This window comes from Paenibacillus sp. JCM 10914 (assembly GCF_001315105.1).
Lineage (GTDB): Bacteria > Bacillota > Bacilli > Paenibacillales > Paenibacillaceae > Paenibacillus_AQ.
Window position 1 is genome coordinate 1 of sequence record NZ_BAZR01000024.1, and the last position, 81,754, is coordinate 81,754.

General features: G+C 48.6%; 58 protein-coding genes, 11 tRNA genes and 6 pseudogenes. 58 read left to right on the forward strand and 17 right to left on the reverse strand.

Annotation, left to right across the window (positions count from 1 at the left end):
- Positions 1-10 precede the first annotated feature (10 nt).
- From JCM10914_RS20855 to JCM10914_RS20905, 11 genes are all read left to right on the forward strand, one after another.
- Positions 11-86: transfer RNA gene (locus JCM10914_RS20855), tRNA-Asn, on the forward strand.
- Between the two features lie 4 nt (positions 87-90).
- A tRNA-Thr gene (locus JCM10914_RS20860) sits at positions 91-166 on the forward strand.
- A gap of 32 nt (positions 167-198) precedes the next feature.
- Positions 199-273: transfer RNA gene (locus JCM10914_RS20865), tRNA-Glu, on the forward strand.
- 160 nt (positions 274-433) lie between these two features.
- Positions 434-509 (forward strand) — tRNA-Val (locus JCM10914_RS20870).
- A 4-nt stretch (positions 510-513) separates the two neighbouring features.
- A tRNA-Gln gene (locus tag JCM10914_RS20875) sits at positions 514-588 on the forward strand.
- Between the two features lie 9 nt (positions 589-597).
- A tRNA-Lys gene (locus JCM10914_RS20880) sits at positions 598-673 on the forward strand.
- Positions 674-687: 14 nt separating this feature from the next.
- Positions 688-771, forward strand: a tRNA-Leu gene (locus JCM10914_RS20885).
- 7 nt (positions 772-778) lie between these two features.
- Positions 779-853, forward strand: a tRNA-Gly gene (locus JCM10914_RS20890).
- Between the two features lie 4 nt (positions 854-857).
- Positions 858-934, forward strand: a tRNA-Arg gene (locus JCM10914_RS20895).
- A 20-nt stretch (positions 935-954) separates the two neighbouring features.
- Positions 955-1,028, forward strand: a tRNA-Pro gene (locus JCM10914_RS20900).
- An 11-nt stretch (positions 1,029-1,039) separates the two neighbouring features.
- Positions 1,040-1,113 (forward strand) — tRNA-Gly (locus JCM10914_RS20905).
- Positions 1,114-1,415: 302 nt separating this feature from the next.
- Here the strand turns inward: JCM10914_RS20905 and JCM10914_RS20910 are convergent.
- Positions 1,416-1,678, reverse strand: a pseudogene (locus tag JCM10914_RS20910) (MGMT family protein).
- Positions 1,679-1,727: 49 nt separating this feature from the next.
- Positions 1,728-2,570, reverse strand: a complete 843-nt coding sequence (locus tag JCM10914_RS20915) for an AraC family transcriptional regulator (RefSeq protein WP_023964361.1) — start codon at positions 2,568-2,570, stop codon at positions 1,728-1,730.
- 136 nt (positions 2,571-2,706) lie between these two features.
- Here JCM10914_RS20915 and JCM10914_RS20920 point away from each other — a divergent pair, with 136 nt between their 5' ends.
- On the forward strand, positions 2,707-3,978 hold the full coding sequence (locus tag JCM10914_RS20920; RefSeq protein ID WP_023964363.1) for a hypothetical protein: 1,272 nt from the start codon (positions 2,707-2,709) through the stop codon (positions 3,976-3,978).
- 34 nt (positions 3,979-4,012) lie between these two features.
- Here the strand turns inward: JCM10914_RS20920 and JCM10914_RS20925 are convergent, their stop codons facing one another.
- From JCM10914_RS20925 to JCM10914_RS20940, 4 genes are all read right to left on the reverse strand, one after another.
- Positions 4,013-5,545, reverse strand: coding sequence for an extracellular solute-binding protein (locus JCM10914_RS20925; protein WP_023964365.1), 1,533 nt, complete (start codon positions 5,543-5,545; stop codon positions 4,013-4,015).
- 76 nt (positions 5,546-5,621) lie between these two features.
- Entirely contained in the window at positions 5,622-6,494 is an 873-nt protein-coding gene (locus JCM10914_RS20930) for a carbohydrate ABC transporter permease (RefSeq protein ID WP_023964367.1), read from the reverse strand.
- Positions 6,494-7,396, reverse strand: a complete 903-nt coding sequence (locus tag JCM10914_RS20935; RefSeq protein ID WP_023964369.1) for a sugar ABC transporter permease — start codon at positions 7,394-7,396, stop codon at positions 6,494-6,496. Before JCM10914_RS20935 ends, JCM10914_RS20930 begins: the two co-directional genes overlap by 1 nt.
- 22 nt (positions 7,397-7,418) lie before the next feature.
- Positions 7,419-9,782, reverse strand: a complete 2,364-nt coding sequence (locus JCM10914_RS20940; protein WP_023964371.1) for an AraC family transcriptional regulator — start codon at positions 9,780-9,782, stop codon at positions 7,419-7,421.
- 53 nt (positions 9,783-9,835) lie between these two features.
- On the opposite strand from JCM10914_RS20940, the gene JCM10914_RS31490 reads away from it, so the two are divergent.
- From JCM10914_RS31490 to JCM10914_RS21000, 13 genes and pseudogenes are all read left to right on the forward strand, one after another.
- On the forward strand, positions 9,836-9,970 hold the full coding sequence (locus JCM10914_RS31490) for a hypothetical protein (RefSeq protein WP_269433913.1): 135 nt from the start codon (positions 9,836-9,838) through the stop codon (positions 9,968-9,970).
- A 149-nt stretch (positions 9,971-10,119) separates the two neighbouring features.
- Positions 10,120-10,215: pseudogene (locus tag JCM10914_RS31990) on the forward strand (NADPH-dependent oxidoreductase); the annotation flags it as partial.
- 4 nt (positions 10,216-10,219) lie between these two features.
- Positions 10,220-10,507, forward strand: coding sequence for a hypothetical protein (locus tag JCM10914_RS31995; protein ID WP_370570271.1), 288 nt, complete (start codon positions 10,220-10,222; stop codon positions 10,505-10,507).
- A gap of 134 nt (positions 10,508-10,641) precedes the next feature.
- Positions 10,642-13,428 carry a phosphoenolpyruvate carboxylase gene (ppc, locus tag JCM10914_RS20950; protein WP_023964375.1) on the forward strand — a complete coding sequence of 929 codons (2,787 nt, stop codon included), beginning with the start codon at positions 10,642-10,644 and terminating at the stop codon, positions 13,426-13,428.
- 185 nt (positions 13,429-13,613) lie between these two features.
- Positions 13,614-14,183: an RNA polymerase sigma factor SigW gene (gene sigW / locus JCM10914_RS20955; protein ID WP_023964377.1), complete on the forward strand. Its 570-nt coding sequence runs from the start codon at positions 13,614-13,616 to the stop codon at positions 14,181-14,183.
- Positions 14,184-14,313: 130 nt separating this feature from the next.
- Positions 14,314-14,928 (forward strand): zf-HC2 domain-containing protein, encoded by a 615-nt coding sequence (locus tag JCM10914_RS20960; protein ID WP_023964379.1) that lies wholly within the window; start codon positions 14,314-14,316, stop codon positions 14,926-14,928.
- A 200-nt stretch (positions 14,929-15,128) separates the two neighbouring features.
- Entirely contained in the window at positions 15,129-15,956 is an 828-nt protein-coding gene (gene cdaA / locus JCM10914_RS20965; RefSeq protein ID WP_023964381.1) for a diadenylate cyclase CdaA, read from the forward strand.
- A complete protein-coding gene (locus tag JCM10914_RS20970) occupies positions 15,949-17,400 on the forward strand; it encodes a YbbR-like domain-containing protein (RefSeq protein WP_023964382.1) in 1,452 nt (483 codons plus the stop codon). Before cdaA ends, JCM10914_RS20970 begins: the two co-directional genes overlap by 8 nt.
- A 43-nt stretch (positions 17,401-17,443) precedes the next feature.
- Positions 17,444-18,784 carry a phosphoglucosamine mutase gene (gene glmM / locus JCM10914_RS20975; RefSeq protein ID WP_023964384.1) on the forward strand — a complete coding sequence of 447 codons (1,341 nt, stop codon included), beginning with the start codon at positions 17,444-17,446 and terminating at the stop codon, positions 18,782-18,784.
- Between the two features lie 731 nt (positions 18,785-19,515).
- Positions 19,516-21,348 carry a glutamine--fructose-6-phosphate transaminase (isomerizing) gene (gene glmS / locus JCM10914_RS20980; protein ID WP_023964388.1) on the forward strand — a complete coding sequence of 611 codons (1,833 nt, stop codon included), beginning with the start codon at positions 19,516-19,518 and terminating at the stop codon, positions 21,346-21,348.
- Between the two features lie 355 nt (positions 21,349-21,703).
- Positions 21,704-30,553 (forward strand): annotated as a pseudogene (locus tag JCM10914_RS31495) (condensation domain-containing protein); the annotation flags it as partial.
- Positions 30,554-30,602: 49 nt separating this feature from the next.
- Positions 30,603-31,049, forward strand: a complete 447-nt coding sequence (locus JCM10914_RS20995; protein ID WP_036719428.1) for a GNAT family N-acetyltransferase — start codon at positions 30,603-30,605, stop codon at positions 31,047-31,049.
- A gap of 141 nt (positions 31,050-31,190) precedes the next feature.
- Positions 31,191-31,937 (forward strand): histone acetyltransferase HPA2 and related acetyltransferase, encoded by a 747-nt coding sequence (locus JCM10914_RS21000; protein ID WP_023964396.1) that lies wholly within the window; start codon positions 31,191-31,193, stop codon positions 31,935-31,937.
- Positions 31,938-32,009: 72 nt separating this feature from the next.
- Here JCM10914_RS21000 and JCM10914_RS21005 read toward each other — a convergent pair whose 3' ends face one another.
- The 3 genes from JCM10914_RS21005 to JCM10914_RS29360 are packed head-to-tail and all read right to left on the reverse strand — an operon-like array spanning position 32,010 to position 35,017.
- The gene (locus JCM10914_RS21005) at positions 32,010-33,920 is read right to left on the reverse strand and encodes a hypothetical protein (RefSeq protein WP_036719400.1); all 1,911 of its coding nucleotides are present in this window, start codon (positions 33,918-33,920) and stop codon (positions 32,010-32,012) included.
- Between the two features lie 16 nt (positions 33,921-33,936).
- On the reverse strand, positions 33,937-34,872 hold the full coding sequence (locus JCM10914_RS21010) for a hypothetical protein (protein WP_036719403.1): 936 nt from the start codon (positions 34,870-34,872) through the stop codon (positions 33,937-33,939).
- Entirely contained in the window at positions 34,865-35,017 is a 153-nt protein-coding gene (locus JCM10914_RS29360; protein WP_023964404.1) for a hypothetical protein, read from the reverse strand. The genes JCM10914_RS21010 and JCM10914_RS29360 overlap by 8 nt, the downstream gene beginning before the upstream one ends.
- A 305-nt stretch (positions 35,018-35,322) precedes the next feature.
- Between JCM10914_RS29360 and JCM10914_RS21015 the strand changes: the two are divergent.
- From JCM10914_RS21015 to JCM10914_RS21045, 7 genes and pseudogenes are all read left to right on the forward strand, one after another.
- Positions 35,323-37,106 (forward strand): annotated as a pseudogene (locus JCM10914_RS21015) (VWA domain-containing protein).
- A 28-nt stretch (positions 37,107-37,134) separates the two neighbouring features.
- The gene (locus JCM10914_RS21020; RefSeq protein WP_023964410.1) at positions 37,135-40,524 is read left to right on the forward strand and encodes a tubulin-like doman-containing protein; all 3,390 of its coding nucleotides are present in this window, start codon (positions 37,135-37,137) and stop codon (positions 40,522-40,524) included.
- A gap of 1 nt (position 40,525) precedes the next feature.
- Positions 40,526-42,909 (forward strand): annotated as a pseudogene (locus tag JCM10914_RS21025) (transcription initiation factor TFIID).
- Between the two features lie 32 nt (positions 42,910-42,941).
- Positions 42,942-44,219, forward strand: a complete 1,278-nt coding sequence (locus tag JCM10914_RS21030) for a VWA domain-containing protein (RefSeq protein WP_023964416.1) — start codon at positions 42,942-42,944, stop codon at positions 44,217-44,219.
- Between the two features lie 16 nt (positions 44,220-44,235).
- Positions 44,236-44,880 (forward strand): hypothetical protein, encoded by a 645-nt coding sequence (locus JCM10914_RS21035; RefSeq protein WP_023964418.1) that lies wholly within the window; start codon positions 44,236-44,238, stop codon positions 44,878-44,880.
- 81 nt (positions 44,881-44,961) lie between these two features.
- Positions 44,962-46,221 (forward strand): hypothetical protein, encoded by a 1,260-nt coding sequence (locus JCM10914_RS21040; protein ID WP_036719404.1) that lies wholly within the window; start codon positions 44,962-44,964, stop codon positions 46,219-46,221.
- The gene (locus tag JCM10914_RS21045; RefSeq protein WP_023964422.1) at positions 46,221-49,190 is read left to right on the forward strand and encodes a hypothetical protein; all 2,970 of its coding nucleotides are present in this window, start codon (positions 46,221-46,223) and stop codon (positions 49,188-49,190) included. Before JCM10914_RS21040 ends, JCM10914_RS21045 begins: the two co-directional genes overlap by 1 nt.
- A gap of 26 nt (positions 49,191-49,216) precedes the next feature.
- Here JCM10914_RS21045 and JCM10914_RS21050 read toward each other — a convergent pair whose 3' ends face one another.
- From JCM10914_RS21050 to JCM10914_RS21060, 3 genes are read right to left on the reverse strand one after another with little or no spacing between them, the layout of a single operon-like run.
- Positions 49,217-49,966, reverse strand: coding sequence for a MerR family transcriptional regulator (locus JCM10914_RS21050; RefSeq protein ID WP_023964424.1), 750 nt, complete (start codon positions 49,964-49,966; stop codon positions 49,217-49,219).
- 15 nt (positions 49,967-49,981) lie between these two features.
- Positions 49,982-50,719, reverse strand: coding sequence for an ABC transporter permease (locus JCM10914_RS21055; protein ID WP_023964426.1), 738 nt, complete (start codon positions 50,717-50,719; stop codon positions 49,982-49,984).
- Positions 50,716-51,432 (reverse strand): ABC transporter ATP-binding protein, encoded by a 717-nt coding sequence (locus JCM10914_RS21060; protein ID WP_023964429.1) that lies wholly within the window; start codon positions 51,430-51,432, stop codon positions 50,716-50,718. Before JCM10914_RS21060 ends, JCM10914_RS21055 begins: the two co-directional genes overlap by 4 nt.
- A 164-nt stretch (positions 51,433-51,596) precedes the next feature.
- Between JCM10914_RS21060 and JCM10914_RS21065 the strand changes: the two genes are divergently transcribed.
- From JCM10914_RS21065 to JCM10914_RS21100, 8 genes are all read left to right on the forward strand, one after another.
- Positions 51,597-52,103, forward strand: a complete 507-nt coding sequence (locus JCM10914_RS21065) for a hypothetical protein (protein WP_023964431.1) — start codon at positions 51,597-51,599, stop codon at positions 52,101-52,103.
- A gap of 139 nt (positions 52,104-52,242) precedes the next feature.
- Positions 52,243-53,313 (forward strand): helical backbone metal receptor, encoded by a 1,071-nt coding sequence (locus JCM10914_RS21070; protein WP_023964433.1) that lies wholly within the window; start codon positions 52,243-52,245, stop codon positions 53,311-53,313.
- 14 nt (positions 53,314-53,327) lie between these two features.
- Complete coding sequence (locus tag JCM10914_RS21075) at positions 53,328-54,323, forward strand: iron ABC transporter permease (RefSeq protein WP_023964434.1); 996 nt, start codon at positions 53,328-53,330, stop codon at positions 54,321-54,323.
- Between the two features lie 2 nt (positions 54,324-54,325).
- Positions 54,326-55,099: an ABC transporter ATP-binding protein gene (locus JCM10914_RS21080; protein WP_023964436.1), complete on the forward strand. Its 774-nt coding sequence runs from the start codon at positions 54,326-54,328 to the stop codon at positions 55,097-55,099.
- Between the two features lie 30 nt (positions 55,100-55,129).
- A complete protein-coding gene (locus JCM10914_RS21085; protein WP_023964438.1) occupies positions 55,130-55,651 on the forward strand; it encodes a HugZ family protein in 522 nt (173 codons plus the stop codon).
- Positions 55,652-55,689: 38 nt separating this feature from the next.
- Positions 55,690-55,956: a hypothetical protein gene (locus tag JCM10914_RS30795; protein WP_023964440.1), complete on the forward strand. Its 267-nt coding sequence runs from the start codon at positions 55,690-55,692 to the stop codon at positions 55,954-55,956.
- Between the two features lie 5 nt (positions 55,957-55,961).
- Positions 55,962-56,180, forward strand: a complete 219-nt coding sequence (locus JCM10914_RS30800) for a hypothetical protein (RefSeq protein ID WP_231638727.1) — start codon at positions 55,962-55,964, stop codon at positions 56,178-56,180.
- Positions 56,181-56,588: 408 nt separating this feature from the next.
- Positions 56,589-60,278: a glycosyl hydrolase family 18 protein gene (locus JCM10914_RS21100; protein WP_036719411.1), complete on the forward strand. Its 3,690-nt coding sequence runs from the start codon at positions 56,589-56,591 to the stop codon at positions 60,276-60,278.
- Positions 60,279-60,359: 81 nt separating this feature from the next.
- Here JCM10914_RS21100 and JCM10914_RS21105 read toward each other — a convergent pair whose 3' ends face one another.
- Positions 60,360-60,842, reverse strand: coding sequence for an SRPBCC domain-containing protein (locus tag JCM10914_RS21105; protein ID WP_023964446.1), 483 nt, complete (start codon positions 60,840-60,842; stop codon positions 60,360-60,362).
- A gap of 145 nt (positions 60,843-60,987) precedes the next feature.
- On the opposite strand from JCM10914_RS21105, the gene JCM10914_RS21110 reads away from it, so the two are divergent.
- From JCM10914_RS21110 to JCM10914_RS21120, 3 genes are all read left to right on the forward strand, one after another.
- Entirely contained in the window at positions 60,988-61,398 is a 411-nt protein-coding gene (locus JCM10914_RS21110) for a VOC family protein (RefSeq protein WP_023964448.1), read from the forward strand.
- Positions 61,399-61,537: 139 nt separating this feature from the next.
- Positions 61,538-61,966, forward strand: a complete 429-nt coding sequence (locus JCM10914_RS21115) for a MarR family winged helix-turn-helix transcriptional regulator (RefSeq protein WP_023964450.1) — start codon at positions 61,538-61,540, stop codon at positions 61,964-61,966.
- 121 nt (positions 61,967-62,087) lie between these two features.
- Positions 62,088-62,732 (forward strand): FMN-dependent NADH-azoreductase, encoded by a 645-nt coding sequence (locus tag JCM10914_RS21120; protein ID WP_023964452.1) that lies wholly within the window; start codon positions 62,088-62,090, stop codon positions 62,730-62,732.
- Positions 62,733-62,780: 48 nt separating this feature from the next.
- Here JCM10914_RS21120 and JCM10914_RS21125 read toward each other — a convergent pair whose 3' ends face one another.
- Both JCM10914_RS21125 and cls read right to left on the reverse strand, forming a co-directional pair.
- The gene (locus JCM10914_RS21125; RefSeq protein WP_023964454.1) at positions 62,781-63,185 is read right to left on the reverse strand and encodes a VOC family protein; all 405 of its coding nucleotides are present in this window, start codon (positions 63,183-63,185) and stop codon (positions 62,781-62,783) included.
- Between the two features lie 110 nt (positions 63,186-63,295).
- The gene (gene cls, locus JCM10914_RS21130; protein ID WP_023964456.1) at positions 63,296-64,750 is read right to left on the reverse strand and encodes a cardiolipin synthase; all 1,455 of its coding nucleotides are present in this window, start codon (positions 64,748-64,750) and stop codon (positions 63,296-63,298) included.
- Positions 64,751-64,973: 223 nt separating this feature from the next.
- Here cls and JCM10914_RS21135 point away from each other — a divergent pair, with 223 nt between their 5' ends.
- Positions 64,974-66,053, forward strand: coding sequence for an AI-2E family transporter (locus tag JCM10914_RS21135; protein WP_023964458.1), 1,080 nt, complete (start codon positions 64,974-64,976; stop codon positions 66,051-66,053).
- Between the two features lie 93 nt (positions 66,054-66,146).
- Here JCM10914_RS21135 and JCM10914_RS28580 read toward each other — a convergent pair whose 3' ends face one another.
- Positions 66,147-67,073 (reverse strand): exosporium glycoprotein BclB-related protein, encoded by a 927-nt coding sequence (locus JCM10914_RS28580; RefSeq protein WP_023964460.1) that lies wholly within the window; start codon positions 67,071-67,073, stop codon positions 66,147-66,149.
- A 310-nt stretch (positions 67,074-67,383) separates the two neighbouring features.
- Between JCM10914_RS28580 and JCM10914_RS21150 the strand changes: the two genes are divergently transcribed.
- From JCM10914_RS21150 to JCM10914_RS21165, 4 genes and pseudogenes are all read left to right on the forward strand, one after another.
- On the forward strand, positions 67,384-67,917 hold the full coding sequence (locus JCM10914_RS21150; RefSeq protein ID WP_023964462.1) for a DUF2179 domain-containing protein: 534 nt from the start codon (positions 67,384-67,386) through the stop codon (positions 67,915-67,917).
- 125 nt (positions 67,918-68,042) lie between these two features.
- A complete protein-coding gene (locus JCM10914_RS21155) occupies positions 68,043-68,255 on the forward strand; it encodes a hypothetical protein (protein WP_023964464.1) in 213 nt (70 codons plus the stop codon).
- A 41-nt stretch (positions 68,256-68,296) separates the two neighbouring features.
- Positions 68,297-68,962: a ribonuclease H gene (rnhA, locus tag JCM10914_RS21160; protein WP_023964466.1), complete on the forward strand. Its 666-nt coding sequence runs from the start codon at positions 68,297-68,299 to the stop codon at positions 68,960-68,962.
- A gap of 37 nt (positions 68,963-68,999) precedes the next feature.
- Positions 69,000-69,781 (forward strand): annotated as a pseudogene (locus JCM10914_RS21165) (Cof-type HAD-IIB family hydrolase).
- Between the two features lie 364 nt (positions 69,782-70,145).
- Here JCM10914_RS21165 and JCM10914_RS21175 read toward each other — a convergent pair.
- Positions 70,146-71,036 (reverse strand): AraC family transcriptional regulator, encoded by an 891-nt coding sequence (locus tag JCM10914_RS21175; protein WP_023964473.1) that lies wholly within the window; start codon positions 71,034-71,036, stop codon positions 70,146-70,148.
- A 160-nt stretch (positions 71,037-71,196) separates the two neighbouring features.
- On the opposite strand from JCM10914_RS21175, the gene JCM10914_RS21180 reads away from it, so the two are divergent.
- The 10 genes from JCM10914_RS21180 to JCM10914_RS21230 form a co-directional block, all read left to right on the forward strand.
- On the forward strand, positions 71,197-71,931 hold the full coding sequence (locus JCM10914_RS21180; protein WP_023964475.1) for a ThuA domain-containing protein: 735 nt from the start codon (positions 71,197-71,199) through the stop codon (positions 71,929-71,931).
- Positions 71,932-72,062: 131 nt separating this feature from the next.
- The gene (locus tag JCM10914_RS21185) at positions 72,063-73,004 is read left to right on the forward strand and encodes a sugar-binding transcriptional regulator (protein ID WP_023964477.1); all 942 of its coding nucleotides are present in this window, start codon (positions 72,063-72,065) and stop codon (positions 73,002-73,004) included.
- 309 nt (positions 73,005-73,313) lie between these two features.
- Positions 73,314-73,979 (forward strand): deoxyribose-phosphate aldolase, encoded by a 666-nt coding sequence (gene deoC, locus JCM10914_RS21190; RefSeq protein ID WP_023964479.1) that lies wholly within the window; start codon positions 73,314-73,316, stop codon positions 73,977-73,979.
- A 93-nt stretch (positions 73,980-74,072) separates the two neighbouring features.
- Positions 74,073-75,251, forward strand: coding sequence for a NupC/NupG family nucleoside CNT transporter (locus tag JCM10914_RS21195; RefSeq protein ID WP_023964481.1), 1,179 nt, complete (start codon positions 74,073-74,075; stop codon positions 75,249-75,251).
- Positions 75,252-75,333: 82 nt separating this feature from the next.
- The gene (gene deoB / locus JCM10914_RS21200; RefSeq protein WP_023964483.1) at positions 75,334-76,515 is read left to right on the forward strand and encodes a phosphopentomutase; all 1,182 of its coding nucleotides are present in this window, start codon (positions 75,334-75,336) and stop codon (positions 76,513-76,515) included.
- Between the two features lie 25 nt (positions 76,516-76,540).
- The gene (deoD, locus tag JCM10914_RS21205) at positions 76,541-77,248 is read left to right on the forward strand and encodes a purine-nucleoside phosphorylase (RefSeq protein WP_023964485.1); all 708 of its coding nucleotides are present in this window, start codon (positions 76,541-76,543) and stop codon (positions 77,246-77,248) included.
- A 48-nt stretch (positions 77,249-77,296) separates the two neighbouring features.
- Positions 77,297-78,598 carry a pyrimidine-nucleoside phosphorylase gene (locus JCM10914_RS21210; RefSeq protein WP_023964487.1) on the forward strand — a complete coding sequence of 434 codons (1,302 nt, stop codon included), beginning with the start codon at positions 77,297-77,299 and terminating at the stop codon, positions 78,596-78,598.
- Between the two features lie 312 nt (positions 78,599-78,910).
- Positions 78,911-79,807, forward strand: coding sequence for an S-layer homology domain-containing protein (locus JCM10914_RS21215; RefSeq protein WP_081739864.1), 897 nt, complete (start codon positions 78,911-78,913; stop codon positions 79,805-79,807).
- A gap of 392 nt (positions 79,808-80,199) precedes the next feature.
- Positions 80,200-80,940, forward strand: a complete 741-nt coding sequence (locus tag JCM10914_RS21225) for a hypothetical protein (RefSeq protein ID WP_023964491.1) — start codon at positions 80,200-80,202, stop codon at positions 80,938-80,940.
- A partial coding sequence (locus JCM10914_RS21230; protein ID WP_036719424.1) for a DUF5704 domain-containing protein occupies positions 80,937-81,754 on the forward strand: 818 nt, incomplete at its 3' end. The genes JCM10914_RS21225 and JCM10914_RS21230, both read left to right, overlap by 4 nt.

Here is an 81,754-nt window from a genome sequence, read left to right on the forward strand (position 1 = left end):
GGATACATATTCCCTGATAGCTCAGTTGGTAGAGCACTCGACTGTTAATCGAGTTGTCACAGGTTCGAGTCCTGTTCGGGGAGCCACTTTGCTTCCATAGCTCAGTAGGTAGAGTGCATCCATGGTAAGGATGAGGTCACCGGTTCGATCCCGGTTGGAAGCTCCAGATTTACTTTGTATGGACAAGTTGATTAGCACGGCCCGTTGGTCAAGGGGTTAAGACACCTCCCTTTCACGGAGGTAACAGGGGTTCGAATCCCCTACGGGTCACCATTAATTTCATTGCTTCTGGGGATGAGAACCACCACGGTTCGTCGGAGCATAATCATCGTTAGCTTAGACTACGCAGTCTCGAACGAAGAGAGAGTATCCCCTACGGGTCACCATTATCTATAATTGTTTTTCTAAATTAACACTTATGGCTGGTACATACGGAGGCTTAGCTCAGCTGGGAGAGCATCTGCCTTACAAGCAGAGGGTCGGGGGTTCGAACCCCTCAGCCTCCACCACTTTTGGGGATTAGCCAAGCGGTAAGGCAACGGACTTTGACTCCGTCATGCATAGGTTCGAATCCTATATCCCCAGCCATTTTATTAAGAGCCATTAGCTCAGTTGGTAGAGCACCTGACTTTTAATCAGGGTGTCGAAGGTTCGAGTCCTTCATGGCTCACCATTGTTTCATCTTGTGCGCGTGTGGCGGAATTGGCAGACGCACTAGACTTAGGATCTAGCGTCTTTGACGTGGGGGTTCAAGTCCCTCCACGCGCACCATGTTTTTGCGGACGTGGCTCAGCGGTAGAGCATCGCCTTGCCAAGGCGAGGGTCGCGGGTTCGATTCCCGTCGTCCGCTCCATTATGCGCCCTTAGCTCAGCTGGATAGAGCGTTTGACTACGAATCAAAAGGTCGGGAGTTCGAATCTCTCAGGGCGTGCCATTTTTTATAAGATCATACTTCGGGATGTAGCTCAGCTTGGTAGAGCACCTGGTTTGGGACCAGGGGGTCGCATGTTCAAATCGTGTCATCCCGATTGTTACATCTGCGGGTGTAGTTCAATGGTAGAACTCCAGCCTTCCAAGCTGGTAGCGTGGGTTCGATTCCCATCACCCGCTCCATACTTAAGCAAGACATCACCGTGCGTGATGTTTTTTTGCATTCATTTACGACTGTTCTGCAAAGTGTTAATGTAATAAAGAAACTTGTATGAAGTCTACTAGATTTGCAAGTGATTAGACGGGTATATCTGAAGCGGTAAAAAGTGACCTGTGCGGGCCGCTTTTTGTTGTCTTTATATTCTTCATAGACCAGTAAGGAGTCATCTGCCCTAGAATAGGGGAATATGATTCCCTTTTTTATTTTACAGGCGATCGTGATCTTCAGGTACATAACGGTATTGCTCGAGATCGATACGGCTGTTTCAGTAAAGCTCTACTCCTTCGCCCTCAAGATACAGCATTTGAAGCGAGCGGATTCATCGTCCATCATTGCAACCTCTCCTTTGGCGTTAACGACCCGATGTCAAGGCAGTTTATGCGCTTTGCTCATCAAATGCAATATCCGCACGCCCTGTCTTGCTCCTATAGGACTTCCGGCAGCAGCCGCAATTTGCCCGTACGTCATTACATAACCTTCGGGTATTTCCTTAATGATTCGAAGCACTCTTTCTGTAAAAGGCTGCAATTTACTTTCCGTCATGGGCCTCAATCTTTCTCTAAGCATAGCACAGCTCTCAGTCGAAATAGATATCTTTGCGGATACTGGCCTGCTCCCGCTGGCGCCACTCTCCTGGGGACATGCCTTCCACTTCTTTAAACACGCGGGTAAAATGGTAAATCGTCTTGAATCCGACCTGCCAGGCGATTGTTTTCAAGCTACCAGATGTCCCGAGAATAAGCTTTTGCGCTTGCTCCACTCGGAATTGGCGCAAATATTGCGAGAATGTCATCCCGTAGCTGGCACGGAATACACGGCCTAAGTAGCTGTTGCTGTAGCCGATCTCGTAAGCTGCATCAATCAAGGAAATATCCTGGGCAAAATGAGCTTCGATATAGGCGGCCAGCCTTTGAGCCGCTTCTTGCGGCTCGTAGGTCAGCCCTGCGTCTTGTCCTGCCGCAGACGTTTCTTCCGGCTCAGTCAAACTCCGTTTTCTTGCCAGCTGATAGATCAACTGGCTCAGCATTAGTGCAGATATGGCCTGATAATAGGGCTGCTTGCCGTCGCCTTCGCTGCGGATCTTCTCCAGCAGCGGCTTTATTTGTCCATCATCGTCCGTGAAGGAGCCGGCACAACCGAGTGCCGCGTCAAGCAGCTCCTCGTCGTACAGATTGAACTTCAGATCGAGCGTTCGGCTGGCCCGGCTGCCTTGGGGGGCGAAGCCATGCGTGACACCAGGTGCAATAAGAAAGAATACGCCGGGAGAGACCGGTACGGATTGTTGATCCAGCGTAAAGCTGCCGCTCCCGTCGACGAAATAAATCAATTGGAAGAAACGATGCTGATGGGGCTCCAGACGGTCGCCCCGCTTGTACTCATAACGGGCGGCCCATTGAATTTGCAATCCATGACGGTTCATGCCAACAGCCTCCTGATTTCATTCGCGCTTAGCGACAAAAATAAGCCGATCCCGGATAAACCCGCTTCCTCGGGCGGTATTACAATGAAGGGGACCATCCATTTTCACATTCTGCAGTGTAAAGGAGTTATGTCCCTTGATCATTAGTGAGAAATTTCCGCGTTATACCAGCTTCAATCCGCTTGTCCCCGTATGGTGCCTGACGCCTGGCAGCAAAGGCAGCTTTCACCGTTTTTTCGATACCTCGGCTGTTAGTCCGTCCGGCCGCTATGTTGCAGTGTTGCAAATGCCTCAGGAGGACAGGCTGCCAGAGCCAGGCGAGACGGCCAATATTGCCGTCATCGATCTGCATACCGGGGAAGAGCGGATCGCTGCGAACACTCGCGGCTGGGAGCCTCAGCTTGGTGCGAACATCAACTGGGGCCCAACCGATGAAACACTATACTATAATGACGTTGATACAGCGATATGGGAGCCGATCTGTATCGAGCTTAACTTGCTGACGGAACATCAGCGCCGCCTTGAAGGCGGTATTTATAAAATATCGCCAGATGGCCGAACGATCATCTCCGCTTGTATGAAGCGGATGCGCCGGACGCAATTCGGCTATGGTGTCATGGTACCGGATGTCTTCGTTCCTCGCAATACCGGTTTTCCCGATGATGACGGCCTCTACGCGACTGATGTGCAGACGGGGAAGCGGAAGCTTCTCGTGTCGTTGCGGCAAATCGTGGGGGAGGCTAAGCCTGCTATTGATTGGGAGCGCTATGCTGATGGCGAATGCTATGGCTTCCATTGCAAATTCAATCCGCAGGGCGATCGCTTAATCTTTACGATGCGCTGGTTCAAGTCAGATGAAGAGCAGCCATGGAATATGCTGCATAAGCAGGCTTTAAAGTTCTGGGTGTTAACGATGAAGCCGGACGGAAGAGATATCCATGTGGCTGTCGGACCGGAGCAATGGGACAAGGGCGGCCATCATATCAACTGGTTCCCGGACGGGCGCAGACTATCTATGAATCTGTGCCTGGACGGAGATAAACAGTTGTATTTAGTTCAGGTGAATGAGGACGGTACGGAGCTTGTCAAAATAACGGATTCCGTACCCGGCTCCGGTCATCCCACTGTGCATCCGAACGGAAGGCATATGCTTACCGACGCGTACGAGCAAGAAAAAGTCGCGCTCGATGATGGTTCCGTGCCGTTAAGATTTATTGATCTGGAAAGCGGGACAGAGCAGCTGGCGGTCAGGATACCGGTCGGCAACCCCGGAACGAGCGTCACGCCGGTTTTGCGGGTCGACCCACATCCCGCTTGGGCACCGGATCAGCGCCATGTCGTATTTAATGGTTATGTCGATGGCAGTCGCCGCGTTTTTATCGCCGACTTTGGCCCTCTCTTGAAATAAATAAAAGGCCCCGAGCAAGGGGCCTTTCATTGTCTTATCCTTTTCTTGCGGCGTAAGCAGCGTTCATTTCATCAATGACCTTCATGTAATTGGCATCTGCCTTCAATGTTTCAATATAACGGTCCCAAGCTTCAATCGATTCTTGGCCCATAATGATCTTTGTTTTGAGATCATTCATTTTTTTCGTATAGTCCGGACCGATTTTGAGCCAGGTATCGGATATCAGACCAACGCTTGGATCATCGACGGAATGGGAAGTCCGCTCGTCTACAATTTGCTTGTTGCGCTCGAACAGCTCTTTTGGCATGCCGGTACGGTAAGCCCATAAGTAAGGATCGGACCGTTCAAACACTTTGCCGAATGAGCTTTGGGACACGCTGTCCTTGAACGCTTGCTCAGTGGCCGTTTTGAAGCCATCTTCGCCTACCGTATAATGGACGCCTTCGATACCAAAGCACGCGAGCGTGAAGCCTTCCTCGGAAGCGCCGTAATCCATCAGCGCCAGAATGCGTTTCATTTTATCCTCCGGCACCGATTTCGGGATGAGGAATACGCCGCTGAAGCCCGGCGAGGATGGCGCATACGTGCCTGCGTCCGATTCCAGATAGCTGAGCGGCAGGAAGTTCGCTTGGGGCTCAGTCTTAATCAGCTCCGCTTGGACACGCCAGATCGCTTCGATCGTGTTCGGGTAAATGCCGACTTTGCCCGCTTTGGCTAAATCTTCGGATTGCGTTTCCTTCATAATGGCGTAATCGGCTGGCATATAGCCGGCTGCGAATACTTTGTTCAGCCAGACCAGCGCTTCACGCGTGCCGGGCTCGAAGGTCGTGTCGATCAGCTTGCCGCCGGTTTCTTTCCATTTGCCGTTGCTATGATTGAGCACGCCTTCTGCCCAGCCCAGATCGTTGCGGGGGAGAAGCGGGATCGTGTCTGCAACGCCGTTGCCGTCCGGATCCTGCTCGGCGAAGGCTTTCATGACGTTGAACAAATCATCCAGCGTGCGAGGTATCTCGAGGTTGAGCTTCTCCAGCCAATCTTGGCGGATGATCGGCAGCCATGGGCCGCCGTGGGAAGGCCGTACGGAAGGAATGACGTAGTTTTTGCCGTCGATTTTCGTCTTTTCCCATGTTGCTTCCGGATACTCCATCAGGTGCGGATAGTCTTTCAGGTACGGGCTCAAATCCCAGAATGCGCCTTGCTTAATCATTTGACGCATGAGGGCATTGTTGAAGTCGAGCACCTTGACCAGATCAGGCATTTCACCGGATGCCAGAATGAGGTTGATTTTATCCCCGTAGCTGTTAGGAGACGTCCACATGATGTTGAGCTTCGTGTTCGTCTTTTTCTCGAATTCCTTCAGCACCGGATTGTCGGGGCCAGGAGCCTCCGGCGTATTGAATTCCGTAATGATGCTGATCGATACCGGCTTATCGCCGGAGGTATCCGGGGACGACTTGTCGTCTTTGCCGGACGGATTGGATGAATTGGAGGCGCAGGCCGAGAACAGTGTAACGGCGAGACAGGCGGTAAGCATCAGCTTTACCCAGTGATTGATTTGCTTTTTCATCGTAAGAAACCCTCCCTTTATTTTTTTGTGGATTCAGTTGTTTCGTTTCGTGAGATTTCCGAATAGGCTGCAGCAGCTATTCTTTAATGGAGCCGAGCATAACGCCTTTGGCAAAATGCTTTTGCAGCAGCGGGTAGATCATGAGAATTGGCGTTGTCGCTACGACGACGGCAGCCATTTTCAACGTTTGGGCGGGCAATTGCTGTTCATTCATCAGCTCTGCGGCACCTGAGCCTTGTGATGAGGTGGAAGATTCGATCAATATGTTTTGCAGCAAAATTTGCAGCGGCCATTTCGTAGAGTCATTAATATAGAGGACCGCATTGAAATAGGTGTTCCAGTAGCCAACGGCGTAGAAGAGGCCAAATGCGGCCATAGCCGGCAGCGACAGCGGCAAAATGATGCGGAAAAAGATGCCGATGTCATTGTAGCCGTCTACCATAGCGGCTTCCTCTAGCGCAGGCGGAATGCTGTCGAAGAAGCTTTTCATCAGAAACACGTACCAGCCGCTGCTCAACACAGGCAGAATCAACGACCAGATGTTATTGATCAGATGAAGATCGCGCACGAGAATGTAATGCGGAATGATGCCAGGGCTGAACAGCATCGTGAAGAGCACCATCATCATGAGCGGTTTACGGATTTTTAAGCGCTTTCGGGAAAGCCCGTAGGCAAGCGTAGCGGTAACCATGAGACTAAGTACCGTGCCTACCGTTGCTAGAAAGGTGCTGACGCCCGTTGCGCGAATGTATGAAGCGGTGGACAGGATGTATTTGTACGACAGCAGTGACCATTTTTCCGGAAACAGCACAAAGCCTTGCTTGGCGATATATTCGGCGGGATCGGTGAACGAGACGACAAATACATAGTAGAACGGGAAGAGCGTTACCAGTCCGACCACCGTCAGAATGAAAATATTGATCATATCGAACAGCTTGCCTTCTTTCATTAGTACAATCCCTCCTCGCCGAATCGTTTGGCCAGCTTATTGGCGCCAATGACCATGAACAGGCCGATGACCGACTTGAACAAACCGACGGCGGTGCTGTAGCTGAATTGGCCTTGCTGAATGCCGTTGCGGAAGACATAGGTTTCGAATACGTCCGCCACATCGGTAACCGCGCTGTTCATCATGAGGAATACCTGCTCGAATCCGACGTCCATAATGCTGCCGAGACGCAGGATCAAGAGCGTAATGACGACATGGCGAATGCCGGGAAGCGTGACATGCCAGATTTGCCGGAGCCGGCTGGCGCCGTCGATTTTGGCCGCTTCATGAAGCTGCGGATCGATGCCGGCCATTGCCGCAAGGAAGATGATCGTTCCCCAGCCGGTCTCCTTCCATATGCTCTGCACAGTGAGCAACTGCCAGAATATGGACGGATTTGTCAGGAAATTGTAAGGCTCGAAGCCGAAGTTCACGAGCAGCTTGTTAATGATGCCTCCGCTTTCGGACAGCAGCAGAAACGTAATGCCCGAAATAATGACCCAGGACAGGAAATGGGGTAAATAAATGACGGACTGGATGACGCGTTTGTACCGTTTCAATCGAAGTTCGTTCAGCATAAGGGCAATGATGATCGGCATTGGAAAATAGAACAGGATGTTCATCAGGCTGATCACCATCGTGTTGCGGAAAATCAGAAAGAAATCGGGATTTTTGAACAAGGTGACAAAATGCTCGAACCCGACCCAGGGACTTTTCCACATGCCCATATAAGGCGAGTAATCTTGAAATGAAATGATGATACCCCACATCGGCACATATTTGAACAGCAGGAAATAGATGACGCCCGGTAAAATAAGCAAATATAAAAACAGATCTTTCCGTATGCCGGTTAGAACCTTCATAACCTCGTTCCTCCTAAAGCCGTTACTCATGTGTATGCTTCTCACGGTATTGTCCAGGCGTGAGGCCTTCGTGTTTTTTGAACGTGCGGTTGTAATAAGCGGGCTGATAGCCGACCTGTGCGGCGATTTCGCTAATTTTCAAATGCGTGCCGACAAGCAATTCCTTTGACCTGTTTAATCGTAAACGGGTTAAATAATCAATGAAGTTAACGCCGGCAAACTGCCTGAAGCTGACGCTAAGCTTCTGCGGGTAAGTGCCGAACCGTTCGGCGCAGTCCTCCAGCGACAGATCCTGCATGTAATGCTCCTGCATGAGAGCGATCACTTTCTCAACCGTCCGTTTGATCTCCATATCCTTATGCGACTGCATTTCCTCCATAAATGGCGCCAATACGGAGGCGTTGAACCAGTTCAGCATGGCAGAGGGCTCGCGGAGCTGCAGCAACTGCTCGTACAGATTAATCCCTTTGTATAAGCGCTGAGGATTACTGCCCATCTGAATTATCGTAAAAAGAACGTTGCCCAGCAATTGCAGCATCCCCTGCTGAATGGCGTAAGCATTGGACGATTTGGCGCGCAAAGCGTCCATGAAAGCCTCGGCATGCTGGGCGGCTTGCTCCTCCATACCTGATTGGAGCGCCTGGAGAAGCATGTTTCCTTGAAGGAAAGGATAGGTTGAAGCGGGCTCGCCTGCCGGCGCTGCTGCCTCTGTATCGATTACCGAATTGCCGGCTTCGCTTCCCCGGTGGCGTATCGCTTGGCGGGTATCCTCCAGCATAATGGATAACAGCTTCACGGAGTTCGTCACCCGGCTGACGCCAACGGTTGTTTGGAGCTTCAGATATGTCTGCAAAGGCGCGATCAGCGTCCCGCCGAATGCCGAGACGGATGCTTTGATCTGCTCCTTGGACAGCTCGGCAGAATGGGTGAACAGCGCCCCGATCGTCAGGTCTTGAAAATTAATGACATGTGCATGCAGGGGCAGCGAAGAGTGTCCGGAGCGCTGCTGCTTCTGAAGCATCTCCTCCATAATGTTGGCTGCCGCGAACGTAAGGAGCCGGTCGTCACCGCTCATCAAATTGCCATATTGATTGGCAAAGCCGCTGAGCTCCACCAGCAGCATGGAATAGCAGACGTTGTCCGTCGGCAGCTCATATTGTTCGAATTGCTCGCGGATCCGGTAGTCGGGCAAAGTATTCAGATGCCCCTGCACGAGTTGCATTACGAATCCGTCCCGCAGGGCGGGCATTGCCTTCTCCAGCTTGAATTTCATATCCGTCCTTTCCCGGAGCAGATAGTTCCATCTAGACTCGATAAACTGCACCTCATTTCTTCTTGGTGCATCGGCGGCGGATGCGGGCTGATCATGTCCAAATACTCTGGTCAAATGGAGCAAAGGCCGGTAAAGCTGCTTCGATGCAAGCCATGACAAAATAAAGGCAATGACCAGTCCCAGTATTCCGGCGAATAAAGGCAGCTTGAATATCCGCTCTACCGGCTTGATCAGATGAGATAGCGGCGTTGCGCATACGTAGAGCCAGCCTGTGCTTTTCAGATGACCATAGGTTACGACGTACACTTCCCGGTCCGAAGAGTAGGAGAAGGAACCAGAGCTCTTCCCGCTGTTCTGTACGGCAGCGAGAATGGCATCATTCAGCTTGGACTTTTCATCATCGGCTCCAGCCGGGTACGCTGCGCTAGTAACCAGATAATCTTGATCCGGGTTAAAAATGAATGCGCTTCCTTTTTCCGGTGGACTAAGCTGCTCCACTAAGGAGGCAAGCTCCCCCTTGTTAAGGCCGACAATAATCGCACCGTAGGCGGGGTCGCTTAATACAGTAACTTTTTGTACCAGCGATAAGCTTAGCGTGTCATCGGTGCGGTTTTCTGTATTATCCAGCCGGTCTGTCCAAAAAATCATCTGCTGCTGTTCCAGCAGCGGAAGAAAGCGAGCTTCGAACAGCTCTTGCGGAAGCGGGCGGCTCCCATCCTCTCCATCGATAAGAAGCGGCTTGTCGCCTCCAAGTAGCAAGGAGACTTGGCTAATGAGCGGGTCGGATTGCTTCATGACGACCAACTGATTAAATAAATCAAGCGTATAGCGCACATCTTGCCCGATGGAGTGGCCCGGAAGCTCCATAATGAGCGGATTGTATGCCCATTGATTGACCGTCATTTTCAATTGAGTGAGCTGAGCATCCATCCTCTCTGATACTTGCGCATACTGAAGCTCCTGGGTGCGGCCGACCTCCCGTTCAATTTCGCGAATCCCCGTGTAATAGGTTAGGATAGCGAGCGAAATTAATGGGATGCTTGAGATGAGCAGCGTAATGATTAAGCTTTTGTGGAAGAAGCTGACGTTGTTTCGGGGCCTGCCATTTTTCATTCGATCGAATCCCTTTCTCCGTCTGCATACCCTCACTATAGGAGGGCGTATCCTTGCAGACAATTGGACATTTTTATAGTGACGCGTTTATCGCATTGGATATTTTTCGCATGAATCGTTGCACTTTTTTAGCTGCTAGCCGCAAAGCAAGGCGTACCGCTTCATTTTACATGGAAGCAGCGTTTTGACACAGGGGCTGGAGTCTTTTTCCCGAGACATTCTAGTATGGGAATACACGTAAGGAAGAGGAGGGACAAGCTGTGAATGAAACGAACAAGTGATGCTGGGGCATCGCTCCATCCGTAAATTTAAGTAGTCACCGGTCTCTAGGGAGCAGTTGGATGCCATCATAGAGGCGGCGCAGCATGCGTCCACGTCCAGAAATATGCAGGCTTATACCGTTATTCGCATTACCGATGCCGGGCTGAGGGAACAGCTTGCTGCGCTGGCGGGCAATCAGGCGTATGTGTCGCCATGCCCGGAGTTTTTGGTATGGTGCGCTGATTTGCACCGGTATGAACGGGCGGCGGCGAGGGCGCTTTTCGGAAGGCGAGGAGCACCGCAGCACGACGGAAAACTTCATCGTCGCGACGGTCGACACCGCACTGGCCGCGCAAAATGCTGCCGTTGCCGCCGAATCGCTAGGTCTCGGCATCGTCTATATCGGCGGCTTGCGCAACGATCCCGGGCAAGTATTGGTCTTTATGAGGTGTTTGTGTAATTAAACGGATGAATCATCTGGTTAATTTTTTTCATCGGGAAATTACACAATTCCGCCCGCTTTTATTGTATGATGTTAGGAAGGCGTTACGTCCTAAAGATAAACTGTTGAAATGGTTTGAGATGGGAGGAGTAGGCATTGACTGAACTTACAGCAACCGCAAAGAGCAATTCTAACAATCTGCTGCGGCGAGATGTACGGTTCCTTGGCAATATTCTAGGAGAAGTTCTTGTCCATCAAAGTGGCAACGAGCTATTAGATATAGTTGAGAAAATTCGTGAGACAAGTAAGTCGTTACGATCCGTATTTTTGCCAGAGTTATATGCAGATTTCAAGAGGATCATCAGCACCTTGGATCCTGACATTCGACATCAGGTGATTCGCGCATTTGCCATTTACTTTCAATTGGTTAATATCGCTGAACAGAATCATCGAATTCGCCGTAAACGTGATTATGAACGTTCCGCGGGTGACGGTGTTCAACCCGGCTCCATTGAAAGCGCGATCCAGGATTTGAAAGAGCGTAATATTCCGCTTGAAGAAGTTCAAGATATTCTCGAGAGTATGTCTCTGGAGCTTGTCATGACAGCTCACCCAACAGAGGCTATGCGTCGAGCGATACTGGATATTCATAAACGGATCGCAGACGATGTAATGCAGCTAGACAACCCCACATTAACGTTCCGTGAGCGAGAACAGCTGCGAGAGAAGCTGCTAAATGAAGTCATTACATTGTGGCAAACGGACGAGCTGCGTGATCGCAAGCCAACTGTACTCGATGAAGTCAGAAATGGCATGTATTACTTCCATGAGACACTCTTTCACATCCTGCCTGAGGTTTATCAGGAACTGGAGCGGTGCTTGGGTAAGTATTATCCGGATCACCATTGGCATGTTCCTACTTATCTACGGTTTGGATCATGGATTGGTGGAGACCGCGACGGGAATCCATCGGTAACAGCGGACGTAACATGGAGAACGTTAGAAATGCAGCGCAAGTTGGCTATTCGCGAATATCAACGGATTCTGAGAGAGTTCATGAAGTATCTGAGCTTCAGCTCTTCGATTGTGAATGTATCCGATGAATTGATTCAATCCATTGAGGCGGATCGCAGTCAGGTTACGTTGAAGAAGACAGACATTTGGCATAATGAGAAGGAACCTTACCGGATAAAGCTAGTCTATATGCTGGCGAAAATGAGCCATATACTTAACGAGAACATGACAGGTGGAGAGCGTTACGCTTCGCCGGATGAATTCATTGAGGATCTGAACATCATCGATCGCAGTCTGCGTTTTCACTATGCTGACTACGTAGCTGACACATATGTGCAGAAGCTTATTCGTCAGGCAGAATTATTCGGCTTCCATACAGCGACACTGGATATCAGACAACATAGCCAAGAACATGAGAACGCTATGAGTGAGGTCTTGAGCAAGATGAATGTAACTCAAGACTACGCAGGCTTAAGCGAGGACGAGAAGATTGATCTGCTTCACGGGTTGTTGAATGATCCACGTCCCTTGACTACACCATATCAAGAGTATAGTGATAGTACGCAGGAATGTCTGGATGTATACAGAACGGTATACCGAGCACAACAGGAATTCGGTGCAAAGTGTATCTCTAGCTATCTAATCAGTATGTCAGAAGGTGCCAGTGATATTCTTGAGGTGATGGTATTTGCCAAAGAAGCAGGCTTGTTCCGCAAGGATAATGACGGTACGGTCATCTCTACACTTCAAGCAGCGCCTTTGTTTGAGACGATTGAGGATCTGCATGCCGCGCCGGACATTATGCGCAAGCTATTCAGTCTTCCGATCTATCGCGAGGCTGTGAGTGCGATGAATGATCTGCAAGAGATTATGCTTGGTTACTCGGACAGCAACAAGGACGGCGGAGCGATTACAGCTAACTGGGAGCTTCAGGTGGCACTCAAGAATATTACCGAAGCAGGTAATGAACATCAAATCAAACTGAAATATTTCCACGGTCGAGGCGGTTCGCTCGGTCGAGGCGGAATGCCTCTCAACCGCAGCATTCTGGCTCAACCTGCCTCCACTATTGCTGGTGGTATCAAAATAACGGAACAAGGCGAAGTCATTTCCTCTCGTTATTCGTTAAAAGGAATCGCTTATCGCAGCTTGGAGCAAGCGACATCCGCTCTCATTACGGCTCAGATTAATGCTCGCTATCCCGTAGAAGAGTCCATCGGGAAGGAGTGGGAGGATATCGCCTCTAACATCTCGGCAGAGTCACAGAAGAAGTATCAGGATCTTATCTTCCGTGATCCGGACTTCCTAAGCTTCTTCAAAGAATCAACCCCTCTTCCGGAGGTCGGAGAGCTAAATATCGGTTCACGTCCTTCCAAACGGAAGAATAGTGATCGTTTTGAGGATCTCAGAGCTATCCCGTGGGTGTTTGCATGGACTCAGAGCCGTTATCTGCTGCCAGCTTGGTATGCGTCTGGTACGGGCTTACAGAGCTTCTACCAAGGCAATGAGGAGAATCTGAAGGTTCTGCAGAAGATGTACACGAGCTATCCATTCTTCACTTCGCTGATTGACACGCTTCAGATGGCATTGGCGAAGGCGGATCTGATCATTGCCAAGGAGTATTCCTTGATGACGAAGGATGAAACGGTTCGGGAGCGAATCTTTGGATTAATCGAGAATGAGTTTAATCTAACCAAGGAATTGGTTCTCAAAATCACTGGCCAACAGGAGATTCTTGACAACCAACCGGTTCTACAAGAATCGATTCGTCTGCGGAATCCATATGTTGATCCGCTGAGTTATCTCCAAGTTCAATTGTTGATTGAACTTCGCGAGATAAGAGACGAAGAGCAGGATAATCCGGAACTGCTCCGAGAAGTATTGTTGACGATCAACGGCATTGCGGCAGGCCTGAGGAATACAGGCTGATATCCGGCTCAAACACCGTAATTGTATCAAAAGGGATTAAATGAAGAGACTCCCTGGGCGGAGTCTCTTTTTGTTCTTATAAGGGATGTTTGTACGTAATAATTGTTGATTTTTAGAAACAGTTGAATTAACATTTTAATGATGCTTATTTTTGACGTTACCCATCAGACCATTCTGGGGGAATTATGGTGGACAATTTGGATGTAAGATTGGCGAAGCTGGCCCGAAGAGGGGACCAAAGAGCTTTTGCCGAAATCGTAGAACTGTATAAAGATAAGATTTTTCATCTGGCTTACCGGATGCTGAATAACCGCCATGAAGCCGAGGATGTCGTACAAGAGACTTTTTTGCGAGTATATAAGAATCTTGATCGATATGACGAGAATCAGAAATTCTCGACTTGGATATATCGGATCGGTACCAATCTTAGCATTGATCGGCTGCGTAAACGCAAGCCTTCTTTCTCGCTGGACGCAGAACTTCATGACAGCGACGGATTGGACGGCTATTCATTGATTCCTGGGGACAACCGCACACCGGAGAGTGAAATGCTCCTCTCTGAAACACAACGTATTATTCATCAAGCCATTGACGGACTCCCTGCCAAGTATAAAACCATTATGATTCTAAGATATATTCAGGACCTATCACTTCAGGAAATTAGTGAAATAATGGACTTGCCTGTCACGACCATTAAAACAAGGGTTCACCGAGGGCGTGAATTTTTGCGCAAGAAATTGGAATATAAGCTGTAAACTTTATTTTTTTATTTATCGAAAAAAATGAAACATCCCTGATTCCGGGACGTATGAAGAAGAAGCAAGTCTTATGCCCCTTCGGGGGATAGACCCAGCAAAGAGATTTAATGAAAGGATTGGCTCACAAATGGAATGCAAATTAGCCGTCTCTTTGATGCATGATTATCTGGATAATGACTTGTCCGAACCACAGCAGTTGGAATTACAGGAGCATCTACGGAATTGCGCTGACTGTCGGAATAATTTTGAAAAGCTGGAGCATACCGATATGCTTCTTTTCTCCTTAACTCATCATGCAACCAAGCCCTCCGATGATTTAACGGATCGTATAATGGGCCTGCTTCCGCAGCCCAAGAAACAACAGGTGTGGGTGACCTGGATCAAGAAACATCCTGCGCTTACGGCTGCCGCTGTGTTCATGGTGGTTATGCTGTTCAGCACCCTAAGCTTCTGGAGCCAGGGGAATCAACTGGTTGTTAAAAGCGATGAATTTGAGAAGCTGGTGATTGAGGGAGATACGGTTATTATTCCTCCGGATCAAGTTATCACAGGTGATATTACCATCGAGAATGGTAAAGCTAAAGTATATGGCCAAGTGAACGGAAATTTAACGGTCATTGATGGAGAGCTGTTCCAGGCTTCCACAGCACATATTGCCGGTCAAGTTAAAGATATCGATAAGGCCATGGATTGGATATGGTACAAGATTTCCAATTTATTATCGGATGTCGCTTATCGCTAGGTGTATCCACACCTTACTGAACTAAAGCGCCTCTTTTCAGTGAAAAGACGGCGCTTCTTTTGTTCATTCTGCAGTGATTTGCTGCTTATTTCAAGGGCGCTCGCTTGCATCGGAAAGATTAACGTTATAACCTAGATAGTATAGAGTACATACTATATATATGGACAGTTCTCATTACAGGAATTGACGGGGGTTGCTTTATGGAGTATTTCACGAATATGACCTGGGGTGAAACCATTAAAGATATCATCGATATCCTTATCGTTTCCTATATTATATATCTAATGATTCTGCTCGTTCGCGGAACGCGAGCGGTACAATTACTCAAAGGTATCTTGGTTCTCGTCGTGATCTGGGCGCTCAGTACCTGGTTTGACTTATATACGCTTAAGTGGCTGATGAATCAGATATTCACGTACGGCGTATTTGCGATATTCATTATATTCCAGCCTGAACTAAGACGTGGGCTCGAACAGCTCGGTCGTGGGAAATTATTTGGACGCCTCTCAGACATTGACGAGGAAACCAATAAATTAATTAGCGAAACCATTAAAACGGTTAATTATTTATCAAAACGCAAAATTGGTGCGCTCATCGTGTTCGAGCGAACTACGGGACTGAATGAATATGTGGAATCCGGAATTCAAATGCGATCGATGATCAGTTCGGAACTGTTGATCAATATTTTTATTCCCAACACGCCTCTCCATGACGGAGCGGTTATCATTCAGAACGGTCAGATTGCTGCTGCAGGATGTTATTTGCCGCTATCGGAGAATCCTTTTATTAGCAAAGAGCTCGGAACGAGACACCGTGCTGCAATCGGGATCAGTGAAGTGGGAGACGCCATATCTGTCGTTGTATCCGAGGAGACCGGACAAGTATCGCTGGCTCTTAATGGACAAGTCGTCCGTGATATTAAAGAGGAGTCATTGATTTCCAAGTTATATGAGGAGCTACGTCCTGCCGCATCCATCAAGGAAAAACGCGCGTTTTTCTGGAAACGGAAGGGGAAAGACAATGGATAAGTGGATTAAGAACAACACGGCGAGTAAATTGATTGCCTTGGCTGTCAGTATTCTATTATGGGCCATTGTCCATATGGACAGCGGGGTGCCGACACCGCCAACGACGGTGTATGATACGAGGATCATTGAAGGGATTATGATACAGCCACAAGGATTTGACGATAGCGAATATGCGTTGACTGGTATTGATAATGATCGTGCCAATATTGAGGTTCGCGGAAAAAAATCAAATATTATGTTTTTGACAAACGAATATAAAGTCAGGCTAGACCTCAGTAGTGTCAAAGGACCAGGGACACATACACTTCCGCTTGCGGCTTCCGTACCTAATGGGGTTGAACTCATCTCGATGGAACCTTCGACGGTTACCGTAACCGTTGAAGAACGAGTCTCCGAATCCGTGACGGTAAGTATTGGTACGAAAGGCGAGCCTGCCGAGAATTATCGGGCTGGAACACCCGTGCTGATCGACCCAAGGCAAGTGACAGTCACACTGCCGGAATCCTCGATGGAAAGATTAGGACAGGTCAAAGGGAATGTCGAATTAAACGGAGCAAAAGAGAATATAACGGAGAAACGAGTCAAGCTTGTCGCATATGATAAAGAAGGTGTAGTGATGGAAGATGCGGTGATCGAGCCCGCGGCTGTAGCCGTTGAAGTACCGATAGAGCCTGCTTTCGTAACGCTCCCCTTAGAGATTCGTTACTCCGGTCGCCTGCCTGAAGGGCTTGTGTTATCCAAGGTGGACCAGAAAGTTAAAGAGGTAAAGCTATTTGGCAGCCCAGAAGCGCTGGCAGGAGCAGAGACCTATATGGAAGCTGAGTTTAATTTGGCAGAGGTTGGGAGCTCGGGAACAACAGTGCTAACGACCGACTTGACGCCGCCCGAAGGTTTTGAGAAAATCGAGCCTAGTTCGGTAAGCATTGAAGTTACCGCCGTTTCGCATGGTGAACGAGTTGTTAGTGGAATACCGATAACGCTGAACGGAGTGCCCGCTGGCTTGGAAGGTACAATCACCGATCCGAAGGAGCAATCCATAGCGCTTACGCTTACAGGAGCTCCGGATCTGCTGAACAGCCTTGATCCAGCAGATATTGGAGTAGAAGCTAGTGCGGCTGGTCTTAAGGCAGGCATACATGAAATCCCACTGCAAATTACGCTGCCCAATTTCATTAACCGCGTAGATCGCGAGCGGATTATGGTCAAGGTTGAACTGAAAGATAAATCAACACCGACCATCACGGACCCGGACAAACAGACTGACAAAAACAACGACAAAGACAAGCCTGATTCACCAGGAACCGGAACAGGTAATGATCAAGGGGAGTCTCAGACACCACCTCCTGAAGGAGAAGATCCAACGGAGCCTGGAGGCTCAGGTGACGGGGCAACGGATCCACCAGGAGACGGTGAAGGAACAGGTTCGGGAACGCCGAATCAATAGGGTTTAACTAATATGGAAGTGTAGATAAAGGAGTATGCAACCTATGGGGAAATATTTTGGTACAGATGGAGTTAGAGGGATTGCCAATCAGGAGCTAACAGCTGAGATGGCATATAGTATCGGTCGCTGCGGCGGGTATGTTCTTACAGGCGATAAGGAGAAACCAACCGTTATTATCGGGATGGATACACGAGTATCCGGTGCTATGCTGGAATCAGCTTTGGTGGCAGGACTTCTGTCCATCGGTGCACATGTCATTCGATTAGGCGTGGTCAGTACGCCAGGGGTGGCTTATATTACAAGATTGCTGAAAGCCGATGCCGGTGTCATGATTTCGGCTTCACATAATCCGGTTGAGGATAATGGAATCAAATTTTTCGGTGGAGACGGCTTTAAGCTGTCCGATGAAACAGAGCTGAAGATTGAGGAATTGATGGATGCACAGATCGATACGCTTCCTCGTCCGATCGGAGCCGATCTTGGTGAACTGCGTGTAGATAATGATCTGAAATATAAGTATCTGGAGTATTTGAAGACGACGATTTCCCAGCGATTCGATGGTATTAAGATTGTTCTGGATTGTGCACACGGGGCTGCGTATGAGCTGGCTCCGAAGCTGTTCCGTGAATTAGGTGCAGAAGTGATTACCATCGGTGCAGAGCCCAATGGATTAAACATCAACGATAATTGTGGCTCTACGCACCCCGAGAAGCTGGTTGAAGCCGTTCTTGCGCACAACGCTGATCTGGGGCTTGCTTTTGACGGGGACGCTGATCGTCTTATTGCCATTGATAGCAAAGGCGAGGAAGTGGATGGGGATTTCATTCTCTGCATATGCGGTGATGCCATGAACCGTGCCGGTAAACTGAAGGAAGGTACGATCGTATCGACCGTTATGAGCAATATCGGATTCTATAAGGCGTGTGATAGCTTGAAGCTGAAGACGGCGAAGACGGCCGTCGGTGACCGTTACGTGATGGAAGAAATGCGTCGTGGCGGTTTCAACTTAGGGGGAGAGCAGTCCGGACATGTTATTTTCCTGGATTATAACACGACAGGCGACGGCATTTTGACAGGCATTCAACTGGTGGACACCGTGGTGGCTTCTGGTAAGCCATTGCATGAGTTGAAGAGCAGCATGCGTAAATATCCGCAGGTGCTCGTGAACGTTCGAGTTGGCGACAAGAGCAAGTATCAAGGTAATACGGTAATCGAATCCGCTATTTCTGAAGTTGAAGGTGTGCTTGGCGATAATGGTCGCGTGTTGGTCCGTCCTTCAGGTACCGAATCCTTAATCCGTGTTATGGCTGAAGGCCCGGATAAAGACGACCTGGAGCGCTATGTTACCCAGATTGCTGATGTGGTGAAGCGGGAATTAGCGTAAGGCTAAGGGGCTGTTTTTCCAGGAATAGCAAGTAATTTATGTCAGGGCCAGTGACCTATCTAATGAGCTTCGCTGGCCTGTTATATTAACTGGAGCTAAACAGGTGTAAGCGCAACAACTGCTGATGCAGCAGGAAAAGCGTTGTTTTCAGACCGTGCTTGCTGTATAGGTCGTTCGATGGTAATCACGCGGGTTTAAGACGCAGGGATTTCGCTTTGGATCGAATTCGACATAGGTTTAGCGAGTTGCCAAAGGCGAAACGCATGAATATAATAAAGGATGTTATTCAAAAATAGAAAGTGAGGACCGTGAGGTTATCTCAAGATTTATAAGCGCCAGAGCTTGGAACTGCGCGGGGAATGGTGATCTGCTTCGACAGGGATCCCAAACGGCAGATACAAGCTGACGAGGTGGAGGTGTTCGGATTGTTCGGCGGGGACCTCCCGGTACTGCACCATAACCGTAAGCTGAATCTCGGAAAAGGAATGGGCGACCGTTCCCACAACGAATCAGCAAGGTGCTCTCATTATTATAAAGCATGGATGTGCGTAGAACAGCGACAGCGCGGTGGAAGAAGAGTGCATTCATGATGGTTCAACGGTACTTGCCGTGCCGGAGATTTGAACGTTGATAATTGAATATCCATTCTTCATTCCGCTAATGCCGCACAGCAGCTGCATGTTCTATTCCACATCGCTAACTATATGGAGCGAAAACGGAGGAATTATACTATGTGTGGTATTGTCGGATATATTGGGAATCAGAAGACGCAATCGGTGTTGATCGATGGACTAAGGAAGCTGGAATATCGTGGATACGATTCTGCAGGAATCGCTGTATTTACGAATGAAGGACTTCGCGTTGCGAAGGCGCAGGGCCGCCTGGCTAATCTGGAAGAGCGACTGGAATCAGCTCCGCTTGTGGGAACGGCAGGGATTGGTCATACGCGCTGGGCAACGCATGGTCGCCCATCTGATGTCAACTCTCATCCGCACACGGATGAAAGTCAGAAATTCTCGGTAGTTCACAACGGAATTGTAGAGAACTATCTGGAATTGAAGGAAGAGCTGATTAGTCAGGGGCATCAATTTGTGTCCGAGACGGATACCGAGGTGATCTCTCATCTTATCGCCCGCGAGTATGATGGAGATATCATGAAGGCGGTACAGAAAGCCATCTCGTTCATGCGAGGTGCCTTCGCACTTGGCGTTCTGACAGAGTACGAGCCGGATCGACTGGTGGCTGTACGTCAGGCTAGCCCATTGATCATCGGTCTTGGCGAAGGGGAGAACTTCATCGGCTCTGATATTCCAGCCATTCTTAAATATACACGGAACGTTTATATACTGAACGACGGAGAGATGGCGCTGCTTACAGCAGATGCTGTCGAATTGATGACGATTGAGGGGAACTTTATTTCTCGGGAAATGATTCGTGTCGATTGGGATGCTGTTACGGCGGAAAAAGGCGGATTCGATCATTTCATGCTGAAGGAAATCCACGAACAGCCGAAGGCTTATCGTGACACGATGCTAGGCCGTGTGGATGATAGCAAGCGCAGCGTTGTTCTGCCTGAACTTAAGCTTACCCATGACCAAATCAAAAATATCCGTAACGTTCAGATCGTCGCTTGTGGAACGGCGTATCATGCCGGTCTGGTTGGTCGCAGCGTTATCGAAGGTATGGCTCGTATTCCGGTGGAAAATGATGTAGCTTCCGAATATCGTTATCGTTCGCCAATCGTAACACCTGAAACGCTTGTCATTGTTGTCAGCCAATCAGGAGAGACAGCAGATACATTGGCTGCGCTTCGTGAAGCGCAGAGCCATGGTGCTCATGTACTTGCGATTACGAATGTTGTGGGCAGCTCCATTGCCCGTGAAGCGAATGATGTGCTTGGCACGCTTGCAGGTCCCGAGATTGCTGTCGCCTCAACAAAAGCGTACACTTCGCAGCTGATCGCATTCTATCTGTTTGGTCTGTATTTGGCACAAGTACGCGGAGCTATGACAGAGGATGCCGTTGCTGAGGTAATCGCCGCGATGGAAGCTTTGCCTGAGCAAGTGGAATCGATGCTGAGTAATGCGGAATCGATCAAGGATTATGCGGAACAAATTGCGAAGCACGAGAACCTGTTCTTCATTGGACGCGGTCAAGACTATGCTGTGGCACAGGAAGGCTCGCTCAAGTTGAAAGAGATCTCCTACATTCACTCCGAAGCTTATGCTGCCGGCGAATTGAAGCACGGGACGCTGGCTTTGATCGAGGATGGTATTCCTGTCATTGCGCTCGCAACCCAGGATGCCGTGTTAGAGAAGACGGTAAGTAACATCAAGGAAGTGAAGGCACGCGGAGCCGAAGTGATGGCCATTACCCACGAAGAGCATGTGGCCGGTCTGCTGAAGTCCGTAGACCAAGCCTTCGCTATTCCGAAGACGCTGCCGATCCTGACCGCTGCGATCTCGGTGGTACCGCTACAGCTTCTCGCTTACTATGCCTCACTTGCACGCGGTAATGACGTGGATAAACCGCGGAATTTGGCGAAGAGCGTGACGGTGGAGTAAGGGGAAGGAATAACTGGACATTTTAAATAATAAAAAGACGAAAAGACCTATCTAATTAAGGGTCTTTTCGTCTTTTTTGCGTATTTCACATGATACTGTGTCATTTTATGGAATCTGATTACATTGATATACCCCTGGTGAATTGTTACAATTTTTATCATCCTCTAGATCTGTGCTACCTCAATGGAATATCTACCCAGTTTGGATTTCTCCCAACAAGAATGAACTTTCACAATAAGTTGAAGTCAAAAGTTTGCAATGTAATAAACCTATATTCTTACAAATAGTTAAGGCGGGGATAGCTATATGCATGAAAACTCTTTAGCGGAAAATTTGTATTCTCTTGATCAATGTCATGATAAAGGGATTTATTTTGTGGGCGGCTCAAACGTGGAGAACTTTTTCTCATATTCTGATTTGTTGAAGAGCGCGAAAGGATTGCTCTCAGAAATGAGATTGGCTGGGTTCGAACCTGGCGATGAAATCGTCTTTCAGATCACAGATAACAAGACATTTTTAATCGCTTTCTGGTCTTGTATTCTGGGGGGGTACATCCCGGTTCCTCTATCTAATGGGGATAACCTTGATCATAAGAAAAAAATAATAAATGTGCTCAAAAAATTAAATAAACCACGGATCGTAAGCGATATAGACTTATTCGATAAAATACATAGATTTACTAATAAAGAGGAGATTGAGAACCTGGAACATGTCTTTGAACATAGTTTATGCATACTGAATAGTTGCGTCGTGCGGGATGTGTCCGTGGAGACATCTCACGGTTCAGCAGCAGAAATAGCGCTCATCCAGTTCTCATCTGGTTCAACTGGTGATCCCAAAGGAGTCATGCTAACTCATCAGAATCTTTTGGAGAACATCAAAGATTTGATGACTGCAGGCAGAACGACCACCATGAATGCTTCTATGAGTTGGATGCCTCTGACTCATGATATGGGGTTGATTGGTTTTCATCTAGTGGCGCTGTGCTCCGGGATTAACCAGTTTATCATGCCTACCTCCTTGTTCGTGCGTAATCCAATTAAATGGTTGGAAATTGCGGATAAGTATCGCATTAATCAGTTGTATTCTCCTAACTTCGGATTAAAGCATACGTTGGATGCGCTGCAAAATAAGCGGTTAGATTTGGATCTGTCCTGTATAAGGAGTATCGTTAACGGCGCTGAGCCTATTTCTGATGAGATATGTCAACGATTTATCAATGAATTATCCCCGTTTGCTCTGGCGAACCATGTCATGATCCCTGTATACGGACTAGCTGAGGCTTCAGTAGGAGTAACTGCAAGTCCAGCGGGCGAGCGCTATAAGACTTGGTTTGTCGATCGGCATTCACTGTCCATTGGATCAAAGGTAAGAATAATGGAAAGCAAAAGCCGCTCAACGATTTCCTTTGTTGATCTTGGATTTCCTCTGGATGGATGCAGCATACGAATTTGCGGATTATACGGTGAGGTTGTAGAAGAGGGTACATTAGGCCTTGTTGAAATATCAGGGGCAAATGTCACGCAAGGATATTATGGGTGCGTGGATACGAACATACAGGAATCGAAGTGGTTAAATACAGAAGATATTGGATTTATTCTAAATGGTAGACTGGTGGTTACGGGAAGATACAAGGATACGATTGTGATCCAAGGCCAAAATTATTTTGCACACGATATCGAGCAGAGTCTCGAAGTGATTAGGGGCTTAGAACTGAATAAAGTTGTTGCAACCAGAGCAGTATCTGAAGAGCTGCTAGAAGAGGGTTTAGCCATTTTCGTGCTTTATAGGAAAAAAGATTACTCAGCGTTTATAAAGTTGGCACGCGAGATTAGAGCTACTCTCGTAAAAATATACGGTTTTCAACCTGCCTTTATCATACCTGTTAGACACATACCCAAGACGACTAGCGGAAAACTGCAGCGACATATACTCTCAGCCAGGTTTCAGAATAATGAATATGCAACGATTGTAGAGGAAATCGATCGATTAACCGCGAACCATGTATATGAGGAGATGTCAGTAACCGAGAATAAATTATTTGAGTTATGGGCGACCGTTCTGGGACATCGCAACTTTAGTCGGAAGGATCGCTTTTTCGAATTAGGCGGACATTCTCTTAAAGCCGCTAAGCTCGTCATGTTAATGAATGCTGAATTTGGTGTTGATTACTCAATGAATACAGTGTTTCACCATTCCACGATTGCAGAGCTAGCAGCTTATATCGAGCAAGCAGGGGAAAAGCGGATGGTTGTTATTCCCGAGACAGAAACCAGGGAGCATTATCCAGTATCAGCAGCTCAAAAGCGTCAATATTTGCTGCAGCAATTGGGAGAGCGCCAAATTACTTACAATATGCCAGGGGCTTTTATGCTGGAAGGGGAATGTGATCGCGAGCGGTTGTCGACCGTCATCAAAGGGTTGGTCCAGCGTCATGAGTCGCTGCGAACCTCGTTTGCTTTAATTAAGGGAGAGATTATGCAATCCGTTCATCCGGAGGTCTCCATTGAACTGGATTATGTAGAGCGACCCGAGACGATGGAGATTGAAACGCTGATCCAGGATTTTGTGCGCCCATTCGATCTTAGCAAAGCTCCGTTATTTCGGGCTGCTTTGGTCAAGCTGTCGAAGAGGCGTCATCTGTTGATGATGGATATGCCGCATATCATTTCCGATGGGATCTCGACAGAGATTTTGATCAACGAATTTGCCCGTCTTTATGCCGGAGAGAAGCTCTCGCCACTGCGCATTCAGTACAAGGAATTTGCCCTTTGGCAAAATGCTCTGCTGCAATCGGGGCAGATGGAGAAACAACGTAGCTATTGGCTGGAGACTTTGGCCGGACCACTCCCAATACTTGAGATGCCCACCGATTATGTACGTCCGAAGCTGCAAACCTTTGAAGGAGATCGTATTTCGTTTACGATTCATTCGGAGCGGCTGGCACAATTGAAACAGTTGGCTCAACAGACGGAAAGCACGCTGTACATGGTGTTGCTCGCGGCATATACGACTTTGTTGTATAAGTATACGGAACAAGAGGATATCGTAATCGGCTCACCGATTGCGGGAAGGACGCATGCTGACCTGGAACCCGTGGTCGGTATGTTCGTCAACACATTAGCTGCGCCATCGACCGACCGGGGAGAAATCTTTCCTGACCTTCTTGCAGGAGGTGAAGAGCCATGCGTTACAAGCGTATGAACACCAGGATTATCCCTTTGATAAGTTGGTGGAAGAGCTCGCACCTACACGAGATTTAAGCCGTAATCCATTGTTTGATACGATGTTTGCGCTGCAAAATATGGAGCGGCAAGCATTAGAATTGGATGGGCTTAAAGTCACGTCGTTACCTGGAGAAGGAAAGGTAGCCAAGTTTGATCTAACGTTGACCGGTTGCGAGACGGAGAAGGGTCTGGATTTTACGCTGGAATACGCGAGTCGCCTGTACCGCAGAGAAACCGCAGAGCGATTGGTGGAACATTGGAAACAGTTGCTCATAGAAATCGTTAGGGATCCGACACAGGCATTAGCACGAATAAATATATTGTCGGCGGATGAGGAGCAGCTACTGGACCGTTTCAATCAAACGGAAACCGTCTATCCGAGGGACCAGACGGTGATTCAACTGTTCGAAGCTCAGGTGGACCGAACGCCAGACGCTGTGGCTATCGTATTTGGGGAAGCAGAGCTCACGTATCGGGAGCTAAATCAGAAGGCGAATCAGTTGGCTAGAGAGTTGCGGACGGAGGGTGTAGGTCCAGAGCAATTGGTCGGCATTATGGTGGAGCGTTCGCTGGAGATGATTATTGGAATATTGGGCATATTGAAGGCGGGAGGCGCTTATGTTCCGATCGATCCGGCGTATCCGCAAGAGCGAATCGAATACATGTTATCTGACAGCGGGACACGTTGGTTGCTGACGGAAACCCGACTAGCGAACCGCGTAGTTTTTACTGGTCGGATTATTCTGCTGGACCAAGAAGATTTGTACATAGGGGCAGTGGAGAATCTCCAGCCAGAGTGTACAGCGGGTAATCTCATTTATGTCATGTATACCTCTGGTTCGACTGGTAAGCCCAAGGGTGTGATGATAGAACACCGAGGGGTTGTTCGATTAGTGAAAGATACAAATTACCTGCACGTGGGAACGGAAGATACGATCTTGCAGAGCGCCTCTTATTCTTTTGATGCAGCAACGCTTGAAATATGGGCAAGCCTACTAAATGGGGCTAAACTAGCGTTATTACATAAGGGAATACTCAGCTTAGAGAATATAGAAGAAAGTATAACGGCTCACGATGTAACGGTTGTCTTTATAACTACGGCATTATTTACGTTGATCGTGGATAACAGACCTGAAACGTTTAAAGGACTAAAGAGCATACTTGTCGGTGGAGACGTATTATCGTTGAAGCATGTAAAAAAAATTCGATCGATGTATGCGATAGAGCTCATCAATGGGTATGGCCCGACGGAGAACACAACGCTTTCGACTTTTTATCGAATCGGGCAACGAACAAAGGTGGAATCAAGCATTCCCATCGGGATACCTATTTCGAATTCGAAAGCCTACATATTGGATGATAAATTGATGAAAGTCCCCATCGGAGTTGAAGGCGAATTATGTTTGGCCGGAGATGGGATAGCAAGGGGATACTTAAATCTTCCTCAACTTTCGGCTGAGCGATTCATACCCAATCCATATGCAGCTTCTGGGGAACGCATGTACCGGACAGGCGATCGTGCTCGCTGGCTGCATGACGGAACCATTGAATTTTTAGGTCGCATTGATAACCAAGTGAAGATTAGAGGTTATCGGATTGAACTCGGAGAGATCGAGAGTCTAATTAATATGCAGAAAGGTATCAGCGAAGCCGTGGTTGTTGCTCGTGTGGGTCAGCAAGGCCAGAAGTATCTATGTGCCTATGTCGTTACAGAGAGCAGAGATGTAGTTGCGGATTTGCGTCAACGTTTAGCAAATCAATTGCCAGAATTCATGATCCCGGCTCGAATACTAGAGGTAGAGGAACTTCCACTGACACCAAGCGGGAAATTGGATCGGAAAGCTCTGCCAGAACCAAGCAACTCTTTACATGATAAATGGAAGTACGAGGCTCCTCGTACGGCAACAGAAGTAGCTTTGGCAGGAATATGGAGAGATGTCTTAAGCACTGATTACACTATAGGAATTCGTGACCATTTCTTTGATATCGGAGGAAATTCTCTAAATGCAATGATGGTTGCCTATAAAGTGAATAGGGAGCTTGGGGTGGAACTTACGATTCGTGAAATATTCCAATACCCCACCATTGCAGAGTTAGCGATTTGTGTTGAGCAAGCAGTTGAAGGAGAGTGTGCTATTATTCCCAAGATCGAAACTCGGGAGCATTATCCGGTATCGGCAGCTCAAAAGCGTCAATACCTACTGCAGCGATTAAGTGAGCAGCAAATTACATATAACATGCCAGGGGCGTTTATGCTGGAAGGCGAATGTGATCACGAGCGGTTGTTGACCGTCATCAAAGGGCTGGTCCAGCGTCATGAGTCGCTGCGAACCTCGTTTACCTTAATTAACGGTGAGATTATGCAATCCGTTCATCCCGAAGTCTCCATTGAACTGGATTATGTAGAGCGACCCGAGACGATGGAGATTGAAACGCTGATCCAGGATTTTGTACGCCCATTCGATCTTAGCAAAGCTCCGTTATTTCGGGCTGTTTTGGTCAAGCTGGCGAAGGGGCGCCATCTGTTGATGATGGATATGCCGCATATCATTTCCGATGGGATCTCAACAGGGATCTTGATCAACGAATTTGCCCATCTATATGCCGGAGAGACGCTCTTGCCACTGCGCATTCAGTACAAGGAATTTGCCCTCTGGCAAAATGCCCTGCTGCAGTCGGAGCAGATGGAGAAACAACGTAGCTATTGGCAGGAGACTCTGGCCGGACCACTGCCAATACTCGAAATGCCCACGGATTATGTACGTCCGAAGCTGCAAACCTTTGAAGGAGATCGTATTTCGTTTACGATCCAATCGGAGCGGCTGGCACAATTGAAACAGTTGGCTCAGCAGACGGAAAGCACGCTGTACATGGTGTTGCTCGCGGCATATACGACTTTGTTGTATAAGTATACGGAGCAAGAGGATATCGTAATCGGCTCACCGATTGCGGGAAGAACGCATGCTGATCTGGAACCCGTGGTCGGTATGTTCGTCAACACATTGGCCCTGCGCCATCGACCGACCGGGGAGAAATCTTTCCTAGCTTTCTTGCAGGAGGTAAAGGATCATGCGATACAAGCATATCAACACCAGGATTATCCCTTTGATGTGTTAGTGGAAGAGCTCGCGCCTACACGAGATTTAAGCCGTAATCCATTGTTTGATACGATGTTTGCGCTGCAAAATATGGAGCGGCAAGCATTAGAATTGGATGGGCTTAAAGTCACGTCGTTACCTGGAGAAGGAAAGGTAGCCAAGTTTGATCTAACGTTGACCGGTTGGGAGACGGAGAAGGGTCTGGATTTTACGCTGGAATACGCGAGTGACCTGTACCGCAGAGAAACCGCAGAGCGATTGGTGGAACATTGGATACAACTGCTCGTAGAAATCGTTAGGGATCCGACACAGGCATTAGCACGAATAAATATATTGTCGGCGGATGAGGAGCAGCTACTGGACCGTTTCAATCAAACGGAAACCGTCTATCCGAGGGACCAGACGGTTCATCAGTTGTTCGAAGCTCAGGTGGAACGAACGCCCGACGCTGTGGCTGTCGTATTTGAGGAAGCGGGGCTATCGTATCGGGAGCTAAATCAGAAGGCGAACCAGTTAGCTAGAAAGCTGAGAGCGGAAGGTGTGGGTCCAGAACAATTGGTCGGTATCATGGTGGAGCGTTCGCTGGAGATGATCATTGGAGTATTGGGTATATTGAAGGCGGGCGGCGCTTATGTTCCGATTGATCCAAATTATCCCCAAGACCGAATCAAATACATGCTTTCTGACAGCGGAACACGCTGGTTACTAACGCATACCCAACTAGCGGGCCACGTAGTATTTCAAGGTCAGACTATTCTGCTGGATCAAGATGAGTTATATGTAGGCGGAGTAGAGAATCTCATGCCAGAGAGTAAGGCGAATAACCTGATCTATGTCATGTATACCTCTGGTTCTACCGGTAAGCCTAAGGGGGTTATGATTGAGAACTATTCCGTGGTTAACTATTTGCATTGGATGCAACGGGAGTACCCGCTTGATGCAACGGATGTCATTTTGCAAAAAACGCCTTTTAGTTTTGATATCTCGATAAGAGAATTATTGCTAGGGATTTTAAATGGAGGAAAGATAGTTTTTCTTACTCCTGGTGCCGAGAAAAAACCTGATGAGATTGCTAAAGCTATTCAACATTACAAAATTACTCGAATTCATTTTATTCCATCTATGCTACAAGTATTTATGCATTTCATCGAGAAGAGTGGTCATTTGGAACAGCTCTCAACTTTGAGATATGTATTTTTGGGGGGAGAAGCTCTGAAGGCGCAGCACCTTCGCAAGTTTTTTGGGATATTTGACAATCACCAGATCCGATTAATCAATCTGTACGGCCCTACGGAAACGACAATCGACGTGACCTATTACGAATGTTCGGATCCGAATCAAAAGGTGCTTATCGGTCGGGCGGAAGACAATATTCGTTTATACATTATCGGAAAGCATGGTCAGCGACAAGGGATTGGATTGGCTGGCGAATTGTGCGTTGCAGGCGATGCTCTGGCACGGGGATATTTGAATAAGCGTGAGCTTACAGAGAAGCAGTTCATAGAGAATCCATTGGTAGCTGGAGAACGTATATATCGAACAGGAGATCGTGCCCGTTGGTTATCAGACGGAAATATTGAATACCTTGGCCGATTAGACCATCAAGTGAAGATCCGCGGTTATCGAATTGAGTTAGGCGAGATCGAGCATGAGCTCGGTCAGCAGCAGGGTATACAAGAGGCTGCGGTTGTGACGCATGAAGACCAACATGGCCAAGCATATTTAAGTGCGTATATTGTCTCAGACAACGAGCTGACAGTGACGCAATTGCGAAATCGCCTCTCCAAGCAATTGCCCGAGTATATGATACCAGCTCAGTTTATCAGAATAGAGCAAATGCCTGTCACTTCTAACGGGAAATTGGACCGAAAAGCACTTCCTACGACCATTATAGAACTGCAAAGCGGTCGGGAATATATAGCTCCAACTACAGCTGTGGAGAAAGCATTGGTCGAGGTATGGGATGAAATATTGAATAATGGGAGACCTATCGGGGTTCGTGACCATTTCTTTGAACTCGGTGGTCATTCCCTGTTGTTATTCGCTGTGGCCGAAAGAATAAACCGCGTACTAAGCATAGAAATATCGCTGGAATACTTATACAGGTTTCCAATTTTAGAGGATTTAGCTCAGGAGATCAGTAGTTCGAGGGCATTAAACAACGAGGCTGAACAGCTAGGCCTATTTATGGATCATGACGAAACACAACCCATATTGTTTTGTTTTCCTCCTATCGAGGCCCATGCTTATTTTTATCATAATCTGAAATTTAGCGGGAGCTCTATTTACGCTTTTAATTTCATAGAATCAGCTAATATGTATCTGGAATATGCCCATGCCGTCATAAACAGACAGCCGGAAGGCAAACTTAACATACTAGGATACTCTGCAGGGGGCAATCTGGCCTTCGAAGTGGTTAAACAAATTGAAAAACTAACACATAGGGAAATCAATTTGATAATAGTGGACTCAAAAAGAAAGGAATTTGAAGAATTTGAATCGGATGATACTTTGATGAGTCGAGCATTTGATTATTACGAAGAAATGAAAAGGAAGCATCAAATTACTAATGAAGCGGTGTTCGATATGGAGAAGGCTCTGGCGAAGAACATTCAATACATGAAATATCTAAATCGATTAGTGAATGGCGGTAAGCTTACACAAACGAATGTGTTCTTAATCAAGTCCGAGGAAAACCAGCAACTTGATTTGGGCTGGTCTGAAGTCTCAGACCATTACATCGAATATCAAGGAGATGGGGCTCATACTGAGATGTTTGATAAGGTGAATGTGAGGAATTTCAATCTTATTGAGAACATACTTCGTAGTGTGCGTGGGGAATTCTCCAAAGTGAACGAGGACATTGAATCCGTCCATTATTGATATACTAGTAATATCTAAGGAAGCTGTGGACAGGAGTGAGAAAATGCTGGAATATCGCAAGGCCACGATCGATGATATTAAAGAGTTAATGGAGTTAAGGAAAACACAATTGGTGGACGAGGGAATCGAGCCAAGTATGGATATCGATGCGGAGCTGTATGTCTTCTTCCGAAATAAACTGACGGATGGTTCACTCGTTCAGTGGTTAGTAGAAGAACACGGGGACATTGTAGCCTGCGGTGCTATCGTGATTTACGATTTTCCACCTTCCTATACGAACAAGAGCGGGAGAAAAGGGTATATCACCAATATGTATACCAAAGACGAGTACCGCGGCAGGGGCATCGCCACAAGCGTGCTGACCAAATTAGTGGACGAGGCCAGGCAATCTGGTATATCTAAGATATGGCTTGGTGCTTCTGCATTAGGCAGACCCGTCTATAAAAAATTTGGATTTAAGGAGACGGACGAATGGTTAGAACTCAATGACTAAAGTTTGAGTTTGATGCTGTTCTCACGATTTTAAAAGAGTACGCACTGTAGAATACTTCCATAAAAAATAATAGGAAATTATTTTGGGATGATGATAAACTTGATTTTCTTCACTTCAATATTGAAAGGAGGAATATCAATAATGACTGTAGATAACCGCAATCGAACGATCCCGATTTTTGACTGCGATTACGAACGGTTTGATACTCATTTGGAGTTTTATACCGCGCTGGGATTTGATATTACCTATTATCAAAAGGCCCCATACCGATTTGCTTCGGTTGCGAAAAACGGCATTGGCGAGTTTAGCTTTTATGGTGTGAAAAGATACAAGGAGGAGGGGAACATAGGAGGCTGCTATGTTGTTGTGCCTAACGTTCGAGAGATTTTTGAAGAGTTAAAGGCCAACTTAAAGGCGTACTATGGCAGAATCCCTTATCAAGGTACACCTCGAATTTCAAGGTTAAATCAAACGGCCGAAGACTGGAGAGTTAATGTCACAGATTCCTGTGGAAATACCATGATCATTGGAGAAACGACTGGAGATTCAACAAGGTTAATGGAGGAAGAAGATGAAAGAGTGAAGGCACTTGAATCGAAATTTGAAAAAGCATATGCTCAGGCCTACCGGTTTGCATTTTCAAAAGAAGATTTCTTAGCTGCCAGAAACACGATGGAAGTAGCATGTAGTAAATTCAAAGAGCAAATATCGAATGAACTTCTATTTAAAGCAAGAATACTGCAAACAGAGATTTATCTTTTATTGGGACAACAGGAGAAGGCTGACGGTGCATTATTAGAAGCAGATAACATCGATTTAACTGTAGATGAAAAAGGAAGACTTGGGGAGTTTATTGAACGTTTAGATGAACTCAAAATGGAACAGTAATAATGTATGTTAATAAGGAAATAAAAACGCGTGTTGGGGTCCAGCCCCAGCACGCGTTTGCTTATTCAGCATTTACTCTATGGACTCTACCACAATCACGGGAACCTGTATGAGCCTCGCAGGCTCTGTACCGTTATCGCCGGGAATCTCCTGTTGATTATTACCAAGTTGGTCGGAAGTCTCGGTATCCTCTGTCTCGCTCGGATTCCCCGGCTCCTCCATAGAGCCTTCGTCAACCTGTCCGGTCTCCGGCTCTGCCGGGTCAACGACAGGAGGGTCTTGACTACCCGGCAACTCGATTGATTGGAACTCGCTAAACGTCCCGATCATAGTAGATTTCCCTGCAGTGAAATCCCATTCTCCCCTCAGCATAACATAATGGCCATTTTGCTCAGCAAGAGCTTCGCCGTAGCCGCCTTTGAGTATATTAATCGAAAAACGCACTCGTTCTTGCAGATGATTCTCGATGTCGGCAATAGCGATATCGGTATATTTCAACCGGAAGCCGGTGAATTGATATTGGTCTCCCTGGCGCTCGAGCATGGCGATTTCGTCTGTGCTTGCTCCTTCATAACTGGTAACGAGCAAAGACTTGTCCGGCTGCACTTGATAGCCATCTGCGGTGAACTGGAACATCAGGTTCAGATTCGCGTTATGGGCTTCATAGGCAGAATACATCATGAGATTAGAGCCTGTACTGCCTTCAACCAGAATAACCGGACTTGCCTCCGTACTGAGCGATTCCTCTATGGAGAGCTGTTGGATCGCAACTTCGACTGGGAAATCGTGATTTTGGAACAATTGTATCGATTCATCGGCCTGCATGATTGCTAAATAAATGACATTATTGTCATCGGATCCAATGGCATAGGCCAGCCCTCCGAAACGCTTCCCGCCTCCACTAACATGCTGGAAATTGCCGTTGCCCCCCCACAGGATGAGCAGACGGCTGGGATCATGAATCGTCCAAGCCAATTGGGCTGCTTGCAAGGGTCCAGTCACATCCTGGTATCCCGACAGTGCTTCGTATAATGCAACAGCCCCCTCGTAATTCTGCACTTTAACCATCCCTTGTGCCGCAGTTAACCAACGGTTGATCTGATTCTGAATATAGCCCATATTATCCGAACCCTGTTGTCCGGTGCGGCTCAGATAATTCTTGTAGCTATTGGCATGGGATACAAAGTCTGACGGCCGTCCTAGCTGCACATCACGCTGCAGCATCGTGTGCACAAGCTCGTCCGTTTTGCGATGTACCCAGGAAGCGGGTACCGAGTGGCTTTCATAGTCAGAACTCATGGTGTATGACCAGTCCAGCAGCTCAGTATACTTTCCTCCGGCAGCCAGTCGCTTCATAATGGTCTCATCGTGCCGCTGGAACATACCAAGCAGCTTCTCCTGCTTATGAACTTCGCCGCCGTAGAAGGATTCCGGCACGGCCAGCAAGTTCCATTTAAAGCTGTTGTCCACGTACTGTTCCTGATGAAGCTGATCTTCGGCCTGCCGATAGAACATGCTGATAAATTGTAGGAAAATTCGGTTCACATCATCGGGAATTCCATAGAAATCAGCGATCTCGCCGTAATAGGAAGCATATGGATCCTGATCTCCGGCCAGACGTCGTCCGGTATCCAGCAACTCAGCATAGACGTTCATAAAGCCGGAGAAATCCGCTGACTCCCCCAGTCTGTTTAATCGAGAATCGAGTGAGGCGAGGCTCTGCTTCATGGACGTAATCGGTGATAACTCCTGAAGTCTTAGGCTAAGCAATTCCTCTTTGTATCGGAGGGAGCGGTTATTCCGCGCCTTCTGAAACCACTCCTCCGCCTCAATCAGCTTCTTCTCCGCGTAATATTGTTCTGCTTGTGTCATCGTATGGACCTTCTGATAGATATGAAACCCTTTGTATCCGATAAGCAGTAGCAGGACAACGCAAAACAAAACGTACAGATTACGCAGGGTTAGCGTGTTTTTTATCGTCATAACGGTTACAGTCCCTCTAATCCCATTTTTGAAAATCAGGGTCCGAGCGGTAATGCTCATTATAAATAGCCGACACTTGGTCGCGCAGACCATTCCAGGTCAAGCCGGGATTGCGGCGCACAATCTGGTACAAGCGGAGGAAGCGCGATCTCGGGAGTCCGTCCGCATAACGGCGTATGAAGTCAGGGAAAATGTCGATGTATTTTTTCTTCCGGACGGCAGCTCCGGCAGCGTCGATCATAACCTGTCTGCCATGCTTCATCTTCAGAATGCTAGACTCATGAGCGAGCAAATATCGGATCGCGCTGCTCTTAATTAAATCGCGTTTGATCTTCGCGATTTCGCCGATGTAGTCAACCAAATCCGGATCAAAGTCTTCCAGCAGGAGGGACTCAAGCTCAAGCTCCATGTCTTTGCGCAGGCTGAAGCTTTGAAGCAGGACGATCTGCTGCACCCTGATGGGATCATTCTGAACCAGTGAGCCGATCTCCCGGACGATTTCATAACCGAGTTGAGCGTCTTCGTTAATGGCGGCAGCAGCTGTCGACTTGTTCAATTCCAGTCCTTCCAGAATCTGCTCTCGATGGCCGTAGAACAGCTTGTCCAGTGCGTGAAAGGTTTCGGACTCGAGTACGCGCCGCTGGACCTGCCATAACAACACGATCAGGACCAACATCACGGCGAAGGATATCACAATTTGCAGAAAGGTCTGGCTAAGAAGTACGGCAGAGAGCCCTATGATGTAGAAGAGAAGCCTGTCTTTCTGCATAGAACGCTTGGCATTGCGCTCCGCCAGCTCCAGTACGGGAACAAGCGAAGGACGCTTGCAGGAAGCGCAAGTGTCCTCCCAAAGGATCGTAAAATGGTGGCAATGTTTGCAAACTCTTAACTTTTCATAGATATATCTCGTCTTATAATAGGGGCGCAGTTGTACGGGTTTCTTCTTAACCATGTCGTTCCCTCTTCGGGTTAGCGACATCCATCAAGGTCTGGTGTAACTGCTCCGGTGCCTTGGCGTTCTTCTTACGTTTGTGATAAGCCGTGATCTTGATGATGACAAAAAGAAACAAAATCCCGAGACATCCGTATGTAATCATAAATATATTTCCTTTCCAGTGTCGTAATTGATGTGGAATCATGTGGAGTCGTGAAGCTTAAGCCTATGATAACACTGATTATGTTGAACTTTGGTAGCTATAATTATATCATATTGTCATAGTGCTGGCAGATTTTAGTGAACTCTATGGTATTTTCTATAGTAATATACCAAAGGCTTGCAAGAAATGTCGTCCATTAATTTAATTTTCATATCATTTTAAGAATAATGGCTTACAGTTAAATTTCGATGAGGGTAGATAAGAGCATCCGCAGATGCCGAACTAATTGGCGAAGGAGTAATTCAATGCGACGTATTCATAAATGCCTGCTATGCCTAATGGCAGCGATTCTGCTAATGGTGAGTTGGAGCGGGGGAGGCTTGCCTCAGGCAATGGCAGCAGCACAAGGCTCCAAGATTGATGCCGTACTGGTGATGGATGCCAGCAACTCGATGAAAAACAGCGACCCCGACCGGGTCAGCAACGAAGCGATGAAGATGTTCATCGATATGCTGTCTACGACAGGCGATAAAGTAGGGGTGGTCTCATATACCGACCGTATTCAGCGAGAGAAAGCTTTGCTGGAAATTCAGTCGGAAGCAGATAAGAAATCGCTGAAGGAATTTATCGATCAGTTGGATCGTGGCCCGTACACCGATATCTCGGTAGGTCTAGATGAGGCTGTGAAAGTGCTGAAACAGGGCATGGATCCTGCGCATGCGCCGATGATCGTCGTGCTGGCCGACGGCAACAATGAACTGGACCCAAATACCGGAAAGACTAATCAGCAGGCGTCGGAGCAGTTGAAGGCAGCCGTTGATGAGGCTAAGGGAAGCGGGATACCGATCTATACGATCGGGCTGAATGCCGATGGGAAGCTCAATAAAGAAGCTTTGGCCGACCTGGCCGATCAAACGGGGGGCAAATCTTTTACGACAAGTTCTGCGGACGAGCTTCCGCAAATATTAAGCGAGATATTTGCCAGCCATCAGCAGCTCAATATTGTACCGGTGAAATCGATTACCGGCAATGGCGACTATCAAGAGGTCACGGTTCATGTGCCGAATGGAAACGTACTGGAAGCGAATATCTCCATCATGTCCTCCAGCCCCGTGGACTTGAAGCTCATCGATCCGAGCGGAGTCGAGCAGACGATTCCATCGGCCAATGTGCTGCGCTCCACTTCCAATTCGTACTCTTTGCTCAAGTTATTGCAGCCGGAGCAAGGAGATTGGAAGCTGCATGTGAAGGGCGTGTCCCAAGACAAGATCGATATCAACCTCGTATTCAATTATGATCTGGAACTGATGATGGACCCTCCCCCTTCTTCGGTAAAGGCAGGGGATTCCATCGCTATTCAGGCCTATCTCGTCAGCAACGGCCAGAAACTGCAGGACTCGGAGTTGTATAGCAACATGACGGCCAGACTGCTGGTTAAGGATGTGGATACTGGTGATGAGTCAGAGGTGGAACTGGAGAACAAAGGCGATCGGTTTGAAGGGAAGTATCAGCTTCCGAAAGAACATGAGTATGAGCTAAGAGTGCGTGCAGAAGAACAGAGCTTCTATCGGGAGAGCGCATCTGTCACGATCAGTGCCAAGACGGGTTCTACCGCAGGCGCAGGAAGTCAACCGACAACGCCTGGCAAACCAGATGAAAAAGCATTTCCGATATGGCCCGTGGTTATAGGGATCGTTGCCTTGGCGGTCCTCGGGGCTGGCCTTGCCTTATTGGTCGGTTATGTGAAGAAATTGAATCAGGCTTTGTCGGCCAGATCGTCATCGAGATTCGCGACGAGAATACAGGTGAGAAGACCTTCCCGCAATATAAGAAGCTGACGTCGTTTAAAGGGAAGTTTAATCTGCATCAACTGCTGCAGCTTGCCCCGGAGTTGAAGGAGACCGAGAAGATGGTATTCAGGCCGGGCAAGAACGATCGCATCATACTTACGAATCATTCATCAGCTGTTGTGGAGAAGTCCGGGCGAGCGCTGGACGCTGCGAAGGGTACCGAGCTGAAGAACGGGGATCGCATTCGCGTGGCCCTGCAACAAACCGATAAGACCATATTATTGGAATACTTGGCCTAAGCGCCATCACTTAACTGGAGGGGAAGCTATGAAACCGGTAGTTAGAGAGCACATACAGCAGCTTGATGTTTCACTCGGAGGCGGGATTGTCAGCGAGAAGATCCGCGTTGATACGATCGATAATCCGATTCTTATCATTGGACTAGGAGGAACGGGAATCGATGCACTGCTGCGGCTGAAGTATCAGATTAACCGTCGCTTCAAGCTGCCCGAGGATCCGTTGTCTAAGAAAAGAATGGACAAGCCAGACAATGTCGAGTTCCTGGCCTTTGAGACCAATGAACAGGACAAAAATAAACGTTACAAAGGGATCGGTCTCGATCCGATCAATGAATTCGTGCTTCTATCGAATGCGGAGATCGGAGGACTGCTTCAGAATCGCAGCATCCTGGAGCCGTACATTACGGATTGGCTCTCGCCCGAGCTAAGCATTACCGACGGAATGAACGGAGCAGCCGGTGTCCGCCAAGCCGGCCGCTTGCTGTTATTCACGAAGATTACGCAAGTGGTTCAGGCGATCGACAAGAAGATTAAAACGCTGTCGGTCGGCACAAACAAAAAGCTGATGGTCTTCCTGCTGACTGGATTATCCGGCGGTACCGGCAGTGGCTGTTTTCTTGATATCGCTTATATTGTTCGCGGCATTATTGAGCGCGATCACGGATCGGCGGGTATTGATCGCGTAAACACGCTCGGTTACCTGTTTACACCGGATATCAATCTCGCGAACAAAAGCTTGAGCGAGCATACACGCGAGTACATCAAGAAGAACGGTTACGCAGCGCTCAAGGAGCTCGATTATTGGATGAACGTGGATGCCAGGGGGGAACGATTCAGGCAGCAGTACGGTAGTATTCTGAACGTGAATTCGCCGCTGCCCCCGTTTAATCTGTGTCATCTCATCTCCGCAACCAATACCGAAGGCAAACTGCTGGAGAACGCCTATGATTATTGCATGAATGTGACAGCGGAGAACATTACGAACTTCATGGCCAGTGAAGAGAAGCAATCGGGCGAAGAGTTCGCGATCCACGACTACATTAGCAATATCCGCACCAATATTGCCCAGATGAACAAGGCTTATCCTGCTAACTATGATTACAACATTATCGGGGCATCTTCGGCCGTGCTGCCGATTGAAGAGATGACCACGTATTTGGCATACCGCGTCTTTGGCAAAATGGAGACGATGTTCCAAAAGGCCCCAAGCCAAGAGGACGTGGAGAAGTTCGCGAGCAAGCTCGGCATCGATCTGGACTCAATGATCAAGAATTTCGAGTCCCGTGTACCGGAGCCGCTGCCTGGCTATCAGAACAGCGAACGACTCAGTTACGCCAATGTCGTGAAGAATCAAGTCATCAACATGGATACGGAGCTGGAACAGAACTTCCTGGCCCGTGCCCGCGAGGAATATATCAAAGCAAAGAAGCAGCTCCCGGGCGAGATCGTCAGTCAATTCAGCGATCAAGTCCGCCGTATGTTCCTGCATCCGGAACAAGGGCCATTCTATGTATCCCGTTTGATCTATACGGAGAAGGGGTTCAGCCTGCTCAAGATGCTGCTGTCATACATCGAAGCGCTGCGGGAGAATCTGACCCGGATACCGCGTGACATCGAGTCGGCCAGGGAACAAGCGGAAGATCGCTTGGGTGATGCGAAGAGCGCCTTTGTCTCCAAGGATAAGAAGAAGAATGTATATATTGAAGCCAAGATCAATGAATACTGGCTGGAAGCGGATGTAGAACGCACGGAGCAGCTAATTGAATTTTACGAAGATTTATATGATCTGCTTAATCAGGAGAACAACCGCATTTATAGCGTGTATACCGAGATTCTGAACGCGCTGAATTCAATCTTCGCCAAGAACGGGGATATTCTCGTGAACGGCGAAGAGCAGCAGGATCACAAGGGCAATAAGACGTATTATTGGAATCTCGTCAGCGTTCCCGATATCTCTGACGTGATCAACAAGATCATGGATCAAAAAGATGTGGACGATCTGATTCGCGACTTCGCACAAGAGCTGCTGAACCATGCCAATCGCTGGACGCGCGAGCAGGAGATTGATGTGGTAAGGTCCATCTCCGAGTTCCTGACGGATAAATTCGGTGATCTGATCACCCGTTCCATGGAGGATTTCCTGGTTATGAAATTCGGGCAGGAGGATTCCATCGAGAAATTCGTTGAGCGCAATATCGCCAGCAAACTGGATGAAGAAGCGGTACCGGTCTTCCATCTGAGCAACAGCGCGGGCAACCTATACTTCCCTTCCTGGGGATTTGTATCCGTTCCCGTTCAGGCGCCGAGCATCCTCAAGGGGATTCGCAATTATCAGAACAATTCGGTCGGTAAATCCCATTTCACCGTCAAGGAAAGTGAAGTGAAGAATCGAATCTTCTGGTTGAATACGAAGAACGGTGTACCGCTGTTTGTCTACACGCCGCTTAAGGTATATGAAGAGAGTTATGAACGCACGATTCTTGACAAGGAAGGCGTTGGGCGCCACTTGGTCCAGACGGATCGCAACAATTGGACGTACCTGCCGTCGCCGATTCCGGAGAAATCATGGGGCGAGACGTATCTCAATCCGCGCGTGCAGCATTATAATGCCCGAGTCCGCGCCGAGTTCGATCAGGCGCTTGAGTACAAAGTCATTACGCCGAAGGATATCGACCACAATACAAGCAGCCGTTATGCGGTTGTGTTCACGAAGCCATTCGAGCTCAGCGAGCTGCTCCGCGCGTATGACATGCAGCTTGAAAGTGCCAAGCCTAATCTTGGGGAAGTCAAGCGGGCATGGACGGAGCTGAAGCGGTTGATGAGCGAGGGCTTGGAGCCGGTTGGGTCCAAGGATATCTTCAGCAGCATTAACGAGGAGATGGCCAAGGAGAATCTGATTCGTTCGCCGGAGATGATCCGCAGCGTGCGGGAAGAATTGAAGAAGTATGCATCCATCGCCGCCACGATCACCGAGTTGGAGCGTCTGATCAGCGACAATCAGAACGAGGAGAAATGGCTTGATCAATTCATTGAAGCATTATACACCGGAACGATCACCAAGAAAGGTGCACTCTATGTCTATGATCGCGATCCCGAGGAAGACTCATGGGAGCCGTTCGCCAATCTGCTCAAGAGCGTAAGCCACGTTGAATACGATGTGTTCAGACACTTCCGCCAATTGGATGAGAAGAGCCGCAGTACGCTGCTGCGCAAAGCTTCACGTCGTGATCAGGAACTTACGGCGTCAGAGGACATTACGTCGCTGCTTGCCGTACTGGATGAATGGGCAGAACGCTTTATGGAAACGCGCGACCGGCTTGATTATGAGAAGATGGAGCTTGCCGACGGAGAAGAAAGGTATCAGTTCTACCGGCAAGTATCGGCCAAATTGAATGATATTCGCAGAAGGTTGAAATAAGATGAGAGAAATTCTTCGCCAGTATGCTTCCGGTTATGCCAAGTCGGAGGATCGTCTTACCTGGATGGAGGATGACCAGAGCAGCATCCACTATCCGGAAGTATACCTGTTCATCGGTGATAAAGTCGCGACTGCGATCGAGCCGATTATGGACATTCATGACCGCAAATGGGACAACAGTGCGAGTGTCATCTATTTTCATGTTGGGACGAAGCTGCATGCAAACGGTGCGGAGCGTGAAGACGCCCAAACCGCGGGGCGCATCCATACCTATCAGCTGCGACTGCCTGAAGCGGAAGGCGGTGCTCGTTCTTATCGAAGAGAGATGTACAAAGCCTTCTATGAAGAGAAACGGTACTTGTCCGAGTTAAACCAATCGATTCGGCAGCTCAGCCATCAGATCTCTGATTATGGACGAAACTATTCTTCATTCGATCGCATCCATCTGTCGATCATTACGCGCGTTGATGATCCGCTGAATGTGTTCATTCCGGAAATATCGCTGCTGGCCGATTCAATCTTCAAGCAATCGTTCAAGTCGGTGCAGATGGACCTGTACACACTTATCAATGAAAGAGAACAGATCGAATCCTATGGATACGACAGCTCTGTCGGTGTCGCCTTCCTAAGGGAGCTTGAGCGGATGCAGAGTCCGGATTACAGCTTCTCAGCTCCGTTGCAAGTAACGGAGGACGGCTTAACTATCCCGGTCGTACATTCAGCCTCATCGTTGTTCGATCTGGTCTATGTACTGTCTGATAAGAATGAGCGCGGCATATCGGATGCTGGGGCCCAAGATATCTATGAGATCATCTGTCATCTGGGATTACTCAAGAACCGCAAGCTGAAGGACGATGTGTACGACGGCATCAGAGGGGTCTATAACAATACGTCCTTTAAAAGCAATATCAGGACGGAGTCCGGTCGTCAAGGGTTCGTCTCGGCCGGCTTTGCCCGAGTCAAGAGGCCCAACGAACCGATCGCATTGACGGTGCTGTACCATTTCTGCCGTGGGCTGCTGCAACGGATGAAGCGAGGTGCTGATCCGGATATACATGAATGCATGGCGTATTTCGGCCTTCATCCGGAGCTGTCTCTGCTTCGGTCAGCCGGATGCTGCCAGATGCGGAGCTTATCGATGGGCTAAAGGGGATGATGTCGCATCCTGTCAGCTATGCACAGTTGAAGCGAATGACAATTCGAGAAGCGGAACGGGCTTTGTTCGGAGAGGGAAGTCAGCATTTCTTCCACACCAACTATGAACTGGAAGTGCAGAAGAGTCTAACGTCGCTGAGCACGAGGGAACTCCTGGAGCATTCGCTTCAGCAGTCCATGCTGAAGAATCCGCATATCGGCCTTTTTCAGATCGTTGAATGGACGGATGATCAAGCGGATGGAAGCATCGTGATGAAAGCGATCCGATCACGAATCCGCGATCTGGGTAGTCGACTCAATACGGAACGGGAAGAGCTTAATCGCTATTACGAGGAGCAGGTGGACAGCCAGCCGTTCAAAAAGCTGCCCTTCAGAGATAAGCAGAATGTGCGTCATTTCATTCGTTATTTTGTTGGTGAAGTGTATCAACGCCAATATGATCTGCTTCGGCTGGAGACCGAGCTTGCCTTGTACCGAAAGTATGAAGCGGGCATCGAGGAGCTTCACCAGCACTATAAACGGCAGGCGGATTTGCTGGATCAATTGGATGCAGAACTGTTGGATGCGGCGAAAGCCAGTATCCGTTCTGCGGATGATTATATCGGTCAGAATATGATGGAATATTACGGGCTGGTGACCGAGGAACTGATGTTGGAGCTGGAGAGCAAGCGCGGTGCGACGGTATTCTTCGAGGAACGGTATGTCGGTAATCTGTCTCTCCTTACAGGCGAGGGGACCGAGTCGATCATGGGAAATATGATTCGGGTCTGCTTGAGGGATTTATTAAAGGCGGAGCCGTTCGTGCAGACCTTTGAAGAGGAACTGCTGCGCCGGGCCAACGTAACTATCGACTATCATAATAAGCAGGTGCTTGCCAAAGAAGATTTGTTCAAGGTGCTGTACCGTAGGCTGGATGAGCACTCGGTTGCGCTGGTCAGACTCCTTGATTATACGCAGGAGCATCGTTATGAGGAGAAATATTTCTTCGGGGATGCGAATAGTGAATTTGTTCGCTATGCGATCCGTGTGGATGAAGCTCTGCGAGTGTATAAGCTTGGGGTTGTGCATGAGAAGCGCTCGAGTGGAGTGGAGAAGCTGAACCTAATGGGAGGCTTCCACCTGGAAGATCTGATGTATTATCGCAACGGCAGAACCTATTACGAGACGTATGTGGCTAATGGTTACGAGTTTCATGGAATAGAGTCGGAATTATTGCCGGAACTGCGTTAAGGTTCTGAATTAGATAAAGAGAGTAGGCGTGTATGGTGCAACGAAAAATAAATCCGCTCTTGCTGTTATTCAGCGTGATAGGCGGGGTCATCGGATTCGCCATCGGAGAATATTGGCTGCGCGTGTGGGGGATCGGGCTCCCCGTTATTTTCGTGACAGGGGTGTATTTCGGAATCCTTGCTTTCTGTATCGGCCTGTCGTGTTTATTGGCTGAGATCATCTCGCCCAGACTGAACGGGAGTTCGTGGAGACAGCGCTATACAGGGACGTCATGGAAGCTCCTGGTACCTTCTACGCTGGTAGCATTGTTCGCGCTGGGACTGTTGTTCGAATGGGTGTACCAGATGACTCCGGGCAGTCAGCCCAAGCCTGTGAAGGACATTGTGCTGGTAATCGATAATTCAAGCAGCATGGAGGATACCGATCCGAATCAGGACCGCTTCATGGCAGCCAAGAACTTGATCCAGCGGATGGACGAAGACAACCGGGTTGCCGTCATGCTGTTTGATCATACCGCGAATTTATTGCAGCCGTTCACGCGTGTTAATAATCAAGCGGCCAAAGATGAGATCATAACCGAAATTGACAGCCTGGTTACGTCGCAAGGTGGGACGGACATCGGCCTTGCGCTTAATGAGACGATGCAGCATATCCAAGATCAGCCGGGCACTGGCCGAAACGCCATGGTTATCTTGCTATCTGACGGCTTCAGTGAGACGGATCATGAGCGAGTGCTGGTGGAGTATAAGCAGCAACAGATCGCGGTGAATACGATAGGGCTGAACTTGATATATCAGGACGGCTCGGCGCTGCTGAAGACAATCGCGGCCGAGACGGGCGGACAATATTACGATGTGGAGAATGCTGCCGACCTGTCGTTCGTATTTCAGAGCATTTACGACAAGGATGTAGGCGAGCGCTCATTGCTGACGGAACGAACGGGTGCAGCGGCAAATAGCCTTTACTACCAGATTGGCAGAATTATCGCATTGCTCTTGATCGGAACTGCGATGGGCTTATCGCTGGGTCTCGTATTTGATAATCGTCATCTCGCGTTGAGCTTTAGCGTCGGCGGGGCGGTATCGGGCATGCTTGCCGGGCTTGTGCTGGAGTACGGCTTGGCCGGGGGGGAAGTCAGGGATGCACTTGTTCGTCTGCTGGCATGTCTGATTCTGGCGGGTGTACTGGCTTTGTTCACGGCGGTGATTCCTGTGAAGGAGAACAGCAAACTATATAGTCAGCATCTTGCGCAGCGACCGGGTCAATCCGGTACGAGACAGCGTCCGCACGATTCAAGCCGAGGATTCTAATCGGGAGGCATGTAACATGATGCAGTTTAGACAGGCAGAGCCCGGAGATTTGATTATTCAGGGGCTTAGTTATCAGGTAGATGAGGGCAATTGCACCCTTCGGTGGCATTGGCCGCCGGGTTTACAAGCGGTATATATACATCGCGAATTGAATAACGAAGGCTTCATATCGTCCGGGAGCCCGGATCCCAAGCGACTGCGGTTGTACACGCGTGATGAATTTAAGGCCAATAACGGTTATAAGGATCGCGTGGACGGCATTGGTCAGATGGCCTACACGGTGTACGCCTTATCGTCAGAAGATGGGGAGCAGACGTTACTGATCCAGTCGGATCAGTCTAACCGTATTCACTTTAGTACCGGTAAAGCCAAGCTGGTATACTCCGTTCGCGAGAAGAGTCGCTGGTTGCAGCCCTACAAGTTGATTGAGATTCAGGTGACAGCTGAAGTACCGGTTCCGAAAGAGGCGCTGTGTTATGTGAAGAAGCAAGGCGCTCATCCAGCCAATAAGGAGGACGGGATCATGTACCCGTTCGTGACGGACTTTGTGGCTGGGCGCAATACCTTGCCTGCTATCGAGGTGGCGAAGAACGATTATGTACGGTTGTTTTTTACGGACGGGAAGAGGTACGGATCGTTGTATGAATTGGTGTATAAATAGACATTCTGGACAAGCCGTATGACGAGAGATGAACTCGTCAAGGTCGGGAGTAAGCTACAGGTTTAAAGGGAGGAACACATGATGGGCATTTTTGATATGTTCAAGAAAAAAACGGAGCCGGAGCCAAGACCGTTGTTCTACGATATTGTGTGTCCGTACTGCTTCAGCAAATTTGAGCCGAAGGAGGTTGTCTTTCGGGCTGCCCACGACCGCGAGGACGATGAAGATTATGCGCTTGGTGAAGATGATGAGCTGAACCGCTATCGTGAGCGCTTTGGTCTTGATTCCGTCTACGATATAGAGGCGATTATTCGGCCTGGTGATATTCCCGAGGAGCATCATATCTATTCCGATCATGTACTGGTCGGACTGAATGACCGTTACGGCGTGATGACGCGCAGACGGTTATGCCCGAAATGCCATAATGAGCTTCCTGTAACCGCAGGTAAGGTGCCCAGCAATATCATCTCCATCATTGGCGCCTCCCAGGTAGGAAAATCGGTGTATATGACATCACTGATTCATACGCTGCAGCATACGACAGCTGATCATTTTGATGCGGCTTGCATGCCGCTTAATGCAGAGATCAGCCGCAAGTTTCGTACCGGGTATGAGGAACCGCTGTTTGAGCGCGGGGATTTGCTCGCATCGACTCAGAAGGAGAAGATGCAGGAGCCGTTTATTTTTCAATTCGTATTCAAGGATGAATCAAAGCCGCCGTTAACGCTTGTGTTCTTCGACGTAGCGGGAGAGGGTATGGTGGACGAGGATTATTTGGGCCTTCACGGTCAACATATCAAGAACTCAGCGGGGATTCTGTTTATGGTCGATCCGCTTCAGATTCGCTCCATACGCGAGAAAATTCGCTTGAAGTTCGGCGATCAGCCGGGTGAATGGGTGTCGCAGTACGATGAACCGCGCGATGTGGTGCTGACCATGTTCGGTGATTTCATTGCGTATGAGGACAAGGGCAAGACGGATATTCCGACTGCCGTTGTGCTGACGAAGAGCGATATGCTGCATGCGCTGAAGGATGAGGATGGCGAATATGTGAAGCTGAACAGCAACATCTTCAACAATATGGTCCACCGCAAGCATTTGAATCTGACGGAATTTGAAAATATTGACGGCGAGATTCGACGTTTCATTGAGAAGGTCGATCGTCCGTTCAAGGGAACGATGGACGTCTATTTCTCGAATGCAGCGTATTTTGCGGTTTCTGCCCTTGGGAGCAATCCCGTCGATCAGAAGCTGCAGAGCGTAGTCAGCCCGATTCGGGTGGATGAACCTTTCATCTGGCTGCTGTACAAGCTGAAGTATATTGAGGGGAGGGAAGACTAGTGCCGGATGTTCCTTCCCGAAACATACAGCAACAGATGTACACACGGGAGCGCCGGGGCGTATTCCGCGCCGCCGAAGGGTTCGACACGGTGGCTCGGTCACCTGGGTTAGAATCCTCCTTCATCAAAAAGGTGCTGCACCCGTTCTGCCAATACGAAGCTCCGGCTGAGCTTGCTGCGCGGAGTGAGAAGGAGGCGGCGGTATATCCGTCCGCCCTTCATCTGTTCCATACGGATGCGGGGGAGACCGTGCTCGGGCGGAGCGTGTTCCAGCCTGCGGATTTTACGGGACTTCGCAGCGCCTTTTTCACGCATCACTATGTGATTCCGCCCGGATTCATGGCCGATGATCGCTGGGCTTACCGAACGTGGCTTCAAGCTGATTTTGCTTCTCATTACGACGTAGAGCAAGGAATCGATTTGCCCGAACTTAACGGGCTTCCCGTTGACGCTGGAATGAGCCTGATCACAACGCCTGCGAGGATCATGAGTTTGCTGCAGGAACTGGGCGTCGACGAGAAGGTATTCAAACAGTTGATCTATGCGTGCATATCTGCGGCTTCAGGCAAGAAAAAGGTGTACATTGTCCTCGATGTGCCGGTCGAACAATTGTCGGAGAAGGCTGAGCAGTTGCTCGGCGTGCTGTTTGCCGCTCTTCCGTATGCGCTGCGGCAAGTATTGGGGTTCATATCGTATGCCAAGGAACCCTATAGCAAAAAGGGTCTTCATCTGATGTTTGTGGAGAAGGGCGGTCTGCGCCTGAGTGATCGCAGCATCGAGAAGGATTACTTATTCGAGCTAGCTGCCGGCAGAGTGATCAACGTGGACCTGAAATGGTCGGAACAGCCGTTTCTTGATTTTGCATGGGAGACCTTACGCGACCCTGGACGAGCAGAACGTTTCTTCGAGTTTGCGCAGCTGATGCTTTCTGATATGGAGCCTGCACAGAAGATCGATGTGCGGAGTTATCATGATCTGTGTATTTTATTCCAGATAGAAGAAGGACGGGAAGAGTTGTATGCCGACCACCAGCGTGCCGTGCTGCGAGCCATTCTGTTCTACCTGAGCCCGCTTGGGGCGCATGGGATCAAGCAGCGACTGGATGATCTGTTCCATTCCCGCTTTGCCCTTGAATTCGAGCTGGTGAAGGGCGGCAGCGTGCCGAATGCAGCCGTTGCGGGATATATCAAGGATTATCACCACATCAATCCGCGTCAACATAACGACGCCATCGTGGAATATTACATTCGTTCATTGAACAATGCGCTATCGAAGCAGCGTCAGGATGTGACGGAGGCGCTGTATAGCTTGCTGGAGGGAAGCCCCTCTTTGAGTCGAGCCTTTTATGCCCGGGTTCTGTCCAGTCCTGGACTCCCTGAACTCTTGTTCGATCCGTATATGAAGGCCAGAATGAAGCAGACGGCGACGCCAATGGATCAGATTGATCTTACTAGCTTATGGGTGCGAAATCATCCGATACTGTTGGAGTATGAACCCTTTATTAAACTTGTGGAATCTCAACTTGCAGACAAGCTGCAGCGTGAGGCGGATCCGGTACGAACCGTTAATTCACTACTGGATTCATTGGACCGTCTGGAGCATGATGCCAAACAGGGCATCGGCCGTTATCCAGGCGGTACCGCCTTTGCAGACCGCATCATCTATTGCGCAAACCTCTTCCTCTTACGCGAGGTAGAGCCTGAGCAATTGAGTCAAGCGCAGCTGCTGGAGATCGGTTTCCTGCAGATGCCAAAGGATGTTCAAGGCTGGGCAGCTCGCTTTGATTCCCGGATTCAATCGAAAGTGAGGGTCATGCTTGCACTCCACCAATGGTTTAGCAGGCCCGAGGTGAAGGCCGAGGTACTGTCGCCGCTATCCGCGAAGGAGAGAGAACGGGCACAACAGATCGTGCGGAAGTGGCTGCAGCATGACGTAGGCCCAGCCCGATATGAGAGTATTACCCTGGCTTTTTGCACGGACGTTGAATCCGGTGCCATCGACTACAGAGCATTGCTTCAATATTTGCACAAGCACAGTCCTAGCCCGGAGAATGTGTACCAGTACTTACAATGGTCTACGAAACAGCCGGTATTTGTGAGACCCCGCGGACTGGTGCCCGCATACGCGTCTGCGATTGTGCAATATTTTAAGAGTCATGACCGGGAAGCGTTCAAAAATAAAGCATACGTGAAAACGTATTTCAGTTCTCCGCCAGCCGTTCTCAAACCGGTCTATATGAAGGCAAGGGCCGAGCTGGCTTCGCCGCTCGTCAGGTTTATCCGCAGGAATCGCAGGCTGGTAAAGATAGGTTCCACCCTCGTGCTGATCGTTTTGGCCGTAGGGATATTCCTGGTGATCCAAGGCCGTGATGAGGGGCCGGATCAAGCGGATCCAGGTCCGGTTGCTACACCACCGCCTACTACGCTAGAATCCGAGAAGCCGCTGTTGACAGCGGCGGAGGTGGGGGAAGGCGAGCAGGCTGTGACCGAGCTGGTGTTTCATTTTGAGCCAACTGCTGCTTGTAGTGAATTCAGCGTGGATGAGATTCAGATTGTAAGCAAGGATGGCAGTACCATGTTCGAAGCGGCGAGTCCAGCAATAGAGCGGCTGTGCGGGGATGAGGCAACAGGGGAAACGACTGCGGGTGATGCGGGAGATGATGCGGATACTTCTGCCAATGAGTCCGATCAGAATACCGAGGTTCCTGATGGAGAAGATCCAGCCGACTCGAATACGGGGGGAGAGACGCCGTCTGGAGAGCATGACGGTGTCACTCCGGACGAAAAATCGTACCCGAATAAGGTTGTATTAAAGCTGGATCAACTGCTTGATCCAACTGCCATCGATAAGGTTGTGGTAGATCAAGAGACATATGAGCTGTCAGAAGAAAGTGCATTTTCTGCAGGACGAGAGTCCGAAAATCAGAACGGTGATGAGGTTAATGAGTCAACGGATAAAGATGAGGAATAAGCAATAGCAAGAAAGGGCAGACGCACTCATGCGTTTGTCCTTTTTAAATTCCCATGATCATTCAGCAGGTTAATTAATTCGTGGGCAGCTTCAATCCCTTCCTCCAGCGAGTTCGTCAGACGGTCGGTAAGCGCTATGATGTCCTCATGTTCATCCGGTGTATTCAGAATATGCCGGACGTCCAGTTCTTTCGTCTGTTCGTATTTATTAAATAACCGTAGAATGGCACTCGTGGAATAGTGAGCGGATCGTAGCGTGCGGATCATTTTCAAGCGGTTCATCTCACGGTCGGTATACGCGCGATAGCCGTTATCGTGGCGAGGGACTGACAGCAATCCGTTCCGCTCCCAATTGCGAAGGATTTCGGTTGAAACCTCAAGTTGGCTGGCCGCTTCTTTTAAGCTGTAGGTTTGCGTGGATACCTCTTCGGTTCCGCTAAGCCATTGTTCAACCAGATCAATTACCTCCAAAGCTCGCATATGTTCCTGCTGCAGCCGGCCAAGGTACTGAACAGCAAGCTCGAGTGCCAACGTAAACTTCTCTTGGCCACTGGCTTCTACGATTTCGCGTGCCATAGCCCGGATATGACCCTGCACGATTTCACAACGAAACGCCGTGCGCGCAATCCGAAGCTGATACAGATGCAGATCGGAATATAAGCGGTACCCGTTATCCGCGCGAGGAACGGGGGAAATATATCCCCACTCCTCATACAAGCGGACGGTGTTCGGGTGTAATCGTGCCCTGCCGGCGATTTGCGCTGTCAGGTATCCCACGTCATATCCATCTCCTTACTTCCACCTAAATAATTTGACTGATCCGAATATGCCGACCATAATACATGCTCCGATCACGATCATGGCGATGTAGACATCTTGCAGCGGCTCGCCAAGCGAGACGTGCTTCATGAGGTGAATCCCTTGTGCCAGCGGGAGTAAATCCATGATTCGCTGGACGAAGGACGGCATAATCTCATATGGAATCGTTGCTCCCGAGAACAACAGCATGGAGAAGTAGGCGAGGGAGCTCCATAGATTGGCTGCTTTTTGATCCGGTACAACGCTTCCGATGAAGATTCCGATCGCGTACATGGCGATTAGCACGTTGGCATATGCTGTCAAGAACGCCATCCAGCTGCCGTTCATTTCATATTGAAACAACAAGATGTAGATAAGGGTTACCCCAACAAAAGATATCAGGGCTGACGTAAACTGAATGACGCCTTGCGCAAGCAAGAGCTGAAGCGGATTCGCAGGCGTAACCTGGAATCTCTTCAGGATCCCACGGTGCCGATAATCGGAAATCGTCAGCGGAATGCCCATAACCCCCGTTGCGAGTATGCCGATGGTCACGACAGCCGGATAGGAGACCTCAAACATGGAGGCACCACCCAGTGTAGCGTCTTTACTCATAATATAGCCAAAAAGCCCGGCCAGAATAATGGGAAAGAGAATGCCGAAAATGAGTATATCAAGTCCCTTCCACACCAACCTGCCTTCGATCCTCAGTATCGTCCAAAACATATTCATATCCATTCCTCCTCACCGGCAAAATGCAAATAGGCCGTTTCCAGATCAGGCTGTCCACTCAGCTGTATCACTTCCGAAACCGTACCTTCCACGACCGTCTCCCCATGGTTCAGAATGAGCAGTCTGTCACATAAGGCCTCAACCTCATCCATGTAATGCGAAGTCAATACAATGGAAAGGCCCTGTTCTTTCATCTGCAGCAATTGTTTCCACAGCATCTTTCGTGCTTTCGTATCGAGCCCCGTCGTTAACTCATCCAGGAAGACGAGCTTCGGATTCGGCAGCAGTGCGAGCAGGACCGCGAGCCGTTGCCTCTCGCCGCCAGAAAGCTGCTTGATCAGTTGTTTCGTTTTATCCTCCAGTCCAAAGGCGGCCAGTAACGGCGCGACCTCCTGCGGATGCCGGTATAATGCACGCCACTGTATGCAAGCTTCTTCAACCGTCATTTTGTCAGGGAAATGGGTTTCTTGAAATTGTACGCCCACCTCCTCGAATACTTCCCTTCGTGCGGCAATCGGTGACTTTCCAAGGAGAAGGAGCTCATCGGAGCGGCTTGACTCAACACCTAGAATAGCGGCGATGCTGGAAGATTTCCCTGCTCCATTGGCGCCCAACAAACCAAACGTCTCACCCTTGGCTACCGTAAAGGATAGGTTCTTAACGGCTTGTTTGTCACCATAGGCGACCGAGAGATTTTGAACGGATAACAACATGGAAACACCTCGTTTCGTAAGAGTAGATTCAGACTATACCAGACAAGGGCAAGGTTGGTGGCTTACTGGAGGGTTGGAGATTGTCCAAATGGAAGAATGCGGAACTTTTCGGGAGTCGCGTGCGTCTAGAAGACATTACTGTTGTTGAGGGGGATAGGATAATAATGCAATGGGCTAGAGCTACTGTAATGGGTATGTTACTGGGAATGGGGATTTTAACGGGCTGTGTTGTTGGAGAGCGAGTAGAGCCGTTGGTTCTTGAGCATGAGGAGGCTGCGTTTGATATTGAATTGAAATATGGCGTACATCAAAAAAATGCAATAAATACAGCAGCGCAGCAGGTTGTCAAAGATCTACAGAATGGGGAAGTTGCTGTATTGAACCATTTTCAGTTCTCAGACGAGGAACGCCGGCAGATCTATCAAGAGATTATGCAGACGAATGCTATGGAGGAGGATAAACAGTTAACCACGGAATGCAATATGAAGCCTCACGCCAGCTATGATCTTACCGTTACTGTATCGGATAAAAGCAAACGGTTTGCATGGAGTCAATGCGACAAGGGAGAGGATGGGATGGAGATGACCCGGCTCGCTCAATTCATTATCGAACTGCTTAGACAGAGAGAAGAATATCAACAGCTGCCTGCGGTTCAGGGTGGATATCAATAAAATCGGATCGGCTCCATAGCGAGCCGGTCTTTTTTATTGAGTGTCGTTTCAATTGAGAAAAATAATTATTGATAATGATAATCATTCTATGTATAATGATTATCATTATCAATTACATATCTATTGGGGGTATTTTTGAATGCGCAACCGTTTATGGAAATTATCCATTCTCGTACTTAGTTTGATGCTGCTTGCAGCATGTGGAAACACGACAAGCAGCGGTTCTGATGAAGGGACCAATCAGCAGGTGGCAGCTGCCAATACAGATAGCGGTACGGAAGCCGGAAGTGAATCTGGTCAAGAGACGAATGAAGCAGGAACCGAGGAAACGGAGGATGCTAGTCGTAACGAGCAAGTTGATATACCGGAAGTCACCGTAGATGAAGAGAAAGTAAGCGAGCTGCTAGCGCAGTTCAGTGACAAGACACCGCAAACGGCTGTGACACTCTCCGTAGCTATCACGGAATTGTATAGCGCGCTTGATCTTGCATTGGCAGGTGTTCCGACTACACAGAGTCAGCTGCCTGAAGCGTATGCGGATGTCGAGCGGGTTGGAAGCTCACATCAGCCTGATCTGGAGAAGATCGCTTCCTTGCAGCCGGACACGATTCTAGCGCCTGCATCGATCAAGGACAGCATCGGCAAAATGGTTGAACCAGCCAAACTCCCGGCAGCTTACCTGCCCGTGGATTCCCTTGATGAGCTGAAAGCGTCCACTGTGGCTCTGGGTCGATTGTATGGGAAAGAGGAGCAAGCGCAATCCGTCCTGCAGTCCTTCGCGAAGGAGGAGGCGGAAATACTGAAATCGGTTGAAGGTAAAGCCGCTCCGACGGTTATGTTCTTGTTCGGTTCGACGGAATATTTGATGTTGATGAACGAGGATACTTTTGCGGGAAGCTTGGCCAAGAATCTGGGTGCTTCCAACGTGGTAGCAGACACGCTGAAGTCGTCCGAGACGTATGTTCCGTTCAACATGGAGAGCGTGGTGCAAGCCAATCCTGATGTGATTCTGCTAGTCGCTCACGGTGATGCCAACGCGGTAGCGAAGAAATTCGAGGAAGACGTGAAGAAGAATGGTGCCTGGGAGAAGCTGAAGGCCTTCCAGAACGGCAAGATGCAGCCGCTGGACTATAACCTGTTCGGCATCGCATCCCTGACAAAAGCGCCAGAGGCTTACAAATCGCTGGCCTCTATTCTGTACGGTGAATAGAGAGGAGCTTGATCTTGGTTAAGGAGAAGCATAGGAAGAAGCTGCTGCTCATATTCCTTGTATTCGTGCTGCTGGTCGTAGCAGTTATCGTATCCATGGGCATTGGCAGCGTCAGGTTAACGCCATATCAGACGTGGATGACACTCATAGGTCGGGGGGATGCATACTGGAATACGATTCTGTGGGACATTCGAATTCCGCGCGTGCTGCTGGCATTCATCATCGGTGCTAACCTGGCGGCTTCCGGTGCTTTATTGCAGGCCGTCATGCAAAATCCGCTAGCTGATCCAGGATTAACGGGCGTATCTAGCGGTGCTGCGGTGACGGTACTGTTCATAATGCTGGTGATGCCTGAACTCTCGTCGCTGATTCCTCTCGGCGCGATCGTTGGCGGTGGTGTGGCAGCTATTATGGTATATACCTGGGCGTGGAGTAAACAGAGGGGGATGACGCCCATACGCATCATTTTGTCAGGAGTTGCGGTCAATGCCGTATTTGGCGGTGTGATTGGGTTGCTGTCGATTCTGTACAGCGATAAATTACCGGCTGCCCTGCAATGGATGAACGGAAGTCTATCGGGGAAAGGGATGCGCGATGTGTATGCGATATTGCCCTACTCCGCGATTGGCTGGCTGATGGCTATTGTATGTATCCGGCAAGCGAATATATTGCGACTCGGGGAGCAAGCGGCCCATCATCTCGGTCAGAACGTGAATCAAGTGCGGATTCTGTTGTCCTTTGTAGCTGTGTTCCTGGCTTCGGTATCCGTCTCGAAGGTGGGGCTGGTTGGCTTCGTCGGCTTAATCGTACCGCATATGTCACGGATGCTAATCGGCTCCAATTACCGATACAGCATACCGTTCAGCCTGATGCTTGGCGCGATTGTATTGATCGTGGCCGACACGATCGGTCGATCGTTGTTCAGTCCGCTTGAGATTCCCGCAGGCATTATTATGGCCATGGCGGGAGGACCCTATTTTTTGTATCTCATGCGTAAAGGGGGGGCATAACCATGATGAAGCTGCAGTCTTTGAATATCCGGTATGAGGATCGATCCATTATCCAAGACTTCTCATTAGAGGTACAGCCGGGCGAAGTCATATCGATCATAGGTCCGAACGGTTCGGGGAAGTCGACAATTCTGAAAGGCGTATCAAGGCTCATCCCCTATGACATGGGTCAGGTATTCATAGGGGAGGATGATTTGAAGAGTCTTAGTGTCAGGCAGTTATCGCGCAAACTTAGTATGCTCTCCCAAGCCAATGCAAGCCCGGCCGATATGACGGTCGAGGAACTGGTCAGCTTTGGGCGAATGCCCCATAAGAAGTGGTATAAACCGCTGGATGAACAAGATGCCCTCATCATGGAATGGGCTTTACAGCTCACTGGGATGGATCGGTATCGCGATCGACTGGTCTATTCTCTATCTGGCGGTGAAGCACAAAAAGCATGGCTGGCCATGGCTCTTGCCCAGCGTCCTGCGATACTACTGCTTGATGAGCCGACGACCTATCTCGATATCGCGCATCAGCTTGATGTGCTGGAACTGGTAAAGTCGCTTAACCGGGAGCTGCAGTTGACAGTCATCATGGTGCTGCATGATCTTAATCACGCTAGTACATACAGTGACAAGGTGTGTGTCATTCATCAAGGAACGATTAAAGCATACGGTCCTCCCAAGCATGTTCTTACTACGGAATTGATCCGGGAAGTTTACGGTGTTGAGGCAGAGATCGAGTTTAAAGAGGAAAACCACCCACGGATTCATGTGCTTCACAAAATATAAACTATTTTTAAAGTTAAGGGAGGGCTTGTGATGAAGGTTATGGATACGGAAGCAAGCAAGAAACAGTATATGGAATTTGCTAACGGCCTGAAGTCGTTGATCCTCAGCACGATTGATGAGACAGGGAGGCCCTTTATTTCCTATGCTCCCTTCGTGCAGACACAAGGTAAGTTCTACATCTATATCAGTCGTATCGCGCCTCATTATCGCCACCTTGAAGAACAAGGGCTGGTTGATGTGATGCTGATCGCAGATGAGGTATCTACGTCAAACCTGTTTGCCCGAGAGCGTGCGCGATTCACCTGTGTGGCCAGGAATATTGGGGAAGAAGGATATGAGGAAATATTTGAATTGTTCGCAGAGACCTTCTCAACCCCGATGATGACCATGCTGCGCGGCCTGGATTTCTCCTTATTCGAGCTTGCTCCGTCGGCAGGAAGGTATGTGGCCGGGTTCGGCCAGGCGTACGATATAGATTTGACAGCCGATAGATTCGAGCACGTGGCACGGGAAGGACACGGTCAATCCGTATCTAATGCAGAAAAGTCATAAACCGGATGAATCATTAACCATATGAAGGAGGGAATCGTATGTCAACGTATGCAACACTGCTGCCTGTATGGAACGCCATCCAGAGCCGATTTCATGAAACGGTCAGAGGCTTACAAGCGGAAGAACTCGGATTGCAGTTAGCCGGAGAGTCGGCATCGATCGGTTACATGCTGCGTCATAACGCCGAGGTAGAGTATATGTTCGCGGCCTGGTTCTTCGATCTGCAAATGCCCGAAGGCTTCAGGTTCAGACGAGCCGGGGAGCGACTGGAAGCTCTGCTGCATTCACGGACTTGGATGAGCTGATTCAATTGCTGGAAGCTTCCAATCAGCATCTGTTGGCCGGAATGTCAGCACTTCCTGAAGAGAAATGGCATGAGATCAGGAAGTGTCCGATTGGACCTTCAACGCCGCTGGAGGCTGTGGGGCGCTTAATGTACCATACGGGGATCCACTCCGGCCAGATTTCTTTTCTCCGTAAATATGGAGCGGTGCCGCAGCAAGAGCTGGCGAAGGGCTGTGGAAATTAAAGCATGAGCATCTTAGCAGCTGGATGAAAATCGGATTATGTATCGAGTAGAGTCTCTTCGTGGAGGCTCTTTTTTGTTGATCCAAGGCGCTCTTCAGCATGGTTTCCTTGATAAGTATCACATTTCCTTGCAAAGTGTAAGAATTGTAAATATTTATCCCTTTCATTATATAAATGTATCCCTTCTCAATCAGGCGGTCAGGTTCCATGATATCCATATATCAATTTTTTATAGCATTAAAAGTGAATGCACGAAAGGAGGGCAATCAAGCGTAATTTCCGTAATCCAGCAAATCAAGTAACCGCTTTCGAACACCTGAATTTCAGTAACTTGCACAATGGATAAGTCATGATGTTGTAATGATCCATGCAATGAAATTTATGAACAGAGGTGAAATCGGTGACACGAATGATGACGAAGCACCCGAGATGGATGGTTTGGTTCCTCGCACTAATACTCATATGGACTCCGTTGTTCAGCGCGCCTGCATCCTATGCAGACGAAGGTAGACCCCCCTCAGATGATTCTGCAGTTAGTATCAGTAATGATCCAGTATCGCTAACAAGCGCTGCATATGCTGCGCCACAAAATCTAGAATTAGTCGAGAAGACATTCAATTCAATTACAGTGAAGTGGGACCCCGTACAAGATGTTGATCCTTGGGCCATTGGATATTGGGTAACGATTCAAAATGAAGTAGGTTCAGAAGGGAAATGGGCGTCAGGTGCGGAACCTTTCAAGTTAGCTAACTTGCAACCAGCTACGCGTTATACGATTACAGTTAAAGTAAACGTGGGTGGTGCCGAAGGGAGTGAGCCCCTTGTCGTCACGACTGATGAAGACGATGGCAGCATCGTTTATGAAAAGGCACCGCTAGCGCCACCCAGTTATATGAAAGTCATCGCCGTTACGGCGGATAGTGCAACGCTGGAATGGGGGGCTAGCCCTGAAGCAACAGGATATGATACATACCTGAATGGAAATTACCACCGTTATGAGGAAGGAACCCAGGTAACTTACGGATCGCTCCAGGTTGGAGAGTCATATACGTTTATGGCCAGAGCCCAGAATCCTTCACTAAATCCGTCATCGTCTCTTGATAGTAATGCGGTTACGATGATATGGGGGGAACTCGCGCGGCCGCAAGGGCTGCAGATTATTACTGCCACAGCTTCAACCGTGGCGTTGGGCTGGGCACCTACTCCTGGCGCAACATCTTACGATATTTATCAGGGGGAGGAATGGATCGGCTCGTCCAGTAATAATCGATATACCGTCACAGGTCTAGTGAAAGACCAAGCTTATGAGTACCGGGTTGAGGCAAAGAACAGTTTATGGTCTTCATCAATAAGCGATTCTATTACTGCCACTCCTGGAAGCAACTATAATAATATAACTTATTATACAGCATGGTCGGTATACGCCCGTGGTTTCCAACCTGAACGAGTGGACGTTTCACAGATTACCCACATTAACTATGCTTTTGCAGATTTATGTTGGAAGCTGTACAGCACAGCCGGAAAAGAATGCAGCAACGAGAATATCCCTCTCCAAGACCGCTATGTCCATGATGGTGAGATGGTTGTAGGCGATGTGGAGAAGGATCTTGAGAATATGAGTAAATTTGTAAGTAAGCGAGAGACGGATTCACCGCACTTGAAGCTGATGATATCGGTGGGAGGTTGGTCTTGGTCCAAAAATTTCTCGAACATGGCACGGACAGAAGAGACCAGACGGACATTTGCCAACTCGGCGGTTAATTTCCTCAGAGCTTACGATCTCGACGGCCTCGATATTGATTGGGAATACCCCGTGGAAGGCGGGATAGAGACTAACTCGCGCGGACCCGAAGATAAGGAGAACTTCACCTTGTTAATGAAAACGGTACGGGAGGCACTTGATGCTGCCGGATCGGAAGACGGGAAGTATTATCTGTTAACCATTGCCTCCGGGCAGGGGGATAACTTTACGGTAAACGCGGATTTTACGAACTCGGTGCAGTATCTCGATTTTGTCAACATCATGGCCTATGATTACAGTGGTAAGAGTGACGAAATGGGTCATCATAACGCTCCGTTATTCTATGATAAGAATCTACCAAGACCATCAGCTCCGAGAAATCATGTGCTTGGCGGCCTGATGGGTCATTTGAACGGTGGGGTACCGAATCACAAATTGGTGGTGGGTGTACCTTACTATGGCAAGGGTTGGGATGGATGCGGTCCAATCGGCCAGTATCAGGCTTGCAATAAAGGTGGTACGGGTTTTGGATCATGGGAAGCGGCCATCTTCGACTTCAGCGATCTTGAGGATAACTACATCGAACAGAACGGCTACAAGCGTTATTGGAACGAATCGGCCAAAGTCGCTTATCTCTACAATGACCAGAATAAAGTGTTTATCACTTACAACGATGAGAACACTATGAAGTACACGGCTTCTATCGTAAAATCGCTGGATCTCGCTGGCGTCATGAGCTGGGATATTAGCAGTGACAGGAATCGAACATTAACGACGCAGCTTGTTCACGACCTTCCGATCAACGGAGCCCAGAACCCTTCGGCGCTTCCGGCTCCTGCCAATCTATCGCTGGGAAGTGTTGGCGCTGGCTCCATTCAAGTGAAATGGGATGAAGTGAATGGAGCAACGGAGTACGAGGTATATGTCAACAACGCGTGGAATGGGAGGGCTTCGGCTAACAACTTTACGATCAGCGGTCTGCGTGCTTCCACGAACTATAAGATCCATGTGCTCGCGGTGGATCGAACGGAGGATGAGATTAACCGTGTCTCCAGTGCCTCGAATCAGTTGAGCGTCACGACTTCAGGAAACAGTGCGGGTGGATCGGATGGTTCCGGCGAAACAGGTGGTTCTGGCGGATCCGGAGGATCAGGTTCAACACCACCTCCACAACCGCCTAAAGCCGAGAATCAGCTTGAAGTGAAAGTTGTACTAACAGGAGATAAGGCTGTAGTTACCTTACCAACAACGGCAGCAATTAACCGCATTAATCAATCGAATTCCTTCAACTTTCAGATTCATGCTGGAGAAGGGGCGAAGCAGGCGGAGATAGAAATTCCGCAAGAGGTTATTGCAGCCGTTGCCAAAAAAGGAGCTCAAGCGAGCTTGTCCGTTATCGTTAACGGCATTGAATACCGAATACCGGCTTCGCTGATCTCGGTTTCCGGTCATGTGAAAGTATCGATCATAGCTCCAACGGCAACCGAAGCAGCAAGAGTGGCATCGCTCCTCAAAGGCAAAGAAGCACTGAACAGTCCGCTACTGTTCAAACTCGAACAATTGAATGCTGACAAGAGCACAACCGAACTTAAGCATTTCGGCAAAACCTACGTCAGTGAGTTTGTGACCGTGGATGCAAACAAAATCAATACCAAACGTGCAGCCGGCGTAGTTTATATATCAGCTAACCATGAGCTGCGTTCCGTACCGACCTTGTTCAAGACCAATACCGATGGTACCGTGACCGTGGAGATTAAGAAAACGGGCAACGGGATATACGCTCTCGTGCAGCAGGATATACGGTTCCTCGATGCGATTCCGAATTGGGCGAAAGAGGATATTACACAGGCAACTGCTCAGTGGATTACAGCCGGTGAGCGTGAAGGTATATTCGGCCCAGGCAACACCATGACACGCGCTGAAATCATAGCGGTCATCGTTAGAGCGCTCGGTCTCCTTCCGGACGACAGCTATTCCAATTTCGCAGATGTAAACGCCGAATCGAGTTATGCCAGAGACATAGCAGCTGCGAAAGCGGCCGGCTTGGTAAAGGGGCGCACAGGCAATATCTTTGATCCGAACAGCCCAATTACACGTGAAGAGTTGGCAGTCATCTTGAGCAACGTGTTGGATTATGCGGGCAAGAAGAACGATGTCAGCCTCGTATCGTTAAGCAAGTTTACGGATCGCGCGGACATTTCTTCCTTTGCGCAGGCATCTGTTGCCTTTATGGTAGATCAGAACATTCTGAAGGGAGTATCCGCTACCCGACTCGATCCGAAGTCGACCGTTACCAAAGCGCAGACCGTGGTGACCGTAATGAGAATGCTGCGGACGCTGGGTTTATCTAACGAGTAGTTTATGTACAAAAGATGTCTCACAAGTGGCAGTGTTGTTGCTTGGAGGCATCTTTTGTTCGCGTACATGCAGGAGAAATGTCTAGTTCAGATGATCTCGCTTCATGGCCGGGTGTTGATATTGTTCTACTACACGCTTCAGTTGATTGAATTGCGGCTTGAGGACGAGCCGCTTGGTCAAGCCCCCCATCAGCTTACCGATGATTGTGTAATACCAGTTGCTTGGTGCAGCAGACGCCAAAATACGAACGAGCGTACCGCTTCCTGATCGGGACAGGCTGTACCTGGTTGTACTGAGTCCTTCTTTGGACGTGGTTGTGACGGTAATAAGATAGGGAGGATCGTACTCTACATATTCAGCTGGAAAGTGCCTGACTTTCTGATCAATGCGCTGCACAGAGGTATATCTTGTACCGGGGACGGGCAACTTTCTTTCTTCCTCGGATTCATATATATTTTCGATAACAAACGAGTTCCATAACCTAAGTTTCTCGTCTTCTATGAGATAAGGGAAAACTTCCTCAATATCAGCTTCAATGTATATTTCCAGCGATTGATCCATCATAGCGGTAGGCTCCTTTATGTTGACATCTATGACATGAACTAACATTGTAAGCGATAAGACTTGTTTTGAACATAGCAATTAAGAAGAAATGCAGGATCAGGACAAGAGTTAGAATGAAATCATCAAATAGAAGAGGTGATTGAATATGGCTTTGAAATGTTCGAATATTTTTGTGAACCTGCCTGTCCGTGACTTGGATAAAACGAAAGAATTTTTCTCCGCCATCGGTTTTGAATTTAATCCGCAATTCACGGACAAGAACGCAGCGTCTCTGGTTATTGGAGATAACATTTATGCGATGCTGCTGACGGAAGATTATTTCAAGACCTTCACCAAGAAGAATTTGTCCAATGCAAACACCACCACAGAAGTTATTATCGCCTTGTCTGCTGAGAGCAGAGAACAGGTGGATGAGATTGTGAACAAGGCCTTAGGTGCAGGGGGATCGCCTTCCAATGATCCGGTAGATCACGGGTTTATGTACAGCTGGAGCTTTCAGGATCCAGACGGTCATCTGTGGGAAGTACTCTATATGGATCAGAGTTATATTGAATAAATCCCATGAGTGGCAGGTATTTCGGGCATGATGTCCTGGAGCCTGCCACTTTACTTTTGCCAACATCTCCGTTATATTTGTATGTGCAAACAATAAATGGCGAATCAGAATGATAAGTTTAGGGAAAGAGGTAACCTGTATGCTCAATACGTATATTAAGGAATGTCTTTACTTCACGGCCAATCGTCTTAGCCGGGTAATTACCAAGATGGCGGAAGACGAGTTTGCCGCAAGCGGATTGTCGCCAACGTATGCCTACTTATTGATGAGCGTATATGAGAAAGAAGGTATCTCGCAGAAGGAATTAGGCGAAATTCTGCACCTTCAGCCCTCCACCGTCACCCGCTTGGTTGAGAAATTAATCGTTAAAGGATTGGTGTATAACCGGGTGGACGGAAGAATGTCATTGATTTATACAACGGATAGAGGGAAGGCACTTGAGAACGTAATTTATGAGTGTTGGAACAATCTGCGCAGCCGATATGGCGCCATCTTGGGCCATGATGAAGGGGATGAGTTATCTCAGCGGCTGTATGCGGTTAGCGATCAACTGGAAAATAAAGATTAAGTCTTTGTTTTTCATTCAATAATATTTGTATGTGCAAACAAATGTCTTTGAAAGGAGGTGATAACGATCAACTTTTAGACTGTAGTGAGTGATAAAACATATTAAAGGAGAATGCAAACCTATGGACAGAACCCTTATCATTAATGCCCATCCTAGAGTCGAGTGCGAGGAATCTTTAAGTCTGCAAGTATTGGAACACTTTATTAGCGAGTATCAGGCGCGAAATCCGGAGAACTGGATAGAGCAGATCGATTTGTACCGTGAATACATCCCTGCGATTGATGTCAACTTGCTGAACGGGTGGGGGAAGATGGAGAGCGGAGATCATCTTACCGAGGATGAAGAGCGGGCGCTGGGGAGAATGATGGGAATCTTGCAGCAGTTTAAGCAAGCGACTCATTACGTAATTGCGATGCCACTGTATAATTTCAATGTGCCTTCCAAGCTGAAGGATTATATGGATAATATCATCATTCCGAAGGAGACGTTCCGATATACGGAGCATGGCTCCGAAGGACTGCTCACCGATGGTAGAAGCATCGTGGTCATACAGGGCAGTGACGGTATCTACACTGAGAACGACTGGTATAGCGAGGTTGAATATTCGCATAAATATTTAAAGTCGATGTTCGCGTTTATGGGCATTACCGATTACACGATTATCCGCGCCCAAGGCCATGCGGTTCTGGACAAGAACGATATATTGGCTCAGGGCCGATCGGCTGCGACAGAGATCGCCAAACAGTGGAGTGAAGCAACAACTTGACATAAATGAGAACGGCCCGCCAAGTCATCTCTTGGTGGGCCGTATTGTCTAGTTAGCTTCAACTTCAGTCGTGACTTGCCATAACACCCCATACTTATCTTCCAGCACGCCGAATAGCGCCCCCCAAAATTGGATTTTCAGAGGATCGATCACCTTGCCTCCAGCAGCCAAGCGATCAAAAGCTCCATGTGCCTCGTCATCACTCTCAAACGATAGGGAAAGATGTATGCCATTGCCGCGATCGAGCTTCTGGAATACCGTATCAGCCATGTACATCGGAATACCGCCTGCAACAAGGCTTAAATGCATTACCTTGTCTTTCATTTCTTCTTTGGTTCCGGGAATCTCACCATGCGTTTGCACGGATATGACCTCTCCTCCGAGTGCGGCAATATAGAACGCTGCTTGTGCTTTGGAATCTTCCGAAAAAATATACGGTGTAAGTTTGGCCATAGTTAACATCCTCTCTAGATTCATGAATTCAGTCCTCACAATCCATTATAACCAGGAAGATATGCTCCCAATTCTCCTGGACTGTTATGTTCTGTAACCCGGAAAACGAACTAGAGGATCGGAGACAGCAGCCGAGAGATCGATTCCTTAAACTTTACCCAGCGAGACCGCTCCAGATAGTGTTTCATCGTCAAGATGCGGGATACTCGCAAATCTTCATGGAATATCTCCGTTAATTCCCTGGATATTTGTTCGTCATACAGGAAGGCATTCACCTCAAAGTTCAGCTTGAAGCTGCGAACGTCGATGTTGGCTGTACCTACCGAAGCAATGCTCTCATCAATGATGATGGTCTTGGCATGAATAAAACCGTTGTTGTACAGATAAACGTTAGCTCCAGTTTGCAACATCTCGCCAATGTAGGACAAGGTCGCCCAATAAACGAAAGGATGATCCGGCTTGTCCGGAATCATCAGATGTACCTCTACCCCTGATAGGGCTGCGATTCGAAGGGCATCGAGCAGGCTGGCATCCGGGATGAAATAAGGCGTCTGAATATAGATGGACTTCTTGGCCGATGTAATCATCTTGATATAACCGTTCTTGATATGCTCATACCTTGAGTCCGGTCCGCTGGTCACGATCTGGATGCCAACGTTGCCGGGAGAATTGATCTTGGGAAACAGGTTTGATTCGTAGGAGATATCATGATGATGCGAAGCCTGATTCCAATCGAGAATAAATCGGACTTGCATTGCGTATACAGCTTCTCCTTGAATGCGAAGGTGGGTGTCACGCCAATACCCGAATTTGGAATTCAGTCCTAAGTATTCATCCCCTACATTAAAGCCGCCAACATAACCGATGTTGCCATCAATGATCACGAGCTTGCGGTGATTCCGATAATTGAGACGTAGATTTATGAAGCGCAGCTTGGACGGGAAGAATGCCTCCGCCTCTCCGCCGGCTTCACGGAAAGCTCTGAAGAATCCTTTGGTTAGCTGCCTTGAACCGAGTTCATCGTACAATACTCTGACCTTAACGCCTTGCTTAGCTTTTTTGGTTAATAAGGACATGAGTTTCTTCCCTAGTTCATCCCGGCGAATAATGTAGTATTGAAGATGGATGTAATCTTCGGCTTCCTCAATGTCTTGGAACAGACGATCAAATTTTTTCCGTCCATCCGTGAATATATCGACATGATTATCATCCGTAAGTATCGCTTGGTTCTCGTTAATCTGCATATGTATTAAATCGCTGTTGTCTTCAGCGGCCTGATTGCGGAAGTGAAAATCTCCCTTGCCGATCCCTTTCATTTGAGACAGCAGCACGTTCTCAATGCCTGTCTTCTGTAGGTCGTCCCAGTGAAATAAGCGGATTCTTCTCAGGTTTTGGGCAAACAGGAGATAAAGTGCGAATCCAAGGATGGGAATAAAGAATAGTACAAGCAGCCAAGCCCAGGTAGAGCCAGCGTCCCGCCGTTCTTTAAATACAACAAACACGGCGAATATAATATTGAGTATGATGATCAAGCTAAGAATAATGGATGTCGTTGCGCCATACATGAAGAATATTCCCTCCTAATACTTTAGTAATCTCCTGATGCAAATGATTTAATCCGGTGTGCCATTCGATTGATACTTACGTACTACGTCAGGTCGAGCCTGCAATGCCCATATTATACGTGAGCCTAGCACAGAAGTATATAACGGTACCTGACCGCTTTCATTTGAATCCTAACTTGCTGTCATGATAGGATGAAAGAAACAACTGGAGATGAGGCGTGTTTTGTTGAAAATGAACAAGTTTTTCAAGTTTTGTCTCGCCGTGATTCTGATTTTGATCATCATCTATCTGGGATCGATGGTTGACTTTATATTCAGGCCTGTTCTTTCGTTCTTCTCCATCATCCTGATCCCGCTGATGTTGGCAGGTTTTTTCTTCTATTTACTGCGGCCGCTAGTCGATTACCTTGAGAAGAAAAAGATGAACCGCTCGCTTGCCATTCTGCTCATCTATGTTGTCTTTGCAGGGATACTTACAGGTTTCAGCATTGGTGTGTGGCCATCGCTGCGAGATCAGATCGTCGCGCTGGTGGACAATGCGCCGGCTCTGTTTAACGCACTGGGTAAACAACTGGAAGAATTGGAGAATAGCGCGTTCTTTCAGCAGGTGTTTCCCGAGGACGTTAATCCTCTTACACAACTGACGGAATACTTGAATCGGGGATTTGTCTTCTTGACAGATTATATTATGAACCTGTTCTCGTTCGTGTCGACCTTTGCCATCGTATTGTTCATGTTCCCGATCCTTCTGTATTACATGCTGAAGGAGGGGGCCAAGTTTGGGAAGAAGGCCGTCAGCTTTCTGCCGAATCGGTTTAAGGAAGACGGCGCATCGGTATTGGATGAAATCAATAATGCGCTGAAAGGCTTCATCGTGGGCAGGGTGCTTGTCAATCTCGCCCTTGGTGTATTAATGTACATAGGCTTCTTAATCATTGGCTTACCCTATGCGCTGTTGTTAACGGTTGTGGCTGTCATTGCCAACTTCATTCCGTTCATCGGGGCCATTCTTTCTTCGATTCCAATTGTCATTATCGGATTTATCCAGTCGCCTGCGACGGCGATCTGGTCCCTGATCGTTATTCTCGCTGCTCAGCAGATCCAGGATAATCTGATTGGGCCGTATATATTCGGCAAGCAGCTTGCCATACATCCAATCAGTATTATTATCCTGGTCTTGGTCGGACAAGATATAGGCGGAATTATTGGGGTTCTGCTCGTGGTACCTGTATATATGATCCTCAAGATTGTTGTCACCCGAGTATATCAATTATTCTTTAAGGAAAAATGGGAAAAAGCATAGCTACATGAAGAATGGGGCATCCGAGGTCCGTAAAGACCTGTGGATGCCCTATTGCTATAGGTCTATTAAGTCAAGTCTGCTTCGAAACCCGGCTTAGATGATGCTTACACCTGCACTACCGTAACCGGCAAGGGCAGTTACAAGAGTCAAGCCAGTTGCGGTTGTGGAGAAGACCATTAACAAGCGGGTATTGGCTGCAACAGGGATAGCAAGACCGTCCACGAATCCGTTGCTCACAGTTCCAAGAATGATTGTCCCTGTATACGGCGGAGCCAGCGTTACGAGAGCACCAGGGATAGGGGTAAATATGTTACTTGTGGCTGGTGCACTATACAGCTGTGCAGTGACTGTAACTGTAGTTCCGAGCAAATCCAGCGCTAATGTATTGCTGAATGTTGCTGATATGCCTGTAATAGTACCGGCGCGTGGTGTATTGAATGCAAAGTTAAGCGCAGTTCCTGCGGCACCTGTGATGTCAACTTCTCCGCCTGCGAGTGTAACGGTAGGTCCGGAGATACCGAAGCCAACCAAACCAATCGTTCCTACTAATCCGCCTAATACGGTTGTCAATGCCAGCGGCAGACCGGATGCGAATGGGATGATAGCTCCACCGCCGGGAAGGCCAGTAGCTCCTGTAGCTCCAGTGGCGCCAGCAGGACCCACCGCGCCTGCTGCTCCAGCAGCTCCAGTAGGTCCGATTGGCCCAACGGGTCCGATAGTTCCGGCAGGTCCAGTCGCTCCGGCAGGTCCAGTCGGTCCAGTCGCTCCGGCAGGTCCAGTCGGTCCAGGAGTTCCAGTGGATGGACCAGCGGGTCCAACAGCCCCTTGCGGTCCAATGGGGCCGATAGGTCCGAGTGCTCCTTTTGGCCCTTGCGGTCCAATAGGTCCACGTGGTCCTCTTTGACAGCGACGATTCACATGGCCGCCGTGAGATGGACATCTCTTTTTCTTGGCGTGCAGCACTTCTCTCTCTATTTTTATAAGAGCATACAATTTTTTTCTTCTAGAAGAACTTCCCAAATTTTAGCACCTCCTTAGATTTGATTTATACTACGCAACTATTCCTACCTCTGTATGGGTGAATCCCTCTTAAACGGCAGATAAATACCTATTATCATCAGAATGTACGCTAGCCCTGATTCATCTGTCCCTGAAGGGATTACTTTCACAATAAGGTGGTTACGATGGCAGGTATGGGTAAATGATAGTGGTGGCTTCAGTGGATTGGCATTCGGGTAAACATAGGGTAGTACGTGTTGAGAGTAGAATGTGGCCCTTGTTTATTGGTTGTAATTGTAGGGAAAGTTGTGTGTGGCAAAGGAGTGGAGGTATGATTTCATGGGCGTTGGTTGGCTCCATTATTGGCATTAATGTTGTGTATGTATCGATATTTACGCTTCGATTGATCTTGATGATTAAAGGTAGAAGAGGCCTTGCCTCAGCGCTGTCTATGTTGGAAGTGTTCGTATACTTGCTCGGACTGAATTTGGTGCTACAGAATTTGGACAATCCTGCGAATATGGCAGCTTACTGTATTGGTTTTGGATTAGGCGTATATATTGGAAGCCGAATCGAAGAGTATTTGGCATTAGGTTATATCGTGGTGCAGGTGATCGTGAACTCTCTGGAGACCGATCTTGCCGTTACGCTCCGCGAGCGGGGATATGGCGTGACCGCATGGGCTGCTGATGGCAAGGATGGTCAACGGCTCGTCTTGCAGGTACTTGTGAAGCGGAAGAATGAGCGGCGGTTGATGGAGACGCTTGGTAAGCTGTCGCCGCAAGCTTTTATTATTTCTCATGAGCCCAAGAACTTCAAAGGCGGCTTCTGGGTTCGATTGACGGAAGGACGCAAACTTAGATAAAACCTTATGATTAAGTAGAAGCCTGTCTCTAGATGAAGTATTCGAGACAGGCTTCCGGGTTCCCATCCGAATCCAAATGACATACAATAGAATCATCGCGAATGATGAAGGAGTGTGAGCCGCATATGGCCCGTACAAGAACACAGAAAGCGCTCCGCAAGGCGGAACGTGCAGGAACATGGACTGATGTGCTGTTAAGGAAGACCAATGCAGATTATGGGGCGATGTCGCAACATGTGCGAGTGAAGCCAAGCAAACACGAACAGTTGAATAAGGTCAAACACAGAAAGCGGGTCGGAGACGATGGCGCTTTTTTTTATTGGTTTTGCTGGATGTGATATAGTACGCTAGAGAGGATCGTTCAGGATGGAGGTACATAATGGCGAAGCAAAAGTACTATGTCGTCTGGGTCGGCAACGTACCCGGTATTTATACAAGCTGGGGGGATTGTCAGCAGCAGGTCAACCAGTTTACGGGAGCCAAGTTCAAGGCATTCGAATCCAGGGACGAAGCGGAGAAGGCTTTCGCTGCAGGCTATAAGAACTACTGGGGGCAGCAGTCTAGCAGCGGCGGGGGAACGAAGACGTCAAGCAGCTATAAGCGCAATAGTTCTGCAGCAGTAGTGGCAGATCCGGGTGAGATCGATTATGACAGCATCTCTGTCGATGTCGGTACACGCGGAAATCCCGGACCGGTTGAATATAAAGGCGTGGATACGCAGACAGGCGATGTCCTGTTCTCCTGCGGCCCCATACCAAAGGGGACGAACAATCTAGGGGAGTTCCTGGCCATCGTTCACGCGCTGGCTTACTTGAAGAAGCTTGGTAGCAACAAGACGGTGTATACCGATTCCATGAATGCAATGAAATGGCTGAAGCAAAAGAAAGCCGTATCCACCTTGCCCCGCGATGCTTCAACCAAGGAGATATGGGATTTGGTAGACAGGGCCGAGCATTGGCTCAGAACGAACACGTATGAGAATAAGGTATTGAAGTGGCAGACGAAGGTCTGGGGAGAGATTAAGGCCGACTATGGACGTAAATAATATATAGAGATCTACGATAAGAGGAGGAAGTCATACGATGAGTTACAAAGCCGTATTTTTTGATATTGACGGAACGCTTGTGAATGAGGAGAAGGTGATCCCGCAGGATACCATCGATGCGATCAACCAGTTGAAACAGCAAGATATTGCTTTGTTCATTGCAACCGGGCGGGCACCCTATTATTTTGGACATTATGCCGAGCAACTCGGTATTGATTCATATGTAAGTTTTAATGGTTCCTACGTGGTTCATCAGGGAAACATGGTGTACGAGAACCCTATATCCGTGAAGACGCTGGAAGTATTGGAGAATTTAGCGTTGTCTCATAACCATCCGATTGTTATGCAAGGCGCAGAAGCGGGATATGCTAACCATGAAGAGCATCCGTACGTTGCCGAATCATTCAATGATCTTCATGTGGAGGTGCCGGGTTATCGGAGCAGCTACTGGAAGGAAGCGAAGGTGTACCAAGCGCTGCTGTACTGCGAGTCCCATGAGGAAAGCTTGTATACGTCATCCGAAGCACCGTTTGCCGATCTGAGCTTTGTACGCTGGCATCGTGTCGCAACCGATGTGATCCCGGGAGATGGTTCAAAGGCAAAGGGAATCGAAGCGGTATTGAAGCATCTTGGGATCAAACCGGAGGAGGCAGTAGCGTTCGGCGATGGCTGAATGATAAGGAAATGTTATCGTATGTAGGACTTGGAATCGCGATGGGCAACGCTCACGAGGAAGTGAAGCCGCTGGCGAACTTCGTAACCAAGCACGTGAATGACGGTGGCATTCGTCACGGACTGGAATATGCGGGATTGATCTAATTAGGAGCCAAGGGCGAAGAAGAAAACTTTCGTCCTTGGCTTTTTAATGTGAAATAAAAAAATGCAAACAATAGGCTGTGGGTTCAAAATGCCAACTTAAAAGCGAAGCTCGCATAAGAGCTGTGTATAACATCCGCCTGATGCTTGATATACACAGAGTTATGAACATTATCCCGGTACCTTGAACCAATTGATATGATTTCTCCCCGATGAACAAGCAAGTTATCCAGCGTTTGTGGATGAATGTGGAGAAGTACAAGGCCATACTGCGGATAAATTGACATGTAAGCGAGTTATCCCCATCCACATAACCGTACAACTTCGATCGAGCATTAAGTTATCCACGCATGTGTTGTTATCTCTGCTATTCCTGATCTCGTACTTGTTTATAGTATTGATTGGGCGACAAGCCTACGTATTTCTTGAACAATTTACTGAAATAGAAAGGATCGTCAAGACCGGTTAAGTAACCAATCTCGCCGAAGCTGAGGTGAGTCGCTTCAATTAACTCTTTGGCATGATTGATGCGAACCTGGTTCACGTAGCGCATGATCGTGTGTCCCGTCAGCTTGGTGAACACCCGATTGATGTAATCATAGTTGCATTCGAAGCGCTGCTCGATATCCGAGCTGGTGATCTTCTCAGCATAATGCTCATGGATGTAATCTAGGAGCGCGTGTACCTTCATGTAGGATTTGGTGTGAGGATTATTCCGCTCAAGTTCGTCAAACAGACTTTCCCGAGACAGTTCGATCAGCATCTCCATGAACTTAAGGGCTGTGAGACTGCGGTTAAAGTGTTTGCGCCTGTATAATTGCAGCATCTCGCTTAGGGCACGGTACATATGATGCAGGCTTTTCTTCTGGTTTAGCGTATAGACTTTGGGGAAATAAAGTTGTCTGTTGTCATAGCCTGAAGCAGGACTGCTGTTACTGCCTATCATCCACTGTTTAGCAAGTAAGGATGAGGAACGCTCGGCAGCTGGGTGGACATCCGGGTGCTCAAAGTGAATATAGTAATAGTCGCAGGGATGCTTGCGAGTACCTTCGTGCTCCAGATGAGGTTCCAGTACGAGCATATCACCCTTCCTCAGCACATAGTCGACACCGTTCTCGCGCATGTGGAGCTCACCGCTCTTAACGAAATAAAGAACGCATTCGTGGGTGGTGCGCTTAAAGTGAATCCAGGGATTCTTGTAGGAGACAAACCCCATTAACTTGATTCGGGGGACATAATCTGCGTTCATGGATAGCATGAAATACACCTCTCGATAAACTGACATGAAGTCGCTTTTGTACAAAAAGAGTAACTTTCACACATTCCCGTTCATTGTAACACAGCCTATACTTGTGAGGAATTGACATGAAGGCGGTTGGGAAATACCAGATCGTTGATAAACAAGGAGGATACGACCATTGGCTAAACTGAATGTTACCGTATGGAATGAATATCGACATGAGAGACATAACGAAGCTATTGCCCAAATATATCCGCAAGGGATTCACCAGACGATTGCCGGCTTTCTGGAACCAGGGGAAGAATTTAATGTACGGACGGCGGTATTGGACGATCCTGATCATGGCTTAACGGATGATGTGCTTGCGTCGACGGATGTGCTGCTTTGGTGGGGGCACGTCGCGCACGGCGAAGTCAGGGACGATATCGTGGAAAAAGTACGTCAGCGCGTGCTGGACGGAATGGGCCTGATCGTATTGCATTCCGGCCATGCCTCAAAGATCTTCCAGCGCCTGCTTGGTACGAATACCGGCGCATTGAAATGGCGGGATGACGGCGAGAAGGAGCGTCTGTGGGTCATCGATGCTACGCATCCGATCGTGGAAGGTCTCGGCGAATATATTGAGATTCCGCAAGAGGAGATGTACGGGGAGCGATTTGAGATACCAGCACCGGATGAACTGGTGTTCATCTCGTGGTTCGAAGGCGGCGAGGTGTTCCGCAGCGGCTGTTGTTACAAGCGGGGGCGCGGCAAGGTGTTTTATTTCAGACCGGGCCACGAAGCTTTCCCTACCTATCATCAACCGGAGATTCAACAAGTCATCACCAATGCCGTTCGTTGGGCAGCACCGGTTCAAGGTGCCAAAGTTTCTTACGGTCGGGTATCCCCTCTGGAATTAGTCAATAATCGATAAGAATAAGACGCATCCTCATGAGCGGTTGTTTTTGGGGATGCGTTTTTTTTGCGCATGGTCACGCTTCTCGAAATTTAATTCGGAACACTGTATAATGAACCCAATTCAAAATATGCAAAGTGGGTTAAATCATGGATCAAGAGAAACAGCGCCTCAGCATCGAGGCGGCAAGGTTATATTATATGTCGGATTTCAGCCAGCAAGAGATTGCGGCGAGATTAGGAGTCTCAAGGCCGACGGTTTCAAGGCTGTTGCAGCATGCCAAAGAGCAGGGGTATGTACAGATTCAGATCGTTGATCCGCTTGAGGATCTGGATGCGCTGGGCGAGCAAGTGCAGAAGAAGTACAACTTGGAGCAGGTATTGGTTAGTTATTCGCCTGCCAATGAATATCGTGAGATTCAGAAGCATATTAGCAAAAAGGCCGCAGGCTACTTGCATGAGACCGTGCAGGATTCGGATATAATCGGAGTGACTTGGGGGACGACGATGCATGCCGTCGCACGGGAACTGCAACCTAAACCTGTTCGCGGTGTAGAGGTTGTGCAGCTCAAGGGCGGGGTCAGTCAATCCCATATTAACACCTATGCAGCAGAGACGGTCCACCTGTTCGCTGAAGCATACCATACGATGGCGAGGTATTTACCGCTGCCCGTCATCTTTGATACCGTGGAATTGAAAGAGATGGTGGAGCGAGATCGGCACATCCAGCGGATTATTGAGCTTGGCAAGCAGGCGAACATCGCTATTTTTACGGTGGGGACCGTTCATGAGGATGCATTGCTATTCAGACTCGGTTATCTTAGTGAGCAAGAACAGCGATTGCTGCAGGAACAAGGCGCAGGTGATATCTGTTCCCGATTCTTTGACGCGGCAGGCAAGGTATGCAGCGAAGATATCAACAATCGGACGATCGGAATCAATCTCGAGGAGCTGAGATTGAAGGAGAAATCGATCCTTGTAGCCGGTGGCGTGTTGAAGCAGGATGCAATCCGGGCGGCGCTGATCGGTAAATATGCCAATATTCTCGTGACGGATCAGTATACGGCGCAGGCATTGCTGCAAGAGTTCTAGATATCAGTTACATTTCCATAATGGTTGTGAGGCACCTCCATGTGATTTTTTCTGATGGATAAGGTGTCTTTTTTTTGCTGTGTGTAGGTTTGAAAGCCAGGGAATTGCTTGTTTATGTTTAATCGAAACGGGTATAGAGCATAGTAAATAAGATTCTGCCTTTAGATGAAAAAATTGGGGCGTCACTAGCCTGAACATAATTTCAACATTGGTTTTACATGTGTTCAAGCCTGTGATATGCTGAGTTTCGTCAGAACTATTTTTGGATAAAATACAACCCAATTCTCATGTCGAGGAGTGTAAAAAAGAATGAATATAGCAGGATTGATTGATCACACATTATTGAAGGCGGATGCAACGGAGGCTGAGATCAAGAAGCTTACGGAGGAAGCCAAGCAATACGAGTTTGCTTCCGTATGCGTGAACCCTACGTGGGTATCTTATTGCGCGGAACAATTGGCTGGTACCACGGTGAAGGTTTGTACCGTTATTGGCTTTCCACTTGGAGCTTCGACTTCGGCTGTGAAGGCGTTTGAAGCGAAGGACGCGATAAGCAACGGCGCCACGGAAGTGGATATGGTCATTAACATCGGTGCTTTGAAGGATCGTAAGGATGAGCTTGTATTGAAAGACGTCCAGGCGGTAGTAGAAGCGGCTAAAGGAAAAGCCTTGGTCAAGGTGATCATCGAGACAAGTCTGCTTAATGAAGAAGAGAAGGTGCGCGCATCGCAATTGTCTGTGAAAGCCGGAGCGGACTTTGTTAAGACTTCGACCGGATTCTCCACAGGCGGAGCCACTGTCGAAGACGTGGCCTTGATGAGACAAACCGTTGGCGAGCACACAGGTGTTAAAGCCTCTGGCGGGGTGCGCAGCAAAGAAGATATGGTACGCATGGTCGAAGCGGGAGCTACTCGCATCGGAGCCAGTTCCGGCGTGAAAATTATGGAGGGTGGCCAATCGTCGTCATCGTATTAAAGATTTCATGGATGGTCTGAACCTGAACTGAAAGTTAGAGTTGAACAATTATCTTCGTGAATATAACGACACATCTATGGGGGAACTGCGACGATGAAATTTATAATCGCCATACTAGGTCTGTTGGTCGTATTTGGACTGGCATTCTTGATCAGTAACGATAAACGCAATATCCGTTACCGTCCGCTGGCTGTTATGATTGTGCTTCAGCTCATTCTCGGATTCATACTGCTGAATACGAGTGTTGGTGAGTATCTTGTATTAGGGATCGCGAATACGTTTGAGGCACTGCTCGACTACGCTGGTGCAGGGATCGAATTCGTATTCGGTGGCGTTGTTAACGAAGGGGCCAACCCATTCTTCCTGAACGTGCTGCTGCCTATCGTTTTTATCTCGGCATTGATCGGGATACTTCAATATATTAAGGTGCTGCCGATTATTGTTCGATATATTGGGCTTGTCTTGAGCAAGGTTAACGGCATGGGCAAGCTGGAGTCTTACAATGCGGTGGCTTCGGCCATTCTGGGTCAGTCCGAGGTGTTCATCTCGGTGAAAAAGCAGATTGCGTTAATACCGAAACACCGGATGTATACCCTCTGCGCATCCGCCATGTCTACCGTCTCGATGTCGATTGTCGGTGCGTACATGACGATGATCGAACCGCGATACGTCGTTACCGCACTGGTGCTGAACCTGTTCGGTGGTTTCATCATCGCTTCGATCGTGAACCCATACAAGGTTTCGAAGGAAGAGGATATACTCGAAGTTCAGGAAGAGGAGAAGCAGTCCTTCTTCGAGATGCTCGGCGAGTACATCATGGATGGATTCAAGGTGGCGATTACGGTCGCAGCGATGCTTCTCGGTTTCGTTGCTTTGATTGCCATGATCAACGGCCTGTTCGATTTGGCCTTCGGATTCACGTTTCAGGAGATGCTGGGCTTTATTTTTGCTCCTTTTGCTTTTGTTATGGGGGTCCCATGGAGCGAAGCTGTCGATGCCGGCAGCATCATGGCGACGAAGCTTGTATCGAATGAATTTGTGGCGATGCTGGATTTGGCCAATTTCACAAACATGTCCGAACGTACGATGGGTATCGTCTCGGTATTCCTGGTTTCGTTTGCGAACTTCTCGTCCATCGGTATCATCTCCGGTGCCGTGAAGGGATTGAATGAGAAACAAGGGAATGTCGTGGCACGTTTCGGCTTGAAGCTGCTCTATGGCGCAACACTCGTAAGCGTATTGTCTGCAACGATTGCAGGTTTGTTCCTCTAAGGAGTAAAGTGTTATAGGAAACATACAAGCGAGAGTATTGATATGTTGATGATTTAATCATGTATAAGAGGGGAGTACGTATATGGAACGTTTTAACCGAATCCATCTCGTTGTACTGGACTCTGTCGGAATCGGCGAAGCGCCGGATGCGGCTGATTTTGATGACGTAGGGTCAGATACGCTTGGGCACATCGCTGGCGCAACCGGAGGGCTGCATATGCCGAATATGGCAGCGCTCGGCCTCTCCAACATACGAGAGATCGAAGGTGTGCCGGTTGCCGACAAGCCTCGATCGTATTATACGAAGATGCAGGAAGCTTCGAACGGCAAAGACACGATGACAGGCCATTGGGAGATTATGGGGCTGTACATCGATACGCCATTCCGAGTGTTTCCGGATGGTTTTCCGGATGAACTCATTCAGCGTATCGAGGAGAAGACGGGACGTAAGGTTATCGGGAATAAACCTGCGAGTGGTACGGAGATCATTGAGGAGCTTGGGGAAGAACATGTGAACACAGGAGCCCTGATCATCTACACCTCTGCAGACTCGGTTCTCCAGATTGCCGCTCATGAGGATATCGTTCCGCTGCAAGAGCTGTATGATATCTGCGAGTTCTGCCGCGAAATCACCCTGGAAGATCCGTATATGCTCGGCCGGATTATTGCCAGACCGTTCATTGGCCAAGTCGGCAGCTTTAAACGCACGGCCAATCGCCATGATTATGCCTTGAAGCCGTTTGGACGCACCACCATGAACGAGATGAAGGATGCTGGACTTGATGTCATTGCGCTTGGCAAAATCTCCGACATTTATGACGGAGAAGGCATCACGAAAGCGGTTCGAACCGTGTCCAATATGGATGGCATGGATAAACTGCTGCAGACCCTGGACGAATCTTTTACAGGTCTCAGCTTCCTGAACCTGGTCGATTTTGATGCGGTGTATGGACATCGCCGCGATCCGAAGGGCTATGGGCAGGCACTGGAGGATTATGACCAACGACTTCCTGAAGTGCTGGAGAAAATGACGAGCGACGACCTGCTGATTATTACGGCCGATCACGGGAACGATCCAACCTATAAGGGCACGGACCATACTCGCGAATATGTACCGCTGCTCGTTTATTCGCCACGATTTACGGAAGGCAAAGAATTGCCGCTGCGGAAGACGTTCGCCGATATCGGCGCCACCGTTGCCGAGAATTTCGGTGTGAAGCTGCCGGTTCACGGCACAAGCTTTTGGAATGAATTGAAATCATAATTCGAGTTCAGTGGAGGAATGGGATATGAGCACACATATTGGAGCGAAACCAGGGGATATTGCGGAATCGATTCTGCTGCCGGGCGATCCGCTGCGGGCTAAGTTTATCGCCGAGACCTATCTGGAGGACGTGACTTGCTATAACGAAGTGCGCGGCATGCTCGGATTTACTGGAACCTATAAAGGCAAGCGTGTATCCGTACAAGGATCAGGAATGGGCGTTCCTTCGATTGCCATTTATGTCAATGAACTCATTTCGGACTATGGCGTGAAAAATTTGTTCCGCGTAGGTACTTGCGGCGCGATGCAGAAGGACGTACATGTGCGTGACGTCATATTGGCGCAAGCGGCATGTTCTGATTCCGGCATGAATCGTCATCATTTCAATGGCTATGACTTCTCTCCGATTGCAAGCTTTCCGCTCTTGCTTGGTGCTTACGAGCGTGGTAAGGACAAGGGATTGAAGATGCACGTCGGCAATGTGTTTACGTCCGATGTGTTCTATCGCGAAGATAAATCCGTCGTAGAGAAACTGATGCAGCACGGCGTTCTTGGCGTGGAGATGGAGACAACGGCACTGTACACGATTGCAGCCCGATTCGGTGTGAACGCTCTTACGATATTGACGGTAAGCGATCATCTGCTGACTGGTGAAGAAACCTCGTCCGAGGAGCGTCAAACGACGTTTAACGACATGATGGAAGTGGCGCTAGATACGGCCATTTCGCTGTAATCAAGATTTAGAAGCAACACATCATCGCAAACGTGAGGAGAATATACGATGAGAATGGTTGACATCATTGCGAAGAAACGCGACGGCAAGGAACTGACAACAGAAGAGATCCATTTTTTCATCCAGGGATACACCCAAGGCGACATTCCTGACTATCAAGCGAGTGCCATGAATATGGCGATCTATTTTCAGGATATGACGGACCGGGAACGGGCGGATCTAACGATGGCGATGGTGGAATCCGGTGAAACCATTGATCTGTCCGCAATTGAAGGGGTCAAGGTGGATAAGCATTCCACTGGCGGAGTGGGAGATACCACGACGCTTGCCTTGGCTCCACTCGTAGCCGCTCTCGATATTCCCGTTGCGAAGATGTCTGGACGCGGACTCGGTCATACAGGCGGGACGATTGATAAGCTGGAGTCCATTGCGGGCTTTCATGTGGAGATCACCAAGGACGAGTTCGTGAAGCTGGTGAATGAGCATAAGATCGCGGTAATCGGTCAGACGGGAAATCTTACACCGGCGGATAAGAAACTGTATGCGCTGCGGGATGTGACGGCAACGGTGAACTCGATTCCGCTCATCGCCAGCTCGATTATGAGTAAGAAGATTGCCGCTGGATCCGATGCGATCGTATTAGACGTGAAGACTGGGTCAGGCGCGTTTATGAAAACCGTAGAGGACGCCAAGGAATTGGCGCATGCCATGGTTAGCATCGGCAACAACGTCGGCCGGAAGACGATGGCCGTCATCTCCGACATGAGTCAGCCCCTGGGGGCAGCCATCGGCAATTCACTCGAAGTGCGCGAGGCGATTGATACGCTTCGCGGCGAGGGACCTAAGGACCTGGAAGAGCTGTGCCTTGCACTTGGCAGACAAATGGTCTTCCTTGCGCAGAAGGCCGACTCGCTAGAAGATGCGGAGAAAATGCTGAAGGAAGTCATTCGAAACGGCAAGGCGCTGGATAAGTTCAAGGAATTCATCCAGAATCAAGGCGGTGATCCGTCTGTTGTCGATGACCCGAATCGTTTGCCGAAGGCACAGTACCTGATCGAATTACCGGCACAACAGGATGGCGTAGTAGCCGAACTGATTGCCGATGAGATTGGTACCGCTGCGATGCTGCTCGGTGCAGGACGTGCGACGAAAGAGTCAGAGATCGACCTGGCAGTGGGCCTCATGCTGAACAAGAAGATTGGCGACTCTGTGAAGAAGGGCGACTCACTCGTCACAATTCACGCTAATCGTGAGAACGTCGATGACGTGAAACAGAAGCTGTATGAAAGCATCCGAATTGCTGACCATGCAGAAGCACCAATTCTCATCTATGACATTGTAACTGAATAATATATGGAATCGATAAGGCTCTCCCCTGGTAAGTGAAGTACATACCAGGGGAGGCCTTATTTGTGTTGCTTGAAGATAAAGGAGTTGCAAAGTTGTGAAGAAAGGTAGTAAATAAGAACTAATATAGGAATATAATCCCAATATAAAAGAATTATATGGTAAAATATCTACAATTTCTCTCCCCGGATAACCAGTACTCGTGGAGGAAGTGGAGAGAACAGGCGGCACAATGTCCCTAAGCAAGGGCGTAGGAAGGAGATCCGATACGGGAGTACATAGGTGTATATAAAATGAATACGAAGGAGAACTGGAATGAGGAGATATGCTAGAAGGAAAATGTTTAAGGCTGTGCTTGCCGTGTTCGTTGTTTCCATAGCGGCCGCAACGTTATCGATTACGAAGCCGGTGAGCGGTGCAGCAAAATTCAAGGATGTTCCTGCCAGCCACTGGGCTGTGAAGGCGATTGATTCGGCTGTAAGTCGGGGGTATTTCAAGGGGTATGCAGATGGAACGTTCAGACCCAACGCGAATATTACGCGGGCCGAGTTCGCGGCGTTAATGACAAGGGTCTCGAATAATTCCCTGGCCGAGGGAACGGGAGTCTTTAACGACTTAGCAGGCCATTGGGCGCAGTCGGCGGTACAAGAGGCGATGGCTATGGGATTCCTATCTACATCAGACTATCCGAACGGCTTCCAGGCAAGCAAGCCGTTGACTCGCAAAGAGATGGCAAAATGGATGTCATCGGGCCTTGCTGCCAAGAACGATAATTTCAAACAGGCGCTATTGGATACAAAAGATACCCTTGTGCCCGTCGCCGAATTTTATAAGGGCGGACTAGCCAAATCCGATTATCCTTACTTATCCGTTGTCCTGGGCACGGGCTTGATGACCGGTTATCCCGATGGGACGTTCGGACCGGATAAGATGACGACTCGCGCCGAGGTAGCAGCGATTCTCGCGCGATATTCAAACGTGCAGGACAAGAACCCGAGTCAGTACCGGGATCTGAATGAGATGAGAGAAGTCGGTTTGACGGGCACGAACCTTACATCGGCCACGCCGCATGTATACAGTGCCATTGCGGGCACGGATAAGATAGCTAGCTTTGATCGATTTGCCAATCAACCGTACACGATGATGTATAACCGGGGGACGATGACGGTGCACCGCATGATCGTGGCCGATGCAAGTTCGCCAGGCAGGTGAAGAATTTGTATGGGAAGATGTTTATTGATAAGGGGTTTAACTGGTCTGTTAGGGGAGATGCATATAATGTATTTCTCGAAGCTACTGTTATTCCAAACGATAGTACATCCCTTACAAATGAGGCTTTCATGTCCTCCACTCTCTATAATTTCACGCAAGGCAGAGGTTTTAAAAGCGGCACTATCACAAAATTTAACCTCAACGTTATTCCGGAATCCGACAATTTTATAAAGACAGGATTCTTTAAAAAGGATGTACCTAATCGTTTTTGGATGCATAGATTCTTGAATAGGGAATGGAAATCAGACCAAAATGGCGGGTCAATGGGGAAATTAAACACATTAACCTCATTTCGAATCCCGAATCCAGAGTAGTAGCAGGGAGAGTACGGGATGAAGAAATTCACTTCTTTCACTCTACCTTTGGTAGTGAGCTTATTATTATCCGTATTATTCGTCATACAGAATACAACGTATGCTGCACCAATCGCCGTGGTTAGTCCCGATCCAGAGGATATTACGCCCTTAAAGCCTCCCACGTTTCTTCCTGATGCCGCGAATGGACCTACTGCCTATCAGAAAAAGATCACAAAACTAGAAGGTCAGAGCAATTCAAATCCTGGAGTGTATTGGTATCAGATCGATGACGGAAGGTTCCGCGCAGATAGTTACCGAGCTCCAGGAGGGTATGTTCATGTCAACAATATCGGAACGGATTCCAATCCTTGGCCAGCTGTTGGTGAGGTTTATGACAAAATTGAGATGGCGAGAAACCCAATTTATAGGCCGAGTCAGTATGTGGATCATATAGGGACTTCTGTGCATTCCAATAATGTAGTAAATGAGATCATTGCTCAAGTAAAAACCGTAGAATTGCGTCAAGATGAAGAATCTGAGATTACTGCGCTAGAAATTACTGATCAAAAAACAGCTGTTCTGATTACTTCCAAAACAGGCAGGAAAGCAATGAGTTCAAATCTTTACAAGCAGTTCCGGCACGAAGATACCGGTTTGCCGAGATGGAGTCCTTCTTGCGGGTGTTTTCTTCCATATACCAAGTATATGACGGCCTACTATACGCCACTAAATATATACTGGCGAGCGAGGCCATTGAGCAGAAGAAAATGGAGGTGAAAGGCAAGGCCACGCTTCGAATCGGAGAGGAAGCTAACTTGCAGGCTCTCGTAGCGACGATGGCTCCCGGATCGAGCGACTATGGCAATCCGGTTAACGTTGCGACACGGGCGAGTGAGACGGAATGGAGAACGAATTCCGTGGCAACCGTATCCGTCAATAACAGTGGACGTGTCACAGGGGAACGCAAAGGTACGGCACGGATAAGCGCCATCTGGAGTAAGGATGGGTATCAACTGACCGCGTCCATCACCATCATAGTAGATGAGAATGGGAGTACCCCGCCGCCTCCAGACCCTTCTACCGCTTCATGCACCGCACCCACACCCGGTCAAGCCCTCAACGGGCGGTACATGGACCCGGTCGTCACGGCCCGCATCCTAGCGGATCAGCGCGGAAGCGAACGCTTTGATGTGCTGCAAGGCATCCCGACCTCCGAGAGCTTGTACGGCAACATTATTGCGCGGAACTACCTCTTTCAGCATACCTTTGTCAACATGAGCGGGGTCTGCACGTTCGAAGTCAACATCGAGAAGACTTGGACCCTCAGCTGGGATCCCGGGCAGGAAGGACCGGAAGGTCCGGACGGGAATCCAACCACGATTCCGGACCCCCAAACCGAGGAAGAAACCGTCACCGAGCGCTACACCGTACAGCGACCTTACTCCTATTGGGTGATCGATAACTTGGAAATCTACCGCATCCAGCAAGGCGTACTGCGAAATTATGCACTGCCCGGTGAACAGATCACCATCACGCCGCAGGGCTATCAGCCACCGTCGTACAGCACAAACCGCTCCGGGGCCTTCTATCC

What these genes read in the sequence shown, in the direction of transcription:
- JCM10914_RS30795 (WP_023964440.1), top strand. Translation starts at nt 55,690, where the DNA reads ATGTCAACGTATGCAACACTGCTGCCTGTATGGAACGCCATCCAGAGC.
- JCM10914_RS21070 (WP_023964433.1), top strand. Translation starts at nt 52,243, where the DNA reads ATGCGCAACCGTTTATGGAAATTATCCATTCTCGTACTTAGTTTGATG.
- JCM10914_RS21115 (WP_023964450.1), top strand. Translation starts at nt 61,538, where the DNA reads ATGCTCAATACGTATATTAAGGAATGTCTTTACTTCACGGCCAATCGT.
- JCM10914_RS21065 (WP_023964431.1), top strand. Translation starts at nt 51,597, where the DNA reads ATGCAATGGGCTAGAGCTACTGTAATGGGTATGTTACTGGGAATGGGG.
- deoC (WP_023964479.1), top strand. Translation starts at nt 73,314, where the DNA reads ATGAATATAGCAGGATTGATTGATCACACATTATTGAAGGCGGATGCA.
- JCM10914_RS21225 (WP_023964491.1), top strand. Translation starts at nt 80,200, where the DNA reads ATGAAGAAATTCACTTCTTTCACTCTACCTTTGGTAGTGAGCTTATTA.
- cdaA (WP_023964381.1), top strand. Translation starts at nt 15,129, where the DNA reads ATGGAGTATTTCACGAATATGACCTGGGGTGAAACCATTAAAGATATC.
- JCM10914_RS21080 (WP_023964436.1), top strand. Translation starts at nt 54,326, where the DNA reads ATGATGAAGCTGCAGTCTTTGAATATCCGGTATGAGGATCGATCCATT.
- JCM10914_RS21040 (WP_036719404.1), top strand. Translation starts at nt 44,962, where the DNA reads ATGGGCATTTTTGATATGTTCAAGAAAAAAACGGAGCCGGAGCCAAGA.
- JCM10914_RS21100 (WP_036719411.1), top strand. Translation starts at nt 56,589, where the DNA reads ATGATGACGAAGCACCCGAGATGGATGGTTTGGTTCCTCGCACTAATA.
- JCM10914_RS21110 (WP_023964448.1), top strand. Translation starts at nt 60,988, where the DNA reads ATGGCTTTGAAATGTTCGAATATTTTTGTGAACCTGCCTGTCCGTGAC.
- JCM10914_RS21085 (WP_023964438.1), top strand. Translation starts at nt 55,130, where the DNA reads ATGAAGGTTATGGATACGGAAGCAAGCAAGAAACAGTATATGGAATTT.
- glmS (WP_023964388.1), top strand. Translation starts at nt 19,516, where the DNA reads ATGTGTGGTATTGTCGGATATATTGGGAATCAGAAGACGCAATCGGTG.
- JCM10914_RS20970 (WP_023964382.1), top strand. Translation starts at nt 15,949, where the DNA reads ATGGATAAGTGGATTAAGAACAACACGGCGAGTAAATTGATTGCCTTG.
- JCM10914_RS20960 (WP_023964379.1), top strand. Translation starts at nt 14,314, where the DNA reads ATGGAATGCAAATTAGCCGTCTCTTTGATGCATGATTATCTGGATAAT.
- JCM10914_RS20940 (WP_023964371.1), bottom strand. Translation starts at nt 9,782, where the DNA reads ATGAAAAATGGCAGGCCCCGAAACAACGTCAGCTTCTTCCACAAAAGC.
- JCM10914_RS29360 (WP_023964404.1), bottom strand. Translation starts at nt 35,017, where the DNA reads ATGATTACATACGGATGTCTCGGGATTTTGTTTCTTTTTGTCATCATC.
- JCM10914_RS21010 (WP_036719403.1), bottom strand. Translation starts at nt 34,872, where the DNA reads ATGGTTAAGAAGAAACCCGTACAACTGCGCCCCTATTATAAGACGAGA.
- cls (WP_023964456.1), bottom strand. Translation starts at nt 64,750, where the DNA reads ATGTATGGCGCAACGACATCCATTATTCTTAGCTTGATCATCATACTC.
- JCM10914_RS21030 (WP_023964416.1), top strand. Translation starts at nt 42,942, where the DNA reads ATGGTGCAACGAAAAATAAATCCGCTCTTGCTGTTATTCAGCGTGATA.
- JCM10914_RS20915 (WP_023964361.1), bottom strand. Translation starts at nt 2,570, where the DNA reads ATGAACCGTCATGGATTGCAAATTCAATGGGCCGCCCGTTATGAGTAC.
- JCM10914_RS21185 (WP_023964477.1), top strand. Translation starts at nt 72,063, where the DNA reads ATGGATCAAGAGAAACAGCGCCTCAGCATCGAGGCGGCAAGGTTATAT.
- glmM (WP_023964384.1), top strand. Translation starts at nt 17,444, where the DNA reads ATGGGGAAATATTTTGGTACAGATGGAGTTAGAGGGATTGCCAATCAG.
- JCM10914_RS21195 (WP_023964481.1), top strand. Translation starts at nt 74,073, where the DNA reads ATGAAATTTATAATCGCCATACTAGGTCTGTTGGTCGTATTTGGACTG.
- sigW (WP_023964377.1), top strand. Translation starts at nt 13,614, where the DNA reads ATGGTGGACAATTTGGATGTAAGATTGGCGAAGCTGGCCCGAAGAGGG.
- JCM10914_RS20925 (WP_023964365.1), bottom strand. Translation starts at nt 5,545, where the DNA reads ATGAAAAAGCAAATCAATCACTGGGTAAAGCTGATGCTTACCGCCTGT.
- JCM10914_RS20930 (WP_023964367.1), bottom strand. Translation starts at nt 6,494, where the DNA reads ATGAAAGAAGGCAAGCTGTTCGATATGATCAATATTTTCATTCTGACG.
- JCM10914_RS21020 (WP_023964410.1), top strand. Translation starts at nt 37,135, where the DNA reads ATGAAACCGGTAGTTAGAGAGCACATACAGCAGCTTGATGTTTCACTC.
- JCM10914_RS21175 (WP_023964473.1), bottom strand. Translation starts at nt 71,036, where the DNA reads ATGCTATCCATGAACGCAGATTATGTCCCCCGAATCAAGTTAATGGGG.
- JCM10914_RS21215 (WP_081739864.1), top strand. Translation starts at nt 78,911, where the DNA reads ATGAGGAGATATGCTAGAAGGAAAATGTTTAAGGCTGTGCTTGCCGTG.
- JCM10914_RS21120 (WP_023964452.1), top strand. Translation starts at nt 62,088, where the DNA reads ATGGACAGAACCCTTATCATTAATGCCCATCCTAGAGTCGAGTGCGAG.
- JCM10914_RS21000 (WP_023964396.1), top strand. Translation starts at nt 31,191, where the DNA reads ATGACTGTAGATAACCGCAATCGAACGATCCCGATTTTTGACTGCGAT.
- JCM10914_RS21005 (WP_036719400.1), bottom strand. Translation starts at nt 33,920, where the DNA reads ATGACGATAAAAAACACGCTAACCCTGCGTAATCTGTACGTTTTGTTT.
- JCM10914_RS21155 (WP_023964464.1), top strand. Translation starts at nt 68,043, where the DNA reads ATGGCCCGTACAAGAACACAGAAAGCGCTCCGCAAGGCGGAACGTGCA.
- deoD (WP_023964485.1), top strand. Translation starts at nt 76,541, where the DNA reads ATGAGCACACATATTGGAGCGAAACCAGGGGATATTGCGGAATCGATT.
- JCM10914_RS21035 (WP_023964418.1), top strand. Translation starts at nt 44,236, where the DNA reads ATGATGCAGTTTAGACAGGCAGAGCCCGGAGATTTGATTATTCAGGGG.
- JCM10914_RS21150 (WP_023964462.1), top strand. Translation starts at nt 67,384, where the DNA reads ATGATTTCATGGGCGTTGGTTGGCTCCATTATTGGCATTAATGTTGTG.
- JCM10914_RS21210 (WP_023964487.1), top strand. Translation starts at nt 77,297, where the DNA reads ATGAGAATGGTTGACATCATTGCGAAGAAACGCGACGGCAAGGAACTG.
- JCM10914_RS21055 (WP_023964426.1), bottom strand. Translation starts at nt 50,719, where the DNA reads ATGAATATGTTTTGGACGATACTGAGGATCGAAGGCAGGTTGGTGTGG.
- rnhA (WP_023964466.1), top strand. Translation starts at nt 68,297, where the DNA reads ATGGCGAAGCAAAAGTACTATGTCGTCTGGGTCGGCAACGTACCCGGT.
- JCM10914_RS20935 (WP_023964369.1), bottom strand. Translation starts at nt 7,396, where the DNA reads ATGAAGGTTCTAACCGGCATACGGAAAGATCTGTTTTTATATTTGCTT.
- deoB (WP_023964483.1), top strand. Translation starts at nt 75,334, where the DNA reads ATGGAACGTTTTAACCGAATCCATCTCGTTGTACTGGACTCTGTCGGA.
- JCM10914_RS21060 (WP_023964429.1), bottom strand. Translation starts at nt 51,432, where the DNA reads ATGTTGTTATCCGTTCAAAATCTCTCGGTCGCCTATGGTGACAAACAA.
- JCM10914_RS21105 (WP_023964446.1), bottom strand. Translation starts at nt 60,842, where the DNA reads ATGATGGATCAATCGCTGGAAATATACATTGAAGCTGATATTGAGGAA.
- JCM10914_RS21125 (WP_023964454.1), bottom strand. Translation starts at nt 63,185, where the DNA reads ATGGCCAAACTTACACCGTATATTTTTTCGGAAGATTCCAAAGCACAA.